Here is a 115,343-nt window from a genome sequence, read left to right as displayed (position 1 = left end):
GTAGCGGGTGACGTCCTTCTCGACCGACCACTCGATGCCGTCGGGCGACGGCTCGGGCGTCGAGGTGCGGAAGACCTCCACCCCTCCGACGTGCAGATAGCCGAGCCGGTCGAACTGCCGCCCCTTGACCTTGCCGTCGAGCCGCAGCACCACTTTGCTCCAGTGGTCACCGCAGCCGTCCGGCGGACGGTACGAGCCGCGGTACGGCGTGAAGTCGCGGAACCGGGCCTCGGCGAGGGTGACCCGGCACGACTCGGTGTGGGGTCTGCTCACGGCCGGCGCGGCGGTGAGGGGATCGTGCCAGTCGGTGCCGAACTCCGCGGGTGCCTCGGCCGGTACGGGCGCGGCAGCGGCCGCGCGAGCAGTTCCGCCCCCGATGAGGGCGCTCGCCAGGAGGGTCGCTCCGGTGAGCATGGACATGATAATCCGACATCTCATGGCCCGTGTTCTACGGGGTGCCGTCAGCTCCCCGCAATGACGCCTCCGCCGCTCCGATGCCGCTGCCGCTGCCGACACCACTTCCGTGACACCGTCGGGCCGTCAGGCCCGCCCGCCCGGCGTCAGCAGACCCTCACGCCGTCACGCCTTCAGGGCGGCCCTGTCGCCCATGACCACCACGGGATGCTCGTCCGGGTCGAGCGTGCGCAACAGTTGCTCCATCGCTCCCCTGGACACGCTGACGCAGGCCGACGTACCGCTGCCGTGGTCCATGTGCAGCCAGATTCCGCCGCCTCGCTCCTCGCCCTCGGGCCGCGTCGGATCGTCGGGCGGGGCGCCCTTGACTCGGTTGTAGTCGATGGCGATGACGTAGTCGAAGTCATGCCAGTGCGACTTCGCCCACCAGCGCGGCGCCGCGAACGAGTCAGCCCTCGTGTAGGGCAGCCTGGTCCCTGGGTCGGCGAGCACCCCTCCCGCGTCGGTGAGCGTGAACACGCCGACCGGGCTGCGGTTGTCGCCGGCCCGATGCCTCGCCGTCCAGCCCTTCTTGCCGTTGTGCCCCGGCCAGCTGCGGACGCGCTCCCAGTTCGGACCACGCTTGGCGTAGAGCACGACGGTGGCTTGCGCGGCGTCCTTTCCGTCGCCGTACACCGCCACGACCTGGCGCGATGCCACGGGAATCCGTCGCTGCATCCGGTCACCGACACCGGGAACACGGGGCGTCCCGACCGCTTTCACCGAGTGGCCACCCCCCTGCGCGCCGGACCCTGCCATGCCGTCGCCTCCGCGTTCCGCACGCGCTCCACCGCACGCGGCCAGGGCCGCGCACAGCAAAACGGCCGTCGCCGTCGCGGCTCCCGCACGCCGCCCTTCGCCGAGTTGCATCGGGCCATGGTCGCATCACTTTCCGGACTTTTGTGCCAGGTTCCGGACATCCGACCCCGTCGGGCGGTTACCGGATCCTGCCGCCGCCATGGAAAACCGGTTGATTCCGACCACTCCACGACGCGAACCTTGCACGGTTTGCTGCCGCACTCCGCGGACCTTCCCGTCTGCCCCTCCCCCCTCCCCCCTCCCCCGCCCTCGCTCCCGCTCCCGCCCCTCCACTTCCCCTGACTCGAGCCCCTGGGACGTCATGCAGATCCAAGACCTTCCGTACCCCGACCCGGGTGTGCCGGACGCACGCTCGGGCCCCCGCTTCCTGTGGTGGCTGGGCCGCAACCAGTTGGGCGGTCAGCTCACGGCCCTGGCCTGGGGACTGCTGCACTTCGTCGCCGTCTCGGCACAGCCGTTCTGCGTGGGCTTCGCGATCGAGGCCGTCGTGGACCGCTCCGGCGCCCGACTCGCCCTCGCCGGCGGGGTGATGGCCCTGTGCGGCGTCGCCACCGCCGTCGGGGACACCTTCCTGCACCGGGCTGCGGTCACCAACTGGATCACCGCCGCCGCCCGGGTCCAGCAACTGCTCGCCCGTCAGGCCTCGCAGCTCGGCTCCGCGCTGAATCGGCGGGTCGCGGCCGGCGAGGTCGTGGCCGTCTCCACGGGCGACGTCGAGAAGATCGGCTGGTTCGTCGAGGCGGTGTCCCGTTTCACCGCCGCGGCCGTCACCGTCCTCCTCGTCTGCGTGGGCCTGGTCGTGTATCGGCCCGCGCTCGGCGTCGTGGTCGCCGTGGGTCTGCCCGTCCTCGCGCTCGCGGTGCTGCCCCTGCTGCCGCGGGCCACCCGCCGGGCCGACTTCCAGCGCGAGAAGGCCGGACGCGCCACCGAACTCGCCTCGGACACCGTGGCGGGCCTGCGGGTGCTGCGCGGGATCGGCGGCGAGGAACTCTTCCTCGACCGTTATCGCAGCGCCTCGCAGGAGGTACGGCACGCGGCGGTGCGCAGCGCCCGTATGTGGTCCCTGATCAGCGCCATCCAGGTGCTGCTGCCGGGCCTGCTGTTGATCGCGGTCGTCTGCTATGGCGTCCATCTGGCCCGCGAAGGACGCATCACGGTGGGCGAACTGGTCACGGTCTACAGCTCCGTGATGGTCCTGACCTATCCCCTCAGGCACTTCGAGGAGATCGCGATGGCCTACTCCTTCTCGCGCCCGTCGGCCAAACGTGCCGCAGGCGTGCTGGCCCTGGAACGGGCGACCGACATCGGCGGGTCACGCGCGGCCGAAGCGCCCTCGGGCGACCTGTACGACCCCGCCACCGGTCTGCTCGCCCCGGCCTCCCGGCTCACCGCGGTGGTGTGCGGCGACCCCGACGCGGCCGGACGACTGGCCGAACGCCTGGGCGGCCACCCCGCGGAGGACGGCCCCTCGGTCCTGCTCGGCGGCATCCCACTGGACGAACTGCCGCTGGACTGCGCGCGCACGGCCGTCCTCGTCCAGGACAAGGACCCCGTGCTGCTGTCCGGCGCCCTGCGCGACCTGCTCGACGTGCCCGCCTCGGGGGAGGTCGACGCGGGTGCCGCGCTGGCCGCCGCCCAGTGCGGAGACGTCCTCGAAGCGCTCGTGCAGGGGTCGTTGGACGCCGTCGACCCGATGGACGCCCGCATCACCGAACGCGGCCGGTCCCTCTCCGGCGGCCAGCGGCAGCGGCTCGCACTGGCCCGCTCCCTGTACACCGACCCCGAGGTCCTCGTCCTGGACGAGCCCACCTCGGCCGTCGACTCGCACACCGAGGCCCGGATCGCCGAGGGACTGCGCGAGCTGAGGGAGGGGCGCACGACGGTCGTGTTCACCTCGTCCCCCCTGCTGCTCGACCGGGCCGACCGGGTGGTGCTCGTGCACGAGGGCGCGGCCGTCGCGGCCGGCGTGCACCGCGAACTGCTGCACCGCGAACCCCGATACCGGGCCGTGGTGACCAGGGAGACCGAAGAGGAGAGCGCCCGGGACACGGCCCTCCAGGACGAGAGGACCTCTCTCAGCGGTGTGCTGAAGGACCTGGAGCAGCTGGAGAAGAACGAACTCGAACGTCTCGAGGACGACATGGCACCCACCGAGCGCGACTTCGCACGGACCGATCCCGAAGGCATCCCGGAAAACGTCCCCGAAAACATCCGCGGTGAGGTCCGCGGTGAGATCCGAGAAGAGATCCGAGAAGAGATCGAGGAGAGGGCATGATCGGCGTGGCGCCGCCCGCGTACGACCCGGCGGCCCCGAGGACGGCGAACACGCTGCCCGTCGGCGCCCCCGCGACCGTACGCGCCTATGTGGCCGAACTTCTGCGCCGGCACCGCCGCGCATTCGTGCTGCTCCTCCTCGTCAACACGGTCGCCACGATCGCGTCGATGGTGGGCCCCTGGTTGCTGGGCGACCTCGTGGAGCGGTTGTCGGACGGAGCCCGCGAGCTCCATCTGGGGCTCACCGCGGCGCTGTTCGTGCTCGCCCTGGTCGTCCAGGCCGCCTTCGTGCGGCAGGTGAGGCTGCGCGGTGCGATGCTCGGTGAGCGGATGCTCGCCGACCTGCGCGAGGACTTCCTCGTCCGGTCGGTCCGCCTGCCGCCCGGCGTGCTGGAGCGGGCCGGCACGGGCGACCTGCTCTCCCGTATCACCACGGACGTCGACCGGCTGGGCAACGCCATGCGCGAGGCCGTGCCCCAGCTGACCATCGGCGTGATGTGGGCCCTGCTGCTGCTCGGCGGGCTGGTCGTCACGGCGCCGCCGCTCGCGCCGGCCGTCCTGGTCGCGGTGCCGCTGCTGGTCGTCGGATGCCGCTGGTACTTCAAACGGGCGCCGGCCGGGTACCGCTCCGAGGCGGCTGGTTACGCGGCCGTGGCGGCCGCTCTCGCCGAGACCGTGGACGCCGGCCGCACCGTGGAGGCGCACCGCCTGGGCGGCCGCCGCATCGCGCTCTCCGAGGAGCGCATCCAGCAGTGGACGGCCTGGGAGCGCTACACCCTGTGGCTGCGTTCCGTGCTGTTCCCGGTGATCAACCTCGTGCATGTGACGGTGCTCGGCTCGGTCCTCATGCTGGGCGGTGCGTTCGTGCTGCAGGGCTGGATCGGCGTCGGTCAGCTGACGACGGGGGCGCTGCTCGCGCAGATGCTCGTCGACCCGGTGAACCTCGTGCTGCGCTGGTACGACGAGTTGCAGGTCGCCCAGGTGTCGTTGGCCCGACTGGTCGGTGTGCGGGACATCGAGCCGGACGGAGGAGACTCCGGACTCGCTCCGGACGGACACGACGTGCTCGCCGACCGGGTCCACTTCGGTTACCGCGAGGGCGTCGACGTGCTGCGCAAGGTCTCCCTGGAGGTCTCCCCGGGCACCCGGCTGGCCCTGGTCGGCCCTTCGGGCGCGGGCAAGTCCACCCTGGGGCGGCTGCTCGCCGGGATCTACGCGCCCCGCGAGGGCCGGATCACCCTCGGCGGCGCGGAGCTGTCGCGGATGACCGCCGAGCGGGTCCGCTCCCATGTGGCCCTGGTCAACCAGGAGCATCACGTCTTCGTGGGCTCCCTGCGGGACAACCTCCGCCTGGCCCTCCCCCACTCCCGGCTCCACCCGGGCGAGGAGACCTCGGCGGCAGCGGAGGACGCCGAGCTGTGGGCCGCCCTGGGCGCGGTCGACGCCGACGGCTGGGCAAGGGCCCTGGACGACGGCCTCGACACCGAGGTCGGCTCCGGCGGCGTCCCGCTCACCCCGGCCCAGGCCCAGCAGATCGCGCTGGCCCGTCTGGTGCTGGCCGACCCGCACACACTGGTCCTGGACGAGGCGACCTCGCTGCTCGACCCCCGTGCCGCCCGCCATCTGGAGCGGTCCCTGGCCCGTGTCCTGGACGGTCGCACGGTCGTCGCCATCGCCCACCGGCTGCACACCGCCCATGACGCCGACGTGATCGCCGTCGTCGAGAACGGACGCATCAGCGAGCTGGGCAGCCACGCCGAGCTGGTGGCGGCGGACGGAGCGTACGCGGCGCTCTGGCGGTCGTGGCACGGATGAGCGGGACGGCGACAGGCACAGCCCACGTCGCCCGCCGAGGCTGACCCCAGGGGGGCGGATACCGGTGCGGGCGCGGACAGGAGCGCCCGTGCCGGTACGGGACCCGCTGCGGGCACGGGATCCGCTGCCCGAACAGGATGCGGTGTCGGTGTCGGTGTCGGTGCCGCCGGCGACAGCGACAGCGAGGGCTGCGGTCTCGGCTCCCGCGGCGGTGACGGCCGAGGTGCCTGCTCCGACGCAGGCACCCGCCGCCGGTCCCGGACCGGACATCGGCGCCGGCCTCGGGTCGACGCGATGCGCGATCCGGGCGCCGGGGAGCGGTGGCGAAGCCCCGTCCGGGACGACCGGGCTCCGCTCTCGCGCGACCTCTGGCGTTGCGCGGTACCGAAGCAGGGTGGAACGCTGGATAACGGCACCCGCGCGGGAGACCGTCGGAATCCATCCGGCACACGCCGCGCCCGGCCGGCTTCCCGTGCGGCGGCGCCCGACCGCCGACGGCGGTGAAATCCGGCCCGTCACCCCCTGGAGGTAGCCGTGAACAGCGCCGACGGATGGGGAGACGACGTCTACCAGCCCGACGCCTCCGACATCCAGGACGACGCCGGGCTGCTCGACGGGGAGGACACGCTGGAGAACGACGGCGTCGAGGACCCCCTCGACCGCGGCTGGTCCCCGCCGGACCGCCCCTGGGCCGTGGAGCACATCGGAGTGACCGCCGCGGAACGCCGGCAGGGGGAGAGCCTGGACCAGCGCCTTGCGGAGGAGCTGCCGGACCCGGAGGCGCCGGACGGCGACGGTCTCGGTGACTGTGACGGCACGGACGGGGAACTCCTCGACAACGAGGTCGGCGCCACGCGCTCCGGACGGCTCGTGGCTCCCGACGAGGGGGTCCACGAGGACGAGGAGAGCGCGCTGATCGCCACGGACGTCGGCATCGACGGCGCGGCCGCCTCCGCGGAGGAGGCCGCGATGCACATCGTCGACGAGGACGCCCTGTCCGGTTGAACCGCCCGAGGAGCATTCATGCAGCAGGACAAGCAGCCCGACTACCACGAGGTCGTCTTCCGTGACCGCGCCGCCGGTTTCGCCTTCCTGACCCGGTCCACGGCGGCCAGCGACCAGACCATCGAGTGGGACGACGGCGAGACCTACCCCGTCGTGGACGTGGAGATCTCCTCGGAGAGCCACCCCTTCTACACGGGCAAGGCCCGCACGGTGGACACGGAGGGTCGCGTGGCCCGCTTCGAGCGGCGCTACGGCGACGGCGGCGCGATGACCTGAGCCGACCGTCAGATGTAGTTGAGGGCGGCTGCCCCGCCCACTCCGCCGAGCAGCATGAACACGGGCATGAGCACCCTCAGCTCGACCCAGCTGCCCGCCCGGAACCTCATCGCCTTGGGCGGACCGATCGGGTACCAGCGCTTGCGCCCGATCGGGATGGGCCACAGGACCGGGCAGCCGGAGACGGTCAGGGCGTCGCCGATGTCGTGCACCAGAGCGCCCAGCACGATGGGCAGCCCCAGCCACAGGTACCCCTGACCGGGCTGCGTGAACAGCCAGTCCGAGCCGTTGCCGGGCTTGTCCAGGACGCCGGCGAGGATCCACGCGCTGGTCGCGGCGAGCAGCCACACCAGCACGTCGCTGCTGGAGCCCCGGGCCGCCCGCCACAGCAGGCCCTCGATCGCGAGCACCATGTGCACGAACAGGATCGCCAGCACCGCCCAGCGGCCGCCGGTGATCGCCAGCGCCGAGGCCCCCGCGCCGATCATGACCGCCCACAGCCAGGTGTGCGTGAGCGTGCGGTGCCCGCCGGAGCGGCGCGGGTCGCCCTGCTTCCTCGTGGCCTTGTAGGCGGCGTAGGAGAGCTTGTCGACGATCTCGCACAACCAGCGGGACAGGGGGCCGAAGGCCCGGGAGATGGTGGCGGCCTTGTGGTCGAGATCCGGGGCGAGCGCGGCGCCGGCGCAGATCAGCGCCCCGGCGAGCAGGACCGGCCAGGGCATCGTGTGCCCGGCTGCGGCGGCGGCCGCACCGACGCCGAGCCAGGCGGCGGCCCCCGACAGTGAGTGTGCTGGTCCCATCATGGCCGTTGCCCGCCCCATTCCTCGTGTGCCGCTGTCCAGTTGACCGGGTGCGATGACGCTCCGTCGGCGACACAGCGTAGCCGCCGTGATCTTCGGGTCGGCAGCCGATTCCCCCCTCGGGGGTGACGGCAGGCAAGATGGGGTCGTGACCCTCATCGATCAGCTGCCTCCGACCGCAGATCCCGACGCCCTGTACGAAGCCTTCGAGTCCTGGGCGCAGGAGCGCGGTCTGACGCTCTACCCCCATCAGGAGGAGGCGCTGATCGAGGTGGTCTCCGGGGCGAACGTGATCGTGTCGACGCCCACGGGGTCCGGGAAGAGCATGATCGCTGCGGCCGCGCACTTCGCGGCTCTCGCCCGGGACGAGGTCACCTTCTACACGGCGCCGATCAAGGCGCTGGTGTCGGAGAAGTTCTTCGAACTGTGCAAGATCTTCGGCACGGAGAACGTCGGCATGCTGACCGGCGACGCATCGGTGAACTCCGACGCCCCGGTGATCTGCTGCACGGCCGAGGTGCTGGCCTCGATCGCGCTGCGCGACGGCAGGCACGCGGACGTCGGCCAGGTCGTCATGGACGAGTTCCACTTCTACGCGGAGGGCGACCGCGGCTGGGCGTGGCAGATCCCGATCCTGGAGCTTCCGCAGGCCCAGTTCGTGCTCATGTCGGCGACGCTCGGGGACGTGTCCTTCTTCGAGAAGGATCTCGCCCGGCGCACCGGTCGGCCCACGGCGGTGGTCCGCTCGGCGACCCGTCCCGTGCCGCTGTCCTACGAGTACCGGTACACGCCGATGACGGAGACGCTCACCGACCTGCTGGACACCCGGCAGGCGCCCGTGTACATCGTGCACTTCACGCAGGCGCAGGCGGTGGAGCGGGCGCAGGCGCTGATGAGCATCAACATGTGCTCGCGTGAGGAGAAGGAGCGGATCGCCGCGCTGATCGGCAACTTCCGCTTCACCACGAAGTTCGGCCAGAACCTCTCGCGTTACGTGCGGCACGGGATCGGCGTCCACCACGCCGGCATGCTGCCGAAGTACCGGCGTCTCGTGGAGAAGCTCGCCCAGGCAGGTCTGTTGAAGGTGATCTGCGGTACGGACACGCTCGGCGTCGGTGTGAACGTGCCCATCCGCACGGTGCTGTTCACGGCGCTGACCAAGTACGACGGCAACCGGGTGCGCACGCTGCGGGCGCGTGAGTTCCACCAGATCGCGGGGCGGGCGGGCAGGGCCGGCTTCGACACGGCGGGTCTGGTGGTCGCGCAGGCTCCCGAGCACGTCATCGAGAACGAGAAGGCTCTCGGCAAGGCCGGCGACGACCCGAAGAAGCGTCGCAAGGTGGTGCGCAAGAAGGCTCCCGAAGGGTTCGTGGGCTGGACGGAGAACACCTTCGACAAGCTCATCGACTCCGACCCGGAGCCGCTGACGTCGCGCTTCCGCGTCACGCACACGATGCTGCTGTCGGTGATCGCCCGGCCCGGAAACGCCTTCGAGGCGATGCGGCACCTGCTGGAGGACAACCACGAGCCGCGCAAGCAGCAGTTGCGGCACATCCGGCGAGCGATCGCGATCTACCGTTCGCTGCTGGACGGCGGCGTCGTGGAGAAGCTCGACGAGCCGGACGCCAGCGGCCGGATCGTCCGCCTCACCGTCGACCTGCAGCAGGACTTCGCGCTGAACCAGCCGCTGTCCACGTTCGCGCTGGCCGCGTTCGAACTGCTGGACCCGGAGTCGCCCTCCTACGCACTCGACATGGTCTCCATCGTGGAGTCCACCCTGGACGACCCGCGCCAGATCCTGGCCGCGCAGCAGAACAAGGCGCGCGGCGAGGCGGTGGCCGCGATGAAGGCGGACGGCGTCGAGTACGAGGAGCGTATGGAGCGCCTGCAGGACGTCTCGTACCCGAAGCCTCTGGAGGAGTTGCTCTTCCATGCGTACGACACGTACCGCAAGAGCCACCCGTGGGTCGGCGACCATCCGTTGTCGCCGAAGTCCGTCATCCGTGACATGTACGAGCGGGCCATGTCGTTCACCGAACTGGTCTCGCACTACGAGCTGGCCCGCACCGAGGGCATCGTGCTGCGGTACCTGGCCGGCGCGTACAAGGCGCTCGACCACACTGTCCCCGACGACCTCAAGTCCGAGGATCTGCAGGACCTGATCGAGTGGCTGGGCGAGATGGTGCGCCAGGTCGACTCCAGCCTGCTGGACGAGTGGGAGCAGCTCGCCAACCCGGAGGAGATGACCGCCGAGGAGGCCCAGGAGAAGGCCGACGAGGTCAAGCCCGTCACCGCCAACGCCCGTGCCTTCCGGGTCCTGGTCCGCAACGCGATGTTCCGCAGGGTCGAGCTGGCCGCTCTCGACCATGTCGACGAACTCGGCGAGCTGGACGGCGAGTCCGGTTGGGACGCCGACGCGTGGGGCGAGGCGTTGGACAGGTACTGGGACGAGTACGACGACCTCGGCACCGGCCCCGACGCCCGGGGGCCGAAGCTGCTCGTCATCCAGGAGGAGCCGCAGAACGCCCTGTGGCGGGTCCGCCAGATCTTCGACGACCCGAACGACGACCACGACTGGGGCATCAGCGCGGAGGTCGACCTCACGGCGTCCGACGCCGAGGGCCGTGCGGTCGTCCGCGTCACCTCCGTCGGGCAGTTGTGAGGTCCGGCGGGGGTCCGGTGGCGCGGACAGGAACAGGCGGGTCAGACGCCGGAACAGACACGGGACAGCGCGCAGAAGAGGGCACAGGAGAACGACACCGATGACGAATCCGGCCGAGAGGCTCGTCGACCTGCTCGACCTGGAGCAGATCGAGGTCAACATCTTCCGCGGCCGCAGCCCGCACGAGTCGCTGCAACGCGTCTTCGGTGGCCAGGTGGCCGGCCAGGCGCTGGTCGCGGCCGGCCGGACCACCGACGGCGACAGGCCCGTGCACTCGCTGCACGCGTACTTCCTGCGCCCGGGCCGTCCGGGGGTGCCGATCGTGTACCAGGTCGAACGGGTGCGGGACGGCCGGTCGTTCACGACCCGCCGGGTCACCGCCGTGCAGCAGGGGCGCACGATCTTCAATCTCACCGCCTCCTTTCACAAGCCTGAGGAAGGTCCCTTCGAGCACCAGCTGCCGCCGGCCCGAGAGGTCCCGGACCCGGAGTCCCTGCCGACGGTGACGGAGGAGGTCCGGGCGCATCTGGGCGCGTTGCCCGAGCAGTTGGAGCGCATGGCACGCCGCCAGCCCTTCGACATCCGGTATGCGGACCCGCTGCGCTGGAGCGCCGAGGACCTCGAGGGAGCCGAGCCGCGCAGCGCGGTGTGGATGCGCGCGGTCGGGCCGCTGGGCGACGACCCGCTCGTCCACACCTGTGCGCTCACGTATGCCAGTGACATGACTCTGCTGGACGCCGTCCGGCTGCCGGTCGAGCCCCTGTGGGGGCCGCGCAACTTCGACATGGCCTCGCTGGACCATGCGATGTGGTTCCACCGGCCGTTCCGCGCGGACGAGTGGTTCCTGTACGACCAGGAGTCGCCGATCGCCACCGGCGGACGTGGACTGGCCCGAGGGCGCATCTACGACCTGGAGGGGCGTCTGTTGGTCTCGGTCGTCCAGGAGGGGCTGTTCCGGGCGCTGTAGGCGTCGCCGGAGCCGCCGTGGTCGCTGCATTCGCTCTGGTCGCTGCATTCGCTGCGGGCCGCTCTGAGCGGATGCGGGCCGCTGTGGATCACGCGCTTCGACGGCGTAGCCGGCTCAGCAGCCCGCGCGCGGGGCGGTCGGGATCGGGTTCCCCTGGCGCGCTTCGCTGCTCCGGTGGCCGTGGCAGGGCCCGTTTCGGGGAGGGTCGTGGTGCGGGCTGGTCGGCGCGTGCCTCGTCCAGGGTGCGTTGCAGGTCCGACCTCAGCCAGCCGATCTCGTCGGGGTCCGCCGCCGTCATGATCTTCTCGACGAGGTGTGCGGCAGGTGTGCCGGGGGCGCAGTGGGCCGGTGGTCCGGGCCGGAACCGGTTCAGGTGGGAGCGCTCGTAGGGGTCCTTGACGATCTCCGCGACCTGGAGGGGGTCGAGGAACCCGGCCAGGACTCCGGCGTGCTGCCAGGGCTCTTCCGCCTGGCGGAGCAGGAAGCCGAGATGGCGTCCGCGCCAGTTACGCGGGCGCAGGTCGACGCCGGCTGCCAGTTGGCTCCTCAACACCTCGGGTGTGCGGCCGGTGAGCAGGAAGCCGTTGGTCCGGTCCGCGGCGAACTGGCGTAGCTCCTCGGCCAGATACAGCCAGACCACGGCTCGGTAGCGGTTTAGGTAGAACCTCACGGGCACCACCAGTCCCAGTCGGGCGAGACGGGTGAAGCGGGTCGGCGGCACGTCGAGGAGGGTGGCGCCCTCGGCAGTCCCCACGGTCCGCACGCTCTCCCGCAGCGAGTCGGGGAAGCCGGGCTGCGCACGCAGCCGGTCGATCTCGGCGCGGGGCACCCTGCGGGCGCCGCCTGCTTCGTCGGGCACGGTCCTGATGCGCCCGAGGTGCGCGGCCAGCTCGAACTCAGCGCGCTTCAGGTCCAGTTCGCGTGCGGCTCGGCTCGGTGTGCACGAAACCGGGTCGGGTGGGGCGATGGCGGTGCGGGACATGGCGGTCTCCCCCGTGGAGTGCAGTGGTGTGGAGCGAGGCCCGCGTCGTCCGCTGTGGCCTCGGGAAAAACCGTAGCCGGAACCGCGGACAGCGTGGCGAGCCTGTGGATAACTTCGAGCGGGGGAGAGAAATTGCAGGTCAGAGATCTGACAGTGGGGCGCGCTCGGGCTGTCGGGCGTCGACGGTGAGGTGCTCGCCGACCCGGTTGACGAGCAGGGTCATCTCGTAGGCGATCCGGCCCATGTCGGCGTCCGCCCCGCTGAGCACGCACAGACAGCTGCCGGTGCCCGCGGCGGTGACGAACAGCACGGCGTCGTCGAACTCGATCATGGTCTGACGTACGCGGCCGGCACCGAAATGGCGTCCCGACCCCTTGGCGAGACTGTGCAGTCCGGACGAGACCGCGGCGAGGTGCTCCGCGTCCTCCCGGCGCAGGCGCGAGGACGCGCCCGCCACCAGCCCGTCGTTGGACAGGACGAGCGCATGGCGCACCGGCTCCACGCGCTCGGTCAGATCGTCCAACAGCCAGTCCAGGCCCTGGTTCTGCGCCATGTCCCACTCCCCGTGTGACGTCCCCGTGTGTTGTCCCCGTGTGATCCTCCGCCTCACCGGAGCATCTGTTCGCCAGCCTTGCGCAGGACCGGTCGCCGGAGCAAGGAGGATGGCGGCATGGCACAGAAGATGACCGATGAGGAATGGCGGGCGTTCGTCACGCACGGAACCCGCACCGGAAAACTCTCCACCGTGCGGGCCGACGGAAGTCCGCACGTGGCGCCGATCTGGTTCGTGCTCGACGGCGACGACGTGGTGTTCAACACCGGCAAGAGCACGGTGAAAGGCCGCAACCTGGCCCGGGACGGCCGGGTCGCCTTGTGCGTGGACGACGACCGGCCGCCGTTCGACTATGTGGTGCTGCAGGGCCGGGCCCGGATCTCGGAGGACCTCGACGAGGTCCGGCACTGGGCTGCCCGGATCGGGGCCCGGTACATGGGCGAGGATCGCGCCGAGGAGTTCGGCGCCCGCAACGGCGTACCGGGCGAGCTCCTCGTCCGCGTCGCGATCGCCAAGGTCCTGGCGCAAAAGGGCATCGCCGGCTGACGCCGGCGTCGTACGGCGACGTCAGCCCACGGAGTCGAGCAGCCGGGCGGTGTGCATCCGCCCGGCGTACTCGACCAGTCTGATCAGGACCTCCTTGCCCGAGTCGCGGTCACGGGCGTCGCACAGGACGACGGGCGTACCGCCGTCGAGGTCGAGCGCCCGCGAGACGTCCTGGGCGCCGTACGTCCGTGAGCCGGTGAAGCAGTTGACCGCCACCACGAACGGGATGTGCCGGTGCTCGAAGTAGTCGACCGCCGGGAAGCAGTCCTCCAGACGCCGGGTGTCGGCGAGGACCACCGCGCCCAGGGCCCCTTGGGACAGCTCGTCCCACAGGAACCAGAAGCGGTCCTGCCCCGGGGTCCCGAACAGGTAGAGGGAGAGGCCGGAGCGGATGGTGATGCGGCCGAAGTCCATCGCGACAGTGGTCGTGACCTTGTGGTCCACGCCTTCGGTGTCGTCCACCGACTGGCCTGCTTCGCTGAGCAGCTCCTCGGTGCGCAGCGGCTTGATCTCGCTGACCGCGCCCACCATGGTGGTCTTGCCCACGCCGAACCCTCCGGCGACCAGTATCTTCAACGCCAGGGGAGCCGTGTCGCCGGTGGCGTCGGAGTGCTCGGAGACCATGGATCACTTCTCTCGGGAGTGCCGGTGACGGTCCACGTCGGTACGGGAGCGCCGGGCCTCGGCGCGGCGGTCGCGCGGGGCCTCGGCGCGGAAACGCCAAGGCAGCATCATGACAATCGGTCCCCCGCTTCGAGTGGTTCGACCGAGGTCTGACCGATGTGACCGACTCTTGCGCGTCGATGTCCGAAGAAGTGCCCGACTCGGCACCGTCCGGGTCCGTACGCGTCCGGTCGGTCCGGACGTTTCGTCTAGAGCGCGCGCAGTCCTTCGATCACCTCGCGCAGGATCCTTTCGTCGGGCAACTGCGCGGGCGGCACAGGGCGGCTGACGGTGAGGCAGCCCAGCTCCAGGAGGTCTCCGAGGAGCACTCTGACCACGCCGACGGGGAGGTCCGCGCCGGCCGCGAGTTCGGCGACGGACTGGGTCTCCGTGCGGCACAGGCCGACGAGAGTGCGGTGTTCCGGCCCGAGCGCCATGCCGTCCGTGCCGGGCGCGCCCGGATCCAGGGTGACCAGGGCGATCAGGTCGAAGCGCACTCCCGTGGGGCCGGGTTGCGTGCGCCCACCCGTCATGGCGTACGGACGAACGAGCGGGCCGGCCTCGTTGTCGTACCACTGGCTGCCCGACGCGCGTGGGGCGCCGGTCCTGTACTCGGTCATCTGCGCGGGTCGCTCTCCGGCCTCATCCGACGGGCGGTCGCGCGCCGAGGCGCGGCGGCGTGTAGAGGTGTTCTCCGACCCGCTTGACCAGCCGCGCCATCTCGTAGGCGACCAGGCCGAGGTCGGCGGTCACGGCGGTGAGGACGGCGAGGCAGGAGCCGTCACCCGCGGCGGCCACGAACAGGAAGCCGTCGTCCATCTCCACCATGGTCTGGCGCACTCCGCCGGCTCCGAAGTGCCGGCCCGCCCCCTTGGCCAGGCTGTGGAAGCCGGAGGCGACCGCCGCGAGGTGTTCGGCGTCCTCCCGCCTGAGGCCGGTCGACGCGCCGACCGCGAGGCCGTCGTTGGACAGCACCACCGCATGCCGCACCTCGCTCACACGCATCACCAAGTCGTCCAGCAGCCAGTCGAGTTCACCCGACCGCTGAGCCGACCGCGTACTCGGGTCCTGGATCATGCGGGGTCTCCTTCATCGCTGTCGCTGCCCGGTGCGGGTTCCGGGCCGGCTCCGCGGCCGGGTTGTCTTCCGCCGCCCCGGGCCCAGCCGTCCCGGTAGGCGGCCATCCGGTCCCGTACGAGCTCGGGGGTGCGCCTTTCGTCGCCGCGCGGGGCCGACGGGCGGGCCGGTTCCTCGTGGTGCGGGCGGCGCAACTGGGGTGCCAGACTGGCCTGCCGCACCCGGCGCGGGAGGTCGTCCGATCCTTCGATGTCGTCCGGGGGACGGTGCAGGCGCAAGGCGGTCACTCCGGGAGGCGGTGGGTCGCCGGCCGCCGGATCGACGGCGGCCCGCAGGGGGGCCGCCAGGACGGGGCGGTCGGCGGATGCGGGAACGGCGTCCTGGCGGCGCTCGGCGGAATGCCCGTCGATGGCCCGGCGCTCGGCGGACAGCCCGTCGACGGCCCGACGGTCGATGGACTGCGGGGCTACGGCCCGAGGGGCAGTTGCCCGGCGGTCGGCCCCGGGCACGCGCGCGTACTCACGTTCCGCGGACCGGCGCAGCTCCTCCGCCCCGACGGCGGAACGTTCCGTCTTCCCGCCGTGCAGCAGTGGCGTGGGCAGCAGGACGACCGCGGTGGTGCCGCCGTAGGGCGAGGTCCGCAGGTGCACCTTGATGCCGTGCCGGGCGGCGAGTCTGCTGACCACGAACAGGCCGAGCCGGTCGCTGTCGAACAGGTCGAGAGCCTCCGACTGCGCGATGCGCCGGTTCGCCTCGCTGAGGGCGTCCTTGCCCATGCCCAGACCCCGGTCCTCGACTTCGACGGCGTATCCGTTGCCGACGGGTTCGCCGGTGACGCGCACACGCGTGTGCGGCGGCGAGAACTGGGCCGCGTTCTCGACGAGTTCGGCGAGGAGATGCGTCAGGTCGGCCACGGCGGCGCCGACGACGGCGACCTCCGGGAGCTGCCGTACCTCCACGCGCGCGTAGTCCTCGACCTCGGAGACGGCGGCGCGCACGACGTTGGTGAGAGAGATCGGCATGCGCCAGGCACGGCCGGGCGCGGCGCCGGAGAGGATGATCAAACTCTCCGCGTGACGTCGCATGCGCGTGGTGAGGTGGTCGAGCCGGAACAGGTCGCTGAGCTCGTCCGGGTCGTCGGAGCGGCGCTCCATGCTGTCCAGAAGGGTCAGCTGGCGGTGGACGAGGATCTGGCTGCGGCGGGCGAGGTTGACGAACACCCCGGAGATCCCGCTGGCGAGTTCGGCGCGTTCCGCGGCGGCGCGCAGGGCGGCCCGGAGCACGGTGCTCAGTGCTTCGGCGACCTGGCCGGTCTCGTCCTCGGCGGGCGGCCCGGGCGGGGCTTCGGCGTTCACGTCGATCTCCTCCCCCGCGCGCAGTTTCTGCATGGCCTCCGGGAGTTTGCGCCGGGCGATCTCCAGGGCGTCGTTGCGCAGGCTGACGAGCTCGACGACGAGCCCGCGGCCGATGCGCACCGAGATGACCAGCGAGGCGACGACGGCGGCGAGGCCCAGCAGGACCGCGGCCCCGGGTGCGGTGAGCAGGCCGCGGGTGAACGGGTCGGCACGACCGGCCGCCTCGCGTGCGGCGTCCGTCTCGATGGTCCGCATCCCGTTCTGCACGCGCGCGTGGGCCGCGTTCCAGGATCCGGCCGGAGCAGCCGCGATCGCCCTGGCGCCAGGCCCGTCCGCCAGCACCTTGTCCTCGGCGGCGTACAGGGCCGCATAGTCGCTGCCGGCCGCGAGACGCTGCCAGGCGGCGCGTTCGGCGCCGCGCAGATCGGCGACGGCCGCTTCCGTGAGGATGCGACGACTGTCGACGGCACCGGCGAACAGGCGCAGGCGCTCTCCGTCCAGGCGTCCGGCCAGGCGCGCGCCGGAGAGTGCGACGTCCTCCCGCGCCAGCGCCTCGCCCGCGCGGGAGAACTCCAGCAGTACCCGCGCGTCCGAACCGAGTTCGGCGTCCTGGACGTCGGAGAGGGCGCCGCCCACCGAGAAGGCCGCCGCGATCGCGCTCGTGTAGCGCCCGTAGGCCTCCTCCCAGCCGACGTCGCCCTCGATCACCGAGGTCCGCAGCGAGGCGAGTCCTTCGGTCCCGGAGACGAACCGCTGGAGTCGCCGGGCCACTCCCGCGGGCAGTTCCCGGCCGTCGGCGACCGTGCCGTGGTCGCCGACCCGGAGTTCGGCGACCGCGCGGTCCGTCCGCGCGGCGAGCGTCCTGAGGCCGCCGTCCGGCCCGGGGGCGGGGTCGGTGGCGTACCGCACGGCGGCCGCGCGCTCGGTCTGCAGGGCGGCCACCGCATCGGCGAGGGGAGTGCGGACCTCGGAGTCCACGCGCTGCACCCGGCGCAGTGCGGAGACGTCCTGAGCGGTGCTGACGGTGGCGTACGCCCACAGGGCCAGCAGGGAGACGACCGGCACCATCAGCAGGCAGACGATCTTGGCGCGCACCGTGCGCGGCCGCAGCCGCCAGCGTTGCGCGCTCGGGGGCGCCGCGTCGGCCGGCAGGTCCGCGGGCTCGTCGGCCGCCTCGTCGGCAGGGGGGCCGGCGTGGGCGCGGCGCCCGCGTGTGGGGGGCGGCGCGTCGGCGCCTGCCGTGGGGGTCCTACGGGGTGTACGCATGGCCTCCTCGCTCGGAAGTGGGACGGGGCTCGCCGGTCGGATCAGACGGTCCTGGTCCGTTGCCGGTCGGCGAGGCTCTCCCCCGGTCGTTGTGCGGACGCGGACGCCTCGCGCTCCCCCGTGGTGGGCGACAGCGCGACGAAGGCCGAGGTCAGGAAGAGATAGGACCCGAGGCCGACGGCGAGGGGGAAGATGAACTGCATCGCCGTGGCCCCGGGCAGCACCGCGCCGGAGGGCGTGACATGGACGCTCACCGCGAACATCGCCGTGTAGTGCATGCTGCTGACCGCCGCCCCCATGACGAGCGAGGCGACCCCGACGGCGATCGGCGACCTGATGTTGAGCGCGGCCCAGAGTGCGGCGGTGGCGGCGACGACCGCGATCAGGACGGAGAGACCTACCCGCAGCGGGTCGTAGGTCACGTCGCCGTGCAGCCGGACCGCGGCCATGCCCAGGTAGTGCATGCTCGCCACGCCCAGTCCCGTGGTGAGCCCGCCGATCAACAAGGCGCGCGTGCGGTCACGGCTGTAGCCGACGGCGAAGACACCGGCGCAGACGACGACCATGGCCACGAGAAGGCTGAGCACGGTCAGCGGAACGTCGTAGCGGATGTCGGTGCCGCCGACCGCGAAGCCGAGCATGGCCACGAAGTGCATGGTCCAGATGCCGGTGCCGATCGCCGAGGCCGCGGTGATCAGCCAGTTGCGGCGCGAGCGCCCGGTGGCGCCGAGGGCGCGCACGGTACAGCGCAGGCCGAGGGCGGCGCCGATGCAGGCCATCACGTACGACAGCACGGGGGTCAGCCAGCCGAAGGCGGCGTGGTCCAGGTGTCCCATGGCCACGGGACGCTAGCCGGAGCACGGAAGCACGAGGGGGGCGCATTTCGAAAGCTGCTGGAATATGACGGGGAAGTGGGACGGAACGATCGGGTCACGCTCGAACATGTGCACCGACGTATCACCCGTGCCGGTGAGGGATCATGCCGAACATGAGCGACGACCACACACACGTCCAGGAGTTCTTCACGGCGCGCGCCGCGGACTGGGACAGCCGGTTCCCCGACGACGGTCCCGCCTACGAAGCCGCGGCGGGCGAGCTCGGTCTGCGTCGAGGGGACCGCGTGCTGGACGCCGGCTGCGGCACCGGACGGGCCCTGACGCCGCTGCGTGCGGCCGTAGGGCCCTCGGGAACGGTCGTGGGGGTGGATCTGACCCCGGCCATGCTGGAGGCCGCCGTACGGGCCGGACGCGGCCGCGACGGGCGACTGGTGCTCGCCGACGTCGCCGCGCTTCCGCTGCGCTCCGCCTCGCTGGACGCCGTGTTCGCGGCGGGGCTCGTCGCACATCTGCCCCGCCCGGCGGACAACCTGCGCGAGTTGGCACGGGTGGTACGCCCCGGCGGCACGCTGGCGCTCTTCCACCCGATCGGCAGGGCGGCGCTCGCGGCTCGCCAGGGCCGGCGGATCACACCGGAGGACCTGCGGGCGGAACCCAACCTCGGCCCGCTGCTGGCCCGTTCGGGCTGGCGCATGACGTCGTACGTCGACGAGGACTCCCGGTTCCTCGCCCTGGCCCTCCGAGAGGGCTGACGGCTCAGGCCCGACGGACCCGTTCCGGCGCGGCGTTCTCACGATCGCGCGGGCCACGTCCCGGGGCGAGCTGCGCCGGCTGCGCGGAACGCTCGACTCACCGGTCGGCTGACTCGCCCCGCCGCCGCACGGGGCAGCCTGCGATCCCCGGCGTCGGGCGGGTGCCCAGCTCCTGCAGTCGGTAGCCGTTCGGGTAACCCTTGATCTCCCGGTTCTGCCGGGCGTGGTGGGGGGTGCGGCGCGGCGGCAGCAGCCGAACCGCTCGTCCACGCGCGCGTAGCGCTGCGCGCACCAGGGCACGGGTGACAGGGCCGGGCACGGGATAGCGGAAGGCCTCCAGAAGGGAGGCGTCGAGAAGGGCGAGCGTGGCGCGCCGCAGGACGGGAGCGAGCGGCCGCGGGTACCAGGAGGCCATCAGGGCGAGCGTGGCGTCCGAGACGCGTCGCGCATTCTCGTCCCAGGCGAAGTGGGCCTCTTCGTAGGCGTCGAGACAGGCCTCGAACTCCTCGTAGGTCTCGGGGATGTCCCTGATGCCCATGCGCTGCCCCAGAGTGCGGTAGTACACGCTGCAGGCGACGATCTCGTGGCGCGACAGCCTGCGCCATCCGTAGGCGTCGATCCATCGTTTGGGCATCACGACGAACGTGCACAGCACGTACCGCATGTCGTCGTTGCCGATGTCGTAGCTGCGGTGCATCCGGTTGATGCGGCGCACGGCCGTGCGCCCCTGCTCGCTGTCGAAACCGTGCTCGACGACGGCGTCGAGCAGGAGCGAGGTGTCGTCGTAGCGCTTCTGGGCGCGATCCGTGAGTTCCGCGGTCTCCGCGAGCAGACGCCCGATGGAGGGCACCGCGTAGGTGCGGTACAGGGCCAGTTCAAGGGCCCGGGTGACATCCCAGGGGAACTCGTAGGCCGCCGTGAGCCGGTAGATCTCGAACGCGTCCTCGTGCGGGTCCAGCCGCCGGATCCGTTCGAGTCGCTCGAAGCGCTTCACCGCTGCATCCCCTTCTGCCGCCGGACCGCCAACTCTAGGTTGGAAAGCAGAAGATGAACGTCCAGTCGCGGTCACCACCCTGGAAGGCGGTCGGCATGTTCGGCAGGATCCGCACGGCTTACGGGAGACTTCTCGGCGCGACGCGCACGCCGTCGCGTCCGGACGGGCCGACAGGCCCGGGCGGGAGGCCGAACCCCGCCGGCAAACGCGCGCCCAACCTCTTCGAAGCGGCCGCCGCCTACGTCTCGGCCTGCGCGGAGGACGACCAGGTCGGGATCGACGAGGCGGCGGGTTGGGTGTCGCCGGAGGCGCTGTCCTTCGGGGTCAACGAACTGGCCCGTCGCGCGGTCCTCGCCCTCGCACGAGAGCGCGACCAGCCGCCGCATGCCGTGGCCCGCGCGCTGCTCGGACTGCCGACGAGGTGACGCGTCCGACGGCCGGAGGTGGTCGTTTCGCCCCGTCCGACCGGAAAACTGCAGCTCCGGGGATGTCGGCCGCCGTGACAAGCGCCTTCCCCCCGCACTAGGGTGCGCGCCGTTGGACGAACCGATGGGGAGGCTGGGATGGCCGGGACGGACGAGGACGCCGTCGCCGCCGCGGACGACGCGCTCTATGTGCTCACGGCGGTGCTGTTGACGCCGGCGAAGTTCCCGAGTGCGTTGGGCGACGACTATCCGGAGGCCTGTGCGGCGCTCGGCCTCCCGCCGCTCGCCGACGGCTACGGCTTGGTGCTGGGCCAGGACGGCGAGGGCGCCCGCTGGACCGTCGTGATCGACGACGTGTCGCTGGTCGCCGTCGCCATCGCGTCGTGGGACTGCGGCATGGAGTACGACCTGTCGCCCGATGAGCGGACGGTGGTCGCGGCACTGCCCGGCTGGCCGCTGGCGGTCGCCGTCGCGGCTCCCGGTGTGCCCGCGCCGCACGACCCCGCCCCCGAGGTGACGGACGGGCCGGCCCTCTGCCCGCCCGACACGAGCACCTGGGGTCCGGCCCAGCGCCGGCTGGGGGCCGACGAGATCGCGCTCCAGTGGGCGCTGTGGCGGGAGCAGATCGACGACACCGAGTTCGCGCCCTCCCGGCAGAGCGGCGCCGGGACACACGCCGGCGGCGTCGGGGCGGACCGGGTGGGCCAGGAGGACACGGCCGACCAGGCACAGCGGGATCACGAGGCGGGCCGGACCGGCAGGTCCTCAGCGCCTGCCGAGGCCTCAGGCCCAGGCGGGAACGGCGGGAACGGCGTGATCCCTGGTTCCCCCGAGGCTGCGGGGACCGGTGAGGCTGCCGAAACACCAGGGGCCGGGAGGAACGCGCCGATGGGCCACAGCGGCATCCGGCGCGTGCTGGCCGAAGTACGCGCCTACGTGGACACCCCGCCTCCGCTCGGGCGGGTGCGCTCTTCGTTCGCTCCCGGCGAGGCCCGCACTCTGCGCGCCGACGGGCCCGGCTGGTCCCTGGTGGCCAGGACCGACGACATCGCGTTCGTCCTCCTCGACGACGAACCCGGCGAGGTGCTCCCCGTGGGCCGCGGCCCCGAACTGCCCGGGCTTCTGGAGGCGCTCGACAAGATGGCCGTACGACCTCTGTGAGGCTTCCAGCCCTCCCCTCATGGCCGCCGCGCGGGTAGTGCCAGGGGAAGAAGGCCGGGGCGACCGGTATGGCTCTGGAGGGCCGTACCGGTCGTTCCGCCCGAGCCGCGGCATCCGCGCCTCAGCGGCCGAGCTCCTTGCGGGTGACGCGGCGCAGTCTGCGCCGCTGGGACGGGTCCAGCGTGAGGTAGGCCGCCACCGGGACGCCCACCACGATCAACAGGGCCGCCCACCAGGGCAGCCAGATCAACAGGAGAAGCCCGACCGCCACACCCCCTGCGGCGATCTTCGCGTTCTTCGACATCTGCGTCGCCTCCTTCGCGGCCACTGCCGCTCTCTGCCATGAAAACGGGTCTGCGCCGCCCGCGGTTCCGACCTCGACCCTGAGACGTCCCTGAGGTACTCCCCCGAGACTCCCCTGAGAACCCCCTCTCGTCCCCGGTCCGCGCCCGAGGCCGGTCCGAGAGTGGTGCACGTTCCCGATGAGGTGCTGTAACCTCGGCGACCCCACACCCAGTAGTCAAATTTGAGGAGAGGCCTCATCTCCGCGCAGAGGGTTCCCGTGGAAGCACCGTCCGAGATCTCCGAACTGACCCGATGTCACGCCGTCTTCCTCCCCGGGGTTCCGGCCCGCACAGGCGGCGTCGCCTTCTGGCGCCCGGACGGCGAGGAGGCTCCTCCTGCCGTTCCGCCGGCGTCCGCCCACCGACTGCGCCTGGTCCGACCGCACGGCGCCGGCGTGGCCCTCGCGCAGGTGCCGGCCGTGCTGCTGTCGGTGCGGCACGCCCTTCCCGTCCTCACTCGCGCGCGTGTCGAACCCGACGCCCACCGGTCCACCGCCTTCTGGAGCGCGGCCGCCCTGCTGGCCCTGCGGTGCGCGGCACGCGGCCTGTTCCTGCCGGGCCTGTCCCCGGAGGACCACGACGCCTGGCGGATGGGGCCACTGAGCGCGCGGGACGTCGAGGAGGTACGCAGGCTGGCCGCTTCGATGCCGCCCGAGGCGCATGCCGTGCCGGTGGACGAGGCCGCACCGCTGCGGCTGCCCGATCCCGAACGCCTGCTGCGCGCCTTCTTGGACGCCGTCGCCGACACGCTTCCCCGCACACCGGCCGCGGAGCTCGTGACCGGCGGCCCCGCCTACGCCGCACGGCGGCCGCACCTCGTGCCGGAGTTGCGCGCGTGGGCGGCCGACGTCTCCGCGGCACACGACGCCGGCGTACGGATCTCCCTGCGGATCGAGGTCCCGGGGCTCGACCTGTCCGATGCGGACGGCATGGAGACGAGCGGGTCGCCGGAGGCCCCGACGCCGCCCGTCGGCGGTGGGCCGGCACCAGGGTTCCGGGCCGTGCCCCAGGTGCACAGCGTGGGCGATCCCGCGCTCGTCGCGGACGCCGCCGACATCTGGGGCGACCCCGGCGTCCTGCCCGGGGCGTTCGGTCCCCACGCGCGGAGGGAAGCCCTGCTCGCTCTGCGTCGCGCGGCCCGGGCCTGGCCGCCGCTCACCCCGTTGCTGTCCGCCACCGTCCCGGAGGCGGTCGATCTCCTCGACGAAGAGATCGCCGAACTCCTCGGGGAGGGCTCACGAGCCCTGGCGAACGCCGGCGTGGAGGTGCACTGGCCGAAGGAACTCGTCCGCACGCTGACCGCCCGCGCGGTCGTGGGGCCGCCACAGGAAGCGGCGGGATCCGATCGCGCCGGCTCGGACACGCCGTCCTTCCTGTCGGCGGACGCGCTGATGAGCTTCACCTGGTGGTTCGGGCTGGGCGACCGGCGGCTGTCACGCGCGGAACTGGACCGCCTGGCCGAGGCCGACCGGCCGCTGGTGCGGCTGCGCGACCGGTGGGTCCTGATCGACCCCGGTGAACTGCGCCGGGCCCGCGCACGGCAGGACCGCAAGACGACGCCCGTGGAGGCCCTGAGCGCGGCTCTGACGGGCTCGGCGGAGATCGACGGCGTGCGGTTCGACGTACAGCCCACCGGGTGGCTGGCGGCCCTGCGGGAGCGGTTGACGGGCCCCGAGGGGCACGAGCCGGTGGAGCAGCCCGCCGCGCTCGACGCCACCCTGCGCGACTACCAGCTGCGCGGCCTGACGTGGCTGGCCCGGACCACCGCCCTGGGGCTGGGCTGCTGTCTGGCGGACGACATGGGGCTCGGCAAGACCGTCACCCTGATCGCGCTGCACCTGCACCGGCAGACGGAAGCGTCCTCGGCGGGCCCCACACTCGTGGTCTGTCCGACCTCCCTGATGGGCAACTGGCAGCGCGAGATCGAGAGGTTCGCTCCGCACACGCCGGTACGTCGCGTCCATGGTTCCCGACGCGACCTGGAGGGCCTGGCCGGCGGGGAGTTCGTGCTCACCACGTACGGAACGCTGCGGCTGGACGCGGACCGGCTCGGCCGGACGGCGTGGGGGCTGGTCGTGGCGGACGAGGCACAACACGTCAAGAACCCCTGCTCGGCCACCGCGCGGGCGCTGCGCACGATCGGCGCACGCGCACGTGTGGCACTCACCGGCACCCCTGTGGAGAACAACCTGTCGGAGCTGTGGGCGATCCTGGACTGGACGACGCCAGGGCTGCTGGGCCGTCTGGGGGCCTTCCGTACGCGGTACGCGCGCCTGGTCGAGGGCGGGGGCGACCCGGTCGCGGCCGAGCGACTTGCCCGGCTCGTGGGGCCTTTCCTGCTGCGCCGTCGCAAGTCGGATCCCGGGATCGCCCCGGAACTGCCGCCCAAGACCGAGACGGATCATCCCGTGTTCCTCACCAAGGAGCAGGCGGGCCTGTACGAGGCCGTGGTGCGCGAGACGCTGGCGGCGATCGCCGAAGCCGACGACATGGCGCGACGCGGACTGATCGTGAAGCTGCTGACCGCGCTCAAACAGATCTGCAACCACCCCGCGCAGTACCTGAGGGAGGAGCGGCCGAGGACCGCCGGGCGCTCCGGGAAGCTGGAACTCCTGGACGAACTGCTCGACGCTCTCCTCTCCGAGGGCGCGAGTGTTCTCCTCTTCACGCAGTACGTGCGCCTGGCACGTCTGTTGGAACAGCACCTCGCAGCGCGGGGCGTGCCCACTCAGTTCCTGCACGGCGGGGTTCCCGTCGCCGAGCGCGAGTCCATGGTCCGGCGCTTCCAGGACGGTGAGGTACCCGTGTTCCTGCTGTCGCTCCGAGCGGCGGGCACCGGACTCAACCTCACGCGCGCGGAGCACGTCGTGCACTACGACCGGTGGTGGAACCCGGCCGTCGAGGCACAGGCCACGGACCGCGCGTACCGCATCGGCCAGACCCGGCCCGTGCAGGTGCACCGTCTGATCGCGGAGGGCACGATCGAGGATCGCATCGCCGACATGCTCCGCCGCAAGCAGGACCTCGCCGACGCCGTTCTCGGGGCCGGAGAGGCGGCGCTCACGGAACTGACGGACGTCGAGCTGGCCGATCTGGTGGAACTGCGAGGGGAAGCACGATGAGCGGGCACGGCGGCAGCGACGGTCACGACGGCGTCGGGGAACGGACCTTCGCGGCGTTGCCTCCCGCGCCGGGGAGGGGCTTCGCGCAGACCTGGTGGGGTCGGGCGTGGCTGTCCGCGCTGGAGGACGGCGCACTGGACGGAGCGCAGGTGAGAACGGGTCGCCGGCTGGCGCGCGCGGGCGCCGTGGGCGCGATGTCGGTGCGGCCGGGACGTGTGACGGCCGTCGTCCGGGATCGCGATCGCACGGCGCACCGCGCAGACGTGCTGCTCGACGTGCTTTCGGACGCGCAGTGGAACCGGTTCCTGCACCTGGCGGGCCGGCGATCAGGACACGTGGCCGCGCTGCTCGACCGTGAGATGCCGCCGCATCTGGTCGAGGACGCCGAGACGGCCGGCATCGACCTGCTCCCCGGGTTGGGCGACCTGGAGGCCGAGTGCGACTGCGGCACCTGGGATCACTGCGGTCATACCGCGGCTGTGTGCTACCAGATGGCGAGGCTGCTCGACCAGGACCCGTTCGTCCTGCTGCTGCTCAGAGGACGGCCCGAGGGCGTCTTGCTGAGCGAGCTCCAGGCGCGCGGCGTCGCCGCTGCGGCCGTGTCGGAGCCGGAGCGGGCGGACGGCGTGGACGCGGCGGAGGCCTTCGCGTCCGGGAGCATCCTGCCCCCGCTGCCCGCCGCACCCGGGCTTCCACCGGAGCCGGGCCTTCCCCCGTCGCTGGACGCGGATGCGCCGGTTCCGCCCGGGCTGGATCCGGCGGCACTGGAACTCCTGGCGGCGCGGACGGCAGTCGAGGCGCGCCTGATGCTGGCGGAGGCTCTGCGGGAGGACGCCGGACGGAGTGCGGCGGTCACGGGGCGGTTGACGCTCGCCCAGGACGCGGTGCGGCTTGCCGCGGGCCTCCTCGGCGGCCTCCACCCGACGGACGGACCCGCTGCGGTCGTGGCCGACCGGCTGGCCGCCGGGTCGGGGCGCGACCGGGAGCAACTGGCCCTGGCCGTGCGTGCCTGGGCGCAAGGGGGCACGGCGGCGCTGTCGGTCCTCGAGGAGGAGTGGACCGTCGAGGGCGAAATGCTCGCACGCGCGTGTGCCGCGCTCGACTCGGCCTGGGAGGAGGACGAGCGGCCCGTGCTGCACATGCGCGGGAACCGGTGGACGGTCGTGGGGGCGGCCTGTCAACTGCGGTTGGGGCAGGACGGCCGCTGGTGGCCGTACCGCGAGGAGGGCGGCCGCTGGGCGCCGGCGGGCGACGCGGCCCAGGACCCGGCGACGGCCCTGGCCACTGCGTGGCCCGACGGCGAGGAAGCGCTTTCCTAGGCTGTCCGCTTCTCGTCCTCGGCGGGGCGCCGGCCCGACGGGGCGGTCGCGCCGAGGGGGCGGCGGCCATGGCCGGAGCGCCGGCCGCCGCCGTGGTGGCCTCGGCCCTCATGGTCGTCCCCGAGGCGGCGCAGGCCCGGCTGGTCGACAGCGGCACCAAGACGACGGTCACGTACGTGCGGCTGCCGCGGGGGGGGGTGACGCCGGCTACGACGCAGGCTCCCCCAGCTGGGACAGCAGCGACTCCAGCCCGCTCGGCAACTCTGTCGGCAGTCCGCTCGGCAACTCGGTGGGCAGGGCGCTCGGCAGCCCGCTCGGCAACTGCGTGGGCAACCCGGTCGGGATGTGCGAGGGCAGTTCGCTGGGGAAGCCGCTGGGCAGTTCCACCGGGAGGCTGACCGAGGGTTTCGGAGACGTCGTGGCGCTGCCCTCGGGGCTCGGCGCGTCGTCCGAGGAGCCGTTGCGCGAAGCCATCAGCACGACGGCGAGCACGGCCCCGGCCACGACCAGCAGAGCCAGCACCACGATGAGTGGGTTCCTGCGCCTGCCGGGACGGCCGGGGTCCCCGGGATCGCCGGCGCCGACGGCGGCGTAGGGGGCGGTGGGCGGTCCGAAGCCGCCGGAAGGCGGCATGTCACCCGGCGGCACGGGCGGCTGAGGCGGTACGGGCGGTATGGCCATGCCGTCCAGCGTGACCGCGGGGCCGTACGGGACGCGACCCCCGCGCGCGAGTTGATACCGGTTCAGGTCACGGAGGACATGATTCCGGCGTATTGCGCGCGGAGGGTGCGTCGACCGCCGAACGAGAAGGTCCGGCGGCACGCGCGTGTGCGGCCCCCACCGGCACACGCGCGTGCCGCCCCCACCGCAGGACGTGCGCGTACGACCCGCACCGCACACGCGTGCGTGCGGTGGCTCAGCCCCGGGCGCCGAGGAGGTGGTCCATGGCGAGCTGGTCGAGCTGCTCGAAGGCCATGCCGCGGGCCGCGGCCGCCGCCGGGTCGAAGTCCTCGAAGGCGGTGCGGTCGGCGAGCAGACTCTGCAGCCCGTCGGCGGCGGTGGCCTGGGCCAGCTCGTCGAGACGCGAGGCACGCAGGGCCTCCTGGACCTCCGGGTCGCTGCGGAAGGCGGCCGCCCGCTCCTTGAGGATCAGGTAGTTGCGCATGCAGCCCTGGGCCGACGCCCACACGCCGTCGAGGTCCTCGGTGCGCGGCGGCTTGAAATCGAAGTGCTTCGGACCCGCGTATCCGGCGCTCTCCAGCAGGTCGACCAGCCAGAAGGCGGCACGCAGGTCGCCGGCGCCGAAGCGCAGGTCCTGGTCGTACTTGATGCCGGACTGGCCGTTGAGGTCGATGTGGAAGAGCTTGCCCGCCCACAACGCCTGGGCGATGCCGTGCGGGAAGTTCAGCCCGGCCATCTGCTCGTGGCCGACCTCGGGGTTGACGCCGTACAGCTCCGGGCGCTCCAGACGCTCGATGAAGGCCAGAGCGTGGCCGACCGTGGGCAGCAGGATGTCGCCGCGCGGCTCGTTGGGCTTGGGCTCGATGGCGAACTTCAGGTCGTAGCCCTGGGCGGTCACGTACTCGCCGAGGAGGTCGAAGGCCTCCTTCATGCGGTCGAGCGCCACGCGCACGTCCTTGGCGGCGCCGGACTCCGCGCCCTCACGGCCGCCCCAGGCCACGTAGATCTTCGCACCCAGCTCGGCGGCCAGGTCGATGTTGCGGATCGTCTTGCGCAGGGCGTAACGGCGTACGTCACGGTCGTTCGCGGTGAACGCGCCGTCCTTGAAGACGGGGTGCGTGAACAGGTTGGTCGTGGCCATGGGCACGGTCATGCCGGTGGTGTCCAGAGCCTGGCGGAAGCGCTTGATGTGCTCCTCGCGCTCGCTGTCGGAGGACCCGAAGGGGATCAGGTCGTCGTCGTGGAAGGTCACGCCGTAGGCGCCCAGCTCGGCCAGGCGCGTCACCGTCTCGACCGGGTCGAGGGCACGCCGCGTGGCGTCGCCGAACGGGTCCCTTCCCTGCCAGCCGACGGTCCACAGGCCGAAGGTGAACCTGTCGTCGGGGGTGGGCTGGTAGCTCATGCCGCGGCTCCTTGCTTGAAGACTCTCGTGCTGGCGGTGGCGAACTATTTCGTCATGGCCGTTTACAAATTAGTATGCGGACGCATCTCTGGGAAGACAGATCCCGCAGAGCCGCGGAAAAAACTTGAGGGAGAACCCGATGTCAGCAGCCGAGGGTCCGCTCGTCGTCGGCGTGGACACGTCCACCCAGTCCACCAAGGCGCTGGTCGTCGACGCGGCCACCGGCGAGGTCGTCGCGAGCGGCCAGGCGCCGCACACGGTGTCCTCCGGAGCCGGTCGCGAAAGCGACCCGCGCCAGTGGTGGGACGCCCTGCGCGAGGCGCTGCACCAGTGCGGCGACGCCGCGCACGAGGCGGCCGCGGTGTCCATCGGCGGGCAGCAGCACGGGCTGGTCACGCTGGACGGGCACGGACGGCCGGTGCGTCCGGCGCTGCTGTGGAACGACGTGCGGTCGGCCCCACAGGCCCGTCGGCTGACCGAGGAACTGGGCGGCGCGAAGTTCTGGGCGGAGCGCACCGGATCCGTGCCGACGGCCTCCTTCACGGTCACGAAGTGGGCGTGGCTGGCCGAGAACGAACCGGAGGCCCTGCGCGCCACGAAGTCGGTTCGCCTGCCCCACGACTACCTCACCGAGCGCCTGACGGGCGAGGGCACCACGGACCGCGGCGACGCCTCCGGCACCGGCTGGTGGGCCTCGGCCACCGAGGCCTACGACGAGGAGATCCTCGCCCACGTCGGGCTCTCCCCGGCGCTGCTGCCCCGTGTGGTGCGGCCCGGTGAGGTGGCCGGCACCGTACGCGACAGCCACGACCTGCCGTTCGCCAAGGGGACGCTGGTCGCCCCCGGCACCGGCGACAACGCGGCGGCGGCCCTGGGCCTCGGGCTGCGCCCCGGCACTCCGGTCCTGAGCCTGGGCACCTCGGGCACGGTGTACGCGGTGGCGAAACGCCGTCCCACCGACCCCACCGGCACGGTGGCCGGCTTCGCCGACGCCCATGGCGACTGGCTGCCGCTGGCCTGCACCCTGAACTGCACGCTCGCCGTCGACCGCGTCGCCGCCCTGCTCGGTCTGGACCGCGAGGCCGTGGAGCCCACCGCGCACCTCACCCTGCTGCCCTACCTGGACGGCGAACGCACCCCGAACCTGCCGAACGCCTCCGGCCTGCTGCACGGGCTGCGCCACGACACGACCGCCGGCCAGCTCCTCCAGGCCGCCTACGACGGCGCCGTGCACTCGCTGCTCGGCGCGCTCGATCTGGTCCTGGACGAGGACGCCGACCGCTCGGCGCCCCTGCTGCTGATCGGCGGCGGCGCCCGGGGCGACGCCTGGCAGCAGACCGTGCGTCGGCTGTCCGGACGCCCGGTCCAGGTGCCCGAGGCCAGGGAACTCGTCGCGCTGGGGGCCGCGGCGCAGGCGGCGGGCCTGCTGACCGGCGAGGATCCGGCCGCCGTCGCGCGCCGCTGGAACACCACGCGAGGTCCGGTCCTCGACGCCGTCGAGCGGGACGAGGCGACGCTGGCCAGGATCGCCGGGGTACTCTCCGACGCGGCCCCGCTGCTGGAACGGAGCACGGACGCCCGCTGAACTTCGGCGACGAACTCCGACGCCGAACACCAACGCCTGGACATCGACGAATCGACGAATCGACGGAGGCATGACCGCACCGCCGCACGAGGCCCGGCCGAACGGCCCGGGGCGCGCGCTGCCCGACACCCAGCAGGGCATGCGCCGCCGCAATCTGGCCAGGGTGATGCACGCCGTCAGCGCCGAGGGGCCGCTCTCGCGTGCGGGGGTCGCCTCACGCATCGGTCTGACGCGGGCGGCGGTCTCGACCCTCGTCGACGAGCTCATACGCACCGGACTGCTGGAGGAGCTGGGTCCCGAGCGACCCGGCCGGGTGGGGCGACCGGGATCGGCGCTGGCGGTGAGCGGGCACGGCCCGGCGGGCATCGGCGCCGAGGTCGGCGTCGACCACCTGGCGGTCTGCGCCGTCGACCTGCGCGGTGACGTGCGGGCGCGCGCCGAACGGCACGGCGCCAACCGGGGCCGCCCGCCCGGGCCGGTCGTCGAGGAACTGACCGGGCTCGTGCGCCGGGTCGTCGCCGACGCCGAGCGCGAGGGTCTGTGGCCGGCCGGGCTCGCCGTGGCCGTCCCCGGCCTCGTCGCCCGCGACGCCCGCACGGTGGTCCGCGCGCCGAACCTCGACTGGCAGGACGTCGACCTGGGCGCGCTGCTGCCCGACGAGTTCCCTTTGACGGTCGACAACGAGGCCAACTTCGGCGGGCTGGCCGAGCTCTGGCTCGGCGCGGACACCCCCGGGAACTTCCTGCACGTGTCCGCCGAGATCGGCATCGGCGCCGCGTTGGTCGTGGAAGGCAGCCTGCTGCGCGGCACCCGTGGCTTCGCGGGCGAACTGGGCCATGTGCCGGTGCATCCCGACGGGCCGGAGTGCGGGTGCGGCGGACGCGGGTGTCTGGAGCAGTACGCCGGTGAGGAGGCGGTGCTGCGGTCGGCCGGGCTGGAACCTGGCGAGGACCGCGTCGGACTTCTCGCGGGACGGGCCGCGGACGGCGATCCAGAGGTGCGACGCGCTCTGCGCGAGGCGGGAACAGCCCTCGGCATCGCTCTGACGGGGGCACTCAACCTGCTGGATCCGCAGGCCGTCGTGCTCGGCGGCGCCCTCGCGGGACTCGCGCCGTGGCTTCTGCCGGCGCTGGAGGCCGAACTCTCCCGGCGCACGGCGGGCCCCGCCTGTCCCGTCTCCGTGTCCCGGCTGGGCCCCGAGGGCCCTCTGCTGGGGGCCGCGCACTCGGTGGTGCGGTCCGTGCTGGACGACCCGGCGACCGTGGCGGCGCGGGCCTGAAAGTCGGGCCTGAGGACGGGGCCTGAGGGTGGGGCCCGACGCGTGTGCCATGGGCGTTCGTCCATGGGACCGCCCGATCGAGGACTGGGTCCGCATGCCTCGCCCGGATCGCCGAACGACCGGAACTCCTCGTTCGGGTGAGCGAGTTGTCCCCATGCGCGGGTTCATCCACGGATCTCGGCCGTGCCCGGCGGCCGCCGGGGCGGCACCGTAGCGTGATCGCACGGCGACGTTTCGGCTGAACGTCGTCCGGACGGTTGTCGGCCCGCCCACCCGGCATGACGATGTCCCCCTCGCATCCTGAGACCCGCCCTCAGCCGCAACGCCTTCCGGGAGGACCAGTTGACCGATCCCTGGGTGGCCCTGGAACCCGGGGCCGACCCCGCCGAGCGAGTTCGGCTCCTGCGCCGGGCACATGAGACGTTCACCGAGGCCGGCACCGTACCCCGGCCGGTGCGGGCCGTCGTGGCCGACTCGTGGCGGCGTTCCGCGCGGGCAGGCGTCGGCCCGGACGGCGCCGCGAGCGTCGAGTTGGACGACGGTGAGCTCGGCGCCTACCGGTGCGAGCACCCGCTCGCGCGAGTGATGCCGCTGTTCCGCGAGTTGATGGGCACGTTCGCCTCCGACGGCGAACATCTGCTGGCGGTGTGCGACGCGCGCGGCAGGCTGCTGTGGGTGGAGGGGCATGCGGCGACCCGGCGGCAGGCGGGGCGGATGAACTTCGTGCCCGGCGCGCGCTGGGCGGAGAGCGCGGTGGGAACGAACGCGCCGGGCACCGCGGTCGCCCTGGACCGGCCGGTGCAGGTGTTCGCGGCCGAACATTTCATACGGCGGGTGCAGCCGTGGACCTGTGCGGCCGCCCCGGTGCACGATCCGCGGACCGGGCGGGTGCTGGGCGCCGTGGACATCACGGGCGGGGACGGGCTGGCGCACCCGCACAGCCTGGGATTCGTGCAGGCGGTCGCCCGCGCCGCGGAGGCCCACCTGGCACTGCTCGCCCCCGTGCGGCCCGCCGCCGAGACACCGCGGCTGACCGTGCTGGGCCGGGACGAGGCACACGTGGTCACCGGCGGACGGGGCATCAGGCTGAGCCGTCGGCACAGCGAGATCCTGTTGCTGCTGGCCCGTCATCCCGAAGGCCTGACGGGCGATGAACTGCTGTGCGCGCTGTACGAGGACGAGTCGGTGACGCCGGTGACGCTACGGGCCGAAGTGGCCCGGCTGCGCGGGGTGCTGGGTCCCGCATTGCTGGCCTCGCGGCCCTACCGGCTCACCGCCGCCTTCGAGTCCGACCTGGACGTCGTCGAACGACGGCTGGCCGCCGGCGCGGTGACGGGGGCGCTGACGGCGTACGCCGGGCCGCCGCTGCCGGGGTCCCGGGCTCCTGCGGTGACACGGCTCAGACGGCGTCTCGCCGACGGGCTGCGCGCCGCGCTGATCGCCCGCGGCGACCCCGACCTGCTGGCGGACTGGGCGCACGCACCGTGGGGCGAGGACGACCTCGACGTGTGGCGGGCTCTGGCGGCGGCCCGTCCGACCGCCGCGACGCGAACCCGCCTCGCGTCGCTGGAGCGCGAACTGACGGCGCCGGGCGCGTGGCCGCGTCCGTGAGCGTCGCCGACGCCGCAACGTGACCGCAACGTCCCCTTCCCTATCGTCGCCCGCAGAGCTGTCCGAGGGCGGGCAGCGCTGCTGAAGGAGGCTGACCAGGATGACCCGTTACGCGGCGCCCGGAAGCGAGGGCGCGATCGTCTCCTACCAGGCGCGCTACGACCACTACATCGGCGGGGAGTACGTGCCCCCGGCTCGCGGGCGGTGCTTCGAGAACCCCTCGCCGGTGAACGGGGAGACGTTCACGGAGGTGGCGCGCGGCACGGCGGAGGACGTGGAGCGGGCGCTCGACGCGGCGCACGCGGCCGCGCCGGCCTGGGGCCGCACCTCGGCGACCGAGCGTTCCGACATCCTGCTGAAGATCGCCGACCGTATGGAAGCGCACCTGGAGCCGCTGGCGGTCGCGGAGAGCTGGGAGAACGGCAAGCCGGTGCGCGAGACGCTGGCGGCTGACATCCCGCTGGCCATCGACCACTTCCGCTACTTCGCCGGCGCGGTCCGCGCCCAGGAGGGCTCCCTGAGCGAGGTCGACGACGACACCGTGGCGTACCACTTCCACGAACCCCTCGGGGTCGTCGCGCAGATCATTCCGTGGAACTTCCCGATCCTGATGGCCACATGGAAACTCGCTCCGGCTCTCGCCGCGGGCAACGCCGTGGTGATCAAGCCCGCCGAGCAGACGCCGGTCTCGCTGCACTACTGGATGAGCCTGGTCGCGGACCTGCTGCCGCCCGGTGTGGTGAACATCGTCAACGGTTTCGGCCCGGAGGCGGGCAAACCGCTCGCGTCCAGCCCGCGGGTGGCGAAGGTCGCCTTCACGGGCGAGACGTCCACAGGCCGCCTGATCATGCAGTACGCCGCCGAGAACCTGAAGCCCGTCACGCTGGAACTGGGCGGCAAGTCGCCGAACATCTTCTTCGACGACGTGTGGGACAAGGACGACGATCTGCGGGACAAGGCCCTTGAGGGCTTCACCATGTTCGCGCTCAACCAGGGCGAGGTGTGCACCTGCCCGTCGCGCGGCCTGATCCAGCGCGGCAACTACGGCGACTTCCTTCAGGCAGCCGTGGCCCGCACCGAACTCATCAAGCCGGGCCACCCCCTCGACACGGACACGATGATCGGCGCTCAGGCGTCGGGGGAACAGCTCGCGAAGATCCTCTCGTACATCGACATCGGCCGGCAGGAGGGCGCCAAGGTCCTCACCGGGGGCGAACGCGCCGAGTACGAGGGCGAGTTGAAGGGAGGCTACTACGTACAGCCGACGATCTTCGAAGGGGACAACCGCATGCGGGTCTTCCAGGAGGAGATCTTCGGCCCGGTGGTGTCGGTGGCCTCGTTCGACGACTTCGACGACGCCATCAAGATCGCCAACGACACCTCGTACGGCCTGGGCGCCGGCGTGTGGACGCGCGACATCAACACGGCGTACCGCGCCGGTCGGGCGATACAGGCCGGCCGGGTGTGGACGAACTGCTACCACGCCTACCCGGCGCACGCGGCGTTCGGTGGCTACAAGCAGTCCGGGATCGGACGCGAGACGCACAAGATGATGCTGGAGCACTACCAGCAGACGAAGAACATCCTGTGTTCGTACAGCCCCAAGAAGCTCGGGTTCTTCTAGAGCCTCGAGTCAGGTGCGCGGAGGGAGATCTCATGCCTGCAGGCGCTCGGCCCGTTGCCGGATCAGCTCCTCGACCGCGGTGGGCAGGGTGGTCTCGAAGTCGATGAGTTTGGCCCAGGTCGGGGTGACGACGATCCGGACCATGCCGTCGTACAGCGAGCGGACCTCCGCCTCCCACTCGACGCGCTGCTCGGGCGTCATGTCGTAGCTGCCGTTCATCTGGAGATACTCGTCCGGGATGCCGTCGACGACGTCGAGCTCGGCCCGCCCGCGGATGAGCAGGATCTTCGGCGGGTGGACCTCCGTGTCGATGGTCAGGGCGACCATCGGGTTCTTGCGCAGTGCCGGCAGTTTCGGGGCGTTCTTCGTGGTGCACATGACGATCTCCGAGCCGTTCCAGGTGAACGCGATCGGGATACAGCGCGGAGTGCCGTCCTTGGCGACGTAGGCCAGGCGGGTCAGGTCGCGTGCCAGCAGCTGCTGGCTGATCGGTCGGTTCAGGATCTCGGTGATCTCGGTCGCTTCCACGGTGGTCGCTCCTTCGTCGGCGTCGCCGAGCGGCAGGTCCGAGGCCGCTCGTGCCCCTGGGACGGAGCCGCCCGGACGTTCTCGACATCGGGGGCGCACGAATTCTCACTCCCGCCACCGAGCCGCGCGTGGCCCCCCTTCCGGCCGCCAATCCGTCGGCCGCCCTGCCCAGCGTCACCCTGGCTCGGTTCGCGGGCCACCCCGTGGTCGCCGTGCCCTGGAAGGCACCGCGGGTGTGGGGGTCCCTGCGGGGCACCGGCCCCGAACAGCGTGTGCGTGCCGGGCGCCAGGGCCAGGTCCGGCAGCGCGAGCCATTGGCGCCTCTTGGGCTCCACCCCCGTGTCCGTCCAGCCCTCGACCCGTGGCGGAGCGTCGATGCCCCGGTACCGGCCGGTGGGCGTGCGGCGCAGCCAGGCTCCCAGTACGAGGCCCCCGGAGCCGCCGGGCGCCACCGGCTGTATCACTGCGGAGTGGGCGGCTCTGGGCGGGTAGGCGGCGCGTTGCCACCGGTGGCCGTCCCAGCGCAGGAAGAAGTACTCGAAGGGAGGGTCTGCCGATGTCTCGTCCTCCAGGATCCAGGCGTGTTCCCCGAGCGCCCGGACGTCGTCCGCGGCCAGGGCCCGGACGTAGCCGAGCGTGCTGGTCTCGCCGGGCAGCACGCCGCTACGGGTGAAGCGGGTGCTCGGGCAGCCGCGTCCGCCGCCAGCTGTGCCCGTCCTAGTGCATCGCCGCGATCTGGTTCGAGGGCTCCGGAGGGATCCGCGTGCCCACGGCCCAGACGTCGTCCGAGGATGAGGCGTCGAGAGCACCGACCCGGACCGGCGGCGCGGTGCACCCGGCCGCGGCTCGCAGCCGCAGCCGCAGGGGAATCGTGACGGTGGGGGTCATGTGGATCCGCTGCTCGTACGGGCGTGCGACGACGTCCTTCGGTCCCCGCCGGGCGTCGGGTCGGCCGCTCCGGGCAGCCCGCCGGAAGCGGCTCCCGGGCCGGAGCGTCCGGCCGACGACGGGGTGCTCTCCCCGAGGAATCCGCCCGACTGGTGCTGCCACAGCTTGGCGTAGGCGCCGTTCGCCACGAGCAGCTCCTCGTGGGTGCCCTGCTCGACGACTCGTCCGCGGTCGAGGACGACGAGACGGTCCATCCCGGCGACGGTGCTCAGCCGGTGGGCGACCACGAGGGCCGTACGCCCGTCCATCAACCGCCACAGGGCGTCCTGGACGAGGAGTTCGCTCTCCGAGTCCAGCGCGCTGGTCGCCTCGTCGAGCAGCAGGATCGGGGCGTCGCGCAGGATGGCCCTGGCGAGAGCGACGCGCTGGCGCTGGCCGCCCGAGAGTTTCACTCCGCGTTCCCCCACCAGAGTGCCGAAGCCGTCGGGGAGCTGGTCGGCGAACTCCGTGACGTGCGCGGCGGCGGCCGCGGCGTGGATCTCCCCGTCGGTGGCGCCGGGCCGGGCGAACGCGATGTTGTCGCGCAGGCTGCGGTGGAACATGGCGGGTTCCTGCGGAACGTAGGCGATCAGTGAGCGCAGGTCGGTCTGGCGCAGTCGGCTGATGTCCTGGCCGCCGATCAGGATGCGTCCGTCATCGATGTCCGACATCCGCAGCAGAAGCCGGGTGAGCGTGGTCTTGCCGCCGCCGGACCTGCCGACCAGACCGATCCGCGCGCCTGCGGGCACGTCCAGGTCGAGTCCCCGGAAAATCGGCTTCGCGCCCGCGTGGGCGAAGGTCACGGCGTCGAAGCGGATGCCGGTGTCCCGCGGTGCGAGCGGTTCGGGTTCGCCCGGGTCGAGCACGGTGGGCGGATCCAGCAGCAGCTCGGTGAACTGCGCCGCCTCGGTCATGGAGCTTTCCAGACGCCGGTAGATCTGGTTGAACTCGAACATGATCTGGGTGGCGTTCGAGTAGTAGGTGAATGCGACGACGACCTCCTCCACTCCCTGGCCCGGACCGCCGAAGACGATGGCGACCATCAGTCCCAGCACGTTGGTCAGCACGGACATGGGGGCGATCAGGGTGTCGACGCGCAGATTGCCGTAGTCCCACGAGGTGAGCGTCAGACGCCGGGAGTCCGCGACACGGTTGCGGTGTTCGTCGGCCTCCCGTCCCTCGGCGGCGAACGCCCGGATGGTCTCCATGTTCACGAGACTGTCGGCGACGTGCCCGGAGACCCGGGCGATCGCCGCCTCGCGGTCGTTGACGAGCCTCTGCCGACGACGGATCAGGGGTGTCGCGGCCGCCACGGTCAGCGTGATCATCACCAGCAGGCCGGCGACGAGCATCGGTGCGTAGCTCCACAGCACCACGGCACCGAACACCAGGGGGACGAGACTGCCCACGATCCGGTACGTCACCGTGTCGACGAAGTCCTCGAAGCGCTTGCCGAAGCTCAGCACCCGCTTGGTCAGGGAGCCGGCGAAGTTGTCGTGGAAGAACGACGCGTCCTTGGCGAGGAGTTCGTCCATGCCGCTCACGTAGAGGTGTTCCATGCCGAGGGCGTCCACCCGGTTCAGGCAGTGCTGCCCGACCCTCCACACGGCCTCGGCGAGCAGGAGCGTCACGCCGAAGCCCAGCACGTACGGCAGCGCCGAGGCGAGGGTGAGACCGCCCTCGTCGGCGGCCTGTCCCGCCAGTTTGGCGATCAGCAGGGGGGCGACGTAGCGGGTGCCGATGTTGCCCAGGGCCGGCAGCAGCAGTGCGGGCAGGGCCAGCCGTCGCAGTCGCAGCAGTTCCCGGCCGTAGTGGCGCAGCGCCAGAACCACCGCGCTCCTGCCCGGCGTCGGCCCTCGGGTGTCTGTCGTCCCCATCACACTCCCGGAAATCAGGAAGTCGGAAGTGTCCCGTCATGGGCGGTCCCCGGTCCAGGCATTTACCGCGGACCGTCGAGAACCGGACACCACGCGTGCACGGCAGGCGGCGGACGCGTCCCGTGGCGAGCTGCGGTGGTCCGCGTCGCCGTCCTCACGGAGACGGCGGAGACGTCACGCGCGAAGGTTCAATCGCTGGACGGCGAACAGCTCCAGGTGCGCGCAGTTCGGGCAGCGGAAGGCGTCGATCTGCCATTGCGGCAGGCCCCGCGTCTTGGCTATGCCCATGACGCCCCGCTCGATGAGGCCGCCGAACCATCGCGCGTACCCGCGGGCTCCGCTGCCGCTGTCACTGACGAAACCCTGCTCAAGCCCGATCTGACCGCATTGGGTGCACCGCATGGTGTTCATCGGGGGAGTGTAGGCGGGGGTGGAGCGGGGGTGGACCCCGGCCCGCGCGGATGTCGCGCCGCCGATGCCGGGGTCGGGCGCGTGCCCGGACGTTGGCCGGATCCAGGTCGGGCCGGTCGCCGGATCCCGGATCCCGGATCCCGGCGTTGACCATGACGCACGTCCGGGCCGAGCGACGGATCGTCCCGGCGGCCGCCTCCACGGTCTCCTTGCTCCACCACGACTGCCGAAGCGCGGCCCGCACGGTGGTGACCTGATCGTTCGTCGATGTGCGGACATACACGCACAGAGCGACCCGAACCGGTCGCGGCCGTCCGCCTGTTGGCCCTCGGCGGCCGTGCGCGCGGGCCGGAATTCTCGGCGGCGGGCCGACGGCCGGGGTCACGGAAGGTGGGGCAATGGATCAGTCCGTCCCGCACTCCGGGTAACGTCAGGGTATGAGTCATCCGCACCCCGAACTGAAAGCCGCCCCTCCCCTTCCCGAAGGAGGGCTGCGAGTCATCGCCCTGGGCGGCCTGGGTGAGATCGGCCGCAACATGACCGTCTTCGAGCACGCCGGCAAACTGCTCATCGTCGACTGCGGTGTGCTGTTCCCCGAGGAGACCCAGCCCGGCGTGGACGTGATCCTGCCGGACTTCACCTCGATCCGGGACCGGCTGGACGACATCGTGGGCATCGTCCTCACCCATGGCCACGAGGACCACATCGGCGGCGTGCCGTATCTGCTGCGCGAGCGGCGCGACATCCCCGTCATCGGTTCCAAGCTGACGTTGGCGTTCCTGGAGGCCAAGCTCAAGGAACACGGCATCCGGCCGCGCACCGTACGGGTGCGGGAGGGCGACCGGCGTCGCCTCGGCCCCTTCGACTGCGAGTTCGTGGCGGTCAACCACTCCATCCCGGACAGCCTCGCGGTCGCGATCCGCACCGGCGCCGGGATGGTGCTGCACACCGGCGACTTCAAGATGGACCAGTTCCCCCTCGACGACCGCATCACCGATCTGCGCGCCTTCGCCCGCCTCGGCGAGGAGGGCGTGGATCTGTTCCTCACCGACTCCACCAACGCCGAGGTGCCCGGCTTCACCACCTCCGAGCGTGAGCTGAACCCGGCGATCGAGCAGGTGATGCGCACCGCGCCGCGCCGGGTCATCGTCTCCAGCTTCGCCAGCCATGTGCACCGCATCCAGCAGGTCCTGGACGCCGCCCACCAGCACGGCCGCAAGGTCGCCTTCGTCGGGCGGTCGATGGTCCGCAACATGGGCATCGCCCGTGACCTGGGTTATCTCAAGGTCCCGTCCGGCCTGGTCGTGAGCACCAAGGAGCTGGAGAAGCTCCCGGACCACAAGATCACTCTGGTGTGCACCGGCTCCCAGGGCGAACCGATGGCCGCGCTGTCGCGGATGGCCAACCGCGACCACGTCATCCGCATCGGCAAGGGCGACACCGTCCTGCTCGCCAGCTCGCTCATCCCCGGCAACGAGAACGCCATCTACCGGGTGATCAACGGACTGACCCGGTGGGGCGCCCACGTCGTCCACAAGGGCAACGCGAAGGTGCACGTCTCCGGGCACGCCAGCGCCGGCGAACTCGTCTACTGCTACAACATCGTCAAGCCCCGCAACGTCATGCCCGTGCACGGCGAATGGCGCCATCTGCGGGCCAACGGCGATCTCGCCATCCGTACCGGTGTCGCCCCCGACCGGGTCGTCATCGCCGAGGACGGCGTCGTCGTCGACCTCGTGGACGGGCGCGCGTCCATCACCGGCAAGGTCCCGGCCGGCAACGTCTATGTGGACGGCATGGAAGTCGGCGGCGCCACCGAGGCGTCCCTGAAGGACCGCCTCACCCTCGCCGCCGAAGGCGTGGTCACGGTGGTGGCGATCGTCGACGCGGACACCGGCGCCCTCGCCGAAGCCCCCGACTTCCTCGCCCGGGGCTTCGTCCACGACGACAGCACCTTCGAGCCGGTCATCCCCGTCATCGAGAAGACCCTCGCCACCGCGGCGGAGGAAGGCGTCGGGGACGCGCGCCAGCTCGAGCAGCTCGTCGCCCGCGCCGTGGCGAACTGGGCCTTCCGCACCCACCGCCGCAGGCCGCTCATCATCCCCGTCATCATCGACGCCTGAGCCGCGGCCCGCAGCACTCCCCCGGTTCCGTTCCCGGTTCCGGGGGGGGGCGCGGTCGGCCGGGCAGTGCGATGACCTCGGCGGGGCCCCTGACGGCGGGGACCGCGGTGCCCCAGGACGCAGCGACCGTCGTGTCTGGGCGGGGCGGACGATCCCGGGCGTCGCCTCCGGTTCGCCGACGGACCGGGAGGAGCCCGAACGCCGTCGCGGTCACGGGCGTTCGGGCTCTCGGCTCGTGCCCGGCTCCGCGGTCAGGCCGTGACGGGAGCGCCGAGCATCGCGGAGGCCCGCTGCAGCGAGCTGAGGATGCCCGCCGGCGCGGGCGCGGCCTCGGGGAGGGTGCGGCAGGTGAAGCCGAGCTGGGCCATGGCCCGGGAGACCTCGGCGGCGCTGAAGTCCCGGCGGTCCTGGCGGGTGATGATCTGGCCGACCTGCTTGACGGGGTAATGGCGGCGGCCGATGGTCACGGATTCACCGGTGACCGGTTCGGGCTTGACGCCCTTCATCGATTCGAGCACGCCGCCCTTGGTGAGCTCGAAGGGGAAGCGGGCGATGACGCAGCGCATGTGGCCTCACAAGGGAGAAGGGAAGAGGGGTCCGACCGGGCGCGATGCGTTCAGCGGGCGGGAGCGGGGGCGCCCGGGGCGCTGTCCCGCTCGTAGGCCGCCGACGGGGCGTCGAACCGACGGATGCGCATCGCTCGCGCGGCTTCGGCCGTCGTGGTCAGGGGGAGGGCGAACGATCCGTGGTCGCCCAGGACGTCGCGCAGGCGGACACGGTCCGTGTAGGCGGAGCCGTCGCGGACGGCGGCGAGGACGGTCCTGGTGACCAGGCCGGTGGGGTGGCCGTCCTGGTCGCAGACGACCAGCCGGCCGGTGCGGGCGGCGGCCATCACGGCCAGTGCCACCTCGACGCTCATGTCGTCACAGACCTGCGGCCCGGCCGCGTCCATGACGTCCTGCGCCGTCCTGTGGACGAGGTCGGCGTCCGGCGGGTGGTACTGCGCCTGAACCGGCGTCACGAGGTGCCTCCTGCGAAGAGTGGGTCGGCTTCCTGGACACGAGGGTTCTAGGCCACCGCGTCGAGACCGGACGGACGCACGGGGGCCCGCCGGCTCGTCGAGGAGGGGCGGCGGCGACCCCGGGAGGAAGGGCCGCGCCGGGGGCGGTCGGCGACCGGAGCGGTGATGACGACCGGGACGCCGGACGGCGCCTGAGCGCCGGTGATCCGGTTCAGGGCCTCGTCGCCCGCGCGGACCTGGGTGGTCTGCGGCCTGATCCCCGCGTTCGACATGAGGCGCATCATGCCGCGACGCTGGTTCGGCGTGACGAGGGTGACGACGCTGCCGGACTCGCCGGCGCGGGCGGTACGGCCGCCCCGGTGCAGATAGTCCTTGTGGTCGGTCGGCGGATCCACGTTGACCACCAGGTCGAGGTTGTCGACGTGGATGCCGCGCGCGGCGACGTTGGTCGCCACCAGCACGGTGACGTGCCCGGTCTTGAACTGGGCGAGGGTGCGGGTGCGCTGCGGCTGCGACTTGCCGCCGTGCAGCGCGGCGGCCCTTACCCCGCTGTTCAGCAGGTCCTGGGTCAGCCGGTCGACGGCGTGCTTGGTGTCCAGGAACATGAGCACCCGGCCTTCGCGCGCCGCGATCTCGGTCGTGGCGGCGTGCTTGTCGGCGCCGTGGACGTGCAGCACGTGGTGCTCCATCGTGGTGACGGCGCCCGCCGAGGGGTCGACGGAGTGGACCACCGGGTCGCTGAGGTAGCGGCGCACCAGCAGGTCGACGTTGCGGTCCAGGGTGGCGGAGAACAGCATCCGCTGCCCCTCGGGGCGCACCTGGTCGAGCAGCGCGGTGACCTGGGGCATGAAGCCCATGTCGGCCATCTGGTCGGCCTCGTCCAGGACGGTGACGGCGACGTCGTCCAGCACGCAGTCGCCGCGGTCGATGAGGTCCTTGAGCCGCCCGNGAGTGGACCACCGGGTCGCTGAGGTAGCGGCGCACCAGCAGGTCGACGTTGCGGTCCAGGGTGGCGGAGAACAGCATCCGCTGCCCCTCGGGGCGCACCTGGTCGAGCAGCGCGGTGACCTGGGGCATGAAGCCCATGTCGGCCATCTGGTCGGCCTCGTCCAGGACGGTGACGGCGACGTCGTCCAGCACGCAGTCGCCGCGGTCGATGAGGTCCTTGAGCCGCCCGGGCGTCGCGACGACGATCTCGCTGCCGGTGCGCAGCGCGCCTGCCTGGCGGCCGAGGGGCATGCCGCCCACGACGGTGGCCAGGCGCAGCGTGAGGGTGCGGGCGTACGGCGTGAGCGCGTCGGTCACCTGCTGTGCCAGCTCGCGTGTCGGGACGAGGATCAGCCCCAGCGGCCGGCGGGACTCGGCACGCCGGCCGGCGGTGCGGGCGAGCAGGGCGAGCCCGAAGGCGAGGGTCTTGCCGGAGCCGGTGCGCCCGCGGCCCAGGACGTCCCGGCCCGCGAGGGAGTTCGGCAACGTCGCTCCCTGGATGGGGAACGGCGCGGTCACGCCCTGCCGGCCGAGTTCGGCCAAAAGCTGCTCGGGCATGTCGAGTTCGGCGAACGCCTCGACGGCGGGCAGCGCGGGGGTGATCGTCCTGGGCAGTGCGAACTCGCCCTGCACCGCGACGGGCCGGCGCCCGTGACCGCCGGAACGGACAGGACCACCCGAACGGGCACGGGTGGGGCGGTCGTTCGTCTGCGTGCGGTTCATGCGGAACCTTCCTCGATGTGGCGCATATCAAGGAATTCCCGCAGCGATGAGCGGCATGGAGAATTACGAGTATGGACCGATGACGGAAAAAGAAAGCAGAAAAGGTGCAGCTGGGGCCCGCACCCCGAAGGATGCGGGCCCCAGCTACGGTTTGTGCGCGACGTCAGGCCGGAACGATGTTCTCGGCCGTCGGGCCCTTCTGGCCCTGCGCGATGTCGAAAGTCACCTTCTGGCCTTCGAGCAGCTCACGGAAGCCCTGCGCGGCGATGTTCGAGTAGTGGGCGAACACGTCCGCGCCGCCACCGTCCTGCTCGATGAAGCCGAAGCCCTTTTCCGCGTTGAACCACTTCACGGTGCCAGCAGCCATGTCATATCTCCTTCGGGGCAGTGCATCGGCATCCGCACTGCACGGATGCCGTGTCGCCGCAATGATCACCCAGCCCGGAAATTGACCGGAAATACAAAAGCGCTCCCCGCCCAGAAATTTCGGCGGGGGCACTTGAAGTTTCGGGAACCACAACTGCAACTGAGATCGACAGTAGCACGCTGAAACAGCCTGCGCACGTTACACAATTCCACTCGGCTCATTGCGCCAAAAACTCTCACCGCATGGTCCGTCAAACCCTTACTTCGCCGGAACAGATATTGGGTCGCCCGGGTGCGATGTTTCCTCGGGCGGTGGGGGCCGGGCCCGTACGGCGCCGGGCCCGGCCCCGGGGTGTGTCAGTTCTCCAGGCGCCAGTGCTGGTTCGCACCGCCCGAGCAACTCCACAGCTGGATCTTCGTCCCGTTGGCGGTCCCCTGACCGCTCGCGTCCAGGCAGAGACCTGACTGCACCGCTGTGACGGTGCCGTCGGGACTGACGTTCCACTGCTGGTCCGCCTGCCCGCTGCAGTCCCAGATCGCCGCCGGGGCGCCGTTGCCCGCCGACTGGCCGACGCCCAGGCACTTGTTGCCGTAGACGACGAGCTGCTTGGTGGCGGTGTAGGTCCAGCGTTGGTTGGAGCCGCCGTTGCAGTCCCACAACTGCGCCTGTGTGCCGTTGGCCGTGGTGGAGTTGTTGATGTCGAGGCAGCGTCCCGACGCCTGGCCGATGATCTCCTGGTTGCCGGTGGTGGGGGGCGGCGGCTGCGTGTTCGAGCCGAACTGCGTGAAGAACTGCCACACCGCGGCCGACGTCCAGGTGCGCCAGCCGTCGCCGGTGGATCCGTCGATGGGACCGGGGTCGTGGCCCGCTCCGTCGAACGCGGCCCAGACGACGGGGTATCCGGACCTGCATCCGGAGTAGGTGGTGATGATGTGCGTCAGACTTCCGTTGGCCGGCTCGGGCGGGTTCTGCCGGGTGCAGCCGTTGGCCCGGACGAAGGTGTCGCGCAGTTCCCGTCCCGACGAGATGGGCAGCACGTTGTCCCTGAGGCCGTGCAGACCCATGTAGGCGATGGGCTGGCTTCCGCCGTTGCACCCGCTGAGGTTCGCGCCGGAGTAGACCGCGACCGCGCGGAACACCGTCGCCCGGGAGCAGGCGAGGGCGTACGACATCGCGCCGCCGTAGCTGAAGCCGGCGGAGAACAACTGGGTGGTGTCGACGCACAGACCTGCTTCGAGCTGGCTGACCATGGCGTCGACGAAGGCCACGTCCTGGCCGCCGGGGTTGGCCCAGCCGTTGCCGTTGCCCTGCGGGGCGACGAAGATCGTGCTGTTGTTCGCGCCGTCCGCCAGGCGCCGCAGGCCGTAGTAGGACCAGTTGTAGCCGTCCGTTCCGCCCGAGTCGACGTCGCCCGCCGTGCCGCCCCGCCAGTGGAAGCCGAAGATCAGCCGGTAGGGGTGGTTGCTGTCGTAGCCGGCCGGGACCCGCAGGATGTAGCTGCGGTTCTGGCCGCCGCTCTGAATCGTGTGGGTGCCACTCGTCAGCGCCGGGGCCTTGCCGCAGCCGGCGCTCGCCGCGGCGGCGGACTTCACGGCGGCGGTCTTCGCGGCGGCGGTCTTCGGGGTCGACCCGGACGCGCCGAGGCCACTGCCGAACGAGGTGCCCGCAGCTGACAGGACGAGAAGTACCGCAGCCACGATGGACAGTAAGAACGGTTTGCGTTTCATACACTCCTGCTTCCGTAGTCGGGGAAAGGGCGGGGAGCGTCGGTCCGGCCGGCTCAGACGGCGGTGACGGTCCATGCGTTGTTGGTGCTGGAGTTCGGCGTCCACATCACCGTGGTGGAGCCGGCGGTGGTGCTTCCGCTGCCGTCGAGGGCGGTGCCGGTGGCCCGGTTGACGATCTGGTAGCTGTTGCCGCCGAGGCTGTTCAGCGACCACTGCTGGCTGTCGCCGCCGTTCCACGTCTGCTGGCGGGCGGGAGCGCCGTTGGCGGAGTTGCCGTAACTGTCGGCGACCATGCCGTTGGTGCGGTTCACGATGCGGTGGTAGCCGTTGCCGAGGGCGATCAGCTGCCACTGCAGGTTGGTGCTTCCGTCGTAGTTCCACTGCTTGAGGTTGGAGCCGGAGGCGACGTTGCCCCCGCTGTCGAGCACCAGCCCGCTGGTCGCGTTGGCGATCCTGACCCAGCTGGTGGAGCCGCCCGGCGCGCCCAGGACGGGTATCTCACCGGAGAAGGTGAGCTTGACCGTGTACGCCAGGGCGCTGAACGGCGGGTTGGACGAGGGCATGGTCAGGTGCAGGCCGGACGCGTCCTGGGTCGGTGCGGGCAGGTCGATGTAGGTGCCGGCGGTGTTGTTGAGCAGCTTGGCGCTCGTCAGGCTGCTGAGGTTGATCTGGTTCGAGTTCAGCGTCGTGATGGTCATGGCGCCGCCCTGCCAGCCCAGGGCGGTGGCGTAGAGCACCTTGTTGTCCGTACTGCGGGTGAACCGGACGTCCTGCGGTTTGCCGGCCACCGGTCCGCTGAACGAGCCTCCCCCCATCTTGGTGGGGCCCTCGCCGTAGCTGGCCCAGGAGCGGGTGGAGTAGACCGCCTCTCCGAAGCGGCCGAGCCAGTCGCCCATGGCGAGCAGGATGGACTGCTGCCCGGAGGGGATGGCGCCGTCGGCCATCGGGGCGATGTTCAGCAGCATGCTGCCGCCCTTGCTGACCCGGTCGATCAGCGAGTGGAGCAGCGCCTGTGTCGAGTAGTAACCGATGCCCACCGTGTAGCACCAGCTGGAGGAGGAGATGCTGTCGTCGGTCAGCCAGTAGGGGGTGAGCAGCCCGGCCGGGCCGCCGCGTTCGAAGTCGAAGACCTCACCCTTGTTGTCGAGACCGTCCTTGTAGGTCGCGACCACGTCCTTGTTCCACGCGACCGCCTGGTTGTAGTAGTGCGCGAGGAACTGGAGCCGGTAGGACTCCTGCACCAGGTTGAGATCGAAGTCCTGCCAGACGAGGTCGGGTCGGTAGCCGTCGACGACCTCGGTCAGCTTGTCGTACCAGAGCTTGTTCTCCGCGGCGGAGCCCTGCTGGCCGAAGAGGATGCGCAGGTTCGGGTCCGACTGGTTCGGCACATGGTCGTAGAAGCCGTTGAAGTGGTAGGCGTGGTGCAGGGAGGCCATGAACTTCAGCCCCTGCCCCCGGATGGCCTGCGACTGCAGCCCCACGAGGTCGAGCTTGGGGCCGTGCTGGACCGAGTTCCACGGGTTGGAGCGGCTGTTCCACATGGAGAAGCCGTCGTGATGCTCGGCGACCGGGCCGGCGAACCGCGCGCCCGCGGCCTTGAACAGCCGCGCCCAGGCGTCGGGGTCCCAGTTGCCGCCCTGGGAGGCGAGCTTGGGGGCGAACTGCACGTAGTTGCCGGCCTTGTCGCGGCCGCCGTCGACGAAGTTGTTGTACGGCCAGGCCGAGGGGTCGCCGTAGGTGGCGATGTGGTGCCGGTTCTCGGCGGAGCCGCCGATGTACATGTTGCGCGGATACCACTCGTTGCCGAACGCGGGAACGCTGAAGACGCCCCAGTGGTAGTAGATGCCGAACTTGGCGTCCTGGAACCAGGGCGGGGCAGGGGGGTGCTGGTCCACGGAGGACCAGCTCGCGGTGTAGCTCGTGGGGCCGTCGGTCGCGGCGGCCTCGGGGGCGAACCGCAACAGGCCCGCGGCGGTGGCCGCGCCGGCCGACGCCAGCAAGCGGCGCCGGCTGATCGGCAGGGAGGAGGGGGACATGGGGGGTGCCTCTCGGGGGAGTCGACAGAAGGGTTGCGGCAGTCGTTGATCGTCAGCCCGTCACGGGATCAGTCGCGCCTCCACTTCTGGTTGCTGCCGCCGTTGCAGGTCGACAGCCGCAGCAGGGCGCCGTTGGCCGTGCCGGGCGCGTCCAGGCACAGACCGGACTGGACGCCGGTGATCGTGCCGTCCGCGTGGATCGTCCACTTCTGGTTGGCGCCGCCGTTGCAGTCCCAGATGTCCACCTTGGTGCCGGGGGTGGTGCCCTGGCCCGCGGCGTCCAGGCAGTCGCTGCCGTAGATCCGCAGCTCACCGGCCGAGTCGTCCGTCCACTGCTGGTTGCCGCCGCCGTTGCAGTCCCACAGCGCCACCTGGGTGCCGGCCGTCTGCGACTGGTTCGGGACGTCCACGCACCGGCCGGAGCCGACTCCGACGATCGGGCCGGTGGTCCCGCCGTCGTTTCCGCCGCTGCCGGGGGTGATGGCCAGGTTGTCGAACTGTGCCGTCTCGCCCTGGCTGGTCGCGTAGCCGACCTGTCCGCCGGCCCAGGTGCGGTCGTCGACGGAACCGACGGTGGCGCCGTCGATGACGGCGGTGATCGTGGAGCCGGAGAAGGTCAGGGCCAGGGCGTGCCACCGGTTGGTGCCCAGCGCGGCGGTCGTGCCCCGGGCCAGGGTGGAGACGGTGCCGTTGGTGTTGGTGTTGAGGATCGACCAGGCCCCCGTGTCGCTCACCCGCAGGTGGTAGGCGTTCAGCCCGCCGGTGCGGTCGTAGTCGTGGCCGCCCGCGCGACCGATCAGCTCGGCGTATCCGGACTGTTCGAGCATCACGTCGGAGGAGACGGTGTAGTTGCTCCAGCCCACGTCACCGAGGAGGGCGTGCGGATCGGTCAGCGCGTCCCAGGTGATCGGTTTCTGCGGGCTCATCTGGCGCACGCACTTCCCGCTGCGTCCGGCGCCGCAGCCCACCGCCTCGAAGGCGCCCTGCCAGTCCATGAGGTACTTGGCCTCGTTGCCGGTGGCGTAGCCGTCGAAGGAGTCGGTGTACGGCAGCTTCAGCGCGCCCCGGGCGGGGCCGGTGGCGGTGCCCTTGCCCTGGCCGGTCGTGGTCGTCAGGGTGTACAGGTGTCCGGGCTGGACGGTCAGGCTGAAGCCGCCGCCGGACGGAGTGATGTCCGTGGCGTGCACGAAGTGGTCGGCGGGGTTGCCGGAGGTGACGTCGGTCGACCAGACGTGGACGGTCCTGGTGGACAGCCCGCCGGTGACGCTGAAGTTCAGCGTCTGGGCGCTGCCGGCGTCCATCGTCTCGATGACCGTGGAGTAGTCGGAGTTGTTGGTGGACTTCAGCGAGACGTAGCTGCCGTTGTTGCGGTTGCCGCCGAGGTAGCCGCTGGAGGCGTCGAGGTAGTGCCACCCCGGGGCGGTGAACTGGCTGGTGTGCGCCATCACCCAGGTGTTCTTGCCGACCGAGTAGGAACCGGACCACGGCTGCGCGGCCAGGGCGAGACCCATGGTGGGATACGGCAGGTTGGGCGTGACCGCGGCGACCACGGGCCAGTTGAGGTAAGCGGTCATCCGTCCGTCGATGTACCCGCGGTTGATGCCGCGGGCCATGGCCTGTGCTCCCCCGTTGTAGTCGTCCGAGCCGTTCTCGCTCGCCCACAGCGGCTTGCCGGACGAGGTGGCGGACGACGGCACCGAGCAGGAGGACTGGGAGGACCGGTAGCCGCAGGGGTAGTGCGTGCCGATGGCGCTCACGGCGGCGGCGAACGCCTGGTTGGAGTTGACGTCGTTCGCCACGGTCCAGTCGGAGTCGGCCGCGACGATCTTGACGTTGCCGTAGCCGTTGGCGTTGAGCGCGCTGCGCAGCTGCACGTACCAGGAGACGTTGTAGCCCCGCTCGTTCCATCCGCCGAGGTAGTCGATGGCCAACCCGTGCTGCTTGGCGCAGCCCAGCCATGAGAGCAGGTAGTTGGTCATGTCGTTGGACCAGAAGTTGCCGCCGCCGATCCAGCCGGGCGCGCCCCAGGCCAGCCCGTACAGTTTGATGTCCGGGTTGCGCGCCTTGGCCTGCTCCATCAGCCACCATTCGTAGCCCCGGTCGCAGTTGAGGTCGGTCCGGGTGTGCTGGTGACTCGGTTCGGCGCCCGAGGTGGAGTTGGTGTCACCGCCGATCTCCGCCTTGAGGATCTGCAGGGACGCGCCGTAGCCCGGCCGGAACAGGTAGTCGAGGACCTGGCCGCGCTGGGGCTCGGGGTAGTCGATCAGGAGTCTGCTGTTGCCTCCCCCGCCGCTGATCGCGCCGACCCCGTCGAAGGTCCGGCCGCCGGACGCGCCGTTGATCGTGACGGAGGTGGCGGCCTGGGCCGGCGCCGCGGCCGTGGCCACGATGCCGCCGGCGATCAGGAGGAGACCCGCGAGCACGACCGCCCAGGCGCGCAGGCGCCGCAACGACCGGTTGAATGCTGACACGGTGGGTTCCTTTCACAGGTCGTGGACGTCCCGTGGCCGACGGGGTGGTCCGGCCGGGAGACGCGATGGCTGTGCTGCTCGTGGTGGCCGTGGGGGCCACGGTTCAGCGCAGGATGAAGTCCTGGTTCGTGCCGGGCGTGTTCTTGCACGGCCACTGGTCCAGTTGCTGTCCCGGGTTGGCGCCGGCGCCGTAGACGTCCAGGCACAGGCCGCTGTTCTGGTTGTGGAACTCGTAGGAGCCGTCGGACTGCCGCACCGGCAGCCAGAGTCTGTCGGCCGCCGCAGTCGGGGCCTGCTGGACGATGTCCGGGGTGCCCGCCGTCGTGGAACCACCGGCCACCGCCACGTCCAGGCCGGAGTTCTGGGCCCGCAGTTCGCCGTAGCCGCCCGAGGCGGGCACGAACCGGAACTGCTGGTTGCTCCGGCCGTTGCAGGTCCACTGGTCGATCACCGCGCCCGCGTTGCCGGAGCCGCCGGCGACGTCCACGCACAGACTGTCGTGGGCGGCCACGAGTTGGTGGTAACCGTCCGGGAAGCCGCCGCCGGACGCGGCAGGCGTCAGATGGACGGCGAACGCGTCGTGCGCGCTCTGGAACGAGATCGGCACGGTGATCGAACCGCCCGAGACGCTCACGTTCTGGTCGTACACCGTCTGCGGGGAGCCGAGCGGGGCCTGGTCCGGGATGCGGTGCACGGTGACGTGCACACCGCCGGAGCTCGCCAGCCAGGGGACGGACGCCAGCCCGCCGAAGGTCACGGACGCGTCGCCGGTGTATCCGTTCGAGTCGCCGACGATCGCCACCGCGCGCTTGTTCGCGGCGTCCTCGGAGGCCGAGATCGCCGTCGAACCCACCTGGCCGGAGGTGTCCACGAGGGTGCCGGTCATGTCGGCGTAGTCCCGAAGCGCCCACCAGGTGCCCGTCGGCTGCCAGCTCCCGCCGCTCTGGGTCAGGGCTCCGGTCAGGTTCGGGACGACACAGCACACCCAGTTGCCGCGCATCGCGTTGGTGTACCCGGACTGCGCGAACCGTGCCAGATACCAGGCCGTCACCCCGGCGGACTGCCGGTCGGCGGGCTGATACTCGTTCGAGGACAGGGGCAGCGGACCGATGCCCGCCGCGGTCAGGGCGCTGTTCAGGCTCTGCGCGACGGTGACCGGGTCGTCGACGTCGCCCTCGTTGTGGTTGGCGATCATGTCCGGCACGGTCCCGGCCGCCTTCACGTGCGCGAGCCAGGTCCGCCATTCGCCCGGGTTGCCCTGCGGGGTGAACGCGAGCGACGGCCCGACGATCTGCGCGCCGGGGGCGATGCGACGGATCTCCCGGTAGGCGGTGTCCCACATCTGGAAGTACTGGGCGCTGTTCACACCCCGGGTCCAGAACGCCGAGATGTCCGGCTCGTTCCAGATGTCGTAGGCGAACGTGAGCCCCGACGCCTGCAGCGCGCCCACCGTGGAGTCGATGAAGCCGATCCAGTTCGCGCAGTCGCCGTTGTCGCACGGGTACCTCGTGGTGGACGGCTGGCCGCCGTTCGCGCCGTAGATGTCGCTGACCAGCACCTGGTACTGCGCGTGGTAGGGCGGCCGGGTGAGCCGCTTCGCCTGGGAGATGATCGAGCCGACGTCGGCCCGGGTGGCCGAGCCGTACTGGTAGCCGTCCTTGATCCAGCCGCCGGAGAACCACCCGCCGCCGCGGAAGGCGTTGATCCCCAGCGGCTGGATGAACTGGTCCGCCGGCAGGCTGCCGTCTTCGTTGATGCCGTAGAGGAACCCCTCCCCCACGCCGGTCGACGGCCCACGGGTCGACGCGAGGTTCACACTGAGCGACCTGCCCGGGGCGGCCTGGTGTTCGCCCGGGGCGGCCTGGCTCGTGGCCGTCGACAGCAGCGGCAGCACCAGCGCCAGGAGGATGGCGGCCATCAGGGCGAGACGCCCGGGCCTTCCTCTCGTCCTCATCGGATCCTCCTGCGACGGGGGGCCGCCGCGCTGCGGCGCGTGGTCGGGGCGGGGCCGGTCACCGCGGGCGGCCCGGTCAGGGCGTGACGGGGGCTCATCCCAGCGTCCACTGCTGACTGCGGGCGCCGTTGCAGGTCCCCAGCTCGGCGAGGGATCCGTCGGCGGTGGCCGCATCGGCGACGTCCAGGCACAGGCCGGACTGGACGCCGGTGATCGTGCCGTCGGTGTTCAGCGTCCACTGCTGGTTGGTCTGGCCGTTGCACTGCCAGATCTCCACCTTCGTGCCGGGGCTGGTCCGGTTGCCGTAGGCGTCCAGACACATCTGGTCGGCTCCGGAGTAGACGGTGAGCCGGCCGGACGTGGAGTGCGTCCAGGTCTGGTTGGCCCCGCCGTTGCAGCTCCAGATCACCGCCTGGGTGCCCGCGGTCCTGCTGGAGTTCGGGACGTCCAGGCACTTGGCCGCGCCGACCGCGTGCAGCGCACCGGTCACGTCGGCGCCTCCGCCGCCGCTGGTACCGCCCGCGACCCGGTACATCACCGTGCCGTGGGCCGGGACCGAGGCGCTGATCGTGCCGGAGGTGGTCGAGGACGCGCCCGACCACAGGTCGGTGAGGGTGTAGGCGGACGCCCCGGTCTTCCCGATCGCGGCCGCGCTGGTGGTGATGGTGGCCGTCGAGCCCGTCTCGTTGAACAGCGCCACCGAGACGTCTCCGCCCGACAGCGGCTTGGCCAGTACGTCCAGGCCGCCCGAGGAGGAGACCATGGCGCCCTGCTTGCCCAGCGGATCCTGGTCGACGGCGATCACGCGGGAGTTGGTCAGCGTGGACAGGGTGTCCGGGCGGGCCGAGGGGATGTTGGTGCCCGCGATCAGCGGTGCGGCCATCTCCGCCCACAGACTGAACTCGCTGCGGCTCTCGGTGGCCGTCATCGAGCCGTTGCCCACCTCCAGCATGTCCGGGTCGTTCCAGTGCCCCGGTCCGGCGTAGGAGGCCAGCCCGACGTTGCTGTGGAAGATCGACAGCATGCTGGAGAAGGTCGGGGCGATGTCGCCCGTGGTGCGCCAGCTGTTGCCGACGTCCGCGCCCCAGGTCCACACGTTGTCCTGGCCCCAGTTGCACAGGCTGTACAGGATCGGGCGGCCGGTGGCCGCGAGGGCGTCACGCATCGCGGTGTACCGGGCCCGTGCGGGCGCCCCCGTGTTGTTGCAGTTGTCGTACTTCAGATAGTCCACGCCCCACGACGCGAAGGACTGCGCGTCCGTGGTCTCGTGTCCCAGGCTGCCCGGGTATCCGGCACAGGTCGCGGTGCCCGCGTCCTCGTAGATCCCCAGCTTCAGGCCCAGCGAGTGCACGTAGTCCGCGGTGCCCTTGATGCCGTCGGGGAACTTGGCCGGGTCCGCGACGAGACGGCCGCCGGAATCACGGTTGTGGGTCATCCAGCAGTCGTCGATGTTGACGTACGAATACCCCGCCGCCTGCATGCCGTTGGTGTGCATCGCCTGCGCGGTGGACTTGATCAGCGACTCGGAGACGTTGCAGCCGTAGGCGTTCCAGTCGTTGAAACCCATCTGCGGGGTCTGCGCGAGCCCGTTGCCCGGTGCGGCGGCGGGCTGCGCGGGAGCGGGCTGCGCGGCGGTGGATTGCGCTGCGGTGGATTGCGCTGCGGCGGGCTGGGCGACGGCGGGCTGCGCCGTGCCGAGGGTGAGGAGGGGGGCGGCTACGACGGGCAGCGCGACCGAGAACGCGGCTGCCAGGGCCCTGCGCAAGGAGGGCAGCGGCGGCGCAGGCGTCCGAGGGCGCCTTGCTCTCGCACGGGTCATGGGCATAAGTCATCGACTCCTGAGCCGGGTTGGGGGGAGGGAGCTCAGCGGTAGCCGGCCGCGGTGATGTTCGCCTGCACCGCGTCGTCGGTCGCATCGGAGGGGTAGCCGGCGACGATCGCCCCTTCGTAGAAGGTGCCGGCGCTCAGGTTGGCGCCGCCGCCGGGCTTGCAGCAGTCACCGCCGCTGCCGAGGACGATGGCTCCCTGTTTCTTCATCGGGCTGTATCCGCCGGGCAGTCCGCCGTCCCACAGGGTGGTGAGGGCGCCGGACTGGGCGTTGCCGCCCTTGAGGGCGAATCTCGACGTCCCGTTGTTCTTCAGCATCGCGGTGACGAACTTGCCGGGGAAGGCCCGCTGCCTGGTGTTCCAGGACTGGCTGCCGCCGGAGTACAGGCCCCACTCGAGGTCGGCCTGCACCCAGGGACCGCTGCCGGCGCACCCGCCGAACCAGCACTCCGTGCCGAAGTTGATCGCGTCCATCGCCCCGGCGGCGTCGGCCTTCCTGCTGGTCTCGCTGTTGCCGTAGTCGAAGCAGCAGCCGCCGTTGACGTGGGTGCCGCTGGTGACCATGTACGCCCCTTCGGGCGCGGCGCCGGTCGGCACGCCCGTCAGGTGACCGTCGCGCCAGTAGCTGTTGCCGGGATTGATGTACAGCGAGTACGCCTTGGCGCCGCCGGCGGTCAGCGACTCGGAGGTCGCCTTCGCGGGGCTGCTCTGGCTCGACCCCGGGACCTGGGCGGATCCCTGGTACCACAGGTCGTTGCCGTGCCCGGACTGGTCGCGGACGACCGTGATCACGCACGAGGTGCCCGCGCAGAACGAGTCCTGCGCCGCCGCGTCGGCGGTGCCGCCGGGCGCCAGCACGCCGATGTCCCTGGTCGCGTTGTCCGAGGAACGCCTGACCTGGTACAGCAGGCCCTGGTACGAGCTGAAGAGCGCACGCACGGTGCTGTGCGCGGCCACGCACGGCGTACCGCCCGCGGAGTAGATGTCGCAGGGAGCCGATCCACCGGGCGTGGGCGGAGTCGTCGGCGTGCTCCACTTCTGGTTGCTCCGGCCGGTGCAGGTCCACAGGATGACCGCCGTGCCGTTGGCCGTGCCCGCCCCGTTGACGTCCAGACAGAACCCGGACCGGACACCGGTGACGGACCCGTCGGAGTTCTGGCGCCACCCCTGGGTCGCCCGCCCGTCGCACGCCCGGATGACGACCGGGGCGCCCGGAGCCGTCCGGTCGTCGAAGGCGTCCACGCACCGGGTGCCGCCCATCGTTCTCAGCTCGCCCGCCGACGTGAACGCGAACGCCTGGTTCACCTGGCCGTTGCAGTCCCAGATGTCCAGCGTCGTCTCCGGCGTGTCGACGTTGCCCTTGACGTCCAGGCAACGTCCCGACGCCGCGCTCGTCAGGGGGGCCGTCGAGGCGGCCGACGACGACCATGCCGGCGCGGTCGCCGACAGCATGGCCAGCAGTGCCATCACGCACAGGACGGCAGCCGTCGGTAAGCGGAGTCCTCGAGCCGCGGGGCTCCAGGGCGAAACGAATGAAGGCTGCATTCTGTTCCTCGGCTGTGTGGGGGACGGAGACAGAGAGGGCGCGTGCCTGTCCGAAGGGGTCAGAGTGTCCGAGATCGCCACCAGGGAACCCTTAGACATCCCATGTCCATAGTGATTCCACAGGCCCATGGGCCTGTCAATACACCGCGCGATCCTCGCCAGAACCGCTATCCATCCCATGTATCTGCTGGTCAGCACGCCCTGACGGCATGCCGAAACCCGCGTCCGGCGACGGCCGCCGTACCGGGCGCGGGTGTTCGTCCCCGTGCCCCGGAACGGTCCGGGGCACGGGCTCGGCGCTGGGCGCCGATCAGCTCACCTGAAGTTCCAGTGCTGGTTCGCGCCCCCGTTGGCGTCCCAGACCTGGACGGGGCTGCCGTTGGCGCTCTGCCCGGACGGCACCTCCAGCGCCCTGCCGGAGGCGACGTTGGTCAAGGTGTACGAAGCGTCGCCGTTCCGGCTCGCCCGCCAGTGCTGGTTCGCGCCGCCGTTGGCGTCCCAGATCTCCATCCGCGTGCCGTTGCCCGTCCGGCCACCCGGCTCGTCCAGGACCCGCCCGCTGCCGACGTTCGTCAGCGTGTAGGAACCGTCTCCGTTCTGGCTCGCCCGCCACTGCTGGTTCGCGGCGCCGCCGGCGTCCCATACCTGCAACGGCGCGCCGTTCGCCGTCTGCCCGGCCGGAACGTCCAGGACCCGCCCCGCGGAGGCCACGCTGAGCGCGTACACCTGGCCCGGGACGATGCCCCCCGGGTCGCCCGTGCCGCCGCCGCCCAGCGCGGACAGGGCCGCGTCGTAGGCCGGCTTCTTGGCGCCGTTGCCGCTGAACAGCAGAGGGTTGTCGCCAGAGCGCCACGAGTCGCTGTCCCGGATGCCCCAGACGGTGATGCCGGTGCAGCGGGCGACGTTCATACAGGCCTTGACGGTGTTGGCGTAGGCCGTCGGCGACGCCTGGGCGATGTCGAGTTCGGTGATCTGGACGTCGACGCCGAGGGCGGCGAAGCTGGACAGGGTGGTCTGGAAGCTCGACGGCGGGCCGCCCGCGCCGAAGTGGCTCTGCAGTCCCACGCAGTCGATGGGCACGCCGCGCGACTTGAAGTCGCGCACCATGTTGTAGACGCCCTGGGTCTTCGCGTCGGTCCAGTTCTCGATGTTGTAGTCGTTGTAGCAGAGCTTGGCCGACGGGTCGACGGACCGGGCGGTGCGGAACGCCTCCTCGATGAAGCCGTTGCCGAGCACGTCCTGGAACACCGAGCTGCGGTGCTGACCGCTGCCGTTGTCGGCGAAGGCTTCGTTGACCACGTCCCAGGCGTAGATCCGGCCCTTGAAGTGGGTCATCTCGTTGGTGATGTGATTGTTCATCACACTGCGCAGGGTGTTCGCGTCCCTGATGCCGCCGACCCAGCCGGGCAGCTGCGAGTGCCACACCAGGGTGTGGCCACGCATGCGTTGACCGTGCGAGGTGGCGTGGCTGACGATCTGGTCGCCCGGTCCGAAGTTGAAGTTGCCCCGGGACGGTTCGGTGGTGTCCCACTTCATCTCGTTCTCCGGGGTGATCATGTTGAATTCCCGGTCGAGAATCGTGGCGTACGTCGGGTCGCCGAGCCTTCCGGCGGCCACGGCGGTGCCGAAATAGCGGCCGCTGTCGGCCGCGGCCGCGCCCAGCGTGCCGGAGGCCGCATGGGCGGCAGGGGCCGCCGCCCCGGCCAGGGCCAGCACCGTGCCGGCCGCCAGACCGGTGACCGAGGCCATGCCCTTGCGAAGACGTGGCCGCTCATTGAGCCAGGACATAGAGGATCCTTCTCCTTGGACGTGGGGGGACGACGACCGCGAGACGGTGCCGTGGTGGAGCCGGGACGAGGGCTCAGGTGACCGGCAGCGCGGTCCACTGCTGGTTCGCGGCGCCGTTGCAGTCCCACAGGACGAGTTGCGTGCCGTCGGTGGCGGACGCGCCGGGGTCGTCGAGGCATCGGCCGGAGACCGGGTTGCGGTAGCCGCCGCCATAGGACTGCCATTGCTGGTTGGCGCCGCCGTTGCAGTCCCAGATCTGGATCTTCGTGCCGTTGGCCGTGCCTCGGCCGGCGACGTCGAGGCACTTCCCGAGGACCCGCAGGGTGCCGTCGGAGCGGGCGGACCACTGCTGCGCGGCGGAGCCGTTGCAGGACGAGATGTCCGCGGCGGTCCCGTTGCCGTTGTTGCCGCCGTTGACGTCGAGGCACTTCCCCGCGATGCCGGAGCGCACCTGTCCGCCCACGGGGACCGGCGGCTTGATCCAGCCAGCCGCGTCCGCGGCCTGGACCCCGGCGTGGAAGGCGTCGGCCATCTTGCGGAAGCCGTTGTCGTTGGGATGCAGGGAGTCGGACAGGTCCGCGCCGGTCAGCGCGCTCATGTCCACCAGGCGTACGTGCTTGCCGGCGGCCTGCTCGGCCTGGACGATTCCGGGGAGCCTGGCGTTGAACCCGGGCCGGTTGGCCTCCTCGGTTCCGCTGGTCGAGACGATGACGGTGCCGACGAGGACGGTCGCGTCGGGGGCGTCGCGGGTGATCTGGTCGATGAGCGAACGGAGCCGGTCGGGGGCGGTCGCGACCTGGTAGTTGCCGTTGAGGTCGTTGGTGCCGATCTCCAGGGTGACCACGTTGGGGCGGTGACGGGCCAGCACGGAGTCGGCGATCCCGGCGATCTGGTCGATCCGCCAGCCGGAGTGGCCTTCGTTGTCCGGGTCGGACATGGTGCCGTTGCGGCCCGAGCCGACGAAGTCCAGGGCATGCCCGTCGGCCGACAGCTGGTTCCCCAGGAAGCCCCGGTAACTGTTCCCGGACGGGCTGCCGACGCCCCAGGTGATCGAGTCGCCCAACGGCATCACGCGCAAGGCGGCCGGCGCGGCGGCGGCCCGCACGGCGGAGCGCGGCGGCTCGGCGCCGGTGGCCGCGGCCGCGGGCAGCGCGACGCCCGTGCCGAGCGCGGTCGTCAGCGCCGCGGCCAGGAGTGCCGGGTACTTCTTCGTCAGCTTCATCGGGTTCCTCACCGGTGGGGGACAGTGGGTGGACGGGACGACCGGTCGGCCGGTCAGCGGGGGGTGAAGTCCTGGTTGCCGCCGGCCGTGTTCTTGCAGGGCCATTGGTCGAGCTGCTGGCCGAGGTTGCTGCCGCCGCCGTAGACGTCCAGGCACAGGCCGCTGTTCTTGTTCCGGAAGGAGAACGAGCCGTCGGACTGCCGCACCGGCAGCCACAGGGCGGCGGCGGCTCCGTCCGGGGCCTGCTGCACGATGTCTGGCGTCCCGGCGGTCGTGGAGCCGCCCGACACCGCCACGACCTGCCCGGAGTGCTGCGCCCGCAGTTGCCCGTAACCACCCGAGGACGGCACGAACTCGAACTGCTGGTTGCTCTGCCCGTTGCAGGTCCACTGGTCGACCACGGCGCCCGCACCGGTGGAGCCGCCGGACACGTCCAGGCACAGGCTGTTGCTGCCGATCACCAGTTGATGACGGCCGGTGGGGAAGCCGTCACCGCCGGGCGCCGCCCGGACGCCCGCCTGCTGGATGACCTGTTGCGCGCCCTGCGGCCAGTTGACGCCGCTGACCAGGACGTTGCCGGTGAGGACGTTGTTGTGCGGAGGACCGGTGGCCACATAGGTGTTGCCGCCGTTGTACCAGTTGCCGGAGAAGGTGCTGTCGTCGGTGTGGTTGTTGCCGTTGGCGTTGGTCAGCGCCCAGTTGCCCGCGTCCTGCACCACGTTGCGGGACACCGTCAGGTACCGGGAGCCCTCGTCGAGGTACAGCGCGGTGGTGTGGTTGTTGCCGTACATGTAGTTGTCGGAGATCACCGAGCCGGGGCTCGCGGACAGGCTGTAGATGCTGCCGCCGTCGAACATCGCCTTCTTGGTGTCGAAGACCAGGTTGTGGGAGACGGTGTTGTTCTTCAGCGTCGTGGGGGTGCTGTAGACGGGCTGATAGGCGTACGTGCCCCTGTTGACGTAGTCCTGGCTGCCGCCCGGGTCGTTGACGCCCCAGCCCCAGCCGATGTCGATCCCGTCGTAGGGCAGGTGGTCGCACTGGTTGTGGGTGATCGTCGCGTTCGTGACGTAGGTGGACAGGATGCCCGCGGTCTCCTTGTAGTCGGTGCCCACCGCGCTGACCCGGTTGTCGCTGACGACGATGTTCTGGTTGGTCATCTGCGCGTTGCCCGGGTGGTGCGCGTCCGGCTGGATCCCGCCGACCTGGATGCCGCCGCCTGCGATGTCGGTGAAGGTGTTGCCGGTGACGGTGATGTCGCGCGCGCCGAGTCCGGTGCCGGAGGCCGTGGCGACGCCGTCGTTGCCCACGCCCAGTCCGGCCTGTCCGAGTTCGGAGAACGTGTCGCCGGAGAACGTGATGCCGGTGGCGGCGGAGACCTGTACGGCCGCGGGCATCTGAGCCCAGCGGTTGCGGGTGGCCTCGAACTGTGTGCACCCCGACTTGCAGGTGCTGAGCCAGTTGGCGGGCATCGCGTAGGCGCCGGTGATGTGCGCGCCGCTCTGCTGGTCCGCGTAGCCGTCGGGTCCGCTCGGGCCGAGCCAGGTGGTGCCCGTGAACCGGACGCCGGTGAACGCCAGGCCCGCTGCCGGGGAGCCGTAGCTGCCGCTGATGCCGAGCAGGCTCTGCAGCCGGGGCAGTTCGACGTCGAGGCTGTTCGGGTTCTGTCCCGGCTGGGCCCGGTAGTACAGGTCGCCGGTGGACGAGTCGAGGTACCACTGTCCGGCCTGCTTGAGGAACGCGTAGTTGTTCTCCAGGTACATGGTCCCGCCGGCGAAGGGCGCGTTGACGGTGTCGTAGCCCCAGGAGTTGTTGTTCCACGCGGGCTGCCGCATGGTGATGGTTCTGCCGCTGATCGACTGGACCGGCGCGTAGCGGTCGGTGAAGGAGTTGACGCTCTCGACTTCCATGTGGCTCTGGTCCGAAAGGCCGGCCAGGTAGTCGAGGGAGGAGTCGTTGAGGGTCAGGCCGGTCTGCGTGAAGGTGAAGGCGGAGCGCGGCACCTGGATCGCCGCGCGCATCGCTTCCTTGCCGTTCACGTACAACTGACGCGTGTTCGCGCCGGCGCCGACGTGGGCCGACCAGATATTGGCATTCTGATCATGAACCTGCCAACCTGATACCTGTTGGGCTCCACTGACGACCGGCTGCTGTCCGGACACGGCCTGGTAGGTGATGGTGTGGCCGTTCTGGCCGCCGTCATCGGAGCCGAAGGCCAGGGGCTCGGACAACCGGTAAGTGCCACCGGCCAGATGGACCACGACGTCCGCGTCGACGGAGAGCCGGTGCGCGGGCTGCCGCGCCTGGTCGATCGTCGCGAACGGCTGCCCGGCGGTGCCGTTCCCGCCGGGTGCCGCGCCCGGAGCCACGTACAGGTCGACGGCCGCCGCGTGGCGCGCCGCGGGCACGGCCGACGCGGCCCCGGCCGTCGCCATGCTCTGGGCCAGCAGGGCGAGCAGAGCCAAGGGGGCGGCCCAGAGGCCGCGGAGCACTGCGGATCTGGACATCCTCATCCTCCAGTGGTGGTGCGTGTCGGCCGGTCGGGGCGGGTGTGGCGGGTGTTCGGCGTCGAAGGGCCCGCGGCCGGGGTGAGCCGGCCACGGGCCGGCGCCGTTCGAGGTGCGTCGAACCGTTCCAGGTGGTGCGTGGAGCCGTTCGTCCGTGGAGCCGTTCGTGCGTGGAGCCGTTCAGGTCAGCTGAGATTCCATTGCTGGTTGGACCGACCGTTGCACGTCCAGAGTTCGGCCAGGGCGCCGTTGGCCGTGGAGGCGCCGGTGACGTCGAGGCAGAGCCCCGACTGGACGCCGGTGACCGTGCCGTCGGAGTTCAGCCGCCACTGCTGGTTGGCGCCGCCGCTGCATGGCCACGTCACCACCTTGGTTCCGGCGGAGGTCTGGTTGCCGTACGCGTCCAGGCACATCTGGCCGCTGCCGCCGTAGACGGTCAGCTGGTTGGAGGACGTGCGGGTCCAGGTCTGGTTGGCGGCGCCGCTGCAGTCCCAGATCTGCAGCTGGGTGCCGGCCGTGGTGGACGAGTTCGGCACGTCCAGGCACTTGCCCGCGCCCACCGCGTGCAGGGCGCCGGTGCTCGTGCCGCCGGAGGAGTTGCTGTATCCGGCCGCGGTGATGTTGGCCTGCACCGCGTTTTCGGTGGCGTCCGACGGGTAGCCGGAGGTCATCACCCCTTCGTAGAAGGTGCCTTGGGCGCCCTTGCTGTTGTCGCCGCCGATGCCCAGGATGATGGCGCCCTGCTTCCGCATCGGGTTGTAGCCCGACACGTTGGGACGCGGCCCGTCGTAGAAGGTGGACAGGCCGCCGGACTGGGCGTTGCCCCCGCGGATCGCCCAGTGGTTCGGACCGCCCTTGACGACGGCGGTCGTGTAGCGGTGGCTGATGCTCGGGTCGTTCGCGTTGTAGTGCTGGTTCACCCCGGAGAACAGGCCGTTCTCCAGGTCGGCCATGATCCAGGGGCCGTTGCCCGCGCCGTAGCCCCAGACCTTGATGTTGCCGAAGTAGATGGCCTCCATCGTGCCGTTGCCGTCGTCGTTGCTGTCCGTCTCGGCGTTGCCGTAGTCGAAGCAGCAGCCGCCGTTGTAGTGCGTGCCGTCGAAGATCGCGTACATGCCCTCGGGGTTGTCCCCGGTCGCGATGCCGTTGGTGTGGTTGTTGCGGTAACCGGTGCCGGGCGCCACGAAGACGCCGTAGGCCTTGTGACCGCCCACCGTGGTGGGCGCGGCGGTCGCGTTCGCGAGGTTGTCGGGGCCGCCCGCGGCCCCGCCTCCGGGCGCCTGGGTGAGGTGGTTTCCGCGGCCGGACTGGTCGTAGACGATCGTGATGAGGCAGGTCGTCCCCGAGCAGAACGAGTCCTGGGCGGCGGCGTCGGCGTACCCGCCCGCGCTCAGGACGCCGATGTTCCGGGTGGTGTTGTCCGAGGCACGCCGGACCTGGTACAGCGACCCGTTGTACGAGGCGTACAGCGCTCGTGTCGTGCTGTGCGCCGCCACGCAGGGCGTACCGCCCGCCGCGTAGAGGTCGCACGGCCCGGAGGTGTCGGCACGGGCCGTGGCCGCCGAGACCGTGGCGCCGGCCAGCGCGCCGACGACCAGCACGGCTGCGGCCCCCGCGCGGGCGAACGCCTTCGGCCGGGAGCCGGGCGGGCGCGCCGGCCGGACGTCGGGGGCGCGGCCCGGCGCGTCGTCGGGCCTGCCGCGGCGCCGTACGGCCGCGATCAGCCGGTGCACGCCTCCGTTCACGGACCACAGGCGGCGTCTTGTGCGCATGGTGCCCATCTGATCTCCCTCCCGTGCCGGCGCAACACGATCGGGTCGTGTTGGTGGCGCTGACAGACCGGAAGCGCTTGAAGGTGCCGAATTCACAGCGAGATTGCAGAGAGGTTTCGGGGGGAGACGGTGCTCCCGGCTTCACTGGGCTGTCAAGGGGGTGGCGGCTTCCGCTGTGAACGTTGTCGCGGAATCGGTTCGACGGCTGATTTCAGCGGTCCTGGGCCGGTTCGCCCCCTCGAACAATTCCGCGGCGGAGGCAGGCGAAAGGCGGTGGATCCTCCCGCCGTGCCGGGCGCGGTGGGCGCCCGCGGGTGTGACCGACGGCCGGGCCGGGATCGCCGGGTGAGCGCCCGTCATGCCGTTGAACTGGGGTGCAGCCGTCGAAGCCCAGGACGCACCACCGGTCCGGAAGGCGTCGGGCCGAGCGGCGGCGGCTCGGCCCGCGTGGCGGCGTCTCCCTCGCCGTGCGGCATGCCATTGACCCTTCGATCCGCCGGTCGTACCATCCCGTCGAAGCGCTTGCGTGGAATCGGTTCGCTCGGCGCTTTCCGGTACGACGTGAGCCGCGGAACGCGTGACGGTCCCCCGCAGACCGACGCCGTTCCCCGCGACTCACGGCACTTCTCGGTCGCCCGGGCACCGCGTCCGTCGCGTGCGGCAGCCGCGCCTTCGTCCGCCCCGCGCCCACCGGGGCGCGCAGTCCTGCCGCATGCGCCAGGGCCTACCGCATGCACCACCGGGCACCGAAGCGCGCGGCATCCTCGGCGACGAGACCCGCGGGAGAGGAAGTCCGCCTCCGCAGGACGCGCACCCTGCGGAGGCGGTCATTCCTCATCCGTCCAGCCAGCAACCGCGCTCGTCGACAGGCCCTCCGGCGTAGTCGGAGGTCAGCCGGTACACGCCCGCCCGGGGCACGGTCAGCAGGGTCCACGGGCCGTCCGCGCTGACGCACGCCCCCTTGACCCGCAACCACGGCGAGTACTCGATCCGCACGGTGGTCGTTCCGGCGCGAGGCATCCTCAGCGTCAGCTCCGCCTCTCCCGCGTGCTGCAGCTCGGCCGGGGCGGAGACCAGCGGCAGGGTGTCGCGGACCCGGTAGATCTTCCAGTAGCGGTCCTGCCAGACGGGCTCCAGCCAGTCCTGTCCCTCCTTGATCAGAGCGGTCTCGCGCTCCGCGGACCGGTCGGGTGTGCCGTCGTGCAGGACGACGTAGCCGACCGCCCAGTGGCGCAGCCAGGCGTGGTAGCGCGGTCCGTCGAGGTCGCCCTCGTAGAACAGGCGTCCCCGTTCCACGTCCAGCTGCTGGTTCCAGCCCCGCATCAGCTCGACGTGCGGGCCGAGGAGGGTGGCCCCGCGGTGGTCGCGATCCGTCGGCAGTTCGACCCGGCCGCGGTCCGCGCCCAGCCGGTCGAGCGCGGCCAGCACTCCGTCGGTGTGCGTGACCCAGCCCGGAACGGGATCCGGGGTGCGCAGATGCATCAGCGACGTCACACAGAGATAGGAGACGGAGAGAGCGGTCACCACGGCCATCGCCCGCATACGGGTGCGACGGACACCGTGCCGGATGCCTCGGGAGCGGCGGTGCAGCGCGGCCGCGAGCAGCACCGCGGGAGCGAAGAGCAGGGCGAGCCGCTCCACGTTGTTGCCGACGGGCGAGGGGACCAGCCAGGTCAGGACGACCCCGACGGCATACAGGACGGCGGCCGCCCGCACCACCCGCCACTCCCGCGGGGCCGCCCACACCACGGCGGCCGACAGCAGCACGGGCAGGATCATGCGGCCCGCGGCCATGGGCTGTTCGCCCTGGAAGGGGAACAGCAACGTGGTCAGGCCGACGACGGCGACCGGCGGGAGGACCAGGGCGAGGCATTTGCCGTACTGCCGGGCGACCAGATATCCGGCGCCCGCCACCAGCAGGAAGAGGCCGGCCACCGGGCTGCCCATGGTCGCGAACAGCGCCCCGGACGCGGCGGCGGCGAGCCGGGCGGGCCGGGGCGCGCGGTCGGCCACGGCGAGCAGGGCCGCCAGCGCGAAGGCCAGGCCCAGGGCGAACGTGGTGCGGCCGAGCACGACGTTGTACCAGAGGGCCAGCGCCCCGACCAGCGCGGGCCCCAGCGACACGCGGGCAACGGTGCGCTCCAGGAGCATCGCCAGCATCCAGGTGCCACTGACCCCGGACAGCACGGAGACGGCGCGGACACCGATCAGGGCCATCAAGTGCGGGGAGATCACGCTGTAGTTGACGGTGTGGGTGCCACCGAACCAGAAGAGCCCGTAGGGCGTGTCCGGGTGCCTGCCCACGAACCCCGCCCACGCGTACTGCGCGGCGAGGTCACCGCCGCCCGTCGCGAGAAAGGCGTCCCACCCCCAGTACAGCGGGAGGACGACGGCGAGGGCGAAGAGCGGGACGCGGTACCTCGCCGGTGCGAGAGACCGGCGCGGCCGACGCAGGGCCGGTGGCGAGGCCGGTGGTCGCCGTGCGGCGGGGGCCGGCAGGGTGGAGGACGGTACGGACATATCGACTTTCCCGGTGCGGTACGGACGCTGGACAAGTCCGCCGAGGAACACGTGGCCCTGAGGCCTCCTGTGACTCGCGGACCCGCACCGGCGTCACCGCCGGGCCTCTCCCGTCCGTCGCACCCGCTCGCCTTCCGGGCGCTTCAGGCCGGGTTCGTCACGCGGCCGGCCTCCGTCGGTTCGTCTCCCGCCCGCCCCGGCAGCGCGAGCGGTGAACCACGCTGCACGTAGTGCGCAACTCGCTGACAGCGCCAGCATCAGGAGGCCGACATCATGCACTGAACCGCTCCGGAATCGGTGGGGGATCCGGACTGGGGCCTCGTACCCAAGCGGACTTCGGACGCCGGCCGGAGCGCGTCTCCGACCATGATCCGGACCCATTCCCGGGCCGGCAACCCTCCACCGGCTTCAGCAGAGGCTATTTCCACCGGTCAGCCTCAGGCAAGGCGCGTACCCCGGCAGGCGAGAATCCGCTGGTGAGCCGCTCGCCGCGGAATCCGGGACGCGCGGCCCCGGCGAAGCCGCGCGGAGTCTTACGAAGTGGTGACGCGGGGGCCCGGCCCCCGCCACGGCGGATGACCGGCGTTACCGTGGGGCATGCGTGTGCTGGTCACCGACGGCGCCGGGATCATCGGGTCCGGGTGCCATGTCACGCGACGCATGCGGGAGTTCGCGTCGGCCGGAGTGCGCGGCGCGGAGGACCGCACGGGGACGGTGGTGCTGCCCGTGTTCATGAAGCTGCCGCGGGCGGCACCACCTCGAACCGCCCTTCCGTGCGAGCGGGCCAGACACGTCCGCAGCGCCGCCGGCCCGGCGCACCGCCCTTCAGCGGTCGGCCGGCGACCGGTCCACGGCCTCCCTGCGCGAGCGCAGCGCCAGCAGCAGCGCGGAACCGCCGAACAGCGCGACGGTGACCCACAGCCAGCGGGCGGCGAACCCGTCCGCGGACAGGCCGGTGAAGGACTCGTAGCGGGTCGCGACCCGGCCGCTGATCAGCGGGAACCACACCAGCAGAAGGAGTCCGGACAGGGTCGCGGGAACCCGGACGTACAGGGTCCGCTCCCGGCGGCCGACGGCGCCGAGTCCCCCGGTGACGGCCCGGTCCGCGGCCGCGTACAACGGCAGGAACACCAGGTCGTGCAGCACGGCCGCGCCGACGAACCACAGGGCCACCCCGAGCCGGTCCCCCGACAGCAGGCGCAGTCCGGCGTAGCCCGCGAGCGCGAAGGAGCAGGCCAGGAGCAGGATCTGCAACGGGCTTCCCAGCGGCGGGAGCACTCTGCGCATCACAGGTCTCCGAACGTCATCCGGGCCACCCATTTGGTGTTGAGCACACCGGGCACGGCGGGGGCGATGATCCGGGCCGGGTAGCCGTGATCGGGGGTCAGCGGCTCGCCGTTGACCTCCAGGGCCAGCAGCGAACGCGGATCGCGCACCTGATTCGAACGCAGCGCGGCCTCGCGGAAGGCGCCTCGCCGCTGGAGGGACTCCACCAGGACGCCGGGCTCGGCCCCCGCGTCGTACCCGACCAGCGCGGCAAGGTCCCGCAGCCGCACACCCCGCCACCACTGGTCGCCGGTGGACCACCCCTCCACACAGGCGATGGGCAGCGCCGAGCTGTGCAACGGCAGCCGCAGCAGTTCTGCGCGGCTCAGCCGGATGGTCCCGGTCGGTCCGGTGACGAGCACCCGCCACACCCCGTCGCTCGTCTCCCGCGCGCCGATCCCCCGGGACGCGGCCGTCTTGTTGATCTGGAAGCCGCCGGGACCGCTGCCCGGGTCGGCGCCGCCGTGCGGAGCGAAGAGGGCCGTGCGCCGCAGCGGCCCGTCGAAGCACTGCCCCGCGGTGGTCCCGAACAGCAGCAGGGAACCGCCGCCGACCAGCCACAGCGCCCCTCGCCGGGACACCGTGGGCGCGGCGGGCCGCGGCGGGACCAGCGGGAAGTCCGGCTCTCCTCCCGCCTCCTCCTCCAGCCCCGTCCCCGCCCGCACGCGGCGCGCGTTGCGTACGGCGGCCGGGGCCCGGAGCACCACATGCACCACGAACGCGGCGAAGAACACCCAGGCGCCGTAGAAGTGCAGCGCATAGAAGGACCCGGGGAAGACGTAGTCCAGCTGGACGTTGAGCACTCCCGTCACGAACTCGAACAGCGCCCCGCCGACGAGGAGCAGCAGGGAGATCCGCTCCAGGGCGTGCGCGAGCGACCGGACCGGCGGCAGTGCGAACAGCTTCGGCACCACCGACCACAGCTTGGCCAGCAGGACGGGGACGAGCGTGATCCCGAGTGTCACGTGGATGCCCTGGGTGAGCCGGTACAGCCAGGAGGGACGCGTCGGCCAGGCGAACAGGTAGAAGCCGAGGAGGCCTTTGTCCGGGGTCTTGTCGTTCACCGACGCGAGGTCCGGGTCGTAGGCGGCGTACGACAGCAGTCCTGTCACGAACAGCACGGTGATCCCGCCGAGCAGCACGAGACCGAGCACGGAGGTGAACCACGGTCCGCGTACGGGACTGCGCCAGAAACCGGGAGACGTGGGCGAAGGGGGCAAAGGACGCGAAGAGAGCGAGTCGGGCAACCGAGGCATGCGCCGACCGTAGGGCGCTGCACCCGCGCCGAGGGGTCTGCGACACATGACGAAACGCTGACGTCCGCGCACGGGGCGACCTCGACGCCGTCCGGTCGGCCTAGCCTTCCCCCGTGACCCGTGATCTTCTCCGAGACCTGTACGCGACCGCCGCCGCCGCGCTGCTCGTCGCGGCTGCCGTGCTGGTCGGCACCGCGATCGAGCGGGAGCACGGCACCCTGCACGTGAGCTGGCCGCCCCTGTACGCCCATGCGGAACCGCATGTCGGCCCCGGCACCCCGGCGGCCCTCCTCATCGCCGTCGGCGTCGTGGTGTACGGCCCACGGCTGGCCGCCCGGCTGCCGTGGCGCGCGCTGCCCGTCGCCGCCTGGGGCACGGCCATGGCGTGGACCTGGTCCCTGGCGCTGATCGACGGCTGGCAGCGCGGGATCGCGCTACGGCTCACGACCAAGTACGAGTACCTGCAGGTCATCGACCGCTTCCAGGACATCCCGGCGACGCTGCGGGACTTCACCCACCACATCCTGCTGCACTCTCCCGACAACTGGCCCGCGCATGTGGCGGGCCACCCGCCGGCGGCGACGGTCACGTTCGTCCTGCTCGACCGGGTCGGCCTCGGCGGCGGGGGCTGGGCCGGCGCCTGGTGCATCACCGTCGGTGCGTCGGCGTGTGCGGCGGTGCTGGTCGCCGTGCGGGCGCTCGCGAACGAGGAGCTCGCGCGACGGGCGGCGCCGTTCCTGGCGATGGCGCCGGCCGCGGTGTGGATGGGCACGTCCGCGGACGGGTACTTCGCCGCGGTCGCCGCCTGGACGATCGCCCTCTTCGCCCTCGCCGTCACCGGACACCGCCCGCGGCTCACCGGCTTCGCCGCCGGGCTCCTCTTCGGTCTCACCTGCTACCTCTCCTACGGGCTCACCCTCTTCGCCGTGATCGCCGGCGCCGCCCTCCTGCTCGGCGGCCCGCGACGGATGCGGCCGCTGCCCTACGCCCTGGCCGGAGTCACCGTCGTCCCGCTCGTGTTCACCCTCGCGGGCTTCGACTGGTGGGAGGCCTACGGTCTGCTGGTCGAGCGCTACTACCAGGGCGCCGGCGGCATCCGGCCCTACGGCTATTGGGTGTGGGCCAACCTCGCCTGCACGGTCCTGATCGTGGGCCCGGCGACGGTGGCGGGCCTGCGGCGCGCTGTCGCCCTGCTCCTCGAGAACACGGGACGGCGCCGGACGCGTCCCTCCCCGGGCACTCCCCCGCCCGCCGACGTCCCGTCGCCCGACGATGATCCCCTGCTCGTCCGGACACCCGCCGGCCCCGGCGCGGCCGTACGGGTCGTGCCCGCCCTGCTCTCGCGGGTCCGGTCACTGGCGGGCGCGCCCGGCGCCTCCCCCGGCCTGCGTCTCGCCCTCCTCGCCGGCGCCGCACTCGCCGCTCTGCTCCTCGCCGACCTGTCCGGGATGAGCAAGGCGGAGACCGAGCGCATCTGGCTGCCGTTCGCCATGTGGCTCCTCGGCTCATGCGCGTTCCTGAGCCGCCCCCGCGGCTGGCTCGCCGCGCAGGCCACGGTCGCCCTCCTCGTCAACCACCTGCTGCTGACCGGCTGGTGACCGCCCGCCCGTCCCGGTCGGCGCAGGGGCTCGAAGGGGAGCGAGGACCCCTGCCGCACGACGGCGCGCAGGATGCGTTCGCGTCGGTCGGCGGCAGAGGTGTTCCACACTCGTCGTGGGGCCCGGTTCCCTGTGGGCCGGTGCCGGAGGGTCACAGTCCGAAGAGCCGGGCCCCGTTGTCGTGGCACACCGCCCGCAGCCACTCCTGTCCGAGGTCCAGCCGCTCAAGGGCCTGGAGTTGCCGCACGTACGGATAAGGGATGTTGGGGAAGTCGGAGCCCAGCAGGATGCGGTCGCCGAGCGCGGTCAGCCTGGGCAGGGCCGCGGTGGGGAACGGGGAGAGCCTCTCCGCGAAGTCGGTGAAGGTCATGGTCGTGTCCAGGCGCACCTCCGCGTAGCGCTCGGCGAGCTCGAGGAACTCCTCGTACTCGGGCATGCCCATGTGCGCGACGATCAGCCGCAGTCGGGGGTGCCGCGCCAGCACCCGTGCGATCGGCTCCGGGCCGGTGTGCTTGCCGGGTGCGGGGCCGGAGCCGCAGTGGATCACGACGGGGACGCCCGCCTCCGCCAGCAACCCCCATGCCTGGTCGAGAAGTTCGTCTGCCGGGTCGTACGCGCCCACCTGCACGTGTGCCTTGAAGACGCGGGCGCCCGCCTCGACGGCCTCCCCGACGTAGGTCTCGACGTCCGGTTCGGGGTAGAGGGTGGCGGTGTGCAGACAGTCGGGGGTGCGGCCGGCGAAGTCGGCCGCCCAGCCGTTGAGCCAGCGGGCCATTCCGGGCTTGTGCGGGTACAGCATCGAGGTGAAGGCCCGCACGCCGAACTCCCTCAGCAGTCCGGCCCGTTCGGCCTCCTCATGGCGGTAGGCGATCGGCCAGGAGAGGCCGCCGGTCAGCGGTCCCAGCGCGTCGAAGTACTCCCAGACCTTGCGCAGGACGCGTTCGGGCATGAAGTGCGTGTGGACGTCGACCAGTCCGGGAAGGCCGAGCCGGCTCCAGAACCGGCGGACCTCGACCGCCTCCTCACCGGCAGAGGGGTCGGAGTCGGCGGAGGGCGTGCGGTGATCGTTCATGGTGTCCACGATCGGCCCGGCCGAGGTGGCGGGTCCACTCCCCCGTACGAGGGACCGGTGAGGAATGCGTCACCGGGCGTCGGGGGCCGTGTGCCGCGCCGGCAGCCGTTCGAGCCGCGTGCCGGTGCGGACGGTGCGGGTCGCCCTGCGGCGCAGGCCCATGAAGGCCGGGAGACGCCTGCGTGGTGTGCGCCGAACGTCCGGCGGCAGCGAGGTGGGTCGAGGAGGCCTCCGTCACCGGTTTCGGCCTCTCCCCCGGGCACGGCAAACTCCTCGCGCCGGTGCCCGGCCCCGGTCCCGGCCGCGGTCCCGGTGGCTCAGGGGATCTCCTGCTCGGCCCAGATGATCTTTCCGTCGGCCGTGTACCGGGCTCCCCACCGATGGGCCAGCTGGGCCACCAGGAAGAGTCCGCGGCCCCCCTCGTCGGTGATCCGGGCGTGTCGCAGCCGGGGAGCCGTGCTGCTGGCGTCGGCGACCTCGCAGGTCAGACGCGCGTCGCAGAGCAGGCGCAGACGGATCGGCGAGGCGGCGTAGCGGACCGCGTTGGTCACCAGCTCGCTCACGATGAGTTCGGACGTCATGGCCAGGTCGCCCAGCCCCCAGGCCTCCACCTGCCGGGTCGCGCGGGCCCGGACGTCGGCGACGGCGGCCGGGTCGGCGGGCACCTCCCAGGAGACGACGCGGTCGGGGTCCAGGGCGTGCGTGCGGGCCAGCAGCAGGGCGATGTCGTCGGACTGGGGCGCGGGCACCAGTTTGCGCACCGCGGACGTGCACAGGTCGTCCAGGTCGGCGTGGGGTCCGGCGAGCGCCTCGCCGAGCCGGGTCATGCCGTCTTCCATGTCCTGGTCGGCGCCGCCGATCAGGCCGTCGGTGTAGAGGCCGATCAGACTGTTCTCGGCGAGCTCGATCTCGGTGGCCTCGAACGCCATGCCGCCGAGCCCCAGGGGCGGCCCGGCGGGCGGCTCGGGGTAGGACACGCGACCGTCGGGGGCGACGACGACGGGGGGCGGGTGCCCGGCCCGGGCCATCGTGCACCGCCGGGTGACCGGGTCGTAGACGGCGTACAGACAGGTCGCCCCGAGGAAGCCCGTCGAACCCTGCGGGGCGGCGGTGTCGTCGGTGCGCTCCGCGCTCAGCCGCAGGACCAGGTCGTCGAGGTGGGCCAGCAGCTCGTCCGGGGGCATCTCCATGTCGGCGAGGGTCTGCACCGCGGTGCGCAGCCGCCCCATGCTGGCCGCGGCGGCGATGCCGTGCCCCACCACGTCGCCGACGACGAGACCCACGCGGGCCCCGGACAGCGGGATCACGTCGAACCAGTCGCCGCCCACCCCGTCCGTGGGGTCGGCCGGGAGGTACGAGGAGGCCACCTCCAGCGCCGTGCCGCCGGCCAGGGCGTGCGGGAGCAGACTGCGCTGCAGGGTGACGGCCGCCGTGTGCTCCCTGGTGTACCGGCGGGCGTTGTCGACGCACAGCGCCGCTCGCGCCACCAGCTCACGGGCCAGCAGCACGTCGTCGGGCTGGAACGAGACGGGATTGAGCGACCGGACGAACGTGGCGAGGCCCAGGGCGGTGTTGCGGGCCCGCAACGGCACGGAGATCAGGGAGTGCAGTCCGAACGCGTCGATGTTCGCCGCTCTCTCGGGCTGTTCGGCGGTCCACAGCTCGTCGGACCCGTCCAGCACCGGGATGAGGATCGGCTCGCCGTCGATGAGGAGGTTCGCGCCGTGCGGCGGAGGGACGAAGTCCACGTTGTCCCCGACCTGTGCGACGGCCTCCGGGCAGCCCTCGCGCACCGACTTCATCCCGGCCCGGCGCATCACCGGCCGGTCGGGGGGTGGTCCGGCATCGGTCAGCCAGGTGCCGTGCCCTTCCGTGCTGAGGACGGGCTCCAGGAGGTCGACGATGACGAAGTCCGCGAAGCGCGGGACGCAGAAGTCGGCGAGCTCCTGCGCCGTGCGCATCACGTCCAGCGTGGTGCCGACGCGGGTCCCCGCCTCGTTGACCAGCGACAGCAGCTGACGGGCGGTCCATCGTTCGGTGACGTCCTGGACCATGTAGCAGACCCCGGTGACGCTGCCGTCGGCGCCCTCCAGCGGAAAGAACGACGTGGAGTAGGCGCGCCGGCGGTGGGGGTCCGCCCAACTCCACCCGAGGTACTCGTAGTCGGTGACCGGGGTCCCGGTCTCCAGGACCGTGCGCATGAGCTTCTCCAGGGCGGCCGCCTGCAGGCCGGGCAGCAGCTCGCTCAGCCGGCGCCCCAGCCGCTGTTCGCGGGGCACGCCGCCGAGGCGTTCCAGGGTGTCGTTCAGCCACACGTACCGCAGCTCCAGGTCCATCACCGCCATCCCGACCGGGGAGCGGGTCAGGAACCCGTCGAGGACCGACTGGCCGACCGCCCATCGGCGGCTCCGTTCGCGCGCCGAGACCAGGAAGCACTCCGCCCCGCCTACCCGGAAGGACGCGGACACCCGCAGGTCGGCGTCGAGTGCGCGGCCGTCACCGTGCCGCAGGGAGACGACGCCGCTCCACCCCATGCCGGCCCGGCACCGCTCCGCGACGGCGGCCACCCGGGCCGGGTCGCGGGGCATCGCCACGAGCTCCGCGGCGGAGTGGCCGACGACGTCCGACGCCACCCGGCCGAGGAGCGCCTCGGCCTGCCGCGTCCAGCCGATCACGACCCCGTTCTCGGAGACGATCGCCGCCCCGTCGGTGGACGCGTCCAGGAGATCGCCTGGACCTGCGGGCGTCGGGACCTCGGAAGCTTCTCGCGCAGAATCCATGGGTGCCGTCCTCCACACGACCATGGTCCTGCTAGTCCGCCCGATGCGCACGGCGCCGGGCGGGCCCGGGCCGGGCCCGCCCGGCTTCCGCACGCGCCGTGCGGGAGGCAGCATGGAAGGGCTGGAGGAGGATCCGATGACATCCGACCCCGTTCGCTCCGACGGCGACGTGTACCGTCCCCGGACGCCCCCGCCCACCGGACTGCTCGACGTGCTGAGCGTCTCCGCGATGGTCGTCGACGCCGACGGGCGCATCGTGTTCTGGACGCCGCAGGCGGAGGAGCTCATCGGCTACACCGCCGAGGAGGCGCTGGGAAAGTACGCGGCGCGGCTGTTCATCCACCCCGAGCACCTCAAGGCCGTGGCGAAGCTGTTCGCGGAGGTGCTGGAGACCGGCCGGAGCTGGGCCGGCGCCTTCCCCATCCGGCACAAGGACGGCAGCACCCGCCTGATGGAGTTCCGCAACATGCGGCTGCAGGACGATCTCGGGGACGTCTACGCGCTGGGCATCGCGGCCGACCACACCCTGCTGCAGCGCGTGGAGACCGACCTGGCCCTGTGCGAGCGGCTGATCAACCAGTCCCCGATCGGCCTGGCCCTGCTCGACCCCGATCTGCGCTACCTCCTCGTGAACCCGGCTCTCGCGACGATCGACGGCGTCCCCGCCGAGGACCACGTCGGCCGGCTCCTCAGGGACACCCTGTTGCTGCCCGACGTCGAAACCATCGAGTCCGCGCTGCGTCAGGTGCTCACCACCGGCACCCCGCTGCTCGACCAGTACCACGTGGGCCGTCCGCCGACCGACCCCGACCATGAGCACGCCTGGTCCCTGTCGTTCTACCGGCTGGAGGATCCCGGCGGCCGGGTGCTGGGCGCGGCCGCCTCGGTGGTCGACGTCACCGAACGGCACCGTGCGGCCGCCGAGGCCGACCGGGCCCGCCGCCGCCTGGCCCTCATCGCGGAGGCCTCCACGCGGGTCGGCACCACGCTGGAGGTGGAGCGGACCGCTCACGAGCTGGCCGAGATCGCCGTTCCCCAGCTCGCCGACGTGGTCGCCGTGGACGTCCTCGACTCCGCCCTGGCGTGCCGTCGGGCGCGCCGGCCGGACAACGGCCCGGAACTGTTCCGCGCGCTCGCCCTCAAGGCGGGCCATCCCACGGTGGCGCTGCGCGCCGCCGACGCTCCGGGCGATCTCGCGGCCTACGACGGGGACCGGCTGGTCACCCTGTGTGTGCACACCGGCCGCCCGGTCCTGGTGCGGCATGTCGGCGAGCGCGACCTGCCCCGGATCGCCCGGGACGCGGAGGCCGGCGCGCTGCTGGCGCGGGCCGGCGTCCACTCGTATCTCGCGGTGCCGTTGATCGCGCACGGCGAGGTGCTCGGCGCCTTCGACCTCAAACGCACGCGCAATCCGCTGCCGTTCGACGAGGACGACGTCATCCTGGCCGCCGAGCTGGCCGGCCGGGCCGCGGTGGCCATCGACAACGCGCGTTGGTTCCAGAGCGTGCGCAACACCGCGCTCACCCTCCAGCGCAGTCTGCTGCCCGACCACGCGCCCCGGCACACCGGTCTGGAACTGGCCTCCCGCTACCAGCCGGCCCAGGCCACCAGCGAGGTCGGCGGCGACTGGTACGACGTCATCCCGCTGAACGACGACAAGACGGCGCTGGTCGTCGGGGACGTGATGGGCAACGGCATCGACGCGGCCGCCACCATGGGCCGGCTGCGGACGGCCACCTGCGCCTACGCGGACCTGGATCTGGAGCCCGCCGCCGTGCTCCAGCACCTGGACAAGATCACCTGCGATCTGGAGCACTACATCGTCACGTGTCTGTACGCCGTGTTCGACCCCCGGGCCGGGCGGTGCCTGGTGGCCAACGCCGGGCACATGCCGCCCGCGCTGGCCCATCCCGGCGGGCGGCCCGGGCTGCTCGAACTGCCCTCCGGGGCGCCGCTCGGCGTCGGCGGTGTGCCCTTCGAGGCGACCACGATCGACCTCTCCCCCGGCGATCTGCTGGTCCTCTACACGGACGGCCTCGTCGAGACCCGTCACCATTCCATCGACGACCGGCTGGAGGTCCTGCTGAGCTTCCTGGACGAGCCGGACCGTCCGCTCGAGGAGATCTGCGACCTCCTGCTGTACGGCCTGCGCCACCCCGAGGACCACGACGACGTCGCCCTGCTCGTGGCCCGGGCCACGGCTCCCTGAGGGAAAGAGAGCCGGCCCCTCACCGGGGGGCCGGGTCCGGCGGCGGCTCCGGTGCGGTGTCCGGCCCGTCGGCCATGACGAGGGAGGCGATGTGGGCGGTGACCGTGTCCAGGACGCCGGCCCAGGCCGCCTCGTCGCCGAGCACGAGGTAGTTGAGGGTCAGACCGTCGGTCATCGCCGCCAGGTAGCGGGCGAGGACGGTGACGGGAACCCGCAGTCGGAGTTCCATGCCGGCGCGGAGCTGTTCGATGAGGTCGGTGTAGGCCTCGCCGTACATCAGGTGCTGACGGCGCGCCAGGTGCTCGAACCCCGGCTGGCGCAGGGCGTACTGGGTGAGTTCGTAGGTCAGCATGTGTTCGTCGGGGTGGGCGCGGACGTGGTCCCAGTACGCCTGGAAGCCGGCCCGGACGGTGTCCTCCAGGGTCGCCCTGGGCCGCAGCGCCTCCTTGACCACCGTCACGTAGTGGTCGGTGATGGTGGTGATGACGGACTCCACCAGTGCCTGCTTCGAGTCGAAGCAGTAGTGGAAGACGCTGAGGGACACGCCTGCCTCCGCGGCGATCGCCCGGGTCGTCGTCTTGGCGACGCCGTCCCGGGCCATGGCCCTGATCGCCGCTTCGGTCAGCTGCCGGCGCCGTTCGGCCGACGGCATCCGTGCCATGAGCGTGTCCTTCGCTTCCGTCCCCCGGCGGCCGTCAGCTGCTGTAGACGCCCACCTCCTGGAGCGAGTATCCCCAGTCTGTGCCGCGGCTCAGTCCGTGCACCCGGACGTAGCGGGCCGGTGTGCCGGTGAAGTAGGCCGTGTCCAGGCCGCCGTCGCCCGACGAGGTGGACCAGACGCTCTGCCAGTTCGTCCCGTCGGTGGAGAGCTCGATGCGGTACGCCTTGCCGTACGCGCGCTCCCAGTCGAGGGTGACGCGCTTGACGAGGCCGGTGGCGCCCAGGTCGATGCTCAGCCACTGGTCGTCGCTCCAGTCGCTGGCCCAGCGGGTGGCCGTGTCGCCGTCGACGGCCCGCCCGGGCTGGTAGCTGGTGAACGGGTTGGACTCCGACGAACTGGCCGTCGCCGCGGCCCCCTTGGCGAGGTTCGTCCCCGCCTGGTGCCGCTCGGAGGCGCCCCAGGTGTCGAGGTAGGACTCGGCGCCCCGGAGGAGGTCCTTCACCACGTCCTGGCCGCCGACGCGCCGGATGTCCTCGATCCAGTCGGGGATCATGCCGACGTGGGCGGCGCCGTCGGTGTTGAAGTCGAAGGTGCGCGAGCCGGTGGTCAGCCGGTCGATCACGGAGCCGCCGTCGGCGCTCGTGAACGGGTACGTCACCTTGTCGGGGGCGTCGGCGCCGCGCGGGGCCGGGTGGTCGCCGATGCCGTTGAAGTCGGTGCCGTAGCCGTAGCCCACGCCGTACTTGTCACGCAGCGCCTTGGTGCGCCGGGCCTCCGCGACGAACCCCTGCGAGCCGTGCATGTACTGGGCGACGAAGCCGCCGAGGGCGTAGACCCGCTCGGTCCAGTCGAGGTCCATCCAGCTGTGCGAGGAGATGACGCCGGGGTAGTCGGCGGCCTGGAGGATGTCGAGCACCCGGCCGACGGCCTTGACGCTCATGTGGTCGATCTCGAGCATCATCTTGCGTTTCATCATGCCGCGCGCCGCGTACTCGCCGAGCGCGGTGAGGCCGCGGGTGTTGCACTGCGCGTTCGCGTCGTAGGACGGCACCCGGGTGCCGGCGGGCAGGTCCGCCTCCGCCTTGGAGGCGGCGGTGCCGATGGGGTTGTCGTGCTGCGGGCCGGTGCACTTCTCGGTCTGCCAGAAGGTGCCCGTGGACAGGAACTGGCCGACGTTGATGGCCGTGCCGAGACCGCCCTCGTCGAAGCGGACGCCGCACAACGCGTTGTCGAACTTGTGGCAGAGGAACATGCTGCGCACGCCCAGCGCGTACAGCTCGTCCAGTCCCTTGTCGATGTCGGACTTGCTGCACTGCGCGATGTCGAGGATCTGCTTGCAGCCGAACGGCTCGGAGGTCTCGACGCCCAGGACGACGGCCAGCTTGCCCTGCTTGATGACGTCACGGGCCTGCGCGCTGTCGAGGACGATGCGGAACCAGCCCTTTCCGGCGCCGCCGTACTGCTTGTCGACGTAGGCCTGCAGGTCGTAGGCCAGCTTGGCCTGCAGCCGGATCGAGGTCATCTCGTCACAACTGCGGTCCTTGAAGGGGTAGACGGAGCAGATCATGCCGTTGGTGACGAGGTCGTTGACGAGCACCCGCTGTCCACCGCGCCAGGCCCGCTCGACCCAGGCGTAGTAGTTCGCCTGGTGGGTCATGGAGTCGTAGGCCGGCCAGTCCTTGAACGTCGGCCAGCCGACCGGGTCGTGCTTTCCGTCGCCGCCGTGGGTGATGTAGTCGAAGATCGCGAGGGTGCCGTCGGGGTAGTGCTCGGGACAGTCCTTGAGCGCGTCGGCGATGCCGGCCTCGGAGAAGACCTTGCCGCAGATCAGCCGCCCGCCGAAGGCCTCGTTGGAGAACAGGTGGTTGTGGGCGTCGACGAACCCGCGCACGTCCCCCGCGGAGTCGGTCCCGGTGAACGGTTCGCCGGTGACGCCGATCTGCGAGTCGGGGTTCGGCCTGGCCGTCGGCGTCCACCAGTCCGAGCCGGCCGCCGAGCTGGGCGTGGGGCCGAGGACCGCCGCGAGCACGAGGAGGAGGAGCGAGACGACGGTGGCGTCTCGGCGTCTGCGGTACGGGCGTCCGGTCACGGTCACGGCCCACGTCCTTCGGTCGGGGTGCAGGCGCGGTCGACGGGGGCGTTCCGCCCGCCCCTTCGGTTGTCATGACCGGCGCAAGATAGTGGGACGAGGATCGCGACAGACTCCGCACCGAGTCAAGAGTCCGGGACGCTTGACCTGATAACTGCGGGGCCGCCCGCAAACCCCCACGTCCACCCGCCGGTTGAGCGGCGGGCCCGCCGCGAGCGCGGCCGGGGGCAGTTCCCGCCCCCGGGGGACCGCACTGGAGGCGCACCCTGCGCGAGCGCCGCCCTCGACAGTTTTGAACACGTTCAAATAGGGGGTAGGGTCCTCCGTAACAGGGAGGGGGCCTACCCGTGAAGTTCGTGCTACCCGGTGGGACCGGACAGGTGGGGACCGTTCTGCGCCGTGCGCTGACCGCGGCCGGACACGAGGTCGCGGTGCTGAGCAGACGGCCCGCGAGCCGCGGCGAGATCGCGTGGGACGGCAGGACGCCCGGGCCGTGGACCGAGGCGGTCGACGGCAGCGACGTCGTCGTCAACCTGGCCGGCCGCAGCGTCAGTTGCCGCTACACGCCGGCCAATCTCAAGGCGATGATGGACTCGCGGGTGGACTCGGCGCGGGTCGTGGGAGAGGCGATCGGCGCGTCCGCACGGCCGCCGAAGGTCTGGCTGCAGATGAGCACCGCCACCGTCTACGCGCACCGGTTCGACGCCCCCAACGACGAGGCCACCGGCGTGATCGGCGGCGCGGAGCCCGGCGTCCCGGCCTACTGGGGCTACAGCGTCGACATCGCCCGCGCCTGGGAGGGGGAACAGGAGAGGGCCGACACCCCTCGCACCCGCAAGGTGGCCCTGCGGTCCGCGATGGTGATGAGCCCGGACCGGGGCGGGGTGTTCGACGTCCTGCTGCGGCTGGCCCGGCTCGGACTCGGCGGCCCGGTCGCGGGCGGCGCGCAGTACGTCTCCTGGATCCACGACCACGACTTCGTCCGCGCGGTCGAGTTCCTCGTGGCCCGGGACGACCTCGACGGACCGGTGAACCTCGCCGCCCCGTCGCCCCTCCCGCAGCGGGCTTTCATGCGCGCGCTGCGGGACGCGTGGGGCGTCCCGGCAGGGCTGTCCGCGACGAGGTGGATGGCCGAGCTCGGCGCGTTCGCCCTGCGCTCGGACACCGAGTTGCTCCTCAAGAGCCGGCGTGTCGTCCCGGGCCGGCTGCTCGACGCCGGCTTCGCCTTCGACCGCCCCGAGTGGCCGCAGGCCGCCGCCGACCTCGTACGGCGCGTGCGCGCACGCTGACGGCGGGCGGGGCGGGACCGGGTGACGCCGGGCGCGGCCCCGTCCGAGGACGACGGGACCGCGCACGGCGCAAACGGGCCGCACGGCTGCCGGTGACCCGGCGGCCCGGCCGGTCGGGGCCGCGCGGACGTGCACGGGGGTCACGTCCGCGCGGCCGTTCCGCGGCGCGTCAGCTCGTCGCGCGCACGGCGTCCAGGATCAGGTCGGCGACCGCCTTCGGCTGGGACACGGCCACCGCGTGAGAGGCGCCGTCGAGCTCGACGACCGTCGCCCCGGCGCGCTTGGCGCCGAAGCGCTCCACCTCGGGATTGATGGCCTCGTCGGCACCGGCGACCAGTGCCCAGGAGGGCTTGGTCTTCCAGGCGGCCGCGGCGGCGGTCTCCTCGAACGCGGCGGCGGCCAGCGGGCGCTGCGCCGCGGCGAGGATCTTCGTGACGCCCGCGGGCACGTCGGCGGCGAACACCGAGGGGAAGGCGTCCTCGGCGATGGTGACCTCGACGGCCGGGTCGCCGCCCGGCACCGGGTACGTCCACTCCTTGAGGTTGCCGACCAGCGGCGAGAGCGGGAAGCGGCCCTGCAGCTCGCCGAGGCTCTCGCCCTCCTCCAGCACGTAGGCGGCGACGTAGACGAGGCCGACGACGTTCTCCGTGACGCCGGCCACGGTGATGAGGGCACCGCCGTAGGAGTGGCCGACGAGGATCACCGGGCCGTCGATCTGCGCGGCGACCGAGGCGACGTAGGCGGCGTCGGAGGCGAGGCCGCGCAGCGGGTTCGGCGGGGCGATCACGGGGACGCCCTGGCCCTGCAGCTCGGCGATGACGCCGGACCAGCCGGCCGCGTCCGCGAACGCGCCGTGGATCAGGACGACGGTGGGGGTGGTGGTCATGGGTGTGTCCTCTCCTGAGGGTCAGGCGTGCAGGGCGTCGCGCAGGGTGCCGACGGCCAGGGTGATGGCCGCCTCTGCGGCGTAGGTCGGGCGCAGCGCGTTCAGCATCACGAAGTCGTGGATGATGCCCTGGAAGCGCACCGCGGTGACCGGGACGCCGGCCGCGCGCAGCTTGTTCGCGTACGCCTCGCCCTCGTCGCGCAGCACGTCGGCCTCACCGGTGATGACCAGCGCCGGCGGCAGGTCCCCGAGCTGCTCGGCGGTGGCGCGCAGCGGGGAGGCGGTGATCTGGGCGCGCTCGGCCTCGTCGGTCGTGTACTGGTCCCAGAACCACTGCATGCCGTCGCGGCGCAGGAAGTAGCCCTCCGCGAACTGGCGGTAGGAGCCGGTGTCGAAGCTCGCGTCGGTCACCGGGTAGAACAGCACCTGCTGGACCAGCGGGACGCCGCCGCGTTCCTTGGCCATCAGGGTGAGGGCGGCGGCCATGTTGCCGCCGACGGAGTCGCCGGCCACGGCCAGCCGACCGCCGTCGAGGCCCTTGGAAGCGCCCTGCTCGACGATCCACCGGGCGACCGTGAAGTTCTGCTCGATGGCGACCGGGTAGCGCGCCTCGGGCGAGAGGTCGTACTCGGGGAAGACGACCGCGGCTTCGGCGCCCACGGCGAGTTCGCACACCAGCCGGTCGTGGGTGTGGGCGTTGCCGAACACCCAGCCCGCGCCGTGGATGTACAGGATCACCGGCAGGACGCCCTCGGCGCCGGCCGGCTTGACGATCCGGGCGCGGACGCTGCCCGTGGGACCCCCGGAGACGGTGATCCACTCCTCGTCGACCTCGGGCTTGTGGACCTCGCCGGACTGGACCTCGTCGACGGCCTTGCGTCCCTCCGCCGGAGGCAGGTCGAAGAGGTACGGCGGGTTGGCGGTCGCCTCGGCGAACGCCGCGGCCTCGGGTTCGAGCACCGGCGTGACCGGCTCGACGACGTCGGACATGGCATCTCCTGCTGTTCTCGGTGTGCGCTGTCGTGCACCGCCACGCTAAATCTGCACCGCCACCGCATTTTGTCCACCCGTGCACGGTCGGTGTTCCGACAGCGCACAGATTCCGATCACATGAGATCGGCGGGTATCAGACGAGATCACGCGAAGATCACGGAGCGCGCCGCAGAACACGACTGTTTCCGTTCCGGCCATCAGGTCGACGGAACATCGTCATCCCTCGGCATGCCGTCTGGAGTGCGCGGACTGCCCGGCGGGCCCGGGAAAACCACGATTCTCGACGACGCCGGGAAACAAGCGGCCGGTGATTTCGATCGCATCACGCGGCCGCGTCCAAAAATCGCCGGTCCGCAGCGCGATCCGAAAACTCCGCACGCGCCGCACAAGCCGCACGGTCCGCACGGAGAAAGGGGCGGAAATCACGGAGTTCCGCTGCCGGGGAGCGCTGCGGAAAACACGGGACAGCGGCGGCCGGTGGCGGCGGACTGCAGACGCCGGGCGGCGGCTCAGCGCGGCACGGGACGCGTGGCGCGCCCCGCGGCGTCCCGCCATTCGCGCGGGGACATGCCGTAGGCGGACCGGAAGACCCTGCTGAAGTGCGTGGCGTTCGGGAACCCCCACCGGCCGGCCACCGCCGCGATGGTCCGGCTTCCCCGCCCCTGCCGCATCAGGTCGCGCCGGCACTCCTCCAGACGGCGGCGCAGGATCCAGCGTCCGACGGTGGCGCCCTCGTCCTTGAACAGCTTGTGCAGATAGCGCACGGAGATGTGGTGGGCACGGGCGATGCCCTCCGGGCACAGGTCCGGCTCCGTCAGATGCAGTTCGACGTACTCCAGGATCCGCGCCAGTACCGGCGGCTGCGCGCCCGGGACCTCCGGCGTCCCCGGAGAGTCCGTGCCCAGGCGCTCGGCGGCGAGCGTCGACAGCAGGTTCACGGCGTTCCAGGCGAGCATCTCCCCGACCGGCGGCCGGGCCTCGGCCGCCGCCCTGGCGAGGTCCGACAGCAGCGGCGACAGCAGGGCGCCGAGCCGGGACGTGCGGGCGACGGGCGTCCGGACGATCCTGCGCACGTCGGGCTCCGTCAGGTCCAGCAGCTCGACCGGGACGAGGAACGCCGTCACCCGGAACGGCTCGCGGAACGCGAGGACGGGGGCGCGACGGACGTCGTAGAAGCAGACGTCTCCGGGCGCCAGCCACAGGCCGCCGGACACGCCGGACACGGCGACGCGGGTGGAACCGTTGGGTCCGGCGCCTTCCGCGCATACGGCGCGTTCGGCGGACTCTGCGGGTTCCGCGGGTTCTGCGGCTTCAGCCGGCTTCGGGGCGCGAACGGCGGGTCGGCCGCCGGTTCCGACTCCGCGCAGACCGACGAAGAGGAACTCGCCGCCCTCGCGGGCGAGCAGCCGGTGCGCCGCGTGAGACGAGGCCTCGCCGGGCAGCCGGGCGGGCGAGGCCTCGTCCCGCACGATGTCGACGCCGAGGGCCGTCCGGCTCGCGCGCCCGTCGAAGGCGCCGGGACTGTCACAAATGCTGGAACTGGTGGTGGGCATCTTCCGCCGTTGCCTCCGGGGGACCGTCGCTCATGTCGTCCGGACCGTAGGTCGGAGGGTGTGCAAAAAGAGTGACAACGAAGTGAAAGCGCTTCATGCACCGCCGGGCAGGCCCCCCGCACCGCCGCGTTCCGAGGCGAAGGCCCGCACGAGCTCATGGACGGCATAGCGGCCCGGCGCGTGCTCGGTGAGGAAGTGGGCGTCGGCGAGGACCGCGAGGAGCAGCCCGGCGCGGCGCGTCGGCAGCCCGGCGAGCGTCGCGACAGCCGCCGGGGTGAGCTCGGCCCCGCCGTGTCGCGGCAACACGCGCAACACCCGTGCGGCGTCCGGCTCCAGCCGCCGGTAGGAGTCCAGGAAGGCCGCGCGGACCACGGGCAGTGCGTCCAACGTGTTGTGGGACTCGCGCAGTTCGTCGGCGAGCGCGGCGAGCGGGAAGTCACGGCGGCCGGCGGCGCGCGTGGCGACGGCGGCCAGCGCCAGGGGGAGCCGCCCGCACCGGGCGACGATCTCGTCGACGGCCGCGGGTTCGGCGGCCGTCCGCTCCGCGCCGATCCGCGCGACGAGCGACCCGCGGGCGTCCTCGGCGGAGGGCGGCGCCAGGGACAGCGCCCGCGCCCCGGACACGACCAGCCCCGGCAGGGCCCGACGGCTGGTGACCAGCGCCAGACAGCCCGGTGCGGCCGGGAGCAGTGCACGCACCTGCTCGGTGTCGGCGGCGTCGTCCAGGACCACGAGGACGCGTCGGCCCCCGAGCAGCGTGCGGTACAGGCCGGCCAGGGCGTCCACGCCGTCCGGCAGACCCGACGGGGGAACGCCGAGCGCCGCGAGCAGCGCGCGCAGCGCGTCGGCGGGCTCCACCGGGGGCCGAGCCCGATCGAAGCCGCGCAACGGGACGTAGAGCTGCCCGTCCGGGAAGCGGGCGGCGGCCCCGTGCGCCCACCGCAGGACGAGGGCGCTCTTGCCGACGCCGGCCATGCCGCCGACCGACACGACGGCCGCGCCGGAGCCGACGACTTCGTCCAGCCACTCCGACTCGGCCGCTCGGCCGACGAACGAGGTGAGCGCCGGGGGCAACTGGGCGGGCCGCACCCAGCTCGCCGGCCCCACGGCACGGACGCCACCGCCGCCCTCCACACCGCCGGCCGCGCCGAACTCGGCGACCGCGGGGCGGTGGACGGCGGGGCGGCGGACGGCGGGGCGGGCGGGAGCGGGGACCGAGGGGCGGGCGTCGGTGTGAGCGACGACAGCGGCGGCGGGCGGGCGGGGGCCGAGGGGAACGGGGGGCGCGAGAGGAGCGGTGGACGCAGTGGGAGCGGCCGAGGCGGGACGAGGACGCGTGGGAAGCGGGTGGACGCGGTCGGGGTGGGTGAGATGAGGGTGGGTCAGGTGGGGGTGGGCCAGGTGGGGGTGGGCGAAGTCGGGGTGGGTGAGGTCGGAGTCGGCGCGTCGGGCGGGCGTGGCTCGGGGGTCGGCCCTCTCCGGCACGACGACTCCCCGCTCGTCGCTCCCCGACCGGAAGAGGCAGCCCGAGTCGACGGGTCGCAGGGCGCAAGCCCCGGAAGCCGCGGGGCGCGAGGCGGCGAGTCCCGGAGCTCCGGCCTCGCGGACGGCGGAGCCGCCGGCAAGATCGGTTCCGCGCTCTGCGGCCCCGGTCACGTCCACGGGAACGGTGATCATGTCATCGACACCGTCTCCGGACCCGGGCTCGGCAACGTCGCCTCCCGGTTCCGGTGCGGCTCGTCCGCCCGGGTCGGCCCGCACCTCGCCGTCAACGTCAAAGTCAACGTCAACGTCACCGGGGTCTCCGTCCTGTTCGGGTGCGGCGGTCGTTCCCGCACCGGCGGGCACGAGGTCTCGGCGCATTTCCACGATCTCGGCCGGCCGGCCCAGGCTCACCGTGGGGCCGGACCGCAGTCGGCCCACCTCCTGGCGCAGCACCCGGGTGTGCGCCGCCGTCAGCTCGGGGCCGGGGGCGACGTTCAGGTCGCGGGCGAGGCGCCTGCGGACGTCGTCGTAGGCTCCCAGCGCCTCCGCCTGCAGGCCGCAGGCGGCCAGGGCCAGCACGAGCCGGGCGTGCAGCGGTTCGTCGAGCGGGTCGTGTGCGGCGGCACGGCGAAGGGCGGGCAGCACCTGCTCGGCGCGACCGCACAGCAGGGCCGCGTCCGCCGCCAGCCGTGTGGCGTCCAGGAGTTCCCGTCGCAGCGCCGTGAACTGGACGTGGGCGCGCACCGACTCGGGGATCCCCATGGCCACCGGCCCACGCCACTCCCCCAGTGCCAGGACGAGATGCCGGGCCGCCGCCTCGGCGCGTCCGGTGGCCGCCGCCCGCTTGCCACGCCGGGTCAGATCGCGGAAGCGCAGCAGATCGACCTCGTCGGTGTCCGCCTCCAGCAGGTAGCCGCCGGTGCGCCGCAGCAGACGCCTGCCGGGGGCGCGGGGCGCCAGTCCCGGTTCCAGCAGACGCCGCAGCGCGCCGGCGTAGCGCCGCACCACGTTCGGCGCGCTGACGGGCGGCCGCTCGCCCCACAGCACGTCGAGGATCTCGCCGGGCGGCACGGGCCGGCCCGCGTGCGCCAGGAGCAGCGCGAGCAGGGCGCGCTGCTGGGGGAACCCGGGGTCCAGCTCTCGTTCGCCCCGCCACACCCGTACGGGCCCCAGCAGCTGGAACCGTGTCGGCTCGTTCATGTCCCCGGTCTGCCGGGACGCGGCGTCAGCCGGCACCGGCCTGGCCGTCCCGGGCGGTCAGCAGGGCCTCGACCCGCTCGGCGTCGGGGTGGCCGAGGCCGCGCAGAAGGATGAGCGCCTGCTCCCAGGCGACGCGCGCGCCCTCGTGATCGCCGGTGGCGACGTGGGTCTCGCCGACCCTGACGAGGATGTCCGCCTCCAGGTAGGGCACGCCCAGGTCGCGCAGCAGGACGAGGGCGTTGCGATAGCCGAGGAGGGCGTGCGGATGACGGCCGAGGCGGTGGTGGGCGTAGGCGATGCTGTCCCAGGTGGCGGCCTGACCGTAGCGGTCGCCGAGTTCCTGGAGCATGGCGAGCGCCTCGAAGCAGTGCTCCAGGGCCTCTCGGTACTGGCCGAGCAGGGCGTGGTACCAGCCGACCGAGTTCAGGACGGCGGCCTGCGCGGCGCGGTCGCCGCGGGCCCGGAACAGGTCGAGGGCGAGCTGGTTGTGGCGCAGGGCGCCGGGCAGGTCCCCGCGTTGCTCGCACTGCCAGCCGAGGCTGCGGTGGGTGTGGGCACGGCCGGCGTCGTCGCCCAGTTCGGTGAAGAGGGACAGGGCCTGCTGCAGGCGGGGGACGGACCGACTGTGCAGTCCGAGACGGCCTTCCACCCGGGCGAGTCCCCGCAGGCCCCGGGCCTCCAGCACGGGGTCGGCGAGGCGTCGGGCGGCGTCGAGCGCGGTCCGCTGCACGGCCAGTCCGTCGTGCCAGTGCCCGCGCCGGTCGAAGAACGGCTCCAGGGACCAGGCCAGTTGGCAGGCGAGACGTTCCTGCGCGGGGTGCCCGGACGCGGCGGCCGCTTCGACGACGGCGAGCAGCACCGCGTGTTCGGCGGTGAGCCAGGCCAGGGCCCGGTCGTCGTCGCCGAGCGGATCGGGATGCGCGCCTTCGGGTGCGGGCGGTGGGGGCAGCGGGTCGGCGTTGGGGGCGAGGAGCCGGTCGGCGGCGTGGGCGGTGTGCAGGTAGTGGTGGTAGAGCCGGTCGAGCGCCGCCCGCCGGTCGCCTCCGGTGTGCTGGTCGTGGACGAGTTCACGGGCGTGGGCGCGCAGCAGGTCGTGGAAGGCGTAGCGGGCGGGCGTGGGTTCGGCGACGAGATGCAGAGCGGTCAGTTCGGCCAGCAGCGGCCGGGTCCGGCGGACGGTCAGGCCTGCCAGCGCGGCGGCGGCCGGGAGCGTGAAGTCGGGGCCGGGGTGCAGCGCGAGCAGCCGGAACAGCCGGGCCGCCTCGGCGGAGACCGCGCGGGAGGACCAGGAGAAGACCGTGCCGACGTCCACGGTGGCGTCGCCGCGGGCGAAGGCGTCGAGGCTGCCGTGGGCCTCGCGCAGTTCGGCGGCTACGGCGGACAGCGAGAAGCGGGGGTGGACGGCGGCGCGGGCGGCGACGCAGGCCAGGGCGAGGGGCAGTCCGGCGCACAGTCGGCTGATCTCGTCGGCCGCCTCCGGTTCGGCCGCCACCCGCGCGTCTCCCAGCCGGCGGACCAGGAAGTCCCGCGCCTGGCCGGCGTCGAAGGGGTGCAGGGTCAGGGAGTGCGCGCCGTGAGCGGCGACGAGCCCCGACAGTTCGTCGCGGCTGGTGACGATGGCGAGACAGCCGGACGACGCGGGCAGCAGGGGCTCCACCTGGTCGGCGTCGCGCGCGTTGTCGAGCACGACGAGGACCTTCCGCCCGGCGAGCACGCTGCGGTAGAGGGCGCTCTGTGCGTCCACTCCGTGCGGGACGCGGTCGGGCGGCACGCCGAGCGCCTCCAGGAACCCCCGGACCGCCTCGCCGGGTTCCATGACGGCGCCGGACGGGTCGAAGCCGCGCAGGTTGACGTAGAGCCGGCCGTCCGGGAAGCGGTCGGCGACCCGGTGCGCCCAGTGCACGGCGAGGGAGGTCTTCCCGACGCCCGCCATGCCGCCGATGGCGCTGATCACCACGGTCCCGGGCCGGGACGCGCCCGCGTGCGTCCTGCCCGCGGGCGGCGCTGCGTGCGACGGTCCGGCGGGCGACGCCCCTGCGCCGCCCGGACGGTCCTGGTGCCCGAACGTGTCGAGCAGCCCGAGGATCTCGTCGACTTCCGCCCACCGTCCGGTGAACGCCGGGATGTCATGCGGTAGTTGGGAGGGAACGGCGAGGACGTGCGGAGATGCCGCGGGGTCGTCCGGAAGGACGGCGGGGCCCCGCGCGTCCTGCTCGCCCTGCGGGACGGCCGACGCCGGGGAGGGCTCGCGCAGGACGACGTCGCGTGCCTCGCGGAGTTCGGCCCCGGGATCGATCCCCAGCTCCTCGGCCAGCCGCGCCCGTACGGACTCGTACGCCGTCAGCGCCTCCGACCGGCGCCCCGCGGCCCCCAGCGCGAGGACCAGATCGGCCTGCAGGGGTTCGTCCAGCGGATGCCGGGCGGCGGCCTGCCGCAGTTCGGACAGGACGGTCTCCGGCGTCCCGGCACGCGACGCGGCGTCGGCCGCCTCCCGCACCGCGGCCAGCCGCTCACGGTCCACCGCGGCGAAGACCGCGTGCGCGCGGACCCGCTCGGGGATGCCCGCGGCGACCGGGCCCTGCCACAACGTCAGCGCTTCGGTGAGGAGTTCCAGCGCCTCCTCGGGCGCCCGCCGGGAGAGCCGGCTCGCCTCCTCGCGCAGCGCGCGGAACCTCAGCAGATCCGAGGAGTCACCGTCCGTCACCAACCGGTATCCGCCCGCGTCCCGCACCAGCCAGCGGCCCTCCGCGCGGGCGGCGAGGCCGGGCTCCAGCATCCGGCGCAGCGAACCGACGTGACGCCGGACGACGTTGACCGCGCTGCGCGGCGGATCGGCTCCCCAGAGGACCTCGACGATCTCGCTCACGGCGATCGGCTGTCCCGCCCCGACCAGCAGCAGGGCCACGAACGCGCGCTCCTGCGGCCCCGCGAGGCGCAGTACGGCGTCCCCCCGGCGCACCCGTACGTCCCCCAGGACCGCGAACCGCACCGGCTCCAGCGGCACGTCGCCCCTCCCCTTCGGTTCGTCCTCCCCGCCCTCGACCCTACGCCAGAGGGAGGACTACCCAGAGTTACGGGCGAGAGGTTCCCACTGTTCAGCGCCGTGCCGGGGAGCGCCCGTGCGCACCCCGCGCCGTACGGCGGCTCGGGGTCCGGGACGGCTTCGTCCCGGACCCCCAGCGGTTCGGACCCGCGGGCGTCAGCAGAGGCGGCCGGTGTAGTGGGCGCCCTGGATCCGGGCCGCGGAACCCAGCCATGTCCTGCCCGGTCCGACGCACCATTCGAAGTCGGGCGCGCGGGCCACCTCGACCTTGATGACCACCCGTGAGCCGTCGGACGTGCAGTGGTTGTAGAAGGCGTCGGATCCGGTCTCGTAGAAGCCGCAGGGATTCGCGGCCGCGGGGCTCACGGTGGCGGCGGTCACCGCGCCCAGGGAGGCGAACACGAGAGCGGCGGAACCGATGGTGCCGAGCACCGTACGACGAACACGCACAGCAGAACTCCTTGCCGGATGGGGATCGGCCGGGCCCGGGAACCGGAACGGCCCAGGTCCGCCGATCGCGGGATGCCTGCACCAGGATCGCCGCGGGCCTGCCGAGTTGACCGGACGTCACGCCCCCTTCACCCCGCGAAAGGTTTCTCCGCTACGCCGTCGGGGTGATCCTTTTCGCTGCGGGAGTCGACGGCCCGACGCCTGGGCAGGGCGGCCGGGTTCACCCGGCTGACCGCCCTGAGTGGTGGCGGGCCGCGGCCTGACTGACGGTGGATCACGTCAGACCGGGTCAGGTGAGCTGACGTGGTGTCGGCTGCCCGGTCGTGACGGAAGGACCATCAGATGCGTTCTGCTCGCATGATCCTGGCCACCGCGGCCGCGTCGGCCGCTCTCGCGGTGGGCGCCCCCGGCGCCCACGCGGCCGACGGGGGCCGGGACCACGACGGCTCGTCCTACAGCAAGGAGGACCACGCCCCGGCCGGCAAGGGCGACGGCGCCTGGGCCGGCAAGCACGACAAGGAGGACCACGACGCACCCCACGGCGNGAGCTGACGTGGTGTCGGCTGCCCGGTCGTGACGGAAGGACCATCAGATGCGTTCTGCTCGCATGATCCTGGCCACCGCGGCCGCGTCGGCCGCTCTCGCGGTGGGCGCCCCCGGCGCCCACGCGGCCGACGGGGGCCGGGACCACGACGGCTCGTCCTACAGCAAGGAGGACCACGCCCCGGCCGGCAAGGGCGACGGCGCCTGGGCCGGCAAGCACGACAAGGAGGACCACGACGCACCCCACGGCGGGATGCACACCGGCGGCGGCGCGCTGACCGCCCTGAACCAGGGCGGCGACCGCGACGGCTCCGCCGCCAAGGACCCCCGCTTCGACCCCGACACCTACAAGGACCAGGACTGGCAGAAGGAGCAGGACGGCGCCGGCGACCACGACCGCCAGGACTCCTCCGCCGGCCAGGACGACCACTCCTGGGACGGCGCCCACCAGAAGGACGCCGACGGCTGGAAGGGCGAGCACGACAAGCCCAACGGCGGCATGCACACCGGCGGCGGCGCCCTCGCCGGCCCCTCCCTCACCGCCGGCGGACTCGGCATCCTCGCCGTCGCCGGCACCGGCCTCTACGCCCTGCGCCGCAAGAAGACCGGACTGGCAGAAGGAGCAGGACGGCGCCGGCGACCACGACCGCCAGGACTCCTCCGCCGGCCAGGACGACCACTCCTGGGACGGCGCCCACCAGAAGGACGCCGACGGCTGGAAGGGCGAGCACGACAAGCCCAACGGCGGCATGCACACCGGCGGCGGCGCCCTCGCCGGCCCCTCCCTCACCGCCGGCGGACTCGGCATCCTCGCCGTCGCCGGCACCGGCCTCTACGCCCTGCGCCGCAAGAAGACGGCGGGGGGTGTGGCCTGACCATGCCTGACGCGATAGCGGCCGCGGCCGTCACGCACCTCCGCGTGGCGGCCCGGCCGGCTTTCCGCCCGCCCGGCCTCCCGCCCGGTCGCCCGGCCCGCTCCGTGCGCCGGCCGTTTCCGGCACGGGTCGCCGGGCGGGACCCGCCGCCCCTGTCGGCGCACCCCTGTGCACCCGTACACTGACAAATCGTAGATGTGCGCGCGCAGTTGACCGGGGGGAGCCGCCATGTCGGGGGACCAGTACGACAGATACGACTACACCGTCCAGGCACCGCCCATGCCGACGGCGCCGCCGCCGGCCCCGGCGGACGGAGTACGGGCCGTCGCGGTGGCCGTGCTCAACCTCAGCGGACTGGGCCTGGGCTACGCGCTGGTGCGCCGGTGGGCCCTGACGGCGCTGTGCCTGATCGCCACCGCCGCCCTGCTCTTCGTGGCGCTGCCGGCCGACCCGGACGGCGTCCCGGCCCCCGCGCTCGTCCTGTACGTCGCGTTCCTCGCGGCGGCGGCGGCGCACGGCGCGCGCGTCGGCCTGCGCACCCCGCTCTCGGGGCTCGGCCGCGCACCGCTCGCGCTCGGACTCGGACTGCTCCTGCTCGTGGCGCCGGCCGGCGGCGTCGTGCTGTACGACCGTGCGCGGGACGAGGCGACGCAGCAGATGCTCCTCGACCGGCTCGACGAGGCCGACCGTCTGGTGGAGGCCGCGGCCGGGAAGCCGTTCGACACGGCGCGGTCCGACTACGACAGGGCCCTGTCGGCCTACTCCGCCCTACGGGCGGACCACCCGGGCTCCCGCGCGGCGGAGCGGGTGCCGTCACGGATGAAGACCTTCTACACGACGGTCGGCGCACCTTTCGCGCACGGCGACTACTGCGCGGCGACCGCCCCTCTGAAGTACCTGCGCACGGTCCCCAAGAGCCTGCCGGGGACGGACCTCGGGGAGCTGAGGTCCTGGCCCGACGACCGGCTGGCCACCTCGCTGTACGAGTGCGCGTCGGCGGCGCTCACGGCCGGCGAGGCCACCTGGACGTCGCAGTTCGGGGAGCTGCTCACCGCTTTCCCCGACTCCGAGCAGGCCGGGAAGGTCGAGCCGGCCGTGGCCGCCGCAGTCGTCCGCACGGAGAAGGGACTGAGCGGGGCGGAGCCCTGCTCGGCGGTCGAGCGGCTGCGCACGCTGGGAACCCAGATCGACGGCTTGACGGGCGGCCCCGCGGGCGCCGGCGACGCCCTCGCCAAGGACTCCGGACGGGCCGCGGGAAGCGCCGACGCGGGTGCGTACACCTGCGGCGTGGACCAGTACCGGGACGGCGACTTCGACGCGGCGCAGAAGACCCTGACGGACTACGCCTCCGCCCACAAGACCGCCAAGAACACGCGCCTGGCGACGAAGATCGCGATAGCGGCGGAGATCGCGCAGACCGTGCCGGCCGCCGGCAAGACGCTGCCGACCACCCGCTCCGGCGGCAGCATCTCGGTGACGGTGCAGAACGACAGCCCCGACGAGATCACGGTCCTTTACACGGGCCCGGTCACCGGGAGTCTCGTCCTCAAGGCCTGCGGCGGCTGCAAGGGGTACTCACTCGGCAGCACACTGAACCCGAGTTTCAAGCCGTGCGGCGACAGCGGGAAGAACTATCCGCAGCGCACCATCAGCCTACCGGTCGGCACCACTTACTTCCTGCACAAGCCGATGGGCGACAGCCTCGCCACGCCCGCCTCGGACACGGCGGCACTGCAGTCGGGCTATGTCTACACCGAATGCGCGTACACCACGCAGCGCCTGGGATCGGGCCTGTGAACAAGGGGTGAAATAACGGGGAATTCCGGCCCCTGAAAAACCGTCAGCCTGCGAATGCGAGCTCGGTGGGGCGCGCATGACGGGTGATAAGGTGCGCCGGAATTCTCTTGTGCACGCCCCACACGAAAGCCTTGAGACAACGAAATGAACGACATAATGGCGGACGCCTCCCTCGATTCCTTCGTCCCGGGCGGCAGCCGCCGGCACCGCAGAGCCGGGCACAGCAGCGCCGGTCTGCGGCGGGCGATCGTGCTCGCGCTCGCCGTCCCCCTCACCTCGGCGGCCCTGGCCGCCCCCTCGGCGTTCGCCGCGGGCAAGGGCGTCGGGACGACGGCCAAGGACACCGCGCCGGGCCAGGGCCTCGACGCCGACGACCAGCAGATGGTCACGAACCTGGGGACCCGGGTGCTGGACCAGCGGCTGGGCGCGAACGTCAGCGGCGTGGTCCTCGACTCCGCGTCCGACCGGACCCTGTGGGACCACAACGGCGCGACCGCGCTGATGCCGGCGTCCAACACCAAGCTCGCCACCGCGACCGCCGCCCTGACCGTGCTGGGTCCGGACCACCGGTTCACCACGCAGGTCGTCTACGGCAACGGCACCCTGACCCTCGTCGGAGGCGGGGACCGGACGCTGACCGGCGCCGACCTCGCCGAGATGGCGAGCGCCGCGGTCGCGGGCCTCAAGGCGGCGGGGCTGACCTCGGTGAAGGTCGCCGTGGACGACAGTCTGTTCCCCGAGCCGACCCTGGCCAACGGGTGGAACACCGGCTACTACCCCGACTCCGTCGCCCCGGTGCGCGCGCTCGTCGTCGACGGCCGGCACGTCGAGGACACGTCGCTCGACGCGGGGCAGCTCTTCGCGCAGAAGCTCACCGCGGCCGGGGTCGGCGTCGACGGCGCGGTCACCCGCGCGACGGCGAGCACCGGCGACGTCCCCGTGGCACAGCACCGGTCGGCCGCACTGTCGGACATCGTCCACAAGATGATCAAGGTCAGCGACAACGACATCGCCGAGACCCTGCTGCGGGCGACCGCTCTGGCCGCGGGCCGTCCGGCCACCTTCGAGGGCGGCACGGAGGTCGTGCGCCAGGTGCTGAGCCTGCAGTACGGGGTGTCCCTCGACCACTTCGAGATCTACGACGGCAGCGGCCTCTCGCGGGCGAACCGCATTCCGGCCGCCACCCTGGCCGATATCCTCGAACTGCTGACGGAGCCCCGCTACGACCGCACGCTCGGCTCCATCCGTGACGGGCTGCCGGTGGCCGGCGAGGCGGGCAGCACCCTCGGCCCGGAGTGGGGCCGGTTCGACGACGCGAACTCCAAGTGCGCCGTCGGCAAGGTCCGCGCGAAGACCGGCACTCTCACCGGGGCCATCGCCCTGAGCGGTCTGACGCAGGGCAAGGACGGCAAGTGGAAGGTCTTCTCGTTCGTCGAGAACGGCTCCACGGCCGACCCGAACGCCATCAAGGACGCCATGGACGGCCTCGCGGCGACCGTCAACGGCTGCTGGGCGTAGCGAGCACACAGGACAGCGGCAGCACGTCGACGTGCATAACCCCACCCCGGTTGTGACCCATACCACAAGGGAACGATGCCGTTTCGATGGCTCCGAGGGCTACGCTGGCCATGCAGTGAACGAAACAGTTTCGTTCACAAGAGGCGTTCGCCCCCACCGCATGGAGAACGAAGCCATGGCCTCCGTACTCATCGTGAACGACCACTCCCTCCAACGCCTCGGCCTGCGCATGNCCGGTTCGACGACGCGAACTCCAAGTGCGCCGTCGGCAAGGTCCGCGCGAAGACCGGCACTCTCACCGGGGCCATCGCCCTGAGCGGTCTGACGCAGGGCAAGGACGGCAAGTGGAAGGTCTTCTCGTTCGTCGAGAACGGCTCCACGGCCGACCCGAACGCCATCAAGGACGCCATGGACGGCCTCGCGGCGACCGTCAACGGCTGCTGGGCGTAGCGAGCACACAGGACAGCGGCAGCACGTCGACGGGCCGGCTCAGACGGAGCCGGCCCGTCGACGTGCGCGGCCCCCGTCGACGTGCATAACCCCACCCCGGTTGTGACCCATACCACAAGGGAACGATGCCGTTTCGATGGCTCCGAGGGCTACGCTGGCCATGCAGTGAACGAAACAGTTTCGTTCACAAGAGGCGTTCGCCCCCACCGCATGGAGAACGAAGCCATGGCCTCCGTACTCATCGTGAACGACCACTCCCTCCAACGCCTCGGCCTGCGCATGCTGCTGGCCGCGGAGCCCGATCTGACCGTCGTGGGCGACACNTCCGCGCGAAGACCGGCACTCTCACCGGGGCCATCGCCCTGAGCGGTCTGACGCAGGGCAAGGACGGCAAGTGGAAGGTCTTCTCGTTCGTCGAGAACGGCTCCACGGCCGACCCGAACGCCATCAAGGACGCCATGGACGGCCTCGCGGCGACCGTCAACGGCTGCTGGGCGTAGCGAGCACACAGGACAGCGGCAGCACGTCGACGTGCATAACCCCACCCCGGTTGTGACCCATACCACAAGGGAACGATGCCGTTTCGATGGCTCCGAGGGCTACGCTGGCCATGCAGTGAACGAAACAGTTTCGTTCACAAGAGGCGTTCGCCCCCACCGCATGGAGAACGAAGCCATGGCCTCCGTACTCATCGTGAACGACCACTCCCTCCAACGCCTCGGCCTGCGCATGCTGCTGGCCGCGGAGCCCGATCTGACCGTCGTGGGCGACACCGCCGACGGAGCCGAGGCGGTCCGCCTGAGCGCCACGCTGCGGCCCGACGTCGTCCTGGTGGGCGGCCACGACCCCCGGCACGAGGACGTCGAGACCATCCGCCGCATCGCCCGGCCCTCGCACCTCACGGCGGTCGGCCGACCCGCCGCGGCGACGGCCGGCCCTCCGCCGCGGGTGCTGGTCCTGACCTCCACCCGCGACCAGGGGTACGCCTACGCGGCCCTGCGCGCGGGCGCCGGCGGATTCCTCCTGGAGGACGCCACCTCCGACGAACTCATCGCGGCCGTCCGGGTCGTGGCCGTCGGAGACGCCGCCATCACCCCCGAACTGACCCGCGCGCTCATCGACGCCGTCCGCCACGACCGCGCCCCCAGGCCCGGCGAGCGGGCGATCGGACCCGACGCCTTCACCCAGCGCGAGCGCGACGTCCTGGTGGCCGTCGCCTCCGGATGGTCCAACGCGGAGATCGCCGCACGCCTGTCCATCGCCCCGACCACCGTCAAGTCCCACGTCAGCCACATCCTGGCCAAGATCGGCGCCCGCGCGCGGGTCCAGGCGGTCGCCTTCGCCTACGAGTACGGCCTGGTGCACCCGGCGGCCTGAGCGACGCGCCCTGCCACGGCCCCGCGCCCGCACTGGGGAACGGGGCCGTGTCGTGTGTGGTGGGCCGACTAGCCGCGGGCGCGCTGGTGGACGCGGGCGAGCAGCAGGTTCGGGTCCCGCCGGGTGAAGTACGCGGCGCTGGTGACGTACACGCTCCGGCCGCGGACGGCCACCGAGGTGGGGTTGGACAGCCCGTCCTGCGAGGTGAGGACGACGTGGTGGGTGCCGTCCGGGCGGACCAGCTCGACCTCGCTGCCGCCGGTCATCGCGGCGAGCACGGTGTCGCGGTGCCGCTCGACGAAGCCGAAGTCGTCGATCGCGAAGAGCCGGGTCGCCCGGGTCTCGATCGCCCCGGCGGAACCGTTGTCGCGCACGGGGATGCGCAGCAGCGTCCCGGCGTTGGTGTTGGACACCCATACGGCGTCGCGGTGGAGCCGGAGCCCGTTGGCGCCCACCTTGGCCGCGGGCCTCGCGTTGAGCGGCTGCAGTGCGGCTCCCGTGGCCCAGGCCGTGGGTGTGCCGCCGTGGCACGGGACACGCCAGACGGTGCCGAGCACCGAGTCGGCGGCGTAGAGCACCCCTCGGCGCTCGTCGAGGGCGAGGCCGTTGGGGAAGCCGTTCGTGGGCAGCTCGGCGATCTGACGGGGTGCGCTGCCGTCGCGTGCGATGCGCCAGATGCCGGTCCTGGCCGTGCCGGTGGCGTAGTTGACGTAGAGGGTGCCGTTCTCCGCGCGGGCGATGCCGAGCACGACGGCCGCGCCGACCACCGGGGTCTTCGGGTTCGCGACGGCGGGCAGGGTGGCGAGGACACGGGTGCGGCCCTCCCGGGTGACGTTGACGACCTGCCGGGCATTGGACAACGTCAGGTCGGCGGAGCCGTCCGGTTCGAGCGCGATGTTCTCCGGTGACTCTCCCCGGGCGAGCTGGAGGTGAGCGACGACGCGGGGATCCGAGACGGTCTGCTCACCTCCGGTGGCTGGTGCCGCGGCGAGCAGGCCGGCGGCGAGGGCGACGGCGGTGAAAACCGCCGGACGGTGGACTCGGGGCATGGGAGCCTTCCTTGCGAGGAAGTCGGAATCGCCGCTGTGCGGCGGTCAGAGGACCATCTCGTCGCACCGGCGGCCGCGGCCGCAGTCATGGCCGGGAGATCGCCCGCGTGGCCCACGGCATGGACCCGCCTGCCGCTCACGCGGGTGAGACGTATGCAGCAGACTGTGCCGTGCAGACCGACACTCATCCAGAAGGAAGCACAGCGTGATCATCTTCGGCACCAAGGGATATCTCTACCAGCTGGCGATACTGACGCTGGTGTGCGGCCGTTGCGGCAACCCCGCCGCCCACACCCTCAGGAAGCGGGTCACGAAGTTCACGCTGTTCTTCGTGCCGCTGTTCCCGATCTCGACGAAGTACGCCACGCAGTGCACCTTCTGCGGCGCGGAGCAGAAGGCGACCAAGGAGCAGGCGGATCAGCTGCTCGCGCAGGCCGCGGGCGCGAGCCAGGCGTACGGCCAGCCGCAGCAGCAGCCCTACCAGCACTGACGGAGGAGGCCCCTCACCGGGTGAGTCCGGCCCGGTCGCAGGCGGCCCGGAGCTGAGGGGTGCAGATGCGGGCGACCGTGTAGGCGCCGTGGTCCACCAGGACGCGCCGGATGTCGCCGACCGTCACCGCGTCCGCGGTGAGCAGGACCGACGGGATGCGGGTGGTGGTCGGACTGTCGGTGGTCGTGGTGGCGCTGTCGCCGGGGTCCTCGCCCTTCCCGACGGCGACCGCCATGGCGGCCACGGCGGCCGCCTCGTCCTTGAACGGCTTGTACACCGTCATGTACTGCTCGCCCTTGACGATGCGCCGCACGGCGTCGAGGTCGGCGTCCTGGCCGGTGACGGGCGGCAGTTTCGTGACGCCGGCGCTCTTGAGGGCGGCCACCACGCCGGCCGCGATGGAGTCGTTGGCCGCGAGGACCCCGTCGATCCGGTCCGGACCGAGGGCCGCGATGGCGGCGGACATGTTGCCGTGAGCGTTCTGGGTGCTCCAGTCGAGCGTGTCGTAGGACCTGGCGATCTTCACCTCGCCGGCGAGGACGGCCAGGGCGCCCTTCTTGTAATAGGCGGCGTTGGGCCCGGACGGGTCGCCGTTCATCATGACGACGTCGCCTCCCCCGGCGCGCCGCCCCATGCCCTTGAGCAGCGCCTCGCCCTGGAGCCTGCCGATGTGCAGGGCGTCGAAGCCGACGTAGCCGGTGACCGGGCCCTCGGCCAGGCGGTCGTAGGCGATGACCTTGACGCCCGCCCGGTGCGCCTCCTGCACGGAGGAGCGGACCGCCCGGGTGTCGGCGGCGTCGAGGATGAGGACCTTGGCCCCTTTGGTGACCATGGAGACCATCTGCTGCCGCTGTCTGGTCACGTCGTTCTCGGCGTTGGCGTACTCGACCTTGCAGCCGGGGCACAGCTTCCTCACCTGCGCCTCGATCAGCGGCCGGTCCGAGTGCTCCCAGCGCGGGACCGTGCGGCTCGGCAGCAGCAGCCCCACGGTGAAGCCCTCCCGGGCCGGCTTCTGCCCACCGCCGCAGGCGGTCAGCGGGATCGTCATGAGGGCCGCGGCGAGTACCGCGACGACGTGCTGCCGGCGGATCATCACGTCACTCCCTCCGCCACGGCGATCTCGCTCCACACCTGTTTGCCGCCGGCCACCGGCACCGAGCCGAACGAGTCCGACATGGCCTCGACGAGCAGCAGGCCGCGGCCGCCGGTCGACTCCCAGTCGACGATGACAGGCTTGGCGGGCGCGCGCGGCGAGGAGTCGCTCACGCAGACGCGCACCCGGTCACCGCGCAGGATCAGGTCGAGCCGGACCGGTCCCTGGGTGTGCACCAGGGCGTTGGTGACGAGTTCGGAGACGACCAGCAGCACGGCGTCGGCCGTTTCCTGGACCTTCCAGCGGCGCAGGGTGCGGGCGGTGAAGCGGCGGGCGTGCATGACGGCGTCCGGCAGCCGCCACACCATCCAGCCGGCCCGGATCGGGCGGGTCTTCATGCCGTCGTAGCGCAGCAGCAGCAGCGCCACGTCGTCCTCGCGACGGCCGGCGTCGCCGAGCAGCTCGTCGGCCATGGCGCCCGGGTCCGCGGGGTCGGCCGCGGCCAGCGCGGCGCGGGTGCGGCGCATTCCCTCGTCCAGGGGCAGGTCGGCGGCCTCGACGAGGCCGTCGGTGACCAGGGCGAGGACCGTGCCGGGGGCCAGTTCGACGGCCGTCATGGGGAAGTCCGCCTCGGCGAGGATGCCGAGCGGGGGGCCGCCCGCGACCTCGATCTCCTCGGTGACGCCGTCGGGTCGGCGGACCAGGGGCGCGAGGTGTCCGGCCCGGACGAAGAGGGTGTTGCCCTCCTCCATGTCGAGTTCGGCGTAGCAGCAGGTGGCGAAGAGGTCGGTCTCCATGGCGACGAGGAGCCGGTTGGCGTGCGAGACGACCACGTCGGGCGGGTGGCCCTCCATGGCGTAGGCCCGGACCGCGGTGCGCATCTGGCCCATGATCGTCGCGGCGCCGGCGCTGTGTCCCTGTACGTCGCCGATGACCAGCGCCACGCGGTCCTCGGACAGGGCGATGACGTCGTACCAGTCGCCGCCCACCTGCAGTCCCCGCTTCGCGGGCAGGTAGCGGGCGACCGCGGTGCCGCCGGGGAGTTCGGGCAGCCGCCGGGGCAGCAGACTGCGCTGGAGCATGGTGGCGAGCTCCTGCTCGGCGTCGTGGGCGTGGGCGCGTTTGAGGGCCTGGCCGACGAGGGCCGCGGTGGCGGTGAGCAGGGAGCGTTCCTCGGGAACGAACTCGTGGCGACGCTCCCAGCCGACCAGGCACACACCGGCGACCTGGCCCTTGGCGGGCAGCGGCAGCACGGCCAGTCCGCCGGCGCCGACGCCGGTCAGTCCGGGTTCGAAATCGGTGCCGGCGGGCCACAGGTCCATCCGGCCGTCGCGCAGGGCGGCCTGCAGGGTGGGCAGGGCGCGCAGCGGCGCGTCGGGCCACTCCGTGCGCCACTCGGAACGCCATATCTCCGGCCAGGCGGTGGGCCGGGGCGGGTCGAGGACGGTGACCAGGAGCCGGTCGTCCTGGAGCGCGGCGAGGGCCACCCGGTCGGCGCCCAGCGGCTCGCGCAGGGCGGCGACCACGACGCGGCCGACGTCGCGGACGGTGTTGGCGTCGTCGAGGGCGGCGGTCAGCCACTGGATGCGGGCGACGTCGTCGGTGCCGCGGCGCAGCACCGGGGTGGCCGTGACCACGCCCAGCACCTCTCCGGGCGCGTCGGGTACGCCCGCCTCGACGCGGCAGCTGAGGCTCAGCCAGCGCATCTCGCCGGTGGGGCCGCGGACGCGGAACTCCAGGTCACGTCGGACGGACGCCTGGGCGGACGGCTCCAGGACCGACATCAGGGCGTGCATGTCCTCGGGCAGGGCGTGGGCGAGGAGGGTGTCGGCCTTGCCGTCGAAGTCGTCCGGGGAGATGCCGACCAGGTCCAGGAGCGTCTCGTCGGCCTCGATCAGACCGGTGTCCGGGAAGAGGACGAACGAGCCGACGCGCAGGGTGCGCAGGGCGGGCGCGAGCAGCGGGGCCGGCGCGGGTGCGTCCCCGGCCGGTCGCAGGAGCACCGCGAGGGCGTCGGCATAGCGTTCCAGGAACTGGCGTTGCTCGATGTCGAAGCCGTCCACGGAGGCGCCCCGGACGACGAGGCAGCCCAGCCGTCTGCCGTCCGCGTCGAGGGGCAGCGCGCCGAGCGGGGTGTCGGCGGTGAGCCACAGGGGTCGGTCGTTCCGGTAGGCGCGCGCGGCGGGCGAGTCACCCGACAGCGGCAGGTGGTCCGGCGGCCCGTGCTCGGGAGGAGCGTCTCCGGACGCGTCCATCAGCCGGAGCTCCCCGTCGCCGACGGCGGGCGCGTAGACCGCGGCCTGTGTCGCTCCGGCGAAGGTCAGAGCCCGGTCGAGGCATCTGCGCACCGTACCTCCCGTCCTGCCGCAGGTGCCGACAGGTTGAGATCGGGGCACCCACCCACCAGAATCGCATATACGGATCAACCGAACACATCCACCTTATTGTCCTCTACGGCAGGTATCGCACATGAAGGCCTGCATACGGGACGCCGCCGCCGTCGTGACGGCCGTCTCCACCGCGATCGTGCTGGCGGCCTGCGGGTCGGACACGGGCGGCGACCCCGCCGGGGGGAGCGGACCGCGCATCGGTCTGCTGCTGCCCGACGCCACGACGGCACGCTGGGAGACGCAGGACAGGCCCCTGCTGGAGAAGCGGATCCGGGAGCTGTGCGCGACCTGCACCGTCGAACACGCCAACGCCAAGGGCGACGTGGCCCTCCAGCAGGAGCAGATGGACTCGATGATCACCAGAGGTGTGGACGCCGTCGTGCTCGTCGCCGTGGACGCCCGCGCGATGGCCCCCACCGTCTCCCAGGCCCACGACGCGGACATCCCCGTCATCGCCTACGACCGGCTCGCCGAGGGCCCGATCTCGGGTTACGTCTCCTTCGACGGCCTGGAGGTCGGCCGGCTCCAGGGCCGTGCGCTGCTGAAGGCGATGGGCGACAAGGTGCCCGGCGCGCAGATCGTGATGATGAACGGCGATCCCAGCGACCCCAACGCCCGGGCGTTCCGGCAGGGCGCGCTGTCCGTGCTCGACGGGAAGGTGAAGATCGGCAAGGCCTACGACACCCCGCAGTGGCGTGCGGAGACCGCCCACATGAACATGTCCGGCGCGCTCGCGGCCCTGGGCGACGGCGCCATCGACGGCGTCTACGCCGCCAACGACGGCCTCGCCGGCGGGAGCATCTCCGCCCTCAAGGCGAACAAGGTCGATCCGCTGCCGCCGGTCACCGGACAGGACGCCGAGCTCGCGGCCCTGCGGCGCATCGTCGACGGCGAGCAGTACATGACCGTGTTCAAGCCCTTCGGTCCCGAGGCCGCCGCGGGCGGCGCCATGGCCGTGGCGGCGGCACACGGGGACAGCCTCGGGCCCGTGGCCACCGGCAAGGTGCCGACGCGCGGCGGGGAGGCGGTCGCCTCGGTGCTGCTCGCCCCGGTGTCCGTGACGGCCGACAACATCGGGGACACGGTCGTCAAGGACGGTCTGCACACGGTCGGGCAGATCTGCGTACCCCGCTTGCGCGCCGCCTGCGCCAGGGCCGGCCTGACCTGACCCGACCCGCGGACCGAGGAGTTGGTTTCCGTGCCGGATCCCCCCTTGCTGGCACTGCGCGGGGTGTGCAAGCGCTTCGGCGTCGTCGAGGTCCTCACGGACATCGAGCTGGAGATCCACTCCGGGCAGGTCGTCGCTCTGCTCGGGGACAACGGGGCCGGCAAGTCCACACTGGTCAAGGCGATCTCCGGGGTGGCCCCGGCCGAGAAGGGCGTCATCGAGTGGCAGGGCCGGCCGGTCCACATCCGGCGTCCGCACGACGCCCGGGACCTGGGTATCGCCGCCGTCTACCAGGACCTCGCCCTGTGCGGGAACCTCGACGTCGTCGGCAACCTGTTCCTGGGCCGGGAGATCCGCCGGTTCGGGTTCCTGGACGAGGTGGAGATGGAGCGCCGCACCAGGCAGCTGCTGGAACGGCTGACCAGGGGGCTGCCCGATCTGCGCGGCCCCGTCGTGTCGCTGTCCAGCGGTCAGCGGCAGACGGTCGCCATCGCGCGCTCGCTTCTGGGGGACCCTCGGGTGCTCCTCCTGGACGAACCGACGGCCGCGCTGGGCTTCGAGCAGACCACCGAGGTCCTCGACCTGGTAGACCGGTTGCGGGACCGCGGTCTCGGCGTCCTGCTCATCAGTCACAACATGGGCGACGTGAAGGCTCTCGCGGACCGCGCCGCGGTCCTGCGGCTGGGTCGCAACAACGGCTTCTTCGACGTGAACACCGCGTCCCAGGAGCAGATCGTCTCGTCCATCACCGGCGCCACGGAGAACGTGCCCCGCCGGCCGGCCGGCCGGGAGGCGGGGTGGTGAAGAGCTTGCGGGCCGTCGCCCGTGGCGCGCAGAGCGCGGTCACGGTCGTCCGGCGCCGGCTGCGCGCCGGCGAGCTGGGGTCGCTCCCCGTCGTCCTCGTCCTGGCCGTCGTCTGGATCACCTTCCAGTGCCTCAACCAGAACTTCCTCTCGCCGCGCAACCTGTCCAACCTCAGCGTGGACATCGTCGGGACGGGGCTGATCGCGGTCGGCATCGTCTTCGTGCTGCTGCTCGGTCAGCTGGACCTGTCCGTCGGATCCATCAGCGGCCTGGCGGCGGCGGTCTTCGCCGTGCTGAACGTCAACAACGGGGTGCCGGAGTGGCTCGCGCTCGTCGTCGCGGTGCTCGTGGGCACCGTGGCGGGGACGATCCAGGGCTACTCCATCGCCCGAACCCGGGTTCCGGCGTTCGTGGTCACGCTCGCCGGGCTGCTCACCTGGAACGGCCTGATGCTGGCCGTGCTCGGCGACAGCGGCACCGTCAACCTCGACGAGGACGGGCTGGTCGCCCGGCTGACCAGCTACTACTTCACCCATGACGCCGTCGCGTACGGTCTGGCGGCGGTGGCCGCGGGGGCGGTCTTCCTCGTGTCCGACCGGGACCGGCGCCGTCGCAGGGCCGTGGGCATGCCGCACCGCTCGCTGCGCGGGGTCCTGGTGCGCACCGCAGGGCTCGCGGTGCTCGCGTTCGCCGTCGCGTATCTGCTCAACCGGTTCCAGGGGCTGCCGCTGGCACTGTTGATCTTCCTGGTGCTGGTCGCCGCCCTCGACGTGGTGCTGCGCCGCACGCACTACGGTCGGCAGGTCTACGCGCTCGGCGGCAGCATCGAGGCGTCACGGCGCGCCAGCATCGACGTGACATGGGTGCAGACCGCGGTGCTGGCGACCTCGGGCACCATGGCCGCGATCGGCGGGCTGTTCCTGGCCTCGCGCATCACGTCGGTGAGCCAGACCTCGGGGTCGGGAGTGCTGCTGGTCAACGCCATCGCGGCGGCCGTCATCGGCGGCACCAGCCTGTTCGGCGGGCGGGGCACGACCTGGTCGGCGGTGCTGGGGATGCTGGTCATCCAGTCGATCGCCTCGGGGATGGCGATCACGGACACTCCGCCCGCCGTCCAGTTCGTGATCACGGGCGGGGTGCTGTTCGCCGCCGTGGTCATCGACTCGCTGTCGCGCCGCTCGCTGGAGGCGCACGGCCGGGCCTGAGGGGCCGACGCGACTTTGTGCGGACATGTGTCGGCGTTCGCCTGTGCGCGGCGGTCGTTCGGTCTACGGTGGGACCGCTCCGAGTTTGATGAAACTTGCACCACTTTTGAACGCAGCGCCGCCGTCGCACCGTAGTGAGGGGAGAACGGCGCGTCACGCGCGACGCGTTCCAGGCGATAGGACGACCTTGCCGAACAACTCACCCACAGCGGAGGGACGAAGAAGGTCCCTCACCAGCAACTGGCCGGTGGGCCGACGGCTGCGGGCCGTCCTGCTCATCCCGGTGCTCGTCGCCCTCGTGCTCGGGGGCGTGCGGGTGAAACGTTCGGTGGACACCTGGCAGGACGCCGACGACGCGGTCCGCGTGGCCGAACTCGTCCAGGCGGCGAACAAATACGCCAGCGACGCGATCAACGAACGCGATGTGTCGGTCATCCCCCTGCTGACGGAGAAGAAGGCGTCGGACGCGGTCGTCCAAGCCCGCAGGACGACCGACGCGGACGCCGCCGCCTTCGACCGCGCTGTCACCCGGATGCCCCGGACCAGCGGTCTGCTGCGGCGCGTGCAACTGGTCCGCAACGGCGAGCAGCAGCTCGGCGTCGTGCGGGCCAACGCGTTCACGCCCCGGATGTCCGGCGTGCAGACGGAGGAGAGCTATCACACGGTCCAGCACCCCCTGATGGAGCTCTCGAACGAGCTGGGCTACGGCAGCAGCAATCAGACCAGCTTCGGCCGGACGCTCTACGCCGCGTCCCTCACGCAGGCGGCCGAGTCCCTGATCCGCTCCATCGGCACCCACCTGCTGGTCGAGAACCGCGACGATCTCGCCGCGGGGGAGCTGGAGGCCCAGCTCGCCTCGTTCCGCTCGTACGCCTATCTCGAACAGGTGGGCCTCCAGGAGTTCGCCGGCGCCGGCACCGCGCAGGACATGGCGAGGCTCCAGCAGGCGCTGGCCGCCGCCGAGGCGCGCGGCGAGCGGCAGAGCGCCGACGCAGCCGCGAAAGCGACGGCGGCGGGGCGCACCTACGTGAGCCCGCCCCCCATCGCAGAGATGATCACCGAGATCGCCACCGGGAAGCCGGCCGACGAGCTCGCCGCCAAGGGCGTCACCCCCGAGTCCTTCTTCGCCGCGTCCACCCTGGGCTTCGACGCCTACCGGAGCATCCAGGTGAACCTCACCGACGCCGCGCTGGCCAGCGCCGAGGACATCGCCGACGACGCGCGGCGCGACGCGATCACCAACGCCGCGCTCGTGCTCACCGCCGTGCTCGCCGCCTTCCTCCTCGCCTCCTGGGTGGCGCGCACGATGAGCACCGGCATGCGCCGCTTGAGCGCCTCCGCCATCGAGATCGCCGGAAAGCGCCTGCCGGGCCTCATCCACCAGATGTCGCAGCCCGACGCCGGCCCGGTCGACACCCGGGTGACGCCGATCCCGATCGACACCACCGACGAGATCGGCGAGGTCGCCCGGGCCTTCGACCACGTCCACCGCGAGGCCGTCCGGCTGGCCGCCGAGCAGGCCCTGCTGCGCGGCAACATCAACGCGATCTTCACCAACCTCTCCCGTCGCAGCCAGTCCCTGATCGAGCGTCAACTCGCCCTGATCACCAGCCTGGAGGACAACGAGACCGACCCGGAGCAGCTGGAGAACCTCTTCCGGCTGGACCATCTGGCCACCCGTGTGCGCCGCAACGGCGAGAACCTCCTGGTGCTCGGCGGCGAGAAGCCCGTGCAGGCGTGGGACCGGCCGCTGCCGCTGGTCGACGTCATCCGCGCGGCCTCGTCGGAGGTGGAGCAGTACGAGCGCATCCAGTTCTCCGGCCTGCCGGAGGTGCAGATCCAGGGCCCCGCCGTGACCGACCTCGTGCATCTGCTGGCGGAACTGCTGGAGAACGCCACGGCGTTCTCGTCCCCCCGCTCGGAGGTGCGGGTGACCGCGGCCCGGCTGCCCGACGGCCGGATCATGATCGAGATCCACGACGAGGGCATCGGTCTGGCGGCGGACGACTTCGCGACGATCAACCACAAGCTCGCCAACCCCCCGACCGTCGACGCCGGCATCTCCCAGAACATGGGGTTGTACGTGGTCGGCCGGCTCGCCGAACGGCACGGCATCCGCGTGCAGTTGCGCCCCTCCGGCGAGCGGTCGGGGACGACGTCCCTCGTCATGCTGCCCGACACGCTCGCCGATCGCTCGCCCGACGCCCAGCCCGACTCCGACACGCTGACGCTGGCCATGGTCAAGAACGTGCCGGGATCCCGGCAGGCGGACGTCATGGCCTCCCTGGGCGGCGGCTCGGACTCCGGGGACGCGTTCAGCGACTACGAGGCATGGCAGGACGAACCGGCGGGGACACGGCCCGCCGAGGAGCCCCGGCCCGCCGCCACCAGACCCCGCCCCCTCCCCCGGCGAGCCCCCGGCAGCCGTGGCCACCGCTCCCCCTGACCCCGCGTCCGCCCGTGGCGCGTCCGGCGGCGGGACACGCCGCCGGACGGCCTATCCCGCCACCCCGAGGCCTTTGCGGTCATAACGTCAGCAATATGAAGAAATGCCATATCGCATATCTGGCGTGCACGGCGGCGCTCGTCGGGACGGGGCTCGGCGCCGCCCCGACCGCCGCCGGGCACACGGTCCACCTGGTCAAGCCCGGGCAGTCGATCCAGAAGGCGGTGGACGCGGCCGAGCCCGGCGACACGGTCCTGCTGACCCTCGGCGTCTACCACGAGAGCGTCACCCTGAGCACGCCCGGGCTGACCCTGCGCGGCATGGGCCGGCGCACGGTGCTCGAACCGGCCGCCCACGCCGCGAAGGCCGCGGGCACCTGCGCCGCGGACGGCAACGGCATCTGCGTCGTCGGCACCAAGGACCACCGTGTCGAGGACGTCACCGTCGCCGCCCTGACCGTCTCCGGCTTCACCCGGAACGGCGTCTACGCCACGGCGACCGACCGCCTGACGGTGCGCAACGTGACCGCCGTGAAGAACGGGGTGTGGGGCATCGCCCAGGAGGGCTCCGTGCGGGGCGCGTTCCGCGGCAACACCGCACGGGACAACGGCGACGCGGGTCTGTTCCTCGCCAACAGCGTCAAGGAGGAGCAGGGCGCCACGGACACGGACGGAACGGTGATCGAGCGCAACCGGCTGGAGGGCAACCGGATCGGCGTCACCGTGCGCCGCCTGCGCAACCTGACCGTCGCGCACAACCGCATGACGGGCAACTGCGCCGCGGTCTTCGTCGTCGGCGACGAGAACAAGCCCAAGGCCGGGCTCGTGACCGTGCGCGAGAACCGCATCGTCAGCAACAACAAGTCCTGCCCGAAGACGGCCCGGCTGGACGCCCTGCAGGGCTCCGGGATCGTGCTGACCGGGGCCGAGGACAGCCTGATCACCCGCAACGTGATCGAGGACAACGTCGGCCGGTCCCCGCTCTCGGGCGGCATCGTCCTGTTCAAGAGCTTCGTGGGCACCACCAGCGACCGCAACCGCATCAGTGACAACCAGCTGAGCGGCAACTCCCCGGCGGACCTGGTGAACGCGGACACCGCCGGCAAGGGCAACACCTTCGAAGGCAACTCGTGCCGGGCGTCGCAGCCCGCCGGACTGTGCTGAGCGGCCGCCGACCGCAGCCGTTCACGGGCCCGCGCGTCGCGGGAACTCCCTGCGTCCCGTGCACCCCGTGACTCCCGCGCGCCCCGGGCCCGGACAGGAACTCCAGGCACTTCAGGAACCTCAGGAACCCACGTAGGAAAGAAGGCGGCAGATGACGACCGTTCAGCCCCCCAAGCTCTCGGACCCGGCGGCCCAGGGGGCGCCCCCGGCCCCGCCCCCGTCCATGCGGCTGAGGGAGCTCGCGTTCGGGGCGGCATGCGCCGCCGCCCTGCGCGCGGCCGCCCGGCTGGGCGTCGCCGACGCCCTCGGCGACAGCCCGCTGCCCGTGGCGGACCTCGCGGCCGCGGTGAAGACCGAGCCCAAGCCGCTGCGGCGGCTGCTGCGGGCCCTGTCCTGCTACGGCGTCTTCGCCGAGCAGGCCGACGGGACGTTCGCGCACACCGACGTCTCCCGGCTGCTGCGCGAGGACGACCCCCACAGCCTGCGCGCCATCACCCTGTGGTGCACCGAGCCCTGGACCTGGGACGCCTGGCCTCTGCTGGACGAGGCCGTGCGCACCGGCCGCAACGTCGTGCAGGACCTGTACGGCAAGGAGTTCTTCCCCTACCTCAACGAGGACGCCCCGGAGTCCGCGGACGTCTTCAACCGCGCCATGACGACGTCCAGCGTGCAGTCGGCGCGGGACGTGGCGGAGTTCCTCGACCTGTCGGGGAGCAAGTCGGTCGCCGACCTGGGCGGCGGCCAGGGGCACGTGGTGGCGAGCCTGCTGGACAAGTACCCCACGATGCACGGGATCCTGCTCGACCTGCCCCGGGTGGTGGAGAACGCGGTGCCGAGGCTGCTCGCGGGCGGCGACCTCGCCGACCGGGCCCGCGTCGTGCCGGGCGACGTCCGCGAGGCCGTCCCGGTGCAGGCCGACGTCTACGTCATCAAGAACATCCTGGAGTGGGACGACGAGAGCACCGCCCGCTTGCTGCGCAACGTCCGCGAGGCGGGCGGGCCGGGAGCGCGGGTCGTGGTGATCGAGAACCTCGTCGACGACACGCCGTCGATGCGGTTCAGCACCGCCATGGACCTGATGCTGCTCCTCAACGTCGGCGGCGCGAAGCACACCACCGAGAGCATGGTCTCCCGGCTGACCGACGCGGGGCTGGTCATCGACGACGTCAGCCCGGTCAACCCCTATCTGCACGCGTTCGACTGCCACGTCGCCGGCTGATCCGACCCCGTTCCCGCCCCGCCCCTCCCCTGCACCACCTGCTCTCCCCTTCCCCGCAGACCACCGGTCGCCGGGCCCGCAGCGCCGCGGGCCCGGCGACCGGTGACGGTCGGCGAGGTCAGCCGGCCGGCTCGCGCTCCCACAGGTAGAAGCGCTGCGCCATGGCGTCCTTGGGGGAACGCCAGGTCTCGGGGTCGTACGCGCTGACATACGCGGACAGCCGTTCGCTCACGTCGCGGAACTCCGGATGCCCGGTGATCTTGGCGATGGCGGGGCCGGGCTCGCGCTCCGACTCGATCATGTGCATGTACACATCGCCGAACTGGAAGAGGCTGCGCCGGACGACGCCGACGAGGTGCGGCAGTTCCCCCCGGTCGGACTCCTCGAACACCTTGGCGATGTCGGGGGCGGATCCGGGGGCCATCCGGGCGACGATCAGGGCCTGGTGCATGGGACCGTTCTCCGTCCGGGTCAGTCGGTCAAGCCGGGGGTGGCGCCGCGTTCGGCGGCGGCCTTCTCGATGCGATCCCGGATCAGGCCCATCTGGACCTTGGAGTTCCGGTTGATGTTGTCGGTCATCCAGTCGTCGTCGACCGGCGCCTCCGGCTTCATGGCGAAGTCCTGCGTCCACACCATCCGCGTGCCGGCCGGGACCTCCTCGTACCGCCAGTGGATGTTCATGTGGTCGAACGGACCCGTCTCGACCCGGCGGGCCTTGACCGTGCGCGTCTCGCGGTCCGGCTCGCGCTCCGAGACCCAGCTCCACACCGTCCCGTTCTCGTCCGGGTGCATGGTCAGCCGGAAGGTCGTCCTGCGTCCCTCCCGGGAGAGGATCTCGACGGACGCGTACTCCGTGAACAGCCGCGGCCAGTTCTCCAGATCGTTGGTGATCTCCCAGACGAGGTCCAGGGGCGCCGCGATGGTGATCTCGTTCTGTGTGTGTCCGGTCATCTCAGGCTCCTGTCATGAGGGCGCTGTTGACGAGGTCGAGGAACTCGCGGGGCGTCTTGGAGCGTTCGGCGTCGGGCGGCATCGGCGTGCCGTACCGGTTCTCCAGCTCGCCCACGATGCCCAGCAGACCCAGCGAGTCGACGCCCAGGGTGTCGAAGCCGGTCTCCGGCTCCCGGAGGCGGTCCGGGGCGACGGTGACGCCGGCGGACTTCTTCATGAGTTCGGCCAGCTCTTCTACGGTGATGCGGTCAGTCATCGGTTCCTCTTCTCTCTGCTGAGCGGCGCCTCGCTACGAGGCGTCGGCGACGCCGTGCCGGAGCACCAGCGCCGAGTTCGACCCCATGAGTCCCCGGCTCAGGACCAGTGCCGTGCGCACCTCGGCGGTGCGGGCGCGGCCGGTCACGAGGTCGAGGTCATGGCAGACGTCGAAGACGTTGGGCGTCGGGGGGATCAGGCCGTGCTCCATCGTGAGCACCGCCGCCGCGGCGTCCATCAGCGGCGCCGCGCAGTACCCCCGCCCGATGCCGGTCTTCGGCGCCGTGACGGGCACCCTGGCCCCGTGCGGACCGAGCGCGTCGACGATGGCCAGCGCCTCGGCGCGGTCGGCCTCGGGGACGCCGAGCGCGTCGGCGAAGACCACGTCGATCTCCTCCGGGGCGCAGTCGGCCTCCTCCAGGGCTCCTCGGACGGCCTGGGCGAGGCCTTCCCGGGACTCCTCCCAGCGGGAGGGGCCGGTGAAGGTCGCGGCGTGTCCGGCGAGGAGGGCCCGCACCCGCGCGCCGCGCGCCCGGGCCGACTCCGCCGCCTCCACCACCATCATGGCGCCGCCCTCGGCGGGCACGAATCCGCAGGCCGCGGAGGTGAACGGGCGGTAGGCACGAGTCGGGTCGTCGACCGTGCTGAGCTCCTCGTAGCCGAGCTGGCAGACGACCGAGTACGGCGCGATCGGCGCCTCGGTCGCCCCGGCCACGATCACGTCGGTGCCGCGGCACACGGCCCGCGCCGCGTGGGCGAGGGCGTCCAGGCCGCCGGCCTCGTCGGCGGCGACGACCGAGCAGGGACCCTTGAAGCCGCGGCGGATGGAGATCTGGCCGGTGCTGGCGGCGTAGAACCAGGCGATGGACTGGTAGGGGCCGACATAGCGGCTGCCCTTGCCCCACAGCTGCTGCAGCTCGCGCTGGCCGAACTCGCCGCCGCCGGAACCGGCAGCGGTGACCACGCCGACGGAGAAGGGGGCGGCGTCGGTCTCGGTCCGGCCGAGGCCCGCGTCGTCCAGCGCGAGGTCGGCGGCGGCCATCGCGAAGTGCGTGAACCGGTCGGTCTGCACGAGGTAGCGCTCCTCGATCGCGGCCGCCGGGTCGAAGTCGCGGACCTGGCCCGCCACCCGCAGCGGCAGGTGCTCACAGCCCTCGCGGGTGACCCGGTCCAGGACGCTGATGCCCTCCTTGGTGGACTTCCAGAAGGTCTCCGTGCTGGCTCCGTTGGGCGCGACCACGCCGATTCCCGTGACGACCGCGCGCCGTTGAAGGGGTTCGCTCATCGTGTCTTCTCCCTCGGCCGGTTCATGACCACCGCGGACTGGAATCCGCCGAACCCGCTGCCCACCGAGAGCACGCTGCCCAGCCTGCGCTCACGGGCCACGCGCGGGACGTAGTCCAGGTCGCACTCGGGGTCGGGCGTCTCGTAGTTCGCGGTCGGCGGCACGACCTGGTGGGTCAGCGCCAGGACGCAGGCGACGAGTTCGATCGCGCCGATCGCGCCCAGGGAGTGGCCCACCATGGACTTGATGGAGCTCATCGGGGTGTCGTAGGCGTGCGCGCCCAGGACCTGCTTCACCGCGGCGGTCTCATGACGGTCGTTCTGCTTGGTGCCCGACCCGTGCGCGTTGACGTAGTCGATCGCGCCGGGGCCGATCCGCGCGTGGTCGAGGGCGTCCTCGATGGCCCGGGCCATCTCCAGTCCCTCACTGGTCAGCCCGGTCATGTGGTAGGCGTTGCCGAAGGTGGCGTACCCGCCGAGCTCGCAGTACACGTGCGCGCCGCGGGCCCGGGCGTGCTCCAGCTCCTCCAGGACGAGCACGGCGCCGCCCTCGCCCATCACGAACCCGTCGCGGTCTGCGTCGAAGGGACGCGAGGCGTGGGCGGGGTCGTCGTTGTTGGAGGAGGTCGCCTTGATCGCGTCGAAGCACGCCATGGTGATCGGGGAGATCGGCGAGTCCGAGGCGCCGGCTATGCAGATGTCGGCCCGGCCCTCCTCCACGGTGTGGAAGGCGTACCCGACCGCGTCGAGTCCGGAGGTGCAGCCCGTGGAGACGGTCTGCACCGGCCCGCGCGCCCCGAACCGCTCGGCCACCGTCGAGGCCAGCGTGCTGGGGGTGAACGCGCGGTGCAGCTGCGGGGCCGCCTCGCGGTGGTCCACGTCCCAGCGCTGCCCGCCGTGGCTGACCAGGACGTAGTCCTTCTCCAGCCGGGTGGTGCCGCCGACCGCGGTGCCCAGGGAGACGCCGACCCGCCAGGGGTTCTCGGCGGCGAGGTCCAGACCGGCGTCCCGTACGGCCTCGTCGCCCGCGGCCAGCGCGAACTGGATGTAGCGGTCGCAGCGTTCGACGTCACGGGCGTCCAGACCGTGGGCGGCCGGGTCGAAGTCGCACTCGGCGGCGATCCGCGAGCGCAGACCGGCCGGGTCGAAGAACGTGATGCCGCGCGTCGCCGTGCGCCCCTCGACCAGGAGCTTCCAGAACGCCGGCACGCCTATGCCGCCCGGGGCGACGATGCCTATGCCGGTGACCGCGACACGTCTCGTCATGACCGGACCTGACGTCGTGCGGCCGCCTCGGAGCCGATCACCACGGGCTCGGCGTCGGTCTCCTCGGTGTCGACGTGACCGAGCGGCGGGGTCGGAGCCAGCGGGCCGAGGTGGAAGACCATGCGGGCCTCGACGTTGCCGACGTTGCGGAAGCGGTGCCGCATCCCGACGGGGATCATCAGGCCCTGCTCGGGCTGAAGGGACTGCGCCTCGCCGTCGAGGTCCACCTCCAGCTGGCCGCACACGACGTACACGAACTCCTCGGAGTACGGGTGGTAGTGCTCGGCGATGCGGTCGCCCGGCTTGATGAGTGCGACGCCCATGAAACCGCTGGTCGAGCCGACCGTGACGGGGGTGAGCATGGCGCGCAGATCGCCGCCGCGCCGGGTGTTGGGCTCGACCTCGCTGAGATCCACGACTCTGGGACGGGATGTGATCACGACGTTCCTCCGATGGTGTACTGCGCCGGCGTGGGAGGGGCGGGGACCCGCCCCGTCCCACGTGATGGGGGATCAGGCCTCGGGCGACCGGCGGTCGGTGACGAGGTCCATGCGCGCGAGCTCGAGGAACCGCGCGAGTCGGACGTCCTTGGCGGCGGACCGGTCGGACGCGCCCGGGTCGTCCTGGAGGGTGGTCAGCTCGGCCACCTGATCGGGGTCGGCCAGGCCCAGGGCCTGCACCGGGTCGGCGGCGTCGAGTCCGCCTCGCACGTCGATCAGCCGGACGACGACGTCGTCGCGCTGGAAGATCGTGCTGCGCAGGACCGGGTTGCGCGGGTCGTCGGCGGCGGTCTCGTCCTGCCGGGCGAGCAGCTCGGCCAGCTTCATGCCGCGGTCCGGCCGGGTCGGGTAGCACAGGGCGTACCGCTCGGCCTGCGCGTCCTGCCGGTCCGCCGTGACGTGGTGGACGGCGGGCAGCGCGGCCCGGGTGAAGAACACCCGCGCGGACTCGGGGTCGTTGAGGTCCCGGTCCTGCTCCAGATAGGGGTTGATGGCCTCCTCGACGGCCCGCACCTCGGGCTGCCGGGACACGTGGCGCAGCGCGGACAGCAGGTCGCCCCGCACCTCGATGGCCCGCACCACGCGGTTGCCGTGCATGAACAGCGAGGTGCGGCACAGCCGGGTGGTTTCGTCGACCTTCGGCTCGGGTGAGGCGTAGTCGGCGAGGATCTTGGCAACGATGTCTTCACTGCCCGGCTTGACGGTGAAGGTGAGCGCGTGCCGGATCATGCCGTCGCCGATCCGGGGCGACGACTGGAGCCGGCGCTTGCCCTTCTCGCCGTCCGCCGGGCCGCCCGTCTCCCGCACGACGTGGAAGCGCAGCGACCTGGTGTCGCGCACGCAGCTGTGCAGCGGCTCCACCATCCGCACGTGCTCCTCGCTGTTGACCCAGGCGAGGAACGGAGGGGCGCTCTCCCACTCGCTGGTGATGAGCCACTGGGAGGGGTTCTCGATGGACTGGCACAGTTGGTCGCTGACATGCCCGGGGACGGACGCGACCTGGTTGCAGAGCTGCTCGTACGCCTCCAGGAACTGCTGCTGGGCCCCGTCGTAGACGTCGACCAGGAGGACGACGCGAAGCCGGGAGCCGTCGAACACGGACTGGGAGACGCGTTGCGACGCCTGTCGCGTCCGCGAGCCTGCAACACGTTCGGACGTGGTGGTCATCCTGCGCACATCTCCTTCACGGAGGGGGAAGTGAACGTCGGCCGCGGTGATGCGACGTCAGCGTTCCTCGATCCTGTGCCCGTCCCCGCGAGTGCGCGAGTCGGATGAACTACGCGGGTGACCGGCCGGGGCAACGTCAGACGAGATGCGCGAAGACGACCAGGTTGTCCGTGTAGTCCTTGACCTGCCGGTCGTAGTCGCCCGCACAGGTGATCAGGCGTGCCTGGGCCTGCGCGGTGTCGCCGTACACCCGTTCGCTGGGAAAGTCGTCCTTGGCGAAGGTCTCCACGCTGTCGACCCGGAAGGACGCCCGGGTGCCGTCGGCCCGCAGGACGTGGAACAGATCGCCCTTCGTCAGTTCGCCGAGCCGCGCGAAGACGGCCGCGGACGTCTTGGTGTCGACGTGTCCGGCGATGATCGAGGTGCCCGTCTCCCCGGGGGAGGCGCCCTTGGCGTGCCAGCCGACGAGGTTGACGTCGCTCGCCGGAGGCGGGTTCAGCCGCCCGCTGGGCCCGATGGCGAGGTCGGTGAAGGGGGCGTCGACCGAGATCTTCGGGATGAGCAGCCGTACGGGCCGCGAGCGCGGCAGGTGCTTTCCCACCGGTCGGCCGTCGGGCGCCGGCGGGGCCTGCGCCTCCGGTGCGTCCGCCGCGGGGGCGTCCGGTGCGGGGGTCGCCGGGGCCGAGGCGGCGGCGGGCGGGGCGTGCGGCGGGCTGGCCGTGCCGGAAGAGGCGTCGTTGCCGCCGGCCAGGCCGAGCGCCACGACCACGGCGACCGAGGCGCAGATCATCATCAGGCCGGTGCGGGAGGTCCCCTCCTCGGCGGAACCCGGCTCACCGCCGGAGGGATCGGAGGGGGAAGGGGAGGAAGACGGGGGGACTGCCATCGGGGATTACCTCACTCGGGCGCGGCACGGGTGCGGGGCGGGGCGCGGGTGGCGAGCCGGGCCGCCGCGCGGGGCGCGCGCGGCGGCCGCGGCTTCGCTATCGCGACCGGCATGGGTCAGGCCACGCCTGCGGCGGTCTTCTTGCGGCGCAGGGCGTAGAGGCCGGTGCCGGCGACGGCGAGGATGCCGAGTCCGCCGGCGGTGAGGGAGGGGCCGGCGAGGGCGCCGCCGCCGGTGTGCATGCCGCCGTTGGGCTTGTCGTGCTCGCCCTTCCAGCCGTCGGCGTCCTTCTGGTGGGCGCCGTCCCAGGAGTGGTCGTCCTGGCCGGCGGAGGAGTCCTGGCGGTCGTGGTCGCCGGCGCCGTCCTGCTCCTTCTGCCAGTCCTGGTCCTTGTAGGTGTCGGGGTCGAAGCGGGGGTCCTTGGCGGCGGAGCCGTCGCGGTCGCCGCCCTGGTTCAGGGCGGTCAGCGCGCCGCCCCCCCGAGTGCGGCGGATGCGGTCCCACCTCTTGACGGCCGCCGTATGACTGCGTAGACATGTCAGCGCAGACATGACTGCGCAGTCATGTGACGGAGGTCCG

At 72.1% G+C, this 115,343-nt stretch carries 89 protein-coding genes and 2 pseudogenes (1 of these 91 running past the window's edge); 33 read left to right on the top strand and 58 right to left on the bottom strand.

Translation table 11 applies throughout. The annotated features are described in order from the left end of the window. Both BG482_RS30050 and BG482_RS30045 read right to left on the bottom strand, forming a co-directional pair. Window positions 1-438 carry the 5' portion of a peptide-N4-asparagine amidase gene (locus BG482_RS30050; protein WP_306287007.1) on the bottom strand. Its footprint begins 1,188 nt before the window's first position, so the window shows 438 of its 1,626 coding nt (coding positions 1-438); its start codon is at window positions 436-438; its stop codon lies off the left edge, out of view. A gap of 141 nt (window positions 439-579) precedes the next feature. Further along, a complete protein-coding gene (locus BG482_RS30045) occupies window positions 580-1,323 on the bottom strand; it encodes a L,D-transpeptidase family protein (RefSeq protein ID WP_069772317.1) in 744 nt (247 codons plus the stop codon). 250 nt (window positions 1,324-1,573) lie between these two features. On the opposite strand from BG482_RS30045, the gene BG482_RS30040 reads away from it, so the two are divergent. The 4 genes from BG482_RS30040 (at window position 1,574) to BG482_RS30025 (ending at window position 6,642) form a co-directional block, all read left to right on the top strand. Beyond that, window positions 1,574-3,547 carry an ABC transporter ATP-binding protein gene (locus tag BG482_RS30040; protein WP_079142316.1) on the top strand — a complete coding sequence of 658 codons (1,974 nt, stop codon included), beginning with the start codon at window positions 1,574-1,576 and terminating at the stop codon, window positions 3,545-3,547. After that, a complete protein-coding gene (locus BG482_RS30035; RefSeq protein ID WP_069772316.1) occupies window positions 3,544-5,361 on the top strand; it encodes an ABC transporter ATP-binding protein in 1,818 nt (605 codons plus the stop codon). Before BG482_RS30040 ends, BG482_RS30035 begins: the two co-directional genes overlap by 4 nt. 534 nt (window positions 5,362-5,895) lie before the next feature. After that, a complete protein-coding gene (locus BG482_RS30030) occupies window positions 5,896-6,366 on the top strand; it encodes a DUF5709 domain-containing protein (protein ID WP_069772315.1) in 471 nt (156 codons plus the stop codon). 18 nt (window positions 6,367-6,384) lie between these two features. After that, the gene (locus tag BG482_RS30025; protein WP_069772314.1) at window positions 6,385-6,642 is read left to right on the top strand and encodes a type B 50S ribosomal protein L31; all 258 of its coding nucleotides are present in this window, start codon (window positions 6,385-6,387) and stop codon (window positions 6,640-6,642) included. Window positions 6,643-6,650: 8 nt separating this feature from the next. On the opposite strand, the gene BG482_RS30020 is transcribed toward BG482_RS30025, so the two are convergent. Then, the gene (locus BG482_RS30020) at window positions 6,651-7,445 is read right to left on the bottom strand and encodes a metal-dependent hydrolase (protein ID WP_069772313.1); all 795 of its coding nucleotides are present in this window, start codon (window positions 7,443-7,445) and stop codon (window positions 6,651-6,653) included. A gap of 145 nt (window positions 7,446-7,590) precedes the next feature. On the opposite strand from BG482_RS30020, the gene BG482_RS30015 reads away from it, so the two are divergent. Next, window positions 7,591-10,104 (top strand): RNA helicase, encoded by a 2,514-nt coding sequence (locus BG482_RS30015; RefSeq protein ID WP_069772312.1) that lies wholly within the window; start codon window positions 7,591-7,593, stop codon window positions 10,102-10,104. Window positions 10,105-10,204: 100 nt separating this feature from the next. After that, window positions 10,205-11,071 (top strand): acyl-CoA thioesterase II, encoded by an 867-nt coding sequence (locus BG482_RS30010; protein ID WP_069772311.1) that lies wholly within the window; start codon window positions 10,205-10,207, stop codon window positions 11,069-11,071. 88 nt (window positions 11,072-11,159) lie between these two features. On the opposite strand, the gene BG482_RS30005 is transcribed toward BG482_RS30010, so the two are convergent. Continuing rightward, window positions 11,160-12,053, bottom strand: a complete 894-nt coding sequence (locus tag BG482_RS30005) for a DUF6397 family protein (RefSeq protein ID WP_069772310.1) — start codon at window positions 12,051-12,053, stop codon at window positions 11,160-11,162. A gap of 139 nt (window positions 12,054-12,192) precedes the next feature. After that, the gene (locus BG482_RS30000; protein WP_069772309.1) at window positions 12,193-12,606 is read right to left on the bottom strand and encodes a roadblock/LC7 domain-containing protein; all 414 of its coding nucleotides are present in this window, start codon (window positions 12,604-12,606) and stop codon (window positions 12,193-12,195) included. Window positions 12,607-12,723: 117 nt separating this feature from the next. On the opposite strand from BG482_RS30000, the gene BG482_RS29995 reads away from it, so the two are divergent. Next, window positions 12,724-13,152, top strand: a complete 429-nt coding sequence (locus BG482_RS29995; RefSeq protein ID WP_069772308.1) for a PPOX class F420-dependent oxidoreductase — start codon at window positions 12,724-12,726, stop codon at window positions 13,150-13,152. Window positions 13,153-13,173: 21 nt separating this feature from the next. On the opposite strand, the gene BG482_RS29990 is transcribed toward BG482_RS29995, so the two are convergent. The 5 genes from BG482_RS29990 to BG482_RS29970 form a co-directional block, all read right to left on the bottom strand. Continuing rightward, entirely contained in the window at window positions 13,174-13,776 is a 603-nt protein-coding gene (locus BG482_RS29990) for an ATP/GTP-binding protein (protein ID WP_069772307.1), read from the bottom strand. Window positions 13,777-14,024: 248 nt separating this feature from the next. Continuing rightward, window positions 14,025-14,435 (bottom strand): DUF742 domain-containing protein, encoded by a 411-nt coding sequence (locus tag BG482_RS29985; protein ID WP_069772306.1) that lies wholly within the window; start codon window positions 14,433-14,435, stop codon window positions 14,025-14,027. Between the two features lie 22 nt (window positions 14,436-14,457). Continuing rightward, complete coding sequence (locus tag BG482_RS29980; RefSeq protein ID WP_069772305.1) at window positions 14,458-14,892, bottom strand: roadblock/LC7 domain-containing protein; 435 nt, start codon at window positions 14,890-14,892, stop codon at window positions 14,458-14,460. After that, entirely contained in the window at window positions 14,889-17,513 is a 2,625-nt protein-coding gene (locus tag BG482_RS29975) for an ATP-binding protein (protein ID WP_069772304.1), read from the bottom strand. Before BG482_RS29975 ends, BG482_RS29980 begins: the two co-directional genes overlap by 4 nt. Before the next feature lie 41 nt (window positions 17,514-17,554). Next, the gene (locus BG482_RS29970) at window positions 17,555-18,349 is read right to left on the bottom strand and encodes an MHYT domain-containing protein (RefSeq protein ID WP_069772303.1); all 795 of its coding nucleotides are present in this window, start codon (window positions 18,347-18,349) and stop codon (window positions 17,555-17,557) included. Window positions 18,350-18,501: 152 nt separating this feature from the next. Here BG482_RS29970 and BG482_RS29965 point away from each other — a divergent pair, with 152 nt between their 5' ends. Next, on the top strand, window positions 18,502-19,101 hold the full coding sequence (locus BG482_RS29965; protein ID WP_069772345.1) for a class I SAM-dependent methyltransferase: 600 nt from the start codon (window positions 18,502-18,504) through the stop codon (window positions 19,099-19,101). Between the two features lie 97 nt (window positions 19,102-19,198). On the opposite strand, the gene BG482_RS29960 is transcribed toward BG482_RS29965, so the two are convergent. Next, window positions 19,199-20,095: an oxygenase MpaB family protein gene (locus BG482_RS29960; protein ID WP_069772302.1), complete on the bottom strand. Its 897-nt coding sequence runs from the start codon at window positions 20,093-20,095 to the stop codon at window positions 19,199-19,201. A 95-nt stretch (window positions 20,096-20,190) separates the two neighbouring features. Between BG482_RS29960 and BG482_RS29955 the strand changes: the two genes are divergently transcribed. Both BG482_RS29955 and BG482_RS29950 read left to right on the top strand, forming a co-directional pair. Next, on the top strand, window positions 20,191-20,520 hold the full coding sequence (locus BG482_RS29955; RefSeq protein ID WP_069772344.1) for a hypothetical protein: 330 nt from the start codon (window positions 20,191-20,193) through the stop codon (window positions 20,518-20,520). Between the two features lie 138 nt (window positions 20,521-20,658). Continuing rightward, complete coding sequence (locus tag BG482_RS29950) at window positions 20,659-21,681, top strand: hypothetical protein (RefSeq protein WP_069772301.1); 1,023 nt, start codon at window positions 20,659-20,661, stop codon at window positions 21,679-21,681. A 121-nt stretch (window positions 21,682-21,802) separates the two neighbouring features. Here BG482_RS29950 and BG482_RS29945 read toward each other — a convergent pair whose 3' ends face one another. Next, window positions 21,803-21,985, bottom strand: coding sequence for a hypothetical protein (locus BG482_RS29945; RefSeq protein WP_069772300.1), 183 nt, complete (start codon window positions 21,983-21,985; stop codon window positions 21,803-21,805). A 258-nt stretch (window positions 21,986-22,243) separates the two neighbouring features. On the opposite strand from BG482_RS29945, the gene BG482_RS29940 reads away from it, so the two are divergent. Then, a complete protein-coding gene (locus BG482_RS29940; RefSeq protein ID WP_256096519.1) occupies window positions 22,244-25,147 on the top strand; it encodes a DEAD/DEAH box helicase in 2,904 nt (967 codons plus the stop codon). Next, window positions 25,144-26,466, top strand: coding sequence for an SWF or SNF family helicase (locus tag BG482_RS29935; protein ID WP_069772299.1), 1,323 nt, complete (start codon window positions 25,144-25,146; stop codon window positions 26,464-26,466). The genes BG482_RS29940 and BG482_RS29935 overlap by 4 nt, the downstream gene beginning before the upstream one ends. A gap of 207 nt (window positions 26,467-26,673) precedes the next feature. Here the strand turns inward: BG482_RS29935 and BG482_RS29930 are convergent, their stop codons facing one another. Together BG482_RS29930 and xylA are read right to left on the bottom strand one after the other, a co-directional pair. After that, window positions 26,674-27,147: a hypothetical protein gene (locus BG482_RS29930; RefSeq protein ID WP_069772298.1), complete on the bottom strand. Its 474-nt coding sequence runs from the start codon at window positions 27,145-27,147 to the stop codon at window positions 26,674-26,676. Between the two features lie 235 nt (window positions 27,148-27,382). Beyond that, on the bottom strand, window positions 27,383-28,549 hold the full coding sequence (xylA, locus tag BG482_RS29925) for a xylose isomerase (RefSeq protein ID WP_069772297.1): 1,167 nt from the start codon (window positions 28,547-28,549) through the stop codon (window positions 27,383-27,385). 139 nt (window positions 28,550-28,688) lie between these two features. Between xylA and xylB the strand changes: the two genes are divergently transcribed. The 4 genes from xylB (at window position 28,689) to BG482_RS29905 (ending at window position 34,648) form a co-directional block, all read left to right on the top strand. Next, window positions 28,689-30,134, top strand: a complete 1,446-nt coding sequence (gene xylB, locus BG482_RS29920) for a xylulokinase (RefSeq protein ID WP_069772296.1) — start codon at window positions 28,689-28,691, stop codon at window positions 30,132-30,134. Window positions 30,135-30,204: 70 nt separating this feature from the next. Then, window positions 30,205-31,413, top strand: a complete 1,209-nt coding sequence (locus BG482_RS29915) for an ROK family transcriptional regulator (RefSeq protein WP_069772295.1) — start codon at window positions 30,205-30,207, stop codon at window positions 31,411-31,413. Between the two features lie 342 nt (window positions 31,414-31,755). After that, window positions 31,756-33,024, top strand: coding sequence for a GAF domain-containing protein (locus tag BG482_RS29910; RefSeq protein ID WP_069772294.1), 1,269 nt, complete (start codon window positions 31,756-31,758; stop codon window positions 33,022-33,024). Between the two features lie 100 nt (window positions 33,025-33,124). Beyond that, window positions 33,125-34,648 (top strand): aldehyde dehydrogenase family protein, encoded by a 1,524-nt coding sequence (locus BG482_RS29905; RefSeq protein WP_069772293.1) that lies wholly within the window; start codon window positions 33,125-33,127, stop codon window positions 34,646-34,648. 30 nt (window positions 34,649-34,678) lie between these two features. Here the strand turns inward: BG482_RS29905 and BG482_RS29900 are convergent, their stop codons facing one another. The 4 genes from BG482_RS29900 to BG482_RS29890 form a co-directional block, all read right to left on the bottom strand. Beyond that, window positions 34,679-35,176, bottom strand: coding sequence for a pyridoxamine 5'-phosphate oxidase family protein (locus tag BG482_RS29900; RefSeq protein WP_069772292.1), 498 nt, complete (start codon window positions 35,174-35,176; stop codon window positions 34,679-34,681). A gap of 717 nt (window positions 35,177-35,893) precedes the next feature. Beyond that, complete coding sequence (locus BG482_RS44180; protein ID WP_176741493.1) at window positions 35,894-36,064, bottom strand: hypothetical protein; 171 nt, start codon at window positions 36,062-36,064, stop codon at window positions 35,894-35,896. Further along, a complete protein-coding gene (locus BG482_RS29895) occupies window positions 36,061-37,980 on the bottom strand; it encodes an ABC transporter ATP-binding protein (RefSeq protein WP_069772291.1) in 1,920 nt (639 codons plus the stop codon). The genes BG482_RS44180 and BG482_RS29895 overlap by 4 nt, the downstream gene beginning before the upstream one ends. A gap of 174 nt (window positions 37,981-38,154) precedes the next feature. Next, window positions 38,155-38,391, bottom strand: coding sequence for a hypothetical protein (locus BG482_RS29890; protein WP_069772290.1), 237 nt, complete (start codon window positions 38,389-38,391; stop codon window positions 38,155-38,157). Window positions 38,392-38,828: 437 nt separating this feature from the next. Between BG482_RS29890 and BG482_RS29885 the strand changes: the two genes are divergently transcribed. Beyond that, window positions 38,829-40,514 (top strand): ribonuclease J, encoded by a 1,686-nt coding sequence (locus BG482_RS29885; RefSeq protein WP_069772289.1) that lies wholly within the window; start codon window positions 38,829-38,831, stop codon window positions 40,512-40,514. Between the two features lie 251 nt (window positions 40,515-40,765). Here the strand turns inward: BG482_RS29885 and BG482_RS29880 are convergent, their stop codons facing one another. The 18 genes and pseudogenes from BG482_RS29880 to BG482_RS29795 all read right to left on the bottom strand — a co-directional run bounded on the left by BG482_RS29880 (window position 40,766) and on the right by BG482_RS29795 (window position 67,560). Beyond that, a complete protein-coding gene (locus BG482_RS29880; RefSeq protein ID WP_069772288.1) occupies window positions 40,766-41,080 on the bottom strand; it encodes an SCO5918 family protein in 315 nt (104 codons plus the stop codon). A gap of 50 nt (window positions 41,081-41,130) precedes the next feature. Further along, on the bottom strand, window positions 41,131-41,535 hold the full coding sequence (locus tag BG482_RS44175; RefSeq protein WP_069772287.1) for a CBS domain-containing protein: 405 nt from the start codon (window positions 41,533-41,535) through the stop codon (window positions 41,131-41,133). Window positions 41,536-41,582: 47 nt separating this feature from the next. Further along, window positions 41,583-42,483: pseudogene (locus BG482_RS29870) on the bottom strand (helicase-related protein); the annotation flags it as partial. A gap of 1 nt (window position 42,484) precedes the next feature. Next, window positions 42,485-43,245, bottom strand: a 761-nt coding sequence (locus BG482_RS46245) for a DEAD/DEAH box helicase (RefSeq protein WP_141746671.1), incomplete at its 3' end; no start/stop codon positions are given. Window positions 43,246-43,408: 163 nt separating this feature from the next. Beyond that, window positions 43,409-43,612: a cold-shock protein gene (locus tag BG482_RS29860; RefSeq protein ID WP_023586116.1), complete on the bottom strand. Its 204-nt coding sequence runs from the start codon at window positions 43,610-43,612 to the stop codon at window positions 43,409-43,411. 356 nt (window positions 43,613-43,968) lie between these two features. After that, on the bottom strand, window positions 43,969-45,318 hold the full coding sequence (locus tag BG482_RS29855) for a ricin-type beta-trefoil lectin domain protein (RefSeq protein ID WP_079142320.1): 1,350 nt from the start codon (window positions 45,316-45,318) through the stop codon (window positions 43,969-43,971). Window positions 45,319-45,392: 74 nt separating this feature from the next. After that, window positions 45,393-47,375 carry an alpha-L-fucosidase gene (locus BG482_RS29850; RefSeq protein WP_069772284.1) on the bottom strand — a complete coding sequence of 661 codons (1,983 nt, stop codon included), beginning with the start codon at window positions 47,373-47,375 and terminating at the stop codon, window positions 45,393-45,395. A 68-nt stretch (window positions 47,376-47,443) separates the two neighbouring features. Beyond that, window positions 47,444-49,846 carry a ricin-type beta-trefoil lectin domain protein gene (locus BG482_RS29845; protein ID WP_069772283.1) on the bottom strand — a complete coding sequence of 801 codons (2,403 nt, stop codon included), beginning with the start codon at window positions 49,844-49,846 and terminating at the stop codon, window positions 47,444-47,446. A 103-nt stretch (window positions 49,847-49,949) separates the two neighbouring features. Then, entirely contained in the window at window positions 49,950-51,800 is a 1,851-nt protein-coding gene (locus tag BG482_RS29840; RefSeq protein WP_069772282.1) for an RICIN domain-containing protein, read from the bottom strand. A gap of 94 nt (window positions 51,801-51,894) precedes the next feature. Then, window positions 51,895-53,619 (bottom strand): ricin-type beta-trefoil lectin domain protein, encoded by a 1,725-nt coding sequence (locus BG482_RS29835; RefSeq protein ID WP_370745913.1) that lies wholly within the window; start codon window positions 53,617-53,619, stop codon window positions 51,895-51,897. 44 nt (window positions 53,620-53,663) lie between these two features. After that, window positions 53,664-55,094 (bottom strand): arabinofuranosidase catalytic domain-containing protein, encoded by a 1,431-nt coding sequence (locus BG482_RS29830; RefSeq protein ID WP_176741498.1) that lies wholly within the window; start codon window positions 55,092-55,094, stop codon window positions 53,664-53,666. Between the two features lie 396 nt (window positions 55,095-55,490). Next, window positions 55,491-56,960 (bottom strand): annotated as a pseudogene (locus BG482_RS29825) (endo-1,4-beta-xylanase); the annotation flags it as partial. Between the two features lie 73 nt (window positions 56,961-57,033). Further along, window positions 57,034-58,182, bottom strand: coding sequence for an SGNH/GDSL hydrolase family protein (locus BG482_RS29820; protein WP_069772279.1), 1,149 nt, complete (start codon window positions 58,180-58,182; stop codon window positions 57,034-57,036). 53 nt (window positions 58,183-58,235) lie between these two features. Then, entirely contained in the window at window positions 58,236-60,686 is a 2,451-nt protein-coding gene (locus tag BG482_RS29815) for an RICIN domain-containing protein (protein ID WP_256096515.1), read from the bottom strand. Between the two features lie 185 nt (window positions 60,687-60,871). Next, entirely contained in the window at window positions 60,872-62,458 is a 1,587-nt protein-coding gene (locus BG482_RS29810) for an arabinofuranosidase catalytic domain-containing protein (protein ID WP_256096514.1), read from the bottom strand. A gap of 834 nt (window positions 62,459-63,292) precedes the next feature. Continuing rightward, the gene (locus tag BG482_RS29805) at window positions 63,293-64,978 is read right to left on the bottom strand and encodes a hypothetical protein (protein ID WP_256096513.1); all 1,686 of its coding nucleotides are present in this window, start codon (window positions 64,976-64,978) and stop codon (window positions 63,293-63,295) included. An 825-nt stretch (window positions 64,979-65,803) separates the two neighbouring features. Next, the gene (locus BG482_RS29800) at window positions 65,804-66,265 is read right to left on the bottom strand and encodes a hypothetical protein (protein ID WP_069772278.1); all 462 of its coding nucleotides are present in this window, start codon (window positions 66,263-66,265) and stop codon (window positions 65,804-65,806) included. Then, window positions 66,265-67,560 carry a molybdopterin-dependent oxidoreductase gene (locus tag BG482_RS29795; RefSeq protein WP_079142310.1) on the bottom strand — a complete coding sequence of 432 codons (1,296 nt, stop codon included), beginning with the start codon at window positions 67,558-67,560 and terminating at the stop codon, window positions 66,265-66,267. The genes BG482_RS29800 and BG482_RS29795 overlap by 1 nt, the downstream gene beginning before the upstream one ends. Window positions 67,561-67,673: 113 nt before the next feature. Here BG482_RS29795 and BG482_RS29790 point away from each other — a divergent pair, with 113 nt between their 5' ends. Beyond that, a complete protein-coding gene (locus BG482_RS29790) occupies window positions 67,674-69,158 on the top strand; it encodes a hypothetical protein (RefSeq protein ID WP_256096512.1) in 1,485 nt (494 codons plus the stop codon). 151 nt (window positions 69,159-69,309) lie between these two features. Here BG482_RS29790 and BG482_RS29785 read toward each other — a convergent pair whose 3' ends face one another. Both BG482_RS29785 and BG482_RS29780 read right to left on the bottom strand, forming a co-directional pair. Next, entirely contained in the window at window positions 69,310-70,230 is a 921-nt protein-coding gene (locus BG482_RS29785; protein WP_069772338.1) for an amidohydrolase family protein, read from the bottom strand. A 317-nt stretch (window positions 70,231-70,547) separates the two neighbouring features. Next, on the bottom strand, window positions 70,548-73,010 hold the full coding sequence (locus tag BG482_RS29780) for a SpoIIE family protein phosphatase (RefSeq protein ID WP_069772276.1): 2,463 nt from the start codon (window positions 73,008-73,010) through the stop codon (window positions 70,548-70,550). A gap of 136 nt (window positions 73,011-73,146) precedes the next feature. Between BG482_RS29780 and BG482_RS29775 the strand changes: the two genes are divergently transcribed. Continuing rightward, entirely contained in the window at window positions 73,147-75,219 is a 2,073-nt protein-coding gene (locus tag BG482_RS29775) for a SpoIIE family protein phosphatase (protein WP_079142318.1), read from the top strand. A 19-nt stretch (window positions 75,220-75,238) separates the two neighbouring features. On the opposite strand, the gene BG482_RS29770 is transcribed toward BG482_RS29775, so the two are convergent. Both BG482_RS29770 and BG482_RS29765 read right to left on the bottom strand, forming a co-directional pair. Continuing rightward, complete coding sequence (locus tag BG482_RS29770; protein ID WP_069772275.1) at window positions 75,239-75,880, bottom strand: TetR/AcrR family transcriptional regulator; 642 nt, start codon at window positions 75,878-75,880, stop codon at window positions 75,239-75,241. 34 nt (window positions 75,881-75,914) lie between these two features. Continuing rightward, window positions 75,915-77,975, bottom strand: a complete 2,061-nt coding sequence (locus BG482_RS29765; RefSeq protein WP_069772274.1) for a discoidin domain-containing protein — start codon at window positions 77,973-77,975, stop codon at window positions 75,915-75,917. A gap of 341 nt (window positions 77,976-78,316) precedes the next feature. On the opposite strand from BG482_RS29765, the gene BG482_RS29760 reads away from it, so the two are divergent. Then, the gene (locus BG482_RS29760) at window positions 78,317-79,258 is read left to right on the top strand and encodes a DUF1731 domain-containing protein (protein ID WP_069772273.1); all 942 of its coding nucleotides are present in this window, start codon (window positions 78,317-78,319) and stop codon (window positions 79,256-79,258) included. Window positions 79,259-79,427: 169 nt separating this feature from the next. Here the strand turns inward: BG482_RS29760 and BG482_RS29755 are convergent, their stop codons facing one another. From BG482_RS29755 to BG482_RS29730, 6 genes are all read right to left on the bottom strand, one after another. After that, window positions 79,428-80,144, bottom strand: a complete 717-nt coding sequence (locus BG482_RS29755) for an alpha/beta fold hydrolase (protein WP_069772272.1) — start codon at window positions 80,142-80,144, stop codon at window positions 79,428-79,430. 21 nt (window positions 80,145-80,165) lie between these two features. Continuing rightward, window positions 80,166-81,134: an alpha/beta hydrolase gene (locus tag BG482_RS29750; RefSeq protein ID WP_069772271.1), complete on the bottom strand. Its 969-nt coding sequence runs from the start codon at window positions 81,132-81,134 to the stop codon at window positions 80,166-80,168. 512 nt (window positions 81,135-81,646) lie between these two features. Next, a complete protein-coding gene (locus BG482_RS29745; RefSeq protein WP_069772270.1) occupies window positions 81,647-82,690 on the bottom strand; it encodes a helix-turn-helix domain-containing protein in 1,044 nt (347 codons plus the stop codon). Window positions 82,691-82,783: 93 nt separating this feature from the next. Next, window positions 82,784-85,375: an AfsR/SARP family transcriptional regulator gene (locus tag BG482_RS45460; protein ID WP_256096511.1), complete on the bottom strand. Its 2,592-nt coding sequence runs from the start codon at window positions 85,373-85,375 to the stop codon at window positions 82,784-82,786. Between the two features lie 25 nt (window positions 85,376-85,400). Further along, window positions 85,401-88,379: a BTAD domain-containing putative transcriptional regulator gene (locus BG482_RS29735; protein WP_069772269.1), complete on the bottom strand. Its 2,979-nt coding sequence runs from the start codon at window positions 88,377-88,379 to the stop codon at window positions 85,401-85,403. 195 nt (window positions 88,380-88,574) lie between these two features. Next, the gene (locus BG482_RS29730; RefSeq protein ID WP_069772268.1) at window positions 88,575-88,868 is read right to left on the bottom strand and encodes a DUF6355 family natural product biosynthesis protein; all 294 of its coding nucleotides are present in this window, start codon (window positions 88,866-88,868) and stop codon (window positions 88,575-88,577) included. Between the two features lie 592 nt (window positions 88,869-89,460). Between BG482_RS29730 and BG482_RS46240 the strand changes: the two genes are divergently transcribed. The 6 genes from BG482_RS46240 to BG482_RS29705 all read left to right on the top strand — a co-directional run bounded on the left by BG482_RS46240 (window position 89,461) and on the right by BG482_RS29705 (window position 95,428). Next, entirely contained in the window at window positions 89,461-90,471 is a 1,011-nt protein-coding gene (locus BG482_RS46240) for a hypothetical protein (protein WP_370745911.1), read from the top strand. A 43-nt stretch (window positions 90,472-90,514) separates the two neighbouring features. Then, a complete protein-coding gene (locus BG482_RS29715) occupies window positions 90,515-92,083 on the top strand; it encodes a hypothetical protein (RefSeq protein ID WP_069772265.1) in 1,569 nt (522 codons plus the stop codon). Between the two features lie 144 nt (window positions 92,084-92,227). Beyond that, entirely contained in the window at window positions 92,228-93,601 is a 1,374-nt protein-coding gene (gene dacB / locus BG482_RS29710) for a D-alanyl-D-alanine carboxypeptidase/D-alanyl-D-alanine-endopeptidase (protein ID WP_069772264.1), read from the top strand. A 233-nt stretch (window positions 93,602-93,834) separates the two neighbouring features. Further along, on the top strand, window positions 93,835-94,051 hold a 217-nt coding region (locus BG482_RS42920), incomplete at its 5' end, for a D-alanyl-D-alanine carboxypeptidase (RefSeq protein WP_176741496.1). Between the two features lie 324 nt (window positions 94,052-94,375). Beyond that, on the top strand, window positions 94,376-94,551 hold a 176-nt coding region (locus tag BG482_RS42910; protein WP_176741495.1), incomplete at its 5' end, for a D-alanyl-D-alanine carboxypeptidase. Between the two features lie 175 nt (window positions 94,552-94,726). After that, window positions 94,727-95,428, top strand: coding sequence for a response regulator transcription factor (locus tag BG482_RS29705; RefSeq protein WP_069772263.1), 702 nt, complete (start codon window positions 94,727-94,729; stop codon window positions 95,426-95,428). Between the two features lie 68 nt (window positions 95,429-95,496). On the opposite strand, the gene BG482_RS29700 is transcribed toward BG482_RS29705, so the two are convergent. Continuing rightward, window positions 95,497-96,477: an SMP-30/gluconolactonase/LRE family protein gene (locus tag BG482_RS29700; RefSeq protein WP_069772262.1), complete on the bottom strand. Its 981-nt coding sequence runs from the start codon at window positions 96,475-96,477 to the stop codon at window positions 95,497-95,499. Window positions 96,478-96,682: 205 nt separating this feature from the next. Between BG482_RS29700 and BG482_RS29695 the strand changes: the two genes are divergently transcribed. Next, window positions 96,683-96,967 (top strand): zinc-ribbon domain-containing protein, encoded by a 285-nt coding sequence (locus BG482_RS29695; protein ID WP_069772261.1) that lies wholly within the window; start codon window positions 96,683-96,685, stop codon window positions 96,965-96,967. Between the two features lie 13 nt (window positions 96,968-96,980). On the opposite strand, the gene BG482_RS29690 is transcribed toward BG482_RS29695, so the two are convergent. Together BG482_RS29690 and BG482_RS29685 are read right to left on the bottom strand one after the other, a co-directional pair. Next, on the bottom strand, window positions 96,981-98,060 hold the full coding sequence (locus BG482_RS29690) for a substrate-binding domain-containing protein (RefSeq protein WP_069772260.1): 1,080 nt from the start codon (window positions 98,058-98,060) through the stop codon (window positions 96,981-96,983). Further along, window positions 98,060-100,408: a SpoIIE family protein phosphatase gene (locus tag BG482_RS29685; protein ID WP_069772259.1), complete on the bottom strand. Its 2,349-nt coding sequence runs from the start codon at window positions 100,406-100,408 to the stop codon at window positions 98,060-98,062. The genes BG482_RS29690 and BG482_RS29685 overlap by 1 nt, the downstream gene beginning before the upstream one ends. A 121-nt stretch (window positions 100,409-100,529) precedes the next feature. Here BG482_RS29685 and BG482_RS29680 point away from each other — a divergent pair, with 121 nt between their 5' ends. The 6 genes from BG482_RS29680 (at window position 100,530) to BG482_RS29655 (ending at window position 108,455) form a co-directional block, all read left to right on the top strand. After that, a complete protein-coding gene (locus BG482_RS29680; RefSeq protein ID WP_069772258.1) occupies window positions 100,530-101,618 on the top strand; it encodes a sugar ABC transporter substrate-binding protein in 1,089 nt (362 codons plus the stop codon). Between the two features lie 21 nt (window positions 101,619-101,639). Next, a complete protein-coding gene (locus BG482_RS29675; protein ID WP_069772257.1) occupies window positions 101,640-102,422 on the top strand; it encodes a sugar ABC transporter ATP-binding protein in 783 nt (260 codons plus the stop codon). Next, window positions 102,416-103,627 (top strand): sugar ABC transporter permease, encoded by a 1,212-nt coding sequence (locus BG482_RS29670; protein WP_069772256.1) that lies wholly within the window; start codon window positions 102,416-102,418, stop codon window positions 103,625-103,627. The genes BG482_RS29675 and BG482_RS29670 overlap by 7 nt, the downstream gene beginning before the upstream one ends. 247 nt (window positions 103,628-103,874) lie before the next feature. After that, window positions 103,875-106,073 carry a nitrate- and nitrite sensing domain-containing protein gene (locus BG482_RS29665; protein ID WP_069772255.1) on the top strand — a complete coding sequence of 733 codons (2,199 nt, stop codon included), beginning with the start codon at window positions 103,875-103,877 and terminating at the stop codon, window positions 106,071-106,073. Window positions 106,074-106,168: 95 nt separating this feature from the next. After that, window positions 106,169-107,236, top strand: coding sequence for a nitrous oxide reductase family maturation protein NosD (locus BG482_RS29660; protein ID WP_069772254.1), 1,068 nt, complete (start codon window positions 106,169-106,171; stop codon window positions 107,234-107,236). Between the two features lie 151 nt (window positions 107,237-107,387). Next, complete coding sequence (locus tag BG482_RS29655) at window positions 107,388-108,455, top strand: methyltransferase (protein WP_069772253.1); 1,068 nt, start codon at window positions 107,388-107,390, stop codon at window positions 108,453-108,455. A gap of 118 nt (window positions 108,456-108,573) precedes the next feature. Here the strand turns inward: BG482_RS29655 and BG482_RS29650 are convergent, their stop codons facing one another. The 9 genes from BG482_RS29650 to BG482_RS29610 form a co-directional block, all read right to left on the bottom strand. Continuing rightward, on the bottom strand, window positions 108,574-108,906 hold the full coding sequence (locus BG482_RS29650) for a TcmI family type II polyketide cyclase (protein WP_069772252.1): 333 nt from the start codon (window positions 108,904-108,906) through the stop codon (window positions 108,574-108,576). Between the two features lie 20 nt (window positions 108,907-108,926). Further along, on the bottom strand, window positions 108,927-109,406 hold the full coding sequence (locus BG482_RS29645; RefSeq protein WP_069772251.1) for an SRPBCC family protein: 480 nt from the start codon (window positions 109,404-109,406) through the stop codon (window positions 108,927-108,929). A gap of 1 nt (window position 109,407) precedes the next feature. After that, entirely contained in the window at window positions 109,408-109,662 is a 255-nt protein-coding gene (locus tag BG482_RS29640) for an acyl carrier protein (RefSeq protein ID WP_069772250.1), read from the bottom strand. A gap of 33 nt (window positions 109,663-109,695) precedes the next feature. Beyond that, a complete protein-coding gene (locus BG482_RS29635) occupies window positions 109,696-110,946 on the bottom strand; it encodes a beta-ketoacyl synthase N-terminal-like domain-containing protein (RefSeq protein ID WP_069772249.1) in 1,251 nt (416 codons plus the stop codon). Continuing rightward, a complete protein-coding gene (locus BG482_RS29630) occupies window positions 110,943-112,211 on the bottom strand; it encodes a beta-ketoacyl synthase (protein WP_069772248.1) in 1,269 nt (422 codons plus the stop codon). Before BG482_RS29630 ends, BG482_RS29635 begins: the two co-directional genes overlap by 4 nt. Next, entirely contained in the window at window positions 112,208-112,651 is a 444-nt protein-coding gene (locus BG482_RS29625) for a cupin domain-containing protein (protein ID WP_069772247.1), read from the bottom strand. Before BG482_RS29625 ends, BG482_RS29630 begins: the two co-directional genes overlap by 4 nt. A gap of 72 nt (window positions 112,652-112,723) precedes the next feature. Beyond that, window positions 112,724-113,878, bottom strand: a complete 1,155-nt coding sequence (locus tag BG482_RS29620) for a SchA/CurD-like domain-containing protein (RefSeq protein WP_069772246.1) — start codon at window positions 113,876-113,878, stop codon at window positions 112,724-112,726. A 136-nt stretch (window positions 113,879-114,014) separates the two neighbouring features. Further along, window positions 114,015-114,764, bottom strand: a complete 750-nt coding sequence (locus BG482_RS29615) for a class F sortase (protein WP_079142300.1) — start codon at window positions 114,762-114,764, stop codon at window positions 114,015-114,017. Between the two features lie 116 nt (window positions 114,765-114,880). Continuing rightward, entirely contained in the window at window positions 114,881-115,315 is a 435-nt protein-coding gene (locus BG482_RS29610; protein WP_069772245.1) for a hypothetical protein, read from the bottom strand. Window positions 115,316-115,343: the final 28 nt, after the last annotated feature.

This window comes from Streptomyces sp. LUP30 (assembly GCF_001746365.1).
GTDB lineage: Bacteria > Actinomycetota > Actinomycetes > Streptomycetales > Streptomycetaceae > Streptomyces.
This window is presented reverse-complemented; position numbering and strand designations above follow the sequence as displayed.

Coding starts and splice junctions, on each gene's coding strand:
- BG482_RS29980 (WP_069772305.1), bottom strand. CDS start 14,892: ATGATCCAGGACCCGAGTACGCGGTCGGCTCAGCGGTCGGGTGAACTC.
- BG482_RS29850 (WP_069772284.1), bottom strand. CDS start 47,375: ATGTCCCCCTCCTCCCTGCCGATCAGCCGGCGCCGCTTGCTGGCGTCG.
- BG482_RS29770 (WP_069772275.1), bottom strand. CDS start 75,880: ATGGCACGGATGCCGTCGGCCGAACGGCGCCGGCAGCTGACCGAAGCG.
- BG482_RS29700 (WP_069772262.1), bottom strand. CDS start 96,477: ATGCCCCGAGTCCACCGTCCGGCGGTTTTCACCGCCGTCGCCCTCGCC.
- BG482_RS29795 (WP_079142310.1), bottom strand. CDS start 67,560: ATGCCTCGGTTGCCCGACTCGCTCTCTTCGCGTCCTTTGCCCCCTTCG.
- BG482_RS29640 (WP_069772250.1), bottom strand. CDS start 109,662: ATGACTGACCGCATCACCGTAGAAGAGCTGGCCGAACTCATGAAGAAG.
- BG482_RS29705 (WP_069772263.1), top strand. CDS start 94,727: ATGGCCTCCGTACTCATCGTGAACGACCACTCCCTCCAACGCCTCGGC.
- BG482_RS29995 (WP_069772308.1), top strand. CDS start 12,724: ATGGCACAGAAGATGACCGATGAGGAATGGCGGGCGTTCGTCACGCAC.
- BG482_RS29935 (WP_069772299.1), top strand. CDS start 25,144: ATGAGCGGGCACGGCGGCAGCGACGGTCACGACGGCGTCGGGGAACGG.
- BG482_RS29820 (WP_069772279.1), bottom strand. CDS start 58,182: ATGAAGCTGACGAAGAAGTACCCGGCACTCCTGGCCGCGGCGCTGACG.
- BG482_RS29645 (WP_069772251.1), bottom strand. CDS start 109,406: ATGACCGGACACACACAGAACGAGATCACCATCGCGGCGCCCCTGGAC.
- BG482_RS45460 (WP_256096511.1), bottom strand. CDS start 85,375: ATGAACGAGCCGACACGGTTCCAGCTGCTGGGGCCCGTACGGGTGTGG.
- BG482_RS30000 (WP_069772309.1), bottom strand. CDS start 12,606: ATGGCGCAGAACCAGGGCCTGGACTGGCTGTTGGACGATCTGACCGAG.
- BG482_RS29945 (WP_069772300.1), bottom strand. CDS start 21,985: ATGTCGAAGAACGCGAAGATCGCCGCAGGGGGTGTGGCGGTCGGGCTT.
- BG482_RS29785 (WP_069772338.1), bottom strand. CDS start 70,230: ATGAACGATCACCGCACGCCCTCCGCCGACTCCGACCCCTCTGCCGGT.
- BG482_RS29660 (WP_069772254.1), top strand. CDS start 106,169: ATGAAGAAATGCCATATCGCATATCTGGCGTGCACGGCGGCGCTCGTC.
- BG482_RS29915 (WP_069772295.1), top strand. CDS start 30,205: ATGACCGCACCGCCGCACGAGGCCCGGCCGAACGGCCCGGGGCGCGCG.
- BG482_RS30035 (WP_069772316.1), top strand. CDS start 3,544: ATGATCGGCGTGGCGCCGCCCGCGTACGACCCGGCGGCCCCGAGGACG.
- BG482_RS29880 (WP_069772288.1), bottom strand. CDS start 41,080: ATGCGCTGCGTCATCGCCCGCTTCCCCTTCGAGCTCACCAAGGGCGGC.
- BG482_RS29975 (WP_069772304.1), bottom strand. CDS start 17,513: ATGCGTACACCCCGTAGGACCCCCACGGCAGGCGCCGACGCGCCGCCC.
- BG482_RS29955 (WP_069772344.1), top strand. CDS start 20,191: ATGTTCGGCAGGATCCGCACGGCTTACGGGAGACTTCTCGGCGCGACG.
- BG482_RS29965 (WP_069772345.1), top strand. CDS start 18,502: ATGAGCGACGACCACACACACGTCCAGGAGTTCTTCACGGCGCGCGCC.
- BG482_RS29630 (WP_069772248.1), bottom strand. CDS start 112,211: ATGACGAGACGTGTCGCGGTCACCGGCATAGGCATCGTCGCCCCGGGC.
- BG482_RS29715 (WP_069772265.1), top strand. CDS start 90,515: ATGTCGGGGGACCAGTACGACAGATACGACTACACCGTCCAGGCACCG.
- BG482_RS29775 (WP_079142318.1), top strand. CDS start 73,147: ATGACATCCGACCCCGTTCGCTCCGACGGCGACGTGTACCGTCCCCGG.
- BG482_RS29860 (WP_023586116.1), bottom strand. CDS start 43,612: ATGGCTGCTGGCACCGTGAAGTGGTTCAACGCGGAAAAGGGCTTCGGC.
- BG482_RS29890 (WP_069772290.1), bottom strand. CDS start 38,391: ATGAACACCATGCGGTGCACCCAATGCGGTCAGATCGGGCTTGAGCAG.
- BG482_RS29990 (WP_069772307.1), bottom strand. CDS start 13,776: ATGGTCTCCGAGCACTCCGACGCCACCGGCGACACGGCTCCCCTGGCG.
- BG482_RS29905 (WP_069772293.1), top strand. CDS start 33,125: ATGACCCGTTACGCGGCGCCCGGAAGCGAGGGCGCGATCGTCTCCTAC.
- dacB (WP_069772264.1), top strand. CDS start 92,228: ATGAACGACATAATGGCGGACGCCTCCCTCGATTCCTTCGTCCCGGGC.
- BG482_RS29930 (WP_069772298.1), bottom strand. CDS start 27,147: ATGGCCATACCGCCCGTACCGCCTCAGCCGCCCGTGCCGCCGGGTGAC.
- BG482_RS30020 (WP_069772313.1), bottom strand. CDS start 7,445: ATGATGGGACCAGCACACTCACTGTCGGGGGCCGCCGCCTGGCTCGGC.
- BG482_RS29750 (WP_069772271.1), bottom strand. CDS start 81,134: ATGTCCGACGTCGTCGAGCCGGTCACGCCGGTGCTCGAACCCGAGGCC.
- BG482_RS30025 (WP_069772314.1), top strand. CDS start 6,385: ATGCAGCAGGACAAGCAGCCCGACTACCACGAGGTCGTCTTCCGTGAC.
- BG482_RS30005 (WP_069772310.1), bottom strand. CDS start 12,053: ATGTCCCGCACCGCCATCGCCCCACCCGACCCGGTTTCGTGCACACCG.
- BG482_RS46240 (WP_370745911.1), top strand. CDS start 89,461: ATGCGTTCTGCTCGCATGATCCTGGCCACCGCGGCCGCGTCGGCCGCT.
- BG482_RS30045 (WP_069772317.1), bottom strand. CDS start 1,323: ATGCAACTCGGCGAAGGGCGGCGTGCGGGAGCCGCGACGGCGACGGCC.
- BG482_RS29840 (WP_069772282.1), bottom strand. CDS start 51,800: ATGAGGACGAGAGGAAGGCCCGGGCGTCTCGCCCTGATGGCCGCCATC.
- xylA (WP_069772297.1), bottom strand. CDS start 28,549: ATGAGCTACCAGCCCACCCCCGACGACAGGTTCACCTTCGGCCTGTGG.
- BG482_RS29805 (WP_256096513.1), bottom strand. CDS start 64,978: ATGTCCGTACCGTCCTCCACCCTGCCGGCCCCCGCCGCACGGCGACCA.
- BG482_RS29885 (WP_069772289.1), top strand. CDS start 38,829: ATGAGTCATCCGCACCCCGAACTGAAAGCCGCCCCTCCCCTTCCCGAA.
- BG482_RS29615 (WP_079142300.1), bottom strand. CDS start 114,764: ATGGCAGTCCCCCCGTCTTCCTCCCCTTCCCCCTCCGATCCCTCCGGC.
- BG482_RS29985 (WP_069772306.1), bottom strand. CDS start 14,435: ATGACCGAGTACAGGACCGGCGCCCCACGCGCGTCGGGCAGCCAGTGG.
- BG482_RS29895 (WP_069772291.1), bottom strand. CDS start 37,980: ATGGGGACGACAGACACCCGAGGGCCGACGCCGGGCAGGAGCGCGGTG.
- BG482_RS29830 (WP_176741498.1), bottom strand. CDS start 55,094: ATGGCACTGCTGGCCATGCTGTCGGCGACCGCGCCGGCATGGTCGTCG.
- BG482_RS29755 (WP_069772272.1), bottom strand. CDS start 80,144: ATGACCACCACCCCCACCGTCGTCCTGATCCACGGCGCGTTCGCGGAC.
- BG482_RS29635 (WP_069772249.1), bottom strand. CDS start 110,946: ATGAGCGAACCCCTTCAACGGCGCGCGGTCGTCACGGGAATCGGCGTG.
- xylB (WP_069772296.1), top strand. CDS start 28,689: ATGTCAGCAGCCGAGGGTCCGCTCGTCGTCGGCGTGGACACGTCCACC.
- BG482_RS29810 (WP_256096514.1), bottom strand. CDS start 62,458: ATGCGCACAAGACGCCGCCTGTGGTCCGTGAACGGAGGCGTGCACCGG.
- BG482_RS29745 (WP_069772270.1), bottom strand. CDS start 82,690: ATGCCCACCACCAGTTCCAGCATTTGTGACAGTCCCGGCGCCTTCGAC.
- BG482_RS29610 (WP_069772245.1), bottom strand. CDS start 115,315: ATGTCTGCGCTGACATGTCTACGCAGTCATACGGCGGCCGTCAAGAGG.
- BG482_RS29835 (WP_370745913.1), bottom strand. CDS start 53,619: ATGACCCGTGCGAGAGCAAGGCGCCCTCGGACGCCTGCGCCGCCGCTG.
- BG482_RS44180 (WP_176741493.1), bottom strand. CDS start 36,064: ATGACCCCCACCGTCACGATTCCCCTGCGGCTGCGGCTGCGAGCCGCG.
- BG482_RS29970 (WP_069772303.1), bottom strand. CDS start 18,349: ATGGGACACCTGGACCACGCCGCCTTCGGCTGGCTGACCCCCGTGCTG.
- BG482_RS29680 (WP_069772258.1), top strand. CDS start 100,530: ATGAAGGCCTGCATACGGGACGCCGCCGCCGTCGTGACGGCCGTCTCC.
- BG482_RS29650 (WP_069772252.1), bottom strand. CDS start 108,906: ATGCACCAGGCCCTGATCGTCGCCCGGATGGCCCCCGGATCCGCCCCC.
- BG482_RS29815 (WP_256096515.1), bottom strand. CDS start 60,686: ATGTCCAGATCCGCAGTGCTCCGCGGCCTCTGGGCCGCCCCCTTGGCT.
- BG482_RS29800 (WP_069772278.1), bottom strand. CDS start 66,265: ATGCGCAGAGTGCTCCCGCCGCTGGGAAGCCCGTTGCAGATCCTGCTC.
- BG482_RS29780 (WP_069772276.1), bottom strand. CDS start 73,010: ATGGATTCTGCGCGAGAAGCTTCCGAGGTCCCGACGCCCGCAGGTCCA.
- BG482_RS29655 (WP_069772253.1), top strand. CDS start 107,388: ATGACGACCGTTCAGCCCCCCAAGCTCTCGGACCCGGCGGCCCAGGGG.
- BG482_RS29620 (WP_069772246.1), bottom strand. CDS start 113,878: ATGACCACCACGTCCGAACGTGTTGCAGGCTCGCGGACGCGACAGGCG.
- BG482_RS30040 (WP_079142316.1), top strand. CDS start 1,574: ATGCAGATCCAAGACCTTCCGTACCCCGACCCGGGTGTGCCGGACGCA.
- BG482_RS29690 (WP_069772260.1), bottom strand. CDS start 98,060: ATGATCCGCCGGCAGCACGTCGTCGCGGTACTCGCCGCGGCCCTCATG.
- BG482_RS29950 (WP_069772301.1), top strand. CDS start 20,659: ATGGCCGGGACGGACGAGGACGCCGTCGCCGCCGCGGACGACGCGCTC.
- BG482_RS30010 (WP_069772311.1), top strand. CDS start 10,205: ATGACGAATCCGGCCGAGAGGCTCGTCGACCTGCTCGACCTGGAGCAG.